This window comes from Pseudomonas sp. BN606 (assembly GCF_029873115.1).
Classification (GTDB): Bacteria; Pseudomonadota; Gammaproteobacteria; order Pseudomonadales; family Pseudomonadaceae; genus Metapseudomonas.
The window spans coordinates 1-112,573 of record NZ_SSOF01000076.1 but is presented as its reverse complement, the minus strand read 5'-3'; the positions used below and the strand labels follow the sequence as shown (position 1 = coordinate 112,573).

General features: G+C 63.5%; 108 protein-coding genes and 1 pseudogene (1 of these 109 cut by a window edge). 54 read left to right on the top strand and 55 right to left on the bottom strand.

The window, feature by feature from the left end:
* Window positions 1-2,159 carry the 5' end (the start) of a peroxidase family protein gene (locus E8E75_RS18945; RefSeq protein ID WP_153917349.1) on the bottom strand. It extends 3,808 nt beyond the left edge of the window, so the window shows 2,159 of its 5,967 coding nt (coding positions 1-2,159); its start codon is at window positions 2,157-2,159; the stop codon falls past the left edge of the window.
* Between the two features lie 71 nt (window positions 2,160-2,230).
* Between E8E75_RS18945 and E8E75_RS18940 the strand changes: the two genes are divergently transcribed.
* Window positions 2,231-3,760, top strand: a complete 1,530-nt coding sequence (locus E8E75_RS18940) for an ATP-binding protein (RefSeq protein WP_153917347.1) — start codon at window positions 2,231-2,233, stop codon at window positions 3,758-3,760.
* Here the strand turns inward: E8E75_RS18940 and E8E75_RS18935 are convergent.
* Window positions 3,757-4,434, bottom strand: coding sequence for a response regulator transcription factor (locus tag E8E75_RS18935; RefSeq protein WP_120649865.1), 678 nt, complete (start codon window positions 4,432-4,434; stop codon window positions 3,757-3,759). The two genes, E8E75_RS18940 and E8E75_RS18935, sit on opposite strands and share 4 nt — an antisense overlap.
* Window positions 4,435-4,900: 466 nt before the next feature.
* Here E8E75_RS18935 and E8E75_RS18930 point away from each other — a divergent pair, with 466 nt between their 5' ends.
* Window positions 4,901-5,560, top strand: coding sequence for a gamma-glutamylcyclotransferase (locus E8E75_RS18930; RefSeq protein ID WP_120649864.1), 660 nt, complete (start codon window positions 4,901-4,903; stop codon window positions 5,558-5,560).
* Between the two features lie 457 nt (window positions 5,561-6,017).
* Here E8E75_RS18930 and nirD read toward each other — a convergent pair whose 3' ends face one another.
* Both nirD and nirB read right to left on the bottom strand, forming a co-directional pair.
* Window positions 6,018-6,392: a nitrite reductase small subunit NirD gene (gene nirD, locus E8E75_RS18925; protein ID WP_120649863.1), complete on the bottom strand. Its 375-nt coding sequence runs from the start codon at window positions 6,390-6,392 to the stop codon at window positions 6,018-6,020.
* Window positions 6,392-8,953: a nitrite reductase large subunit NirB gene (nirB, locus tag E8E75_RS18920; RefSeq protein WP_153917344.1), complete on the bottom strand. Its 2,562-nt coding sequence runs from the start codon at window positions 8,951-8,953 to the stop codon at window positions 6,392-6,394. The genes nirD and nirB overlap by 1 nt, the downstream gene beginning before the upstream one ends.
* A gap of 606 nt (window positions 8,954-9,559) precedes the next feature.
* On the opposite strand from nirB, the gene E8E75_RS18915 reads away from it, so the two are divergent.
* On the top strand, window positions 9,560-13,687 hold the full coding sequence (locus E8E75_RS18915) for a sulfite reductase subunit alpha (protein ID WP_153917342.1): 4,128 nt from the start codon (window positions 9,560-9,562) through the stop codon (window positions 13,685-13,687).
* A gap of 349 nt (window positions 13,688-14,036) precedes the next feature.
* On the opposite strand, the gene E8E75_RS18910 is transcribed toward E8E75_RS18915, so the two are convergent.
* From E8E75_RS18910 to E8E75_RS18890, 5 genes are all read right to left on the bottom strand, one after another.
* Window positions 14,037-14,663: an isochorismatase family cysteine hydrolase gene (locus E8E75_RS18910; RefSeq protein ID WP_153917340.1), complete on the bottom strand. Its 627-nt coding sequence runs from the start codon at window positions 14,661-14,663 to the stop codon at window positions 14,037-14,039.
* Window positions 14,664-14,768: 105 nt separating this feature from the next.
* Entirely contained in the window at window positions 14,769-15,440 is a 672-nt protein-coding gene (locus E8E75_RS18905) for a protein N-lysine methyltransferase family protein (RefSeq protein WP_256660931.1), read from the bottom strand.
* 200 nt (window positions 15,441-15,640) lie between these two features.
* Complete coding sequence (locus E8E75_RS18900) at window positions 15,641-15,850, bottom strand: cold-shock protein (RefSeq protein WP_077525815.1); 210 nt, start codon at window positions 15,848-15,850, stop codon at window positions 15,641-15,643.
* Between the two features lie 304 nt (window positions 15,851-16,154).
* Window positions 16,155-16,940, bottom strand: a complete 786-nt coding sequence (gene hisN, locus E8E75_RS18895; protein ID WP_153917338.1) for a histidinol-phosphatase — start codon at window positions 16,938-16,940, stop codon at window positions 16,155-16,157.
* Window positions 16,941-16,981: 41 nt separating this feature from the next.
* The gene (locus tag E8E75_RS18890) at window positions 16,982-17,923 is read right to left on the bottom strand and encodes a LysR family transcriptional regulator (RefSeq protein ID WP_153917336.1); all 942 of its coding nucleotides are present in this window, start codon (window positions 17,921-17,923) and stop codon (window positions 16,982-16,984) included.
* A gap of 116 nt (window positions 17,924-18,039) precedes the next feature.
* Between E8E75_RS18890 and E8E75_RS18885 the strand changes: the two genes are divergently transcribed.
* Window positions 18,040-18,789, top strand: a complete 750-nt coding sequence (locus E8E75_RS18885) for a 3-oxoacyl-ACP reductase family protein (protein ID WP_153917334.1) — start codon at window positions 18,040-18,042, stop codon at window positions 18,787-18,789.
* Between the two features lie 18 nt (window positions 18,790-18,807).
* Window positions 18,808-19,410: an NAD(P)-binding domain-containing protein gene (locus E8E75_RS18880; RefSeq protein WP_153917332.1), complete on the top strand. Its 603-nt coding sequence runs from the start codon at window positions 18,808-18,810 to the stop codon at window positions 19,408-19,410.
* Window positions 19,411-19,473: 63 nt separating this feature from the next.
* On the opposite strand, the gene E8E75_RS18875 is transcribed toward E8E75_RS18880, so the two are convergent.
* Window positions 19,474-20,031: a cysteine hydrolase family protein gene (locus E8E75_RS18875; protein ID WP_153917330.1), complete on the bottom strand. Its 558-nt coding sequence runs from the start codon at window positions 20,029-20,031 to the stop codon at window positions 19,474-19,476.
* A 105-nt stretch (window positions 20,032-20,136) separates the two neighbouring features.
* On the opposite strand from E8E75_RS18875, the gene E8E75_RS18870 reads away from it, so the two are divergent.
* Entirely contained in the window at window positions 20,137-21,117 is a 981-nt protein-coding gene (locus tag E8E75_RS18870) for a GlxA family transcriptional regulator (RefSeq protein WP_120649853.1), read from the top strand.
* Window positions 21,118-21,251: 134 nt separating this feature from the next.
* Here E8E75_RS18870 and E8E75_RS18865 read toward each other — a convergent pair whose 3' ends face one another.
* Entirely contained in the window at window positions 21,252-21,611 is a 360-nt protein-coding gene (locus tag E8E75_RS18865) for a hypothetical protein (protein WP_153917328.1), read from the bottom strand.
* Between the two features lie 105 nt (window positions 21,612-21,716).
* On the opposite strand from E8E75_RS18865, the gene E8E75_RS18860 reads away from it, so the two are divergent.
* Complete coding sequence (locus E8E75_RS18860; RefSeq protein ID WP_153917326.1) at window positions 21,717-22,373, top strand: isoprenylcysteine carboxylmethyltransferase family protein; 657 nt, start codon at window positions 21,717-21,719, stop codon at window positions 22,371-22,373.
* Between the two features lie 120 nt (window positions 22,374-22,493).
* On the top strand, window positions 22,494-22,778 hold the full coding sequence (locus tag E8E75_RS18855) for a hypothetical protein (protein ID WP_120649850.1): 285 nt from the start codon (window positions 22,494-22,496) through the stop codon (window positions 22,776-22,778).
* Between the two features lie 43 nt (window positions 22,779-22,821).
* Here the strand turns inward: E8E75_RS18855 and E8E75_RS18850 are convergent, their stop codons facing one another.
* Window positions 22,822-23,781 (bottom strand): GlxA family transcriptional regulator, encoded by a 960-nt coding sequence (locus E8E75_RS18850; RefSeq protein WP_120649849.1) that lies wholly within the window; start codon window positions 23,779-23,781, stop codon window positions 22,822-22,824.
* Window positions 23,782-23,897: 116 nt separating this feature from the next.
* On the opposite strand from E8E75_RS18850, the gene E8E75_RS18845 reads away from it, so the two are divergent.
* Together E8E75_RS18845 and E8E75_RS18840 are read left to right on the top strand one after the other, a co-directional pair.
* Window positions 23,898-24,896 carry an SLAC1 anion channel family protein gene (locus E8E75_RS18845; RefSeq protein ID WP_153917324.1) on the top strand — a complete coding sequence of 333 codons (999 nt, stop codon included), beginning with the start codon at window positions 23,898-23,900 and terminating at the stop codon, window positions 24,894-24,896.
* A 64-nt stretch (window positions 24,897-24,960) separates the two neighbouring features.
* A complete protein-coding gene (locus tag E8E75_RS18840) occupies window positions 24,961-25,287 on the top strand; it encodes a multidrug efflux SMR transporter (protein ID WP_120649847.1) in 327 nt (108 codons plus the stop codon).
* Window positions 25,288-25,329: 42 nt separating this feature from the next.
* Here the strand turns inward: E8E75_RS18840 and E8E75_RS18835 are convergent, their stop codons facing one another.
* The 3 genes from E8E75_RS18835 to E8E75_RS18825 form a co-directional block, all read right to left on the bottom strand.
* Window positions 25,330-25,650: a DUF2025 family protein gene (locus E8E75_RS18835; protein WP_120649846.1), complete on the bottom strand. Its 321-nt coding sequence runs from the start codon at window positions 25,648-25,650 to the stop codon at window positions 25,330-25,332.
* Window positions 25,651-25,813: 163 nt separating this feature from the next.
* Complete coding sequence (locus E8E75_RS18830; protein ID WP_153917322.1) at window positions 25,814-26,542, bottom strand: class I SAM-dependent methyltransferase; 729 nt, start codon at window positions 26,540-26,542, stop codon at window positions 25,814-25,816.
* Between the two features lie 81 nt (window positions 26,543-26,623).
* Window positions 26,624-27,949 carry an MFS transporter gene (locus E8E75_RS18825; protein WP_280359633.1) on the bottom strand — a complete coding sequence of 442 codons (1,326 nt, stop codon included), beginning with the start codon at window positions 27,947-27,949 and terminating at the stop codon, window positions 26,624-26,626.
* A 174-nt stretch (window positions 27,950-28,123) separates the two neighbouring features.
* On the opposite strand from E8E75_RS18825, the gene E8E75_RS18820 reads away from it, so the two are divergent.
* The 16 genes from E8E75_RS18820 (at window position 28,124) to E8E75_RS18745 (ending at window position 46,140) form a co-directional block, all read left to right on the top strand.
* The gene (locus tag E8E75_RS18820; RefSeq protein WP_120649843.1) at window positions 28,124-29,038 is read left to right on the top strand and encodes a LysR substrate-binding domain-containing protein; all 915 of its coding nucleotides are present in this window, start codon (window positions 28,124-28,126) and stop codon (window positions 29,036-29,038) included.
* A gap of 210 nt (window positions 29,039-29,248) precedes the next feature.
* Window positions 29,249-29,680, top strand: coding sequence for a carboxymuconolactone decarboxylase family protein (locus E8E75_RS18815; RefSeq protein ID WP_120649842.1), 432 nt, complete (start codon window positions 29,249-29,251; stop codon window positions 29,678-29,680).
* Window position 29,681: 1 nt separating this feature from the next.
* Window positions 29,682-30,563, top strand: coding sequence for an RNA polymerase sigma factor SigJ (gene sigJ / locus E8E75_RS18810; protein WP_280359632.1), 882 nt, complete (start codon window positions 29,682-29,684; stop codon window positions 30,561-30,563).
* A gap of 219 nt (window positions 30,564-30,782) precedes the next feature.
* On the top strand, window positions 30,783-32,873 hold the full coding sequence (locus E8E75_RS18805) for an LTA synthase family protein (protein ID WP_153917320.1): 2,091 nt from the start codon (window positions 30,783-30,785) through the stop codon (window positions 32,871-32,873).
* Between the two features lie 287 nt (window positions 32,874-33,160).
* Window positions 33,161-33,793 carry a maleylacetoacetate isomerase gene (maiA, locus tag E8E75_RS18800; RefSeq protein WP_120649839.1) on the top strand — a complete coding sequence of 211 codons (633 nt, stop codon included), beginning with the start codon at window positions 33,161-33,163 and terminating at the stop codon, window positions 33,791-33,793.
* Between the two features lie 143 nt (window positions 33,794-33,936).
* Window positions 33,937-35,013 carry a 4-hydroxyphenylpyruvate dioxygenase gene (gene hppD, locus E8E75_RS18795; RefSeq protein ID WP_120649838.1) on the top strand — a complete coding sequence of 359 codons (1,077 nt, stop codon included), beginning with the start codon at window positions 33,937-33,939 and terminating at the stop codon, window positions 35,011-35,013.
* 145 nt (window positions 35,014-35,158) lie between these two features.
* The gene (locus E8E75_RS18790; RefSeq protein WP_120649837.1) at window positions 35,159-35,644 is read left to right on the top strand and encodes an adenosine-specific kinase; all 486 of its coding nucleotides are present in this window, start codon (window positions 35,159-35,161) and stop codon (window positions 35,642-35,644) included.
* A 409-nt stretch (window positions 35,645-36,053) separates the two neighbouring features.
* On the top strand, window positions 36,054-36,953 hold the full coding sequence (locus E8E75_RS18785; RefSeq protein WP_120649836.1) for a GGDEF domain-containing protein: 900 nt from the start codon (window positions 36,054-36,056) through the stop codon (window positions 36,951-36,953).
* Between the two features lie 330 nt (window positions 36,954-37,283).
* On the top strand, window positions 37,284-39,725 hold the full coding sequence (locus E8E75_RS18780; RefSeq protein ID WP_218584146.1) for an EAL domain-containing protein: 2,442 nt from the start codon (window positions 37,284-37,286) through the stop codon (window positions 39,723-39,725).
* Window positions 39,726-39,825: 100 nt separating this feature from the next.
* On the top strand, window positions 39,826-40,500 hold the full coding sequence (locus E8E75_RS18775) for a thermostable hemolysin (protein WP_120649834.1): 675 nt from the start codon (window positions 39,826-39,828) through the stop codon (window positions 40,498-40,500).
* Window positions 40,490-41,959 carry an AMP-binding protein gene (locus E8E75_RS18770; protein WP_120649833.1) on the top strand — a complete coding sequence of 490 codons (1,470 nt, stop codon included), beginning with the start codon at window positions 40,490-40,492 and terminating at the stop codon, window positions 41,957-41,959. The genes E8E75_RS18775 and E8E75_RS18770 overlap by 11 nt, the downstream gene beginning before the upstream one ends.
* Entirely contained in the window at window positions 41,956-42,630 is a 675-nt protein-coding gene (locus E8E75_RS18765; protein ID WP_153917318.1) for an iron-containing redox enzyme family protein, read from the top strand. The genes E8E75_RS18770 and E8E75_RS18765 overlap by 4 nt, the downstream gene beginning before the upstream one ends.
* Window positions 42,617-43,423 carry an SDR family oxidoreductase gene (locus tag E8E75_RS18760; protein ID WP_120649831.1) on the top strand — a complete coding sequence of 269 codons (807 nt, stop codon included), beginning with the start codon at window positions 42,617-42,619 and terminating at the stop codon, window positions 43,421-43,423. Before E8E75_RS18765 ends, E8E75_RS18760 begins: the two co-directional genes overlap by 14 nt.
* Window positions 43,423-44,064 carry a hypothetical protein gene (locus E8E75_RS18755; protein WP_120649830.1) on the top strand — a complete coding sequence of 214 codons (642 nt, stop codon included), beginning with the start codon at window positions 43,423-43,425 and terminating at the stop codon, window positions 44,062-44,064. The genes E8E75_RS18760 and E8E75_RS18755 overlap by 1 nt, the downstream gene beginning before the upstream one ends.
* A gap of 16 nt (window positions 44,065-44,080) precedes the next feature.
* Window positions 44,081-44,743: a response regulator gene (locus tag E8E75_RS18750; protein ID WP_120649829.1), complete on the top strand. Its 663-nt coding sequence runs from the start codon at window positions 44,081-44,083 to the stop codon at window positions 44,741-44,743.
* Complete coding sequence (locus E8E75_RS18745) at window positions 44,740-46,140, top strand: ATP-binding protein (protein ID WP_153917316.1); 1,401 nt, start codon at window positions 44,740-44,742, stop codon at window positions 46,138-46,140. Before E8E75_RS18750 ends, E8E75_RS18745 begins: the two co-directional genes overlap by 4 nt.
* Window positions 46,141-46,647: 507 nt before the next feature.
* On the opposite strand, the gene E8E75_RS18740 is transcribed toward E8E75_RS18745, so the two are convergent.
* A complete protein-coding gene (locus tag E8E75_RS18740) occupies window positions 46,648-46,911 on the bottom strand; it encodes a hypothetical protein (RefSeq protein WP_178123429.1) in 264 nt (87 codons plus the stop codon).
* A gap of 57 nt (window positions 46,912-46,968) precedes the next feature.
* On the opposite strand from E8E75_RS18740, the gene E8E75_RS18735 reads away from it, so the two are divergent.
* The gene (locus E8E75_RS18735; RefSeq protein WP_153917314.1) at window positions 46,969-47,490 is read left to right on the top strand and encodes a hypothetical protein; all 522 of its coding nucleotides are present in this window, start codon (window positions 46,969-46,971) and stop codon (window positions 47,488-47,490) included.
* Window positions 47,491-47,951: 461 nt separating this feature from the next.
* On the opposite strand, the pseudogene E8E75_RS18730 reads toward E8E75_RS18735, so the two are convergent.
* The 3 genes and pseudogenes from E8E75_RS18730 to E8E75_RS18720 all read right to left on the bottom strand — a co-directional run.
* A pseudogene (locus tag E8E75_RS18730) lies at window positions 47,952-48,329 on the bottom strand (AzlC family ABC transporter permease); the annotation flags it as partial.
* Between the two features lie 176 nt (window positions 48,330-48,505).
* The gene (locus E8E75_RS18725) at window positions 48,506-49,543 is read right to left on the bottom strand and encodes a helix-turn-helix domain-containing protein (RefSeq protein WP_120649827.1); all 1,038 of its coding nucleotides are present in this window, start codon (window positions 49,541-49,543) and stop codon (window positions 48,506-48,508) included.
* Between the two features lie 746 nt (window positions 49,544-50,289).
* Window positions 50,290-51,081 (bottom strand): helix-turn-helix transcriptional regulator, encoded by a 792-nt coding sequence (locus tag E8E75_RS18720; protein WP_120649826.1) that lies wholly within the window; start codon window positions 51,079-51,081, stop codon window positions 50,290-50,292.
* An 82-nt stretch (window positions 51,082-51,163) separates the two neighbouring features.
* On the opposite strand from E8E75_RS18720, the gene E8E75_RS18715 reads away from it, so the two are divergent.
* Window positions 51,164-52,171, top strand: a complete 1,008-nt coding sequence (locus E8E75_RS18715) for a bile acid:sodium symporter family protein (protein ID WP_153917312.1) — start codon at window positions 51,164-51,166, stop codon at window positions 52,169-52,171.
* 42 nt (window positions 52,172-52,213) lie between these two features.
* Here E8E75_RS18715 and E8E75_RS18710 read toward each other — a convergent pair whose 3' ends face one another.
* The gene (locus E8E75_RS18710) at window positions 52,214-53,128 is read right to left on the bottom strand and encodes a response regulator (RefSeq protein WP_120649824.1); all 915 of its coding nucleotides are present in this window, start codon (window positions 53,126-53,128) and stop codon (window positions 52,214-52,216) included.
* 4 nt (window positions 53,129-53,132) lie between these two features.
* Window positions 53,133-54,437 carry an ATP-binding protein gene (locus tag E8E75_RS18705; protein ID WP_256672538.1) on the bottom strand — a complete coding sequence of 435 codons (1,305 nt, stop codon included), beginning with the start codon at window positions 54,435-54,437 and terminating at the stop codon, window positions 53,133-53,135.
* Between the two features lie 148 nt (window positions 54,438-54,585).
* Between E8E75_RS18705 and E8E75_RS18700 the strand changes: the two genes are divergently transcribed.
* Window positions 54,586-55,473 carry a neutral zinc metallopeptidase gene (locus E8E75_RS18700; protein WP_120649823.1) on the top strand — a complete coding sequence of 296 codons (888 nt, stop codon included), beginning with the start codon at window positions 54,586-54,588 and terminating at the stop codon, window positions 55,471-55,473.
* Between the two features lie 20 nt (window positions 55,474-55,493).
* Here the strand turns inward: E8E75_RS18700 and arfB are convergent, their stop codons facing one another.
* The 5 genes from arfB to E8E75_RS18675 form a co-directional block, all read right to left on the bottom strand.
* Window positions 55,494-55,907: an alternative ribosome rescue aminoacyl-tRNA hydrolase ArfB gene (gene arfB, locus E8E75_RS18695; RefSeq protein WP_120649822.1), complete on the bottom strand. Its 414-nt coding sequence runs from the start codon at window positions 55,905-55,907 to the stop codon at window positions 55,494-55,496.
* A gap of 179 nt (window positions 55,908-56,086) precedes the next feature.
* Window positions 56,087-57,400: a porin gene (locus tag E8E75_RS18690; protein WP_153917310.1), complete on the bottom strand. Its 1,314-nt coding sequence runs from the start codon at window positions 57,398-57,400 to the stop codon at window positions 56,087-56,089.
* 286 nt (window positions 57,401-57,686) lie between these two features.
* On the bottom strand, window positions 57,687-57,920 hold the full coding sequence (locus tag E8E75_RS18685) for a zf-HC2 domain-containing protein (protein ID WP_120649820.1): 234 nt from the start codon (window positions 57,918-57,920) through the stop codon (window positions 57,687-57,689).
* Window positions 57,914-58,525 (bottom strand): RNA polymerase sigma factor, encoded by a 612-nt coding sequence (locus tag E8E75_RS18680; protein ID WP_120649819.1) that lies wholly within the window; start codon window positions 58,523-58,525, stop codon window positions 57,914-57,916. The genes E8E75_RS18685 and E8E75_RS18680 overlap by 7 nt, the downstream gene beginning before the upstream one ends.
* Window positions 58,525-59,646: a beta-ketoacyl-ACP synthase III gene (locus E8E75_RS18675; RefSeq protein ID WP_120649818.1), complete on the bottom strand. Its 1,122-nt coding sequence runs from the start codon at window positions 59,644-59,646 to the stop codon at window positions 58,525-58,527. Before E8E75_RS18675 ends, E8E75_RS18680 begins: the two co-directional genes overlap by 1 nt.
* Before the next feature lie 809 nt (window positions 59,647-60,455).
* Between E8E75_RS18675 and E8E75_RS18670 the strand changes: the two genes are divergently transcribed.
* The gene (locus tag E8E75_RS18670) at window positions 60,456-60,890 is read left to right on the top strand and encodes an HIT family protein (RefSeq protein WP_120649817.1); all 435 of its coding nucleotides are present in this window, start codon (window positions 60,456-60,458) and stop codon (window positions 60,888-60,890) included.
* 59 nt (window positions 60,891-60,949) lie between these two features.
* On the opposite strand, the gene E8E75_RS18665 is transcribed toward E8E75_RS18670, so the two are convergent.
* The gene (locus E8E75_RS18665; RefSeq protein ID WP_120649816.1) at window positions 60,950-61,864 is read right to left on the bottom strand and encodes a LysR family transcriptional regulator; all 915 of its coding nucleotides are present in this window, start codon (window positions 61,862-61,864) and stop codon (window positions 60,950-60,952) included.
* Window positions 61,865-61,985: 121 nt separating this feature from the next.
* Between E8E75_RS18665 and E8E75_RS18660 the strand changes: the two genes are divergently transcribed.
* Window positions 61,986-62,585, top strand: coding sequence for a short chain dehydrogenase (locus E8E75_RS18660; RefSeq protein ID WP_120649815.1), 600 nt, complete (start codon window positions 61,986-61,988; stop codon window positions 62,583-62,585).
* Between the two features lie 6 nt (window positions 62,586-62,591).
* Here E8E75_RS18660 and E8E75_RS18655 read toward each other — a convergent pair whose 3' ends face one another.
* Window positions 62,592-62,987, bottom strand: a complete 396-nt coding sequence (locus E8E75_RS18655; RefSeq protein WP_120649814.1) for a DUF488 domain-containing protein — start codon at window positions 62,985-62,987, stop codon at window positions 62,592-62,594.
* 69 nt (window positions 62,988-63,056) lie between these two features.
* Between E8E75_RS18655 and E8E75_RS18650 the strand changes: the two genes are divergently transcribed.
* Both E8E75_RS18650 and gap read left to right on the top strand, forming a co-directional pair.
* Window positions 63,057-63,728: a hypothetical protein gene (locus tag E8E75_RS18650; protein WP_153917306.1), complete on the top strand. Its 672-nt coding sequence runs from the start codon at window positions 63,057-63,059 to the stop codon at window positions 63,726-63,728.
* A 71-nt stretch (window positions 63,729-63,799) separates the two neighbouring features.
* On the top strand, window positions 63,800-64,798 hold the full coding sequence (gap, locus tag E8E75_RS18645; protein ID WP_120649812.1) for a type I glyceraldehyde-3-phosphate dehydrogenase: 999 nt from the start codon (window positions 63,800-63,802) through the stop codon (window positions 64,796-64,798).
* Here gap and E8E75_RS18640 read toward each other — a convergent pair.
* From E8E75_RS18640 to E8E75_RS18600, 9 genes are all read right to left on the bottom strand, one after another.
* On the bottom strand, window positions 64,795-65,301 hold the full coding sequence (locus E8E75_RS18640; protein WP_280359639.1) for a GNAT family N-acetyltransferase: 507 nt from the start codon (window positions 65,299-65,301) through the stop codon (window positions 64,795-64,797). The genes gap and E8E75_RS18640 overlap by 4 nt on opposite strands.
* Before the next feature lie 23 nt (window positions 65,302-65,324).
* Entirely contained in the window at window positions 65,325-66,230 is a 906-nt protein-coding gene (locus tag E8E75_RS18635; RefSeq protein ID WP_153917304.1) for a DMT family transporter, read from the bottom strand.
* A gap of 84 nt (window positions 66,231-66,314) precedes the next feature.
* Window positions 66,315-66,662, bottom strand: a complete 348-nt coding sequence (locus E8E75_RS18630; RefSeq protein WP_120649810.1) for a Na+/H+ antiporter subunit G — start codon at window positions 66,660-66,662, stop codon at window positions 66,315-66,317.
* The gene (locus E8E75_RS18625; RefSeq protein WP_120649809.1) at window positions 66,659-66,928 is read right to left on the bottom strand and encodes a K+/H+ antiporter subunit F; all 270 of its coding nucleotides are present in this window, start codon (window positions 66,926-66,928) and stop codon (window positions 66,659-66,661) included. The genes E8E75_RS18630 and E8E75_RS18625 overlap by 4 nt, the downstream gene beginning before the upstream one ends.
* On the bottom strand, window positions 66,916-67,413 hold the full coding sequence (locus tag E8E75_RS18620; protein WP_120649808.1) for a Na+/H+ antiporter subunit E: 498 nt from the start codon (window positions 67,411-67,413) through the stop codon (window positions 66,916-66,918). Before E8E75_RS18620 ends, E8E75_RS18625 begins: the two co-directional genes overlap by 13 nt.
* Entirely contained in the window at window positions 67,410-68,909 is a 1,500-nt protein-coding gene (locus E8E75_RS18615) for a monovalent cation/H+ antiporter subunit D (protein WP_153917302.1), read from the bottom strand. Before E8E75_RS18615 ends, E8E75_RS18620 begins: the two co-directional genes overlap by 4 nt.
* Window positions 68,906-69,241, bottom strand: a complete 336-nt coding sequence (locus E8E75_RS18610) for a Na+/H+ antiporter subunit C (RefSeq protein ID WP_153917301.1) — start codon at window positions 69,239-69,241, stop codon at window positions 68,906-68,908. Before E8E75_RS18610 ends, E8E75_RS18615 begins: the two co-directional genes overlap by 4 nt.
* Window positions 69,241-72,036 carry a monovalent cation/H+ antiporter subunit A gene (locus E8E75_RS18605; protein ID WP_153917299.1) on the bottom strand — a complete coding sequence of 932 codons (2,796 nt, stop codon included), beginning with the start codon at window positions 72,034-72,036 and terminating at the stop codon, window positions 69,241-69,243. Before E8E75_RS18605 ends, E8E75_RS18610 begins: the two co-directional genes overlap by 1 nt.
* 232 nt (window positions 72,037-72,268) lie before the next feature.
* Window positions 72,269-72,733 carry a glycine zipper 2TM domain-containing protein gene (locus tag E8E75_RS18600; RefSeq protein WP_120649804.1) on the bottom strand — a complete coding sequence of 155 codons (465 nt, stop codon included), beginning with the start codon at window positions 72,731-72,733 and terminating at the stop codon, window positions 72,269-72,271.
* A gap of 160 nt (window positions 72,734-72,893) precedes the next feature.
* On the opposite strand from E8E75_RS18600, the gene E8E75_RS18595 reads away from it, so the two are divergent.
* Window positions 72,894-73,127, top strand: coding sequence for a hypothetical protein (locus E8E75_RS18595; RefSeq protein ID WP_120649803.1), 234 nt, complete (start codon window positions 72,894-72,896; stop codon window positions 73,125-73,127).
* 41 nt (window positions 73,128-73,168) lie between these two features.
* Here the strand turns inward: E8E75_RS18595 and E8E75_RS18590 are convergent, their stop codons facing one another.
* From E8E75_RS18590 to dinG, 6 genes are all read right to left on the bottom strand, one after another.
* The gene (locus E8E75_RS18590; RefSeq protein ID WP_153917297.1) at window positions 73,169-73,327 is read right to left on the bottom strand and encodes a hypothetical protein; all 159 of its coding nucleotides are present in this window, start codon (window positions 73,325-73,327) and stop codon (window positions 73,169-73,171) included.
* Between the two features lie 269 nt (window positions 73,328-73,596).
* A complete protein-coding gene (pdxH, locus tag E8E75_RS18585; RefSeq protein WP_153917295.1) occupies window positions 73,597-74,244 on the bottom strand; it encodes a pyridoxamine 5'-phosphate oxidase in 648 nt (215 codons plus the stop codon).
* 48 nt (window positions 74,245-74,292) lie between these two features.
* Window positions 74,293-74,958 (bottom strand): OmpA family protein, encoded by a 666-nt coding sequence (locus E8E75_RS18580; RefSeq protein WP_256672574.1) that lies wholly within the window; start codon window positions 74,956-74,958, stop codon window positions 74,293-74,295.
* 191 nt (window positions 74,959-75,149) lie between these two features.
* Entirely contained in the window at window positions 75,150-76,298 is a 1,149-nt protein-coding gene (locus tag E8E75_RS18575; protein ID WP_280359638.1) for a serine hydrolase domain-containing protein, read from the bottom strand.
* Between the two features lie 83 nt (window positions 76,299-76,381).
* Window positions 76,382-78,709 (bottom strand): beta-galactosidase, encoded by a 2,328-nt coding sequence (locus E8E75_RS18570; protein WP_256672573.1) that lies wholly within the window; start codon window positions 78,707-78,709, stop codon window positions 76,382-76,384.
* 212 nt (window positions 78,710-78,921) lie between these two features.
* Complete coding sequence (gene dinG, locus E8E75_RS18565) at window positions 78,922-81,066, bottom strand: ATP-dependent DNA helicase DinG (RefSeq protein ID WP_153917286.1); 2,145 nt, start codon at window positions 81,064-81,066, stop codon at window positions 78,922-78,924.
* Between the two features lie 98 nt (window positions 81,067-81,164).
* On the opposite strand from dinG, the gene E8E75_RS18560 reads away from it, so the two are divergent.
* Window positions 81,165-81,629 carry a CopD family protein gene (locus E8E75_RS18560; protein WP_153917284.1) on the top strand — a complete coding sequence of 155 codons (465 nt, stop codon included), beginning with the start codon at window positions 81,165-81,167 and terminating at the stop codon, window positions 81,627-81,629.
* Between the two features lie 33 nt (window positions 81,630-81,662).
* Here E8E75_RS18560 and E8E75_RS18555 read toward each other — a convergent pair whose 3' ends face one another.
* The 4 genes from E8E75_RS18555 to E8E75_RS18540 form a co-directional block, all read right to left on the bottom strand.
* Window positions 81,663-82,424 (bottom strand): collagen-like protein, encoded by a 762-nt coding sequence (locus tag E8E75_RS18555; protein WP_120649797.1) that lies wholly within the window; start codon window positions 82,422-82,424, stop codon window positions 81,663-81,665.
* Window positions 82,417-82,695, bottom strand: a complete 279-nt coding sequence (locus E8E75_RS18550) for a DUF1145 domain-containing protein (RefSeq protein WP_120649796.1) — start codon at window positions 82,693-82,695, stop codon at window positions 82,417-82,419. The genes E8E75_RS18555 and E8E75_RS18550 overlap by 8 nt, the downstream gene beginning before the upstream one ends.
* Window positions 82,696-82,818: 123 nt before the next feature.
* The gene (locus E8E75_RS18545; protein WP_120649795.1) at window positions 82,819-83,547 is read right to left on the bottom strand and encodes an OmpA family protein; all 729 of its coding nucleotides are present in this window, start codon (window positions 83,545-83,547) and stop codon (window positions 82,819-82,821) included.
* A 95-nt stretch (window positions 83,548-83,642) separates the two neighbouring features.
* Window positions 83,643-84,335: an OmpA family protein gene (locus tag E8E75_RS18540; protein WP_153917282.1), complete on the bottom strand. Its 693-nt coding sequence runs from the start codon at window positions 84,333-84,335 to the stop codon at window positions 83,643-83,645.
* Window positions 84,336-84,465: 130 nt separating this feature from the next.
* Here E8E75_RS18540 and E8E75_RS18535 point away from each other — a divergent pair, with 130 nt between their 5' ends.
* On the top strand, window positions 84,466-84,963 hold the full coding sequence (locus E8E75_RS18535) for a DUF6231 family protein (protein ID WP_120649793.1): 498 nt from the start codon (window positions 84,466-84,468) through the stop codon (window positions 84,961-84,963).
* A gap of 3 nt (window positions 84,964-84,966) precedes the next feature.
* Entirely contained in the window at window positions 84,967-85,437 is a 471-nt protein-coding gene (locus E8E75_RS18530; protein ID WP_153917280.1) for a YchJ family protein, read from the top strand.
* A gap of 42 nt (window positions 85,438-85,479) precedes the next feature.
* Here the strand turns inward: E8E75_RS18530 and E8E75_RS18525 are convergent, their stop codons facing one another.
* Window positions 85,480-86,052, bottom strand: coding sequence for a hypothetical protein (locus E8E75_RS18525; protein ID WP_153917278.1), 573 nt, complete (start codon window positions 86,050-86,052; stop codon window positions 85,480-85,482).
* Window positions 86,053-86,166: 114 nt separating this feature from the next.
* Between E8E75_RS18525 and E8E75_RS18520 the strand changes: the two genes are divergently transcribed.
* The 6 genes from E8E75_RS18520 (at window position 86,167) to nadE (ending at window position 92,477) form a co-directional block, all read left to right on the top strand.
* Complete coding sequence (locus E8E75_RS18520; protein WP_120649790.1) at window positions 86,167-86,667, top strand: LEA type 2 family protein; 501 nt, start codon at window positions 86,167-86,169, stop codon at window positions 86,665-86,667.
* A gap of 7 nt (window positions 86,668-86,674) precedes the next feature.
* Window positions 86,675-86,872, top strand: coding sequence for an SEC-C metal-binding domain-containing protein (locus tag E8E75_RS18515; RefSeq protein WP_120649789.1), 198 nt, complete (start codon window positions 86,675-86,677; stop codon window positions 86,870-86,872).
* Between the two features lie 79 nt (window positions 86,873-86,951).
* A complete protein-coding gene (locus E8E75_RS18510) occupies window positions 86,952-87,602 on the top strand; it encodes a glutathione binding-like protein (protein WP_120649788.1) in 651 nt (216 codons plus the stop codon).
* Between the two features lie 82 nt (window positions 87,603-87,684).
* Entirely contained in the window at window positions 87,685-90,228 is a 2,544-nt protein-coding gene (locus tag E8E75_RS18505) for a penicillin acylase family protein (protein ID WP_153917275.1), read from the top strand.
* A gap of 204 nt (window positions 90,229-90,432) precedes the next feature.
* On the top strand, window positions 90,433-91,638 hold the full coding sequence (pncB, locus tag E8E75_RS18500) for a nicotinate phosphoribosyltransferase (protein WP_153917273.1): 1,206 nt from the start codon (window positions 90,433-90,435) through the stop codon (window positions 91,636-91,638).
* Between the two features lie 11 nt (window positions 91,639-91,649).
* Window positions 91,650-92,477, top strand: a complete 828-nt coding sequence (nadE, locus tag E8E75_RS18495) for an ammonia-dependent NAD(+) synthetase (protein WP_120649785.1) — start codon at window positions 91,650-91,652, stop codon at window positions 92,475-92,477.
* Window positions 92,478-92,480: 3 nt separating this feature from the next.
* Here nadE and E8E75_RS18490 read toward each other — a convergent pair whose 3' ends face one another.
* The 3 genes from E8E75_RS18490 to apbC all read right to left on the bottom strand — a co-directional run bounded on the left by E8E75_RS18490 (window position 92,481) and on the right by apbC (window position 94,571).
* The gene (locus tag E8E75_RS18490) at window positions 92,481-92,684 is read right to left on the bottom strand and encodes a hypothetical protein (RefSeq protein WP_153917271.1); all 204 of its coding nucleotides are present in this window, start codon (window positions 92,682-92,684) and stop codon (window positions 92,481-92,483) included.
* A gap of 134 nt (window positions 92,685-92,818) precedes the next feature.
* Window positions 92,819-93,385: a dCTP deaminase gene (dcd, locus tag E8E75_RS18485; RefSeq protein WP_153917269.1), complete on the bottom strand. Its 567-nt coding sequence runs from the start codon at window positions 93,383-93,385 to the stop codon at window positions 92,819-92,821.
* A 91-nt stretch (window positions 93,386-93,476) separates the two neighbouring features.
* Entirely contained in the window at window positions 93,477-94,571 is a 1,095-nt protein-coding gene (apbC, locus tag E8E75_RS18480) for an iron-sulfur cluster carrier protein ApbC (RefSeq protein ID WP_120649782.1), read from the bottom strand.
* A gap of 144 nt (window positions 94,572-94,715) precedes the next feature.
* Here apbC and metG point away from each other — a divergent pair, with 144 nt between their 5' ends.
* The 8 genes from metG (at window position 94,716) to E8E75_RS18440 (ending at window position 102,120) form a co-directional block, all read left to right on the top strand.
* Window positions 94,716-96,749: a methionine--tRNA ligase gene (gene metG / locus E8E75_RS18475; protein WP_153917267.1), complete on the top strand. Its 2,034-nt coding sequence runs from the start codon at window positions 94,716-94,718 to the stop codon at window positions 96,747-96,749.
* A 248-nt stretch (window positions 96,750-96,997) separates the two neighbouring features.
* Window positions 96,998-97,552 (top strand): Rnf-Nqr domain containing protein, encoded by a 555-nt coding sequence (locus E8E75_RS18470; RefSeq protein WP_153917265.1) that lies wholly within the window; start codon window positions 96,998-97,000, stop codon window positions 97,550-97,552.
* Window positions 97,549-98,928 (top strand): electron transport complex subunit RsxB, encoded by a 1,380-nt coding sequence (rsxB, locus tag E8E75_RS18465; protein ID WP_120649779.1) that lies wholly within the window; start codon window positions 97,549-97,551, stop codon window positions 98,926-98,928. Before E8E75_RS18470 ends, rsxB begins: the two co-directional genes overlap by 4 nt.
* A gap of 90 nt (window positions 98,929-99,018) precedes the next feature.
* A complete protein-coding gene (locus E8E75_RS18460) occupies window positions 99,019-100,026 on the top strand; it encodes an RnfABCDGE type electron transport complex subunit D (RefSeq protein WP_120649778.1) in 1,008 nt (335 codons plus the stop codon).
* The gene (locus tag E8E75_RS18455; protein ID WP_153917263.1) at window positions 100,023-100,631 is read left to right on the top strand and encodes an RnfABCDGE type electron transport complex subunit G; all 609 of its coding nucleotides are present in this window, start codon (window positions 100,023-100,025) and stop codon (window positions 100,629-100,631) included. The genes E8E75_RS18460 and E8E75_RS18455 overlap by 4 nt, the downstream gene beginning before the upstream one ends.
* Complete coding sequence (locus E8E75_RS18450; protein ID WP_153917261.1) at window positions 100,628-101,194, top strand: Rnf-Nqr domain containing protein; 567 nt, start codon at window positions 100,628-100,630, stop codon at window positions 101,192-101,194. The genes E8E75_RS18455 and E8E75_RS18450 overlap by 4 nt, the downstream gene beginning before the upstream one ends.
* Complete coding sequence (gene nth, locus E8E75_RS18445) at window positions 101,194-101,832, top strand: endonuclease III (protein WP_120649775.1); 639 nt, start codon at window positions 101,194-101,196, stop codon at window positions 101,830-101,832. The genes E8E75_RS18450 and nth overlap by 1 nt, the downstream gene beginning before the upstream one ends.
* A 108-nt stretch (window positions 101,833-101,940) precedes the next feature.
* Window positions 101,941-102,120 carry a hypothetical protein gene (locus E8E75_RS18440; protein ID WP_077527797.1) on the top strand — a complete coding sequence of 60 codons (180 nt, stop codon included), beginning with the start codon at window positions 101,941-101,943 and terminating at the stop codon, window positions 102,118-102,120.
* A gap of 260 nt (window positions 102,121-102,380) precedes the next feature.
* Here E8E75_RS18440 and E8E75_RS18435 read toward each other — a convergent pair whose 3' ends face one another.
* The 4 genes from E8E75_RS18435 to E8E75_RS18420 form a co-directional block, all read right to left on the bottom strand.
* A complete protein-coding gene (locus E8E75_RS18435; protein WP_153917259.1) occupies window positions 102,381-103,694 on the bottom strand; it encodes an FAD-binding oxidoreductase in 1,314 nt (437 codons plus the stop codon).
* Between the two features lie 97 nt (window positions 103,695-103,791).
* A complete protein-coding gene (locus E8E75_RS18430) occupies window positions 103,792-105,156 on the bottom strand; it encodes a glutamine synthetase family protein (protein WP_153917257.1) in 1,365 nt (454 codons plus the stop codon).
* A 563-nt stretch (window positions 105,157-105,719) separates the two neighbouring features.
* A complete protein-coding gene (locus E8E75_RS18425) occupies window positions 105,720-106,355 on the bottom strand; it encodes a response regulator transcription factor (RefSeq protein ID WP_120649771.1) in 636 nt (211 codons plus the stop codon).
* A 24-nt stretch (window positions 106,356-106,379) separates the two neighbouring features.
* Window positions 106,380-108,632 (bottom strand): PAS domain S-box protein, encoded by a 2,253-nt coding sequence (locus E8E75_RS18420; protein WP_153917255.1) that lies wholly within the window; start codon window positions 108,630-108,632, stop codon window positions 106,380-106,382.
* A 200-nt stretch (window positions 108,633-108,832) separates the two neighbouring features.
* On the opposite strand from E8E75_RS18420, the gene E8E75_RS18415 reads away from it, so the two are divergent.
* From E8E75_RS18415 to E8E75_RS18405, 3 genes are all read left to right on the top strand, one after another.
* Complete coding sequence (locus E8E75_RS18415; protein WP_153917252.1) at window positions 108,833-110,455, top strand: acyl-CoA synthetase; 1,623 nt, start codon at window positions 108,833-108,835, stop codon at window positions 110,453-110,455.
* Window positions 110,456-110,597: 142 nt separating this feature from the next.
* On the top strand, window positions 110,598-110,927 hold the full coding sequence (locus E8E75_RS18410; protein ID WP_280359624.1) for a DUF485 domain-containing protein: 330 nt from the start codon (window positions 110,598-110,600) through the stop codon (window positions 110,925-110,927).
* Window positions 110,924-112,573: a cation acetate symporter gene (locus tag E8E75_RS18405; protein ID WP_280358947.1), complete on the top strand. Its 1,650-nt coding sequence runs from the start codon at window positions 110,924-110,926 to the stop codon at window positions 112,571-112,573. Before E8E75_RS18410 ends, E8E75_RS18405 begins: the two co-directional genes overlap by 4 nt.

Sequence of the window (112,573 nt, the reverse complement as noted above, 5' to 3'; positions counted from 1 at the left end):
AGGTCGCGGCCACGTGCCAGGTTGATCGTGGCCAGGTCCAGCGGCTGTCCCAGCAGGCCCTGTTGCAGTGCCGGCGTGACCAGCTCGTCGATCTCGTTGCTGACCTGTCGCGTCATGCCGAGGGCAATGGCGGTCGGACCGATATCGGCGAAGCCGCCGGGATTGAGGAAGGCTTTCTCCAGCGCATAGCGGGTAATGGCGCCGGTCAAGTCATAGGCACCGCTGGCATCGCGCTCCAGTGCGTCGATGGTTTCTCGCAACTGCGAGTGACCGAAACGGAAGGCGGCCTGGCCGTACTCCAGGGAGATATTGGCGTTGATGCCGGAGTCGTAGGTGACGAACTCCGGCAGGTCCGGCGTGATCAGGCGGGCGTACTGGTCGATGGCAACGTGCTGGTACTCCATCTCCACAGCCAGCTTGGCGGCGGTGAACAGCTTGTCCTGGTCCCAGGAGAGCGTCACGCCGTCGGCGAGGGTGTAGTTGCCGGCGGCGTCGCTGTAGAAGCCGCCAACGCCATTGGCGATACCCACCTGCCAGTTGTGCCGCACACCCACGTCGGCCTGGAGGATTTCCTGCTGCAGGTTGATCAGTTGGACGTTGTGGTCCTCATGGAACACGTGGTGAATCGCAGTCAGCCCGTAGTTCTCGTTGGCGCGGCCATCGCCGGCGATGTAGTGGTCACCTACCGACTCCAGCAACAGTTCGTTGGCGACCGCGTAATCGGCCGTGTCCGGATCGGCAAAGATGGAAAAATCGGCAGGATTGACCAGGCCGAACAGGGACTTGCTCGGGCCGTTGTCGTAGTTGAACAAGATCCCGTAGGGGTTCGTCGGGTCGAAGGTCACGCTCACCAGGTGGCTGTCCAGGGCCATGAGACGAGCCACATCAATGTGCGCGTCATCGAAGTGCGGGTTCATGTCCAGAAGCAGGGCTTCGCGGGTAAGGACTACCTGGACACCAGGGGTGGACGAGTCGGCGTCCAGCACATGGCCTGCATCATCACGTACGCGGAAGTTGGCCAGGTCGTCCCAGGTCAGGTCGTCACGTCCGGTGGCGACGATGTGGGCGCGCAGCTCGTTGAGGGTCGGCAAGGTCTGATGGGTGAGTACGCCATTGAGCGTCCAGGCAGCCTCGTCGCTCAGGGTGGTGCCATCGAACAGGCGTGCCCCTGCACGGAACTGGCCAGGATTGGCCGGGTCGGCAACCCATTCGCGCAGCAACTGGGTGACAGAAGCATCCGAACCGTAGGTCTGGTTCTGATCGATGTAGGGCGAATCCAGGTTGCGGTATTGCGGATTGCCGGCGGCGTCGACGCTGCCCACGCTGGCCCGGTGGATGGTGAGCGAATGCACTGGCTGGCCGTCCGGGCCAATTGAGCCGTAGAGCGGGTCGTCGGGCGCTAGGGGAATGGTGATGGTGGCGGTCTTGCTCGGCTTGTCGATGAAGTCCAGGCCATGGTCGAAGAACTGGCCGAACAGAGTGAACCAGCCCGTGGTCGAGGGGTCGCCAGAGACGGTGTTGAGGTTGCGGATGAAGTATTGGCCGCTGCTGGGTGACGTGGGGTCGGCTTCACCCAGTTGCCCGAGCAGACCCGGATCGCTGACCACCGCGACGCCGTTGGCGTCATGCAGGATGTGGCCTTGGGCGTCGCGGGCGAAAACCACCCCGCCGCTGACGATGGTCTGGCTGATCATCCTCGGCGTGTAGTCCACCAGCGACGCGGTCGGATCGGCGTAGGACGTTGGTGCGCCAAGCTGGGCGTCGGGGTGACTGGACAGGTAGTCCTGCCAGGCCGCATTGCCGGCGTTCTGCTGCACGTACTGGCTGTAGTCGGGCAGTGTCAGGCGGATGAAGTCTTGCCCGAAGCTGCCCCAGGCATGGCCATCGTGAGTGAGGTTATTGAAGTAACCGGACACGTTGCGCAGGCCGATGGGGTCGCGCGCGCCGTTGTACCAGACGCTCTCCCCGGCTGGGATGGCCAGTGGATCGAAACTGCCGTCTGTACCCAGCACGTGCACCGTGCCATCGGAGCCGGTGTAGCCGAACAGGGGTTCACCCACGACGGTGTAACCCACCACGCGCAGCGTGGGGAAGCTGACCTGCTGCTGCAAGTAGCTAATATCCTTCAGGTTGAGCGTGAAGCTTTTCAGGCTGTACATGGCTTTCTCCCGCTACCCATTCGGGCAGGCATTTCCAAGGGCCTGGGAGAAAGCATCGAGGAGTCCGGCGAATGCCCGCAGATGCGAAGGTCGAACCAAATCAGCGGACCTTGGGTCAAGACGACGACCCGACTTTAGTCCAATCGGAACCTGGACCAACGTCCAGTGAGCAGCCCTCCTGGGGGAGGCGCCTGCGCCAACGAATCCGCCAGTTCAAGCGCTCCACCCAGTTCGTCATTGCCGCCGCCCTGATCCTCGGCCTGACCATGAGCCTGGTGGGCAATCTGGTGAGCCAGCGCATCGAACGGGCCGCGGTGCAGTCGGCGGCGCAGGCCGGTGCGCTGTACATGGAAAACTTCCTCGAACCCTTCGTGCAGGAATTGGCGCGGACCCAGGACATCCCCCCGGAAAGCGCGGCGGCCATCGACCGGTTGATTATCAACAGCAGCCTCAATCGCCATGTGGCCTCGGTGAAGATCTGGCGCCCTGACGGCACCGTGATCTACAGCACCGACAAGTCGGTGGTGCACCGCAAATTTCCTACCGATGAGATCGACGAGGCGCTCAAGGGCGCCATCGTCACCAACCTGGAAGACCTAGGCCAGGAGGAGAACGCCTTCGAACGCGGTCTCAAGGTCCCTCTCTACGAGATCTACGCACCGCTACGGGAAACCGGCTCGGGCAAGGTGGTGGCGGTTGGCGAATTCTATGAGCGGGCCGATCAGCTGGAGCAGGAAATCCACACCGTGCGCCTGCAGGTTTGGGCGGTCGTAGGATCGGCCACGCTGGCGATGCTGGGGCTGCTCTTCTTCGTGGTGCGCCGTGGCGAACGCATCATCGAACATCAGCAACTGGCGTTGAAACAGCGAATGGCCGAACAGGTAAGCCTGCATGCCCACAACGCCGATTTACAGCGCCGCATCACGACCGCCAACCAGGAGTTCTCGCGCATCAGCGAGTTGACCCTGCGGCGCCTGGGTGCCGACCTGCACGATGGTCCGGCACAGTTGCTGACACTCATCCTGGTGCGCCTGGACGAACTCGCCCAGTTGCGCGAGCGCCTGCAACAGCAGGACGAATCCCTCGACAGCGATGCCCTGGAAACCCTGCGCAGCGCAGGCCAGGACGCCCTCCGGGAGATTCGCGACATTTCCCGCGGACTGGCGGTACCGGAGATCAACGAACTGAGTCTGGAACAAGTCCTGCGCCTGGTGGTGCAGCGCCACGAACAGCGTACCGATACCCAGGTGGAGCTGGACATCCAGCCGCTACCGGCCAACGCCACGATGTCGCTGAAGATCTGCCTCTACCGCTTTACACAGGAAGCCCTGAACAATGCCGTGATGCACGCCGGCGGCCAGGGCCAGAAGCTCTCGGCCCGGATGCGCGACGGGCAGTTGGAAGTGCAGGTGGCGGACACCGGCAACGGTTTCATCCCTGGCGACCAGGCCAGCAATGGCCAAGGCCGGCGCAGACTCGGGCTCGCCGGCATGCGTTATCGCGTGGAAGCGTTGGGGGGGCAATTCGACATCCAGTCCAAACCGGGCGAAGGCACCCTTGTCAGCGCTCGCTTCCGGATGGAGGAGGACGTGATCCGCTAACGTGCCTTGCCCTGGACATCGAGCGATTGCACGTTGTCTTCATCCCATTGGCGCCGCAGGGCTGTGACGGCCTCCACGCGATTGCGTGCGTGGAGCTTCTGCATCACGTTGGTCATGTAGTACTTCACGGTTTTCTCGCTCAGGTTGAGCCTGTCGGCCACTTCGCGATTGGTCAGGCCGTTGGCCACTTCGCGGATGATCTGTTCCTCGCGGTGGGTCAGCTCGATCCGGTGTCGCTCAACATCCTGTCGCCGCCGCATTCTTCCCAGCAGGCGGCTGGCGAATGCTGGCGTGATGAAACTGCCACCGCCGGCGACGGTGCGGATCGCCTGCACCAGCTCTGGCCCACTGACCCCCTTGAGCACGTAGCCCTGGGCACCGGCCTCCAGTGCGGCGTAGGCATCGTCCTCGCTTTCCGAAACGGTCAGCATCAGCACCCGCACCCCATTCGCTTCGGCAGTGATCCGGCGCACGGCAGCGAAGCAGTCGCCCGGCATGTTCACATCCATCAGCAGAACGTCAGGCTGGAGGCGCAGGGCAATGTCCAGAGCATCTTCCGAGCAGCCTCCCTGCTCCACGACCTGGAAGTCTCCGATGCGTTTGAGTGCGGAGGCCACGCCTTGCCTGAGCAGGGGATGGTCGTCGACGATGCCGATCCTGATCCTGGCTTCCACGATAAGGTTCTCCCCGACGTACACAGGCCGCACAAGACCGGCGGCAGCAAGCCGGCAACGGGCGGGTTCGGGGCAGCCCCGATTGCGGGGCGAACGTCCCCCGACACTCCTGAGTAGTAGCAGCGCTCCGGGACCGATGTTGCTGCGGACTGAAAAGCCCCCGCCGAAAGCACTGTTTTCCCGGTCAAACGGTAGCCCGCGCGACCGTCGGCCACCCCATCGAAGCACGCTGCGGCGCAGCTCGCCGGCACCGAGGCAGCAGGCCTCAGCAGAAAGGCGTTATCGCCTCTGGCGATAAACCTATGGCGGGTAATTCCTTTCCTTCATCAATGAGTCATGGTCAGCTGCGGCAGTTGGAAATTTGTGCGGAATTCGACGATCGCCAGTTCGCCAAAAGCCCGCCAACTGATAAAACAGGAGCCGTACCCTGGAAGGGTCCGTACCTCACCATAATTGCAGTTCACTTATGGCCGGCAGCACTCCAGAAACACCTTTCACGCTCTACCCGCCTCTGCTCGAGCAGCCGATTCAGCTCACTCGCGCGGAACTGCTCGCTTCCCTGGAAAACACCATGGCGTGCCATCGCGGCGGGCCGGTCTGGCTGTTCGCCTACGGCTCGCTGATCTGGCGACCGGAATGCCCCACGGTGGAATCCCGCCGCGCGCGCATCCATGGTTATCACCGTGGGCTCTACCTCTGGTCGCTGATCCATCGCGGCACTCCGGAAACGCCGGGACTGGTGCTTGGCCTGGACCGTGGTGGCTCCTGCGCGGGCTTCGCCTACCGCCTGCCGGAAGAACAGCTACAGGAACACCTGTTCGCCCTCTGGCAACGGGAAATGCCCGACGCCGCCTATCAGCCGAAATGGCTCAACTGCCAGCTGGAAGGCGGTGCCCAGGTGAAAGCCCTGGGCTTCGTGTTGCGCCGCGACTTCGCCTGCTATGCCGGAGCCCTGCCGGACCATGTGCTGCGCCAGGTGTTCGACGGTGCAAGCGGCCACTACGGCAGCACGCGGGACTACGTGGAGAAAACCGCGAGCACCCTGCGCGCCCACGCCATGCCCGACCGCAAGCTGGAAGAAGCCCTGGTGCGCTGCTGCAAGCAGGGTGCACTGAGCTTCAGCTGAGGTCGCATGTCTTTGTGCAGGAGCGGGCTTGCTCGCGAATAGCTGTGCTCAAGCGCTTCGCGAGCAAGCTCGCTCCTACCTGTCCTGTGCCAAATCCCGGTTTCCACCACTTTCCCGCAAGACGCATCAACGCCGAGCATCACTGGTGCGCTGCTGCAAGCAGGGTGCGCTTCAGCTGAGGTCGCGTGTATTTGTGCAGGAGCGGGCTTGCTCGCGAATAGCTGTGCTCAAGCGCTTCGCGAGCAAGCTCGCTCCTACCTGTCCTGTGCCAAATCCCGGTTTCCACCACTTTCCCGCAAGACGCATCAACGCCGAGCATCACTGGTGCGCTGCTGCAAGCAGGGTGCGCTGAGCTTCAGCTGAAGTCGCGTGCCTTTGTGTAGGAGCGAGCTTGCTCGCGAATAGCTGTGTTCAAGAGCTTCGCGAGCAAGCTCGCTCCTACCTGTCCTGCGCCACGTCAGGCAGCCAGCCCGATCTCCACCACATCGCCCACAAGACGCACCGGCCAGACCCGCAAGCGTTGCTGTGGGTACTCCAGGCAGGCGCCGTCTTCCAGGCGGTAGTGCTGCTTGTACAGGGGCGAGGCGATGACCAGGTCTCCGCCGAGGTGACCGACGATGCCGCGGCCGATGACGTTGGCGCCTGCATGGGGATCGTGGTTATCCACCGCGAACAGCTGCTGCCCCTGCTCTCCGTCAGGCAGGTAGAACAACGCCACCTGGGCGCCCTCAACCCAGGCCACCACGCCCGAGTTTGGCACCAGGTCGCCGCGCGAGCAGAGGGCTCGCCATTGTGCGAATTCTTCGATGCGTTGCGCGCTCTGCTGGGCCATCAGACCACCTCCTCTGCTACAGGGATCAGGGTGAGCTCAGCCGCCCGCGCCGGACGGATCTGCCCACGTTCTTTGACGAAATGGATATCCGGATCGCCGCTCGCGTCGTTGACGAAGGTGCGGAAGCGCTTGAGCTTCTCCGGGTCCTGGATGGCGTTGGCCCACTCGCACTCATAGCGGTCCACCACCAGTTGCATCTGTGCTTCCAGCTCTGCGCCAAGACCCAAGCTGTCGTCGATGATCACCGCCTTGAGGTAGTCCAGGCCGCCTTCCAGGTTCTCGCGCCAGACCGAGGTGCGCTGCAGCTTGTCGGCGGTGCGGATGTAGAACATCAGGAAGCGGTCGATATAGCGGATCAGGGTTTCGTCATCCAGGTCGGTGGCGAACAGCTCGGCGTGGCGCGGGCGCATCCCGCCGTTGCCGCATACATAGAGGTTCCAGCCCTTTTCGGTGGCGATAACCCCCACGTCCTTGCTTTGCGCCTCGGCGCATTCGCGGGTGCAGCCGGAGACGGCGAACTTCAGTTTGTGCGGAGAGCGCAGGCCCTTGTAGCGGTGTTCGATATCCAGGGCCATCTTCACGCTGTCCTGCACGCCGTAGCGACACCAGGTGCTGCCGACGCAGGACTTCACGGTACGGGTCGATTTGCCGTAGGCGTGGCCGGTCTCGAAGCCGGCAGCGATCAGTTCACCCCAGATGTCCGGCAGCTCGTGGAGCTGGGCACCGAACAGGTCGATGCGCTGGCCGCCGGTGATCTTGGTGTAGAGGTTGTACTTCTTCGCCACTTCACCGATGGCGATCAGGCCTTCCGGGGTGATCTCGCCACCGGGGATACGTGGCACCACCGAATAGGTGCCGTTCTTCTGCATGTTGGCCATGAAGGTGTCATTGGTGTCCTGCAGCGGTACCAGCCAGGGGTCCTGGATCGGCCGGTTCCAGCAGGAAGCGAGGATGGAACCGATGGCTGGCTTGCAGATCTCGCAGCCCACATGGCCGCGGCCGTGTTTGGCGAGCATTTCCTCGAAAGTCTCGATGCCTTCCACGCGCACCAGTGCATAGAGCTCCTGGCGGGTGTAGGCGAAGTGCTCGCAGAGGCTCTTGTCCACCGACACGCCACGGGCGGACAGCTCGTGCTCCACCACCTGCTTGAGCAATGCCGCGCAACCGCCGCAACCGGTGGCCGCCTTGGTGCACGACTTGACCCCGGCAACATCGGTGCAGCCGCTGTCGATGGCGGAGCAGATCGCCCCTTTGCTGACGTTGTGGCAGGAGCAGACGGTGGCAGTGGCCGGCAGCGCATCGGCGCCCAGGGCCGGGGCGCCCTCGCCCGCCGGCAGGATCAGGCTGGCCGGATCGGCCGGCAGCTTGATGCCGTTCTGCACGTACTGCAGGAGGGTGTCGTAGTAGCTGTTGTCGCCCACCAGCACAGCGCCGAGTACCTGCTTGCCGTCGGCGGAAACCACGAGGCGGCGATAGCTCGAGGTGGCTTCGTCGATGAAGCGGTAACTGCGCGCACCGGGCAGCGCACCATGGGCATCGCCAATGGAGCCCACGTCCACGCCGAGCAGCTTCAGTTTGGTGGACATGTCGGCGCCGATGAACGGATCGGCATCCTCACCGCAGAGCTGCGCAGCAACGCTGCGGGCCATCTGGAAGCCGGGGGCGACCAGGCCGAAGATGCTGCCGTTCCAGGCGGCGCACTCGCCAATGGCATAGATGTCCGCATCCGAGGTCAGGCACTGGCCATCGATGGCCACACCACCACGCTGGCCCAGCTCGAGGCCGCACTGGCGCGCGAGGGCGTCCTGCGGGCGAATACCGGCGGAGAAGACGATCAGGTCGGTTTCGAGGAAGTCCTCGCCGGCGAAGTTCATCCGGTAGCGGTAGTCATCACCGGCACTGATGGACTGGGTGGCTTTCGAGAGGTGCACACCAACGCCGAGCGCCTCGATGCGCGCCTTGAGGGCGGCACCGCCCAGGTCATCGAGCTGGACCGGCATCAGGCGCGGAGCGAACTCCACTACGTGGGCATCCAGACCAAGGGATTTCAGCGCGTTGGCCGCTTCCAGGCCCAGCAGGCCACCGCCCACCACCACGCCACGGCGCGCCTGTGCAGCGGCGGCGCGGATGGTGTCGAGATCGGCCAGGGTGCGATAGACCAGTCGCGAGTTGCCTTCGGCACCCTCGATGGGCGGCACGAAGGGATAGGAGCCGGTGGCCAGCACCAGCTTGTGGTACGGCACGCAACCGCTGGCGGTGATCACTTCGCTGCGCTCGCGGTCGATCTCCAGCACGGGTACGCCCAGGTGCAGGGTCACGCCCGGCGTCTGGTAGAGGCTGGCTTCGCTCAGGGCCAGGGACTCGGCATCGCGGCCCGTGAAGTATTCGGACAGGTGCACACGGTCATATGCGCGCAGCGGCTCTTCGCTGAAGACCTCGATGCGATAGCGGTCCAGCGCGCCGCGCTCGATCAGTTGCTCGACGCAATGATGGCCGACCATGCCGTTGCCGATGACGATCAGCGTTTGCACATCAGGAGTGGAAGCGACGTTGGAGTTCATAGGTAGCACCCGGCCCAAGCCAATCACGTTTTCTGGGGGCAAAAAAAAGCGCCTGGGACTTATCGTCCCAGGCGCCTTTGCCTGTTCATTCATGGGTGCCACCGGGCCACACTGCCTGGCGCACCTGTCAGCCCGGGGAAGTGATCGCCATTGATCTACCGGGCCGCCCTCCACACTGTTCGCGGTGGGCCTGGTCCTCCCTATGCAGTGGCTGTGCCAGATTGCAAAACTCCCGCCAGCCGAGGCTCCGACAGCATACCGTAAATCAGCAGTGACGGGGCCTACGGGGTTACCCGAAGTCCGGCCGGCTGAATTCAGGCCTCCCCTCCATGAAGGCCCGACCGAGAACCAAAACAGTGCGATAACGCACCTTGCGCCCCATCCTGAAGCCGGACATCCCCAAGCTGATTACCCTCGAAAAATGACCACAAGGTCCGCCCCACTATGCCTTGGAGGCCGTTGAACAGAACTTGGCATGTGCCTTGCGATAACACCGCCAGGGCAATCAATGCCGATTGCCCTACCCCACGACAAAGGCGCCGTGTCTCCCCCGTTCCGACGGAGGGTGGCATGGCGCTTTTTTCGTTTGCGCTCCAGGTAACGGATATGGCGAACAAGACAGTACGAAGCGTGTGTCCCTATTGCGGCGTCGGCTGCGGCATCGTCATGGAAGTCGCTGACGACCGCGTGATCAAGGTGACGGGGGACAAGGACCACCCGAGCAATTTCGGCCGCCTCTGCACCAAGGGCAACACCTGCGCCCAGCCGCTCACCGACTCCGGCCGCATGGAGCATGCCTACCTGCGACACGAGCGCCGCCGCGACCCGGTGCGCACCGGCATCGACCAGGCCATCGACGACACCGCCCGGCGCCTGCGCGCCCTGCTCGATACCCACGGCCCGGACGCCATCTCCTTTTATGTATCCGGGCAGATGTCGCTTGAGGCGCAGTACCTGGCCAACAAACTGGCCAAGGGTTTCATCCGCACCCGCCACATCGAGTCCAACTCGCGGCTGTGCATGGCCAGCGCCGGCAGCGGCTACAAGCTTTCCCTGGGCTCGGACGGCCCCCCCGGCTCCTACCAGGACTTCGACAAGGCCGACCTGTTCCTGGTAACCGGCGCCAACATGGCCGACTGCCACCCGATCCTGTTCCTGCGCATGATGGACAGGGTCAAGGCCGGTGCGAAGTTGATCGTGGTCGACCCGCGCCGAACCGCCACCGCCGACAAGGCCAGCCTTTACCTGCCGATCACGCCCGGCACCGACCTCGCCCTGCTTAACGGCCTGCTGCACCTGCTGCATCGAAACGGCCATACCAATCCTGACTTCATCGCCACCCACACCAAGGGCTGGGAAGCCATGCCGGCCTTCCTCGAGGACTACTCGCCGGAGCGAGTGGCCGCTATCACCGGCTTGCCTGAGGCGGATATCCACAAGGCCGCCCAGTGGATCGGCGATGCGCCGGAGTGGATGAGCTGCTGGACCATGGGCCTCAACCAGAGCACCCATGGCACCTGGAACACCAATGCCCTGTGCAACCTGCACCTGGCCACCGGCGCCATCTGCCGTCCAGGCAGCGGCCCCTTCTCTATCACCGGCCAGCCCAACGCCATGGGCGGACGTGAAATGGGCTACATGGGCCCCGGCCTGCCCGGCCAGCGCTCGCTGCTGGTGGATGACGATCGCGCGTTCATCGAAGACCTGTGGCGACTTCCGCGCGGACACCTGCGCCAGGACGGCGGTAACGGCACCGTCGCCATGTTCGAAGCCATGAGTACCGGGGACATCAAGGCATGCTGGGTCATCTGCACCAACCCGGTGGCCACCGTGCCGAATCGCCGCCTGGCCATCGAGGGGCTGCAAGCCGCCGAGCTGGTGATCACCCAGGACGCTTTCCTCGACACCGAGACCAACCGCTATGCCGATATCCTCCTGCCCGGTGCCCTGTGGGCCGAGGCGGAAGGCGTGATGATCAACTCCGAGCGCAATCTCACGCTCACACGCAAGGCCGTGGACGCCCCGGGCGACAGCCTGCCGGACTGGCAGATCATCGCCCGCGTCGCCTGTGCGATGGGATTTGCCGATGCCTTCACCTACGCCAGTGCCGCCGAGGTGTTCGAAGAGATCAAACAGGCCTGGAACCCGAAGACCGGTTACGACATTCGCGGCGCCAGCTTCGACCTGCTGCGCCAGGGCCCGCTGCAATGGCCCTGCCCGCCCGGCAGCGAAGCCAACGCCCGCAATCCCATTCGCTACCGCAATGACGGTGTCAGCCAAGCGCTCAAGCTGAACGCCGACGGCAGCCGCCCGGCCATTGCCTTCGCCACCGAGCATGGCAAGGGTATGTTCTTCGCCCGCCCGCACATGGAACCGGCGGACCTGCCCGACGATACCTTCCCGCTGGTGCTCAACACCGGCCGTGTGCAGCACCAGTGGCACACCCTGACCAAGACCGGCAAGGTGACCACCCTGAACAAGCTCAACCCTGGCGCCTTCCTGGAAATTCACCCGAGCGATGCCAGCCGTCTCGGCATCGTCGACAAGGGCCAGGTGGAGGTGCGCTCGCGCCGTGGTCGCGCCGTGCTGCCGGCGGTAATCACCGACCGCGTGCAACCGGGCAACTGCTTCGCGCCCTTCCACTGGAACGACCGCTACGGCGAGGACCTGGCGATCAACGCGGTGACCAGCGACGCCATCGACCCCATTTCGCTGCAGCCGGAGTTCAAGTACAGCGCCGTCGCCCTCGCGCCGGTCGCTCCGGCCAGCCCCCAGCTCATCCCTTTGGTGGAAGTCGAACCGGTCGCGGCCAGCGACGCTGCCGGTTTTTCGGAGGAACTCGCCGACATGCCGATCAACGCCTTCGCCCGTCTACTCAACCTCGAGGCCAGCGCCGACCTCTGCCTGGCGCCCACCGAGCAGCGCTATCTGCAGGGCTATCTGCTCGGCCTGCGCAGCGACGAGAGCCGCAAGCAAGGTGGCGTGCCCACACTGCCGGCCAGCGCGCCACTGGCGGCGGATACCCGCCTGCTGCTGGATGGCATCCTCGCCGGGCTGTTCTCCCGCAGCTGGGACGCACCCGCGGCCCAATCGGCGCCCGCCGCCATCGCAGAGAAACCCTTGCTGGTGCTCTGGTGTTCGCAAACCGGTAATGCCGAGAGCTTCGCCGCTGTCTGTGCGGAACGGCTCAAGGCTGACGGTCGCGCAGTGACGGTGCGCTCGATGGACGACATCCAGCTCGCCGAACTGGCCAGCGCCGGTACCGCCCTGGTGATCGCCAGCACCTTCGGCGATGGCGATCCGTCCGACAACGGTGCCTCGCTCTGGAGCGCACTGAACGCGGATAACGCGCCCTCGCTTGCCGGCCTGGACTTCGCCGTACTTGCCATGGGCGACTCCAACTACGACCAGTTCTGCGGCTTCGGCCGCAAGCTCGACGCGCGCCTCGAAGCACTCGGTGCCCGCCGCATGGCGCCGCGTGTGGACTGCGAACCGGAGTACGAGGAACCGGCCCTTGCCTGGCTGGCCAACGTCCTCGGGGCACTGGCCGGAGCCACGGTCGAGCAACCGGTTATGGAGACCGTAGGAGGCCCTGCCGAGGATGCGGACGCTCCCATCTACAGCCGCCAACGCCCACTGGCCAGCCGCCTGCTGCGCAACCCGGTGCTGAATTCGCCGGGCTCCGGCAAGGAAACCCGTCAGATCGTCCTCGACCTCAAGGGCAGCGGCCTGCGCTATCAGGCGGGCGATGCGCTGGGCGTGTGGCCCAGCAACTGCCCGTCGCTGGTGACGGAAGTCCTGGCGTCCCTGGAGCTGGACGGCGGCCAGGAAGTGGAGGTGAAGGACCAGGGCCGCATGCCGCTGGCGCACGCCCTGGGTCGGCACTTCGAAATCGCCCGGCCCACGCCCGACCTGCTGCGCTTCATTGCCGAGCGCTCCGCCAGTGCGGAACTGCGACGCCTGCTGGAACCGGCGAACAAGTCGGAACTGGACCAGTGGCTCTGGGGCAGGCAACTGGCCGACCTGCTGCGCGCCTTCCCGATCCGCGCCAGCGCGGAGGAACTTCTGGGCTTTCTCAAGCGCCTGCAACCGCGCCTCTATTCCATCGCCTCCAGTCCACTGGCCACGCCGGACGAAGTTCACCTGACCGTGTCCACCGTGCGCTACCGGTGTGAAGAGCGTGACCGTGACGGGGTGTGCTCGGCCTTCCTTGCCGATCGCGCCGACCAGGCCGACGTACCGGTCTTCATCCAGAAATCCGCCCACTTCCGCGTGCCGTCAGACCCGCAACGGCCGATGATCATGGTCGGTCCCGGTACCGGCATCGCTCCCTTCCGCGCCTTCCTGCAGGAACGCGAAGCCTCCGGCGCCAAGGGCCGCAACTGGCTGTTCTTCGGCGAACAACGCGAAGCGACCGACTTCTACTACCGCGATGAACTGCACGCCTGGCAGGCCAGCGGCCACCTGCATCGCCTGGACACCGCCTTCTCCCGTGACCAGGCGGAAAAGGTGTACGTGCAGCAGCGCATGCTGGAACAGGGAGCCGAACTCTGGCGCTGGCTGGAGGATGGTGCGCACTTCTATGTCTGTGGCGATGCCAGCCGCATGGCCAGGGACGTGGACGCCGCGCTGAAGGCGGTGGTGCGCGAACATGGCGGCATGGACGCCGCTCAGGCCGAGGCCTATGTCAGCGCCATGGCGCGGGACAAGCGCTATGTGCGGGATGTGTATTGAGGGCAGGTAGGTAGGTAGGTAGGTAGGTAGGTAGGTAGGTAGGTAGGTAGGTAGGTAGGTAGGTAGGTAGGTAGGTAGGTAGGTAGGTAGGTAGGTAGGAACGAGCTTGCTCGCGAACAGTCCGAGCGCGATCTTTCGCGAGCAAGCTCGCTCCTACAGAAAAGCCGAGTTCATCCTGCTAATCGGCGCATGTCGAATCACCAGCGCGGATTACTCCTGACCACGCCCTGAGCGCGAAGCGATCGGGCTGAGGTGAGGGCAGTCTCGGGTCAGCTCGATGCCAGTTCCTTTCGCGATTGAAATCGCCCCCACAGAAAGGTCCAGCCAACACGGTCAGCCCCTCTTCTCTTCAGGAAGAGGGGTTGGGAGCGAGGGCCGCCAGCACTTCCTCGGTATTGAGGATCGCATGGGCATAGGTCGGCCCGTTCAGCTCATGGGCCGCGTGCATGGCTTCCGTTGAAAACGCCGCCGTCGCGTCCGTCACCAGGGTCACGTGGTAGCCCAGCTCCGCGGCAAAGCGTCCGGTGGATTCGATGCAGGTATTGGCCAGCATGCCCACCAGGATCACCTGCTGCACGCCGTATTGCTTGAGCTGGAAGTCCAGGTCGGTATTGGCGAAACCGCTGCCCCCCCAGTGCTCATGCACTAGCACGTCACCGTCAAGGGGCTGGAAGTCCGGGTGCCATTCACCACCCCAGGTACCCGCAGCGAACACCTGGGCGCGGGCGGCGCCGAGTTGGTACGGGCTGGGATGCGTCCAGCCCTTGAGGTCGTCGGGGCGTGCCCGGTGATGGGGAACGTAGAACACCTGGATGCCCGCCTTGCGCGCCGCAGCCACGACCCGACGCAGGTTATCCAGGGTACCCACGGCATCGGCCACTGGTTTGGCCAGGCCGTTGAGTTTGCCGCCTTCGCTGAGGAAATCGTTGTATGGGTCCACCAGCAACAGGCCGGTGCTTTCACGTAGGTAGGTCATGACGCCGCCCTTCAGTGCAGTCGATAACCTGTGCCAGTGTAGAGCGCCCTGGCTGAATCGCTCCGCGACTGCCGAAGGCGGTTCAGCCCACGACCCTGCAACCCCTCATTGATTGAAGCGGGAGTCATCGCGCTGGAAGTGCAGCAGCGAACCTTTATAGGCTTCGCCGTTGTTCATCACGCGATTCATGCAGGTGATCTGCGACGCGTATTCGAGTTCGGCCATTTCCCGGCAGAACTTCGAGCGGTTCGGGCGATTGGGATCGACGATGTAGACATCCACCAGATCCGCCGAATGTCGGTCGATGAAGTCGGCGAGCAACGCCGGCTGTTCACGCTCGTAAATGACATCGCTGCCGATGATCATGTCGAACAGCCCCAGGTCATCATTGACGTCGGACCATTTGGCGACCTGGTAATTGATCGGCCCGAGATCGTTCAGGCGCAGGTTTTCCGCCAGAAAGTCGGGGATCAACGGGTGGTAGTCACTGGCCGTAACGTTGCCGCCCCGCCGGTGCACGACAAGGCTGGCCAAGGCCAGGCCGGCGCCCACTTCAAGGATGCGCTTACCCTGCAACTCCATCGTCAGCATGGTGTGCGCCAGGACCTGTCCGGACGGCCAGACCTGACCGAACAATGGCCAACTTTCGGGGGATATTCCGAGGTTTTCCGCCTCGAGTTCCGGATCGTGATACTGCTGATGGTCGAGCAATGAGCGGATATGAAAGTCCATATCCCCTACTGATATATCCTGAAATCTGACTTGATAGCCCGGCATGCAGAACTCTCCAATACAGTGAGTGATGCCGCCAGAAGCGCAGAACCAAATAGTTTGCTTGCAACTATCAATGATTCATGGAGGCGATGAATGACAAAAGAACGCCCGCCAGCGATATAAGCCAGCAGAGCCATTTGAAATATTCGGGAGATATAAATAAAAAAGCCCCGCGATAGCGGGGCTCTTTGAACGGAAAAGTATCAGACTACCTGAACTTTGTCCGCTTGCAGGCCTTTCTGGCCACGTACGACTTCGAAAGTCACTTGCTGGCCTTCGCTGAGGCTCTTGAAGCCGGAGCTTTCGATCGAACGGTAGTGAACGAACAGATCAGCGCCTTCTGCCGGGGTGATGAAGCCGAAGCCTTTTTCATCGTTGAACCACTTGACGGTGCCGGATTGACGATTGGACATTTCATATCTCCAGGATAAAAAGAAACTACCCTGATAATTAATCAGGAATTACTGAAGTGCTAAAGCTGTAACGAATCGAGGAGATGAAATAACTTCAATCAGAACATCGAGCCAAGTATCGCAGAGACAATTGCAGTGCAGTGGGCAGGACTATACGCGGTTCAGCCAGGAAGTACAGGTTTATTTTCCGTCGAATAATTCGACCGGCTGAATACGCTTGGCATTCATACGCTTAGGCGGCAAACACAGAAATGCCCGCAGGCGCGATTCTTCGAATCGCCGGTTCCCCGCCCTCGCCCAGCCATCACAGCGACTGCATCAGCTCCAGGATCTGCGCATGCAGGCGCGAATCGCCGCAGGCGATGACGTCGCCACCTTCCTGCGCGTCGCCACCATCCCAGCGGGTAACCACTCCACCGGCGCCCTGGATGATCGGCATCAGCGCCTGAATGTCATAAGGCTTGAGTCCAGGATCGAGGACCACGTCCACCAGCCCCAGAGCCAGCATGCAATAGGCGTAGCAGTCACCGCTGTAGCGCACCAGGCGTACCTCGCTCGAAAGCTTTTCGAACACATCGCGGTACGGCGACTGCTGGAAATGCTCGGGGCTGGTGACCATCAGCGTCGCATCGGCCAGCTTGCCGCAGGCGCGGGTCTGGATGGGGCGGCCGTTGAGCGATGCACTGCTGCCGTCACCGACAAAGCGCTCGCGGGTGAAGGGCTGGTCCATCATGCCCAGCGCTGGGCGGGTGCCGTCGTTGAGGGCGATCAACGTGCCCCAGAGCGGAATGCCACTGATGAACGAGCGAGTGCCATCCACCGGGTCCAGCACCCAGGTCCAGGGCTCTTCGCCCGCAATGTTCTCTTCTTCCTCGCCCAAGACACCGTGACCGGGATAGCGCTCGCCGATCAGCGCACGCATGGCCCGCTCTGCGCCCTTGTCGGCCAGGGTCACGGGGTCGAAACGCTCAGCCTCCTTGTTCTCCACCTCCAGCGGGAGGCGGAAGTACGTCAGGGTGACCCGGGCCGCGGCGTCAGCCAGTTCTTCGGCGAATTCCAGGTACTCGGAGGGAAAGGTTTGATCGTTCATGGGGACTCCGTTTCGGGCCATTCAGCAGCATTCAGCATAGGTCAGGCGGTTTGCGCGCCGGGGGTTGCGGCGAAGCGCCGGTCCAGCCGCTCGCGCTGAAAGTGTTCGACGAGAAAGTCGATAAAGGCGCGGGTCTTGGCCGGCAGCAGGCTGCGGCTGGGGTAATAGAGGGAAATGGTACCGGCATCGGCATACCAGTTGGGCAGCAGACGCACCAGTTCACCTCGCTCGAGCCAAGGCAACGCGTCGGGTACCGACAGCATGGCTACGCCGAGCCCCAACAGGGCCACTTCGCGCATGGCGGTGGGGTCGTTGAGCATGATGGTCTCGGCCAATGGCGCGGCGGTTTCGTTGCCGGCGGCATCGCGCAGGGACCAATGTCGCGCCCGCCCGGAACGCGCGGAGCGCAAGACAATGCCGTCGAACTCGAGCAACCCTGCCGGTGCGCTGGGCAGCACGCGGCCCGCAAGATAGGCCGGCGCCGCCACCGGGATGATGTGGGCTGGAGCAAGCGGACGTGCCACTACGCCCTGGGCCAGTTTGAAACCGCCGCCGATGGCCAGGTCGTAGCCTTCGGCGATCAGGTCCACCGGGCGGTTTTCCAGATGCCATTCCGGGCGTACCTGTGGGTAACGCGCCCGAAAGGCCGGCAGCAACGGCAGGATGTGGGTCATTCCGAAGCTCGGCGCCATGCTCAGTTTGAGCACCCCGGCCGGCTCGCCCTGGTCATTGCCAACAGCGGCGATGGCCGCCTGGAGGGCTTCCAGGTTGCCGCCGATGGCATCAAGAAAGCGTTCTCCGGCTTCGGTCAGGGTGAGTTTGCGAGTGGAGCGCTGGAACAGGCGCACGCTGAGATTGCGCTCCAGCATGGCGACGTTGCGGCTGACGGCGGCGGGTGTCAGGGCCAGGCGGCGCGCCGCGGCCGAGAAGCTGCCGGTCTCGGCACTGCGGACGAATGATTCCAGGTTGGCGAGGGTTTCCATGGGCCGAACTTATATCAATACTTGAAAATCATTCAAGCCATTACCCACTAATCATCGCTGAATCCGGAAGGGATAGTAGGTCCTGAGCCAACCCACCCCCCCCGGAGACAACCCGCATGACCACTACCCTTCCCCTCACTGGCAAGATTGCCCTGGTAACTGGCGGCTCCCGCTCCATTGGCGCCGCTATCGCCAAGCGCCTGGCCGCCGACGGCGCCGCCGTCGCCATCACCTATAGCGCCTCGCCCGACAAGGCCGCTGAAGTGGTGCGCACTATCCAGACCAGCGGCGGCCGCGCTGTCGCCATCCAGGCCGATGCCGGCAACCCCGCCGCCGTGCGCGCCGCCATTACCGAAACAGTGGAATCCCTTGGCGGACTAGACATCCTGGTGAACAACGCCGGACTAGGCCTGGGTGGCGCCATCGACGAGATCGCCTTCGAAACCTACGAGCGTATGCTGGCCGTCAACGTCACCGGCGTATTCGTCGCCACCCAGGAAGCCGTGCGCCATATGCCGGCCGGTGGTCGCATCGTGCATATCGGCTCGTCCATGACCCACTACGCAGCCTTCCCGACCGCCTCCCTCTACACCCTGACCAAGGGCGCCATCGCCGGTTTCAATCGCAGCCTGGTGCGCGACCTCGGTCCACGGGGCATTACGGTGAACACCGTGCATCCCGGTCCCACCGACACCGACATGAACCCCGACGGGGGCCCGGTCAGCCAGATCGTCGGACCCGGTATCGCCATCGGCCGCTATGGCAAGCCGGAAGAAATCGCCAATGTGGTGGCCTTCCTCGCCAGCCCGGAAGCGTCGTTCGTCACCGGTGCCGACATCATCGCCGATGGCGGTTTCACGGCCTGAACCCTGGAGAACGCGACAATGAAAAGCATCGGAATCATTGGTGCCGGCGCAATCGGCTCAGCCTTCGCCAGCGCCCTCGCCCGCCAGGGCGTGGAAGCGGTGATCGCCAACAGCCGAGGGCCGCAATCCCTTGCAGAACTGGTCGGCGAACTCGGCCCGGGCATCAGGGCAGGTACGCGCGAACACGCAGCGGCGCAGGACATCGTGCTGGTGGCGGTGAACTGGTCGAAGTTGCCGACGGCCCTGGCTGGCCTGCCGGACTTCGCCGGACGCATCGTGATCGACGCCAACAACCCCATCGAAGCACCACTGTTCAAGCCGGTGGATCTGCATGGCCGACTGTCCAGCGAGGTTTTCACCGACCTGGTGCCTGGCGCTCGGGTGGTGAAGGCCTTCAATCACCTGCAACCCCACTTGCTGTCGGGCAATCCGGCCAGTGAAGGCGGTCGTCGCGTGCTGTTCCATTCTGGTGATGACGCTGGTGCCAGGGCCGAAGTCGGCGCCTTGATCGAGCGCCTGGGATTCTGCGCCATCGACCTCGGCCAATTGGCCATCGGTGGCCGTTTGGTGCAATTCCCCGATGGCCCGCTGCCGGCGCTCAACCTGGTGCGCTTCGGCTGAGGATCACGGGTTGCCGGGCCCCTGCTGGGGCCCGGCAACATGGCAGCCGCACCCGCGGCAGGGTTACCGACCCTGCAGTGCGAGGTACTCGTCAGTGGAAACCACCTTGGCGTAGCCAAATCCCAGGGCCGCCATGAACGCGGCGTGCACCTGCTCTGCCGGCACCACCTTGCCGTTGAAATCCAGATCCCTGGAGGCACAGGCATCGTGGATCACGGTGGCTGTGTAACCGTAGTCGACTGCGGCGCGGGTGATGCCATCGACGCACATATGGCTCATGTTGCCGACGATGGTGACCTTCTCCACGCCATTGCGATCGAGCACCGCCTTGAGGTCGGTATCGCGGAAGGAATTGATGAAGTTCTTCAGCACCACGTGCTCGTCAGGCGTGTTGATGACTTTCTGATGGATCTGCGCGCCCTCGGAGCCAGGACGGAAGAATGGCGCATCCTGAGTCGGGAACTCATGGCGGATATGCACCACCAGGTCGCCGGCGCCGCGAGCACCGTCGATGACCCGCGCAGCATTGTCGGCCGCAGCATCGACGCCATGCAGCGTCCACAGGCCGCCGGGGAAATAATCGTTCTGGATGTCGACTACGATAACGGCTTGTTTGCTCATGATGTTCACCTCAGGTTGTGGGGGTGTAAACGTGGGGCCAAAGATGAACTTCGGGACGCGGGTTGGGGATCGGCGCGACCGACAAATTCGCAGGAAAAACTGACAATGAAGACCATGCTGGAGATCGGCCTCCTGCTCTATCCGGGCGCCCAGCTCGCGGCGGCCCATGGCCTCTCCGACCTGTTCACCGTGGCCAACCGCATGGCCACCGAGCACACCGACGCTGATCTGCCGTTGCTGCGGGTCAAGCACTGGACGGTCGTCGAGAATGGCGAAATCCGCTGCACCCATGACAGTCATCCGGACGCCGAGAGCGTGCCCACCGTGGTGATCCTTCCGCCCTGCCTGGGCGCCCTGCCTCCCACTGAAACCCTGCAACCTTTCGCCGACTGGCTCAAAGGTCAGCACGCCAACGGCGTCACCCTGAGTTCGGTGTGCGCCGGAGCCTTCGTGCTGGCCCAGACCGGACTGCTGGCTGGCCGCGTCCTGACCACTCACTGGAGCCTGGCCAAGGACCTCGTGCAGCAATTTCCCGAAGTGAAAGTGGATGCCGACAAGCTGGTGGTGGATGACGGCGACATCATCACCGCCGGGGGCGTGATGGCCTGGACGGACCTGGGTCTGGCCCTGGTCGATCGCCTCCTGGGGCCGACCATCGCCGCGGAAGCAGCGCGCTTCCTGGTGCTCGACCTGACCCGTCACTCCCAGCAGTACTTTCGCCGTTTCACTCCGCGCCTCACCCACGGCGACGAGGCGGTGCTCAAGGTGCAGCGCTGGCTTCAGCGCCACGACGCGCGCCAGGTCAGCCTGCCTGCCATGGCCGCCGAGGCCGGGCTGGGCGAGCGCACCTTCCTGCGCCGCTTCCAGCAGGCAACCGGACTACGACCAACCGAGTACTGCCAGCAACTTCGCGCGGCCAAAGCCCGCGAGCTGCTGGAACTGACCAACCGCTCCGTGGACCAGATCGCCTGGGAAGTCGGCTACCAGGACCCGGCGGCGTTCCGCAAGGTGTTCAACAAGATGGTCGGGCTATCGCCCACGGATTATCGACGCCGGTTCGGACGCAGGAGCCAGGGGGAAACCTGAAGGTCATCCTGTCGAATAGATCCCGGTAGGGGCGAATTCATTCGCCAAACGGGCCGACGGTTTGGCCGCAAACTACTCGGGGGCGCTGCGCGCCCCTTGGCGAATGAAATCGCCCCTACAAGCACCCAACCGCTTCAATCGCTGCAGTAGTCCCCTTCACAAGTTGGCGGCCCCCCCTCCCCGTCCCGTACTTCCACATCTCGATAAACGCCCAGCTCCGGGTCGAAGGTGCGAATCAGCACCTGCGGCTTTTCAGTGCTCACGCGGGGGAGCTGGGCATCGCGAAACCGGTGGTATTCAGGGACCACGACGAAGGGTTGCGGCGGCAGGTCGGCGAAGGGCCTGGGGGGTGGCGATACATAGGGTTGCCGCGGGGGGCTGGGGTAGTAGGTCGTGCCCAGATAAGGTCCCAGCCCGTAGTACGAATCGCCATAGCCGGCCCCCCAGACACAGGGCGCGACCACTACCAGCAACAGGATTCCGCGGCATCCCATGACGATGCCCTCCACGGTGAATCCCCCAAGGTTTTCAGTTATAGCACCGGCCTCGCGGCCCGCTGTCCAATGCCTTGTCGACGCTGATCGGAGAGGTGCTCCGCCATGTCCCGGCCCCGCCTGCTGCTCGTCACCCTCGCCAGCATCCTCGCCTATCTGGGCCTGGCCATCCTGGGCCTGGGCGGGTTCGCGGTCTTCTTCGGGCACCCGCCGCTGGTGGCCCTGACCCTGGTGCTGTTCATGCTGGCGGGCCTGGCGCCCTTCTCCGAGGGCAATCTCAGTAGCGGCGTGCGGGAAGACCGGCGCAACCGCTGGGTGCTCCCGGTGTTCGGTATCATCGGCCTGCTCAGCGCCTTCCTGCCGGCCTACACCGATCGGCTCGATGTCTGGACCTTCGGCGGCGACGGCGTCCGCTGGCTGGGCGTCTTGCTGTTCGCCGCCGGTGGCGCACTGCGGATATGGCCGGTGTTCGTGCTGGGTAACCGCTTCAGTGGACTGGTGGCGATCCAGCCTGGCCACCGCCTGGTGACCGACGGCATCTACGGGCTGATCCGCCACCCCAGCTACCTGGGCCTGATGATCGCGTCGCTCGGCTGGGCCCTCGCCTTCCGTTCCGGCGTCGGCCTGATGCTGGTGGCCTTGACGCTACCACCGCTGCTGGCGCGCATCCACGCGGAAGAAGCCTTGCTGCGTACCGAATTCGGCGAGGAGTACGAAGCCTATTGCGCGCGCACTTCGCGATTGATTCCCGGGGTCTACTAGACCGTTCGGCCCAGCAACTCGAACCGTGGGAACTCGCATCCTGTCAAAACACATGCAACCCACTGGCGCCCCGGTCCCCATCGGCGGATACCCAGGCGTTGAGTTTCAGGAGATCTGCAAATGATCACTCACTACAAGATCGGCAAGAACCTTGCCTGTGGACGACATGGCAGCAACCTGCTCGCCAGCACCGAACTGGCGCGGGTGAAATGCCGCAACTGCAAGAACACCGAGGTCTTCAAGGAGGCGCGCCGGGATGCGCGAAACGCCGCCCGACGCGCAGCTCGCCGGGCCAAGGTTGCCCGTGCGGCTAACGACTGGCGCTATTTCTGGGAAGAGAAACTGACCAGGATGCCGGGAAAGCAGCGCCTGCCACGGGGCTTCGGCGACCAGTCTTACGTCTGACTCCAGTGGGGCCAGATTCGGTCCACGCAGGATGCAGCCGAACTCAACCATCCAGCTTGAAACGCGCCCGGTAATCGCTGGGTGTTACCCCCAGACGGCGCTGGAAAGCGCGCCGGAAGCCATCGACGTTGGCGTAGCCCACCTCATCGGCGAGCCGTTTCAGGGGAGCGTCGGACTCTTCGGCCAGGCGCCGTGCGGCGTCAATGCGCGCCAGTTCGACGAACTCGGCCGGTGTGGACCCCGCCTCCTGCTTGAACACCCGGGCGAAATTGCGCTCGCTCATGCCGGCCCGAGCGGCCAGGGCCGGCACTCCAAGGTCGCCCTTCAGATTGGCCAGCACATGGTCCTGGATGTCCCTGATCACCGAGCGCTCGGCGGTCTGCGCCGCCAGGTGGGCACTGAACTGCGACTGGCCACCGGGCCGCTTGAAGAACATCACCATTTCCCGCGCAACGCGCAGCGCCAACTCGCGGCCGTGGTCTTCCTCCACCATGGCCAGGGCCAGGTCCATCCCCGCCGTGACACCGGCGGAGGTATAGAGGTTGCCGTCCTTGACGAAGATGCTGTCGGACTCGACCTGGGTTTCTGGATTCTCTTCCGACAGGCGTGCGCTGCTGTTCCAGTGAGTGGTCACCCGACGCCCGCGCAGCATGCCGGCGGCGGCTAGGACGAAAGCACCACTGCATACCGACCCGATCCGCCTGACCGAGCCCGCCTGCTGGCGCAGCCACTGATGCAGCGCCGGATTGCCGGCGATGTCATCGACCCGGGGGCCGCCCGCCACCAACAGAGTGTCGAGCTTGCCCTTGTGGGTTTCCACGGTGGAATCCACCGCCAGGCGCAAGCCATTGCTTGCCCGGAGCAGACCGGCTTCGGTACCTATTACCTCGACTCGATAGGCACGAGGATTACCCAGTTGTTTCGCCGCCTCGGCGAAGACGTCGGCAGGGCCGACGATGTCCAGTAATTGCACGCGGGGAAAGGCCAGCAGGGCTATTCGCATGGGTGTGTCCGTCACTGTCGAGAGGCTGGCTGAATTCGTCGCAACAAGTCTATTCCAGTCAAATCCATCATGGCAGAAGCTATCTCCAACGACAAATCCAGCCAACGGAGACCGCCATGACTACCACCTTCATTCCCCCGCTTGAGCAAGCCCAGGTCAAGCCGCTCGGCAGCGCCTCGATCAAGAACCTGCCGGTCAACCTGTTTGGCTCCGTCATGGGCCTGGCCGGCCTGGGACTCGGCTGGCGCCTGGCCCACCAGTACTTCGGCGTGAGCCCGCTGATCGGTGAAGCCATCGGCCTGTTCGCCGCGCTGGTTTTCGTTGCCCTTGGTGTCGGTTACCTGGCCAAGCTGCTGCGTCACCGCCAGGCAGTGATCAACGAATTCACCCATCCGATTGCCGGCAACTTCTTCGGTACCATCGTCATTGCGATCCTGCTGCTGTCGGTAGTCGCCGGCCCTTATAGCGAAGTGCTGGCCCAGGGCCTGTGGACCGTAGGCAGCGTGCTCACCCTGTTACTCGGTGGCCTGGTGCTGTCGCGCCTGTTCAATGGCAAGCAGGAATTGCAGCACGCTGTGCCGGCGTGGCTGATCCCCGGTGTCGCCACCCTCGATGTGGCGGTCACCGGCGGCCATATGCCCATGGCCTGGGCAGCCGAACTGAACCTCTTCGCAATGGCGATTGGTGCGGCCTTGGCGCTGATCTTCTTCACCAGCATCTTCCCGCGTCTGGTCCATCAGGAAGCGCTGGCCAAGCCCATGATCCCGTCGCTGATGATCCTGGTGGCACCTTTCGAAGTCGGCTTCCTGGCCTACACCAATCTGTTCGGGATCGACCGCTTCGCCGCCCTGCTCTTCTACTTCGGCCTGTTCCTGGCGATTGTCGTGGGCTTCAAGGTATTCCGCCGCGACGTGCACTTCGCCCCGTCCTGGTGGGCCATCAGCTTCCCCCTGGCGGCACTGGCCAGTGCGGCACTCAAGTACGCCCATGAGCAAGGCAGCCTGCCGCTGCAGCTGATCGCCTGGGCCAGCCTGCTGTTCCTCAGCGCTGCACTGGCCGTGCTGACCTTCAAGACCCTGAGCAGCCTGGTACGCGGCAAGCTGCTTGCCGGCTGAGAGACTCCTCCCCCACTTCGCGAGCCCTCCGGGGCTCGTTTTTTCTTCGAGTAGAGAGCCCCCGATGACCCCGACAAGCTCCTGGCTGATGCTGCTCGCCGCTGGCGTGCTGGAAGTCGCCTTTGCCCTGGGCCTGAAAAGTGCCAACGGCCTGCAACGGCCATGGATCCTGGCAGGAACCCTGCTGGTACTCAGCGGCAGCCTGGGTCTGCTGACCCTGGCGTTGCGCCATTTGCCGGTAGGCACCGCCTACGCCGTATGGACTGGAATCGGCGCAGTGGGAACCGCCCTGGCGGGCGTGATCTGGATGGGGGATTCCGCCTCCGCCGGCCGATTGGCCTGCATGGGGCTGATAGTGGGAGGGGTGATGGGGTTGCGCTGGTTGCCCTGAGGGACCGTCGCCGGGGAAAGCCCCCGGCGCGGCCGGTACGAGCTAGAGACGCCGGCGTTCGGCACTGATCTCCGCCAGGTCGGTGCGACGCAGATAGACCAACAGCACGTCGCACAGATTGAGGCGATCGTTGATGTTCTGTTCCAACAGGATCTGCAGACACTCGCGGCTCAAGGTCATGACCTGGTCGGTCTTCAATGTCCAGACGAACTCACAGGCCGGAACGATGCTGTCGTCAGGCACGTCCATGCCGAACGAATCCTCGCTGAATCGGACGATGTATTTACCCAGCTTGCGGTTGAAGCCGACAAAGCCCTTGAGGGCATCGGCGGCATTGCAGATATCGGCGGAGGTGATGCTCATGCTGTACTTCCCTGGTTGGATCGGCGGGTTGGGCACGCATGAAAGGCAGGAATATCCCCACTCTGCGCGGTGGGGTAGGCGGGCCATTCTGCCAGCCGCGAGCGACTTGGGGGATAGCGCCACGGGAGGCGCTTTGTCGCACCCGTGGCACGTCTTCGAGCCGTCAGCGCTCAGCCGCGACCAGCAGCATCATCGGCCGTTCGCGCTCTTCAGCGAGCAAGGGCATGACGGCGATGTCCTCGTCGGTGGGGCCCCATTCCTCTACATGGGCAATGCGAAAACCGGTGCCAATCAGAAGGTTGAGCAAGGTACCGAGGGTGCGATGCTGTTTGATCACGCCCTTGGCGAGCCAGTCAGTGACTCGTGGGCCTTCCATCTGGTAGCCATCGATCGGCCAGGTCTTGCGCCCTTTGCCATCGATCACCCAGCCCGGGTTGGCGGGCGCCATGTAGATGGGATGCTCGATGGAAAACACCAGGCGGGAATCGGGTACCAGGGCGCGATAGACCTCTGCGAACATCCCGGCAAGGTTTTCCACATAGTGGAAAGCCAGCGAGCTGTAGGCCAGGTCGAAGCTGCCTTCAGGCAGGACCAGGTGTTCCAGGTCGGCCCGTTGGTAGAGAATCGCGGGATCGTCAGTGCTGTTCCTGGCCCGCTCCAGCATCTTCTCCGACACGTCCAGCCCCAGCACCTTAGAAGCGTCGTTCTCCCGTGCCCAGCGGCAGAACCAGCCGTAGCCGCAGCCGAGGTCCACCACGCGGCGACCTCGCATTTCCGGCAGCATGGCGCGCAGAGCCGGCCACTCCGGGGCGCCCGCAAGTCCGAATTGAGAGCGGCCAAGCTGGCCATAACCTTCGAAGAAGTCAGGGTTGTCGTAGATGTTCTGGGTCATTTTCCCTGGCTCCCTGCGAAAACCTCAGATTCTGGTGGCTCAGCGACCCGGCGACAAGAACGTCGGCGGGCCGACTCCGTCTCAGTGCGCCGGCTGCACGATGGCGTTGCCGGGCAGTGCCGGCAGTCGCGCCAGGTGCAGGGCCACCGCCACGGCAATTACCAGCAGACCGCCGATGAACAGGCCGACGCCCTGCCAGCCATAGTGATGCCAGAACAGACCACCGAGGGTGCCGGCGAGGCTGGAGCCAAGGTAGTAGCTGAACAGGTAGAGAGAGGACGCCTGGCCCTTCGCGCGCAGGGCGCGTCGGCCGATCCAGCTGCTGGCCACCGAGTGGGCACCAAAGAAGCCGAAGGTGAACACCGACATGCCGGCCAGGATCATCCCCAGCGGGCTGAACAGGGTCAGCACCAGGCCGCCCAGCATCAGCAGGATCGAGACCCAAAGCACCTTCCGCCGGCCCAGCTTGTCCGCCAGGGAACCAACCCAGGCCGAGCTGTAGATGCCGGTGAGGTAGACCACCGAGAGCACGCCCACCAGCGCCTGGCTCATGTGATAGGGCGAAGCCAGCAGGCGGTAGCCGATGTAGTTGAACAGCGTGACGAAGGCGCCCATCAGCAGGAAACCGGTGAGGAACAGCCAGGGCAGGCCGGCATCACGGAAATGCATGCGGTAACCCTCCACCAGGGTGGACGGCTTGAGCGGCTGCGGACGGAAGTGCTTCGACTCCGGCAGCACGCGCCAGAACACCAGCCCGGCGACCAGCGCCAAGCCACCCAGCACGGCAATTGCCGCGTGCCAGGACACGAAGTCCACCAGCACCCCGCTGATCAGGCGGCCACTCATCCCACCGATGGCGTTACCGCCGATGTACAGGCCCATGGAGAGGCCGAGATGACTGGGATGGATTTCCTCACTGAGATAAGTCATGGCCACTGCGGCCAGACCGCTCAGCGCCAGGCCCACCAAGGCGCGCATCAGCAGTACGCCCTCCCAGGTCGGCATGGCCGCGCTGGCCAGGGTGAACAGCGCCGCGGCGAGCAGCGACACCACCATCACCGGTTTGCGGCCGATGGCGTCGGATAGCGGACCGGTCACCAACAGGCCGAGGGCGAGCATCGCGGTGGATACCGAAAGGGCCAGGCTGCTCTGGGCCGCGGTGATGGAATAGGTCTTGGACAGCACCGGCATCATTGGCTGGATGCAGTACAGCAGCGCGAAGGTGGCGAAGCCGCCGGAGAACAGCGCCAGGGACGTACGCATGAACTGCGGCGTGCCCTTGCGGATGTAGGTGGATATCTCCGGGTCGTTGGCGGCGGCGTCCGGCAGTTCGTTGGCTGCATCACGGGCCGCCTCGCTAAACGCGGGCTCGTCTTCGGTCTTGAGTACTGCTTGGGAATTGCTCACGGGGCACCTTCGAAATTCTGCGGCGAGCAGGCACAACGAGGCCGTACCGCCTGGATCAGGGGCTGGGGATATTCGTTGTTGGGGTTATGGGCCGAAGGATATCGAGCGGTTTATATTATCTCCAATATATTGTTCGACACATTTGATACGTTTTAAATATCGAAGGATTTCCCCATGGAACTCAGGCACCTGCGCTATTTCATTGCCGTGGCCGAAGAGCTGCATTTCGGTCGGGCAGCCGAGCAACTGGGCATTTCCCAGCCCCCGCTGAGCCAGCAGATCCAGGCGCTGGAAGAAGAGATCGGTGCACGCTTGCTGGAACGCACCAATCGCCGGGTCGAGCTGACCGAAGCCGGTCGGCGCTTCCTCGATGAGGCTCGCCAGGTACTGGTGCAGGTGGACAAGGCGGTGCAGCTGGCGCGCCGCGCTCACCGAGGCGAACTGGGAGAGCTGAAGGTGGGCTTCACCTCCTCGGCGCCGTTCACCTCCACCATTCCTCGCAGCATCCGCGCCTTTCGCCTGGCTTACCCCGACGTGCACCTGGAACTCACCGAAGGCAGTAGCGCGGAAACGGTCAAGGCGCTGCAGGAAGACAGCCTGCAGGTGGGCGTGATTCGTCCCCTCAGCCTGCCGGACAATCTGCTGGCGGTGGAGCTGTTCAGCGAGCCGCTGGTGGCGATCCTGCGCGCCGACCACCCACTGGCCGCCGGCAGCGAAGAAGGCATCCAGTTCGGCGCGCTGGCGAATGAGCCCTTCGTATTCTTCCCGCGCACTTTTGGTACCGGCCTCTATGACCAGATGCTCACGCTTGCCCGCAATGCCGGCTTCCTGCCCCGCATCGCCCAGGAGGCCAGCGAAGCCATGACCATCATCGGCCTGGTATCGGCCGGGCTTGGCGTGTCGGTGCTGCCCGCATCGTTCCGCCGCACCCGCGTCGACGGCGTGGTCTACCGCACCCTGCTGGACCCCGGCGCCACCACTGCTGTGTGGCTGGTACGCCGACGCGACGAGCGCTCACCGCTGGCACTGTCGTTCATTGACCTGGTGACCCGTGAAGCCGCAGCCATCCGGGAACGCCGGGTGGAATAAACACAGGACTGGCGAGCCAAGGAAGACAAACGTGTAGAAGCGAGCTTGCTCGCGAATAGTCCGAGCGCGATCTTTCGCGAGCAAGCTCGCTCCTACATGAATTCCGACTTCATGCTGCTGACAACAGAATTCACGAGGGCATGTCACAACTCGAATCCCTGGTTCGTCGTGAAGGTGTAACCCCTTTCAGCCCCGAATGAGGAACACCAGATGAGCCCCGCAAGCCCCCTCAACTACCAGCAGGTCATCCCCGACGTCATAAACGCCATGGGCGAGGTGCACACGCCGCTGGATGCCCTCGGCCTCGAACGCAGCCTGCATCACCTGGTGCAACTGCGCGCCTCACAGCTGAACCAGTGCGCCTTCTGCGTAAAAATGCACACTCGCGAGGCGCGTGAAGACGGCGAAACCAGTGAGCGCCTGGATCGCCTGGTGGTCTGGGATCACTGCAACGACTTCACCCCGCGTGAAAAAGCGGCCCTTGCCTGGACCGAAGCGCTGACGCAGCTCGACCGACGCACCGACTATGCTGCCCTGCGCACCAACCTGCGCGAGCATTTCAGCGAAGTCGAAATCGGCGCGCTGACCGCCACCGTGGCGATGATCAACCTCTGGAACCGCATCCAGATATCGAGGCACTGACGTGACAACCGCCGATGCCACGGCTGTCTTCGAAGACAGTCGCCGCTACCTGCTGAACCTGGCCTACCGCATTCTCGGCTCGCGCAGCGACGCCGAGGACGCGGTACAGGAAACCTTCCTCAAGTGGCGCGAGAGCGATCCCGAATCGCTGGACAGCCCGCGCGCCTGGCTGACCACTCTCTGCACTCGCCACTGCATCGACCAGTTGCGCCTTGGCCACCGGGCACGAGTGGAGTACGTCGGCACCTGGCTGCCAGAGCCCATCCACAGCGAAGTCACGGAGTCCCCGGAAATCCTGCTGGAACTCTCCTCCTCGCTATCCACCGCCTTCCTCCTGCTGCTGGAACGCCTCACGCCACGGGAGCGGGCGGCCTACCTCCTTTACGAGATTTTCGACCTGGACTACCCGGACGTAGCCCGCGCCATCGGCGTGCAAGACGCGACCTGCCGCAAGCTGGTATCCCGCGCCCGCATGGGCCTGGCCGGAGGCAAGGTGCGCCACCAGCCGCCGCGCGAACACCAGGAGCAATTGCTCGAAGCCTTCCAGGTGGCCATCGCCAGCGGCGCCACCGCCGGGCTGACCGCCCTGCTCTCGGAAGAGGTGGAGCTGTGCGCCGATGGCGGCGGCAAGGTGCCGACCCTGGGCCACATCCTGCATGGCAAGGCCGAGGTGCTGGCGTTCATCTTCGGTTCCCTGCGCGGCTACTGGAGCGACTACGACTGGTTGCCCACCGAGCTCAATGGCGGGCGTGGGGTGATCCTCGTACACGGCGACGAAATCGCGGCCTCAGTCACCTTCGCCTACGACGACGAAGGTCGAGTCAGTAACATCTACATCGTGCGCAATCCAGAGAAACTGGCGGGCCTCAGGACGCCCGACTGACAGTCACCTGGCCCCGATCCGACGAAACAACCCGACACATCTCGGCGTCGCCGCACGACGCCATTCGACGTTTTCTTCACATTCCCTCTGGCAATGTCCGGCCCTTTCGGCGGACCTAACTGGAACCAATGTGCCATCAGGTGATCTACTTGACCCCCGGCATCGTTCACCTCCAAAGGTGCCGCCCCGCCCTGAGTAGACCAATGGATGCTTGATCGCATGACCGCACAGGAACCTGTAGCCACCCGGCAGTCCTCGTTCAACCTGGACACCCCCACCGTCAAGAGCCACCTGGCCTTCACCCTGCTCAGCGCCGTCGCGTTGATGCTGATGTACACCCTGCTCCGGGTGGCATTGCTGACGTACAACAGTGACCAGATCGGCGATAGCCCGGCCTCGGTCTTCGTCGAAGCCTTCTATAACGGCCTGCGCTTCGACATGCGTGTCGTGGTGTTCGCCCTGGTTCCGCTGCTGCTATCGCTGCTCAGCGTCCCCGCCATGGCCGCCCGCGGCCTGCACCGGCTCTGGCTGACCTTCTTCGCCAGCCTCACCCTGTTCCTCGGGATCAGCGAGCTGGACTTCTACCGGGAGTTCCACCAGCGCCTGAACAGCCTGGTGTTCCAGTACCTGCAGGAAGACCTGGGCACAGTTGCCAGCATGATCTGGAACGGCTTCCCGGTGGGTCGCTACCTGATCGCCTGGGCCCTTGCCACCACCTTGCTGTACCTGATGTTCCGTGGCCTGGACCTGATCAGCCGTCCGCGCGCGTCCAGCGTCGTGAACACCCGGCCAAAAAACCGTGCAACCGCACCCTGGTTCAGCCGCGTGGCGATCTTCATGGTCTGCCTGGTGATCGCAGTGGTCGCCGTCCGTGGCCACCTGCGCCAGGGTCCGCCGCTGCGCTGGGGTGATGCCTTCACCACCGATTCGATGTTCGCCAACCAGCTGGGGCTTAACGGCACCTTGACCCTGGTAGACGCGGCCAAGAACAGCTTCTCCTCCCACCGCGACAACGCCTGGAAGTCCACGCTGCCCGAGGATGAAGCCCTGGCCACCGTGCGCCAGATGCTGCTGACCCCCAACGACAAGCTGGTGGACGCCGACACCGCCGCCATCCGTCGTGATTTCACCCCACCAGTTGAAGGCACCCTGCCGATCAAGAACGTGGTGGTGATCCTGATGGAGAGCTTCGCCGGCCGCTGGGTCGGTGCCATGGGCAGCGATGCGGGTATCACGCCCTACTTCGACAAGCTGGCCAAGGAGGGACTGCTGTTCGACCGCTTCTTCTCCAACGGTACCCATACCCATCAGGGGATGTTCGCCACTATGGCCTGCTTCCCCAACCTGCCGAGCTTCGAGTACCTGATGCGTACCCCGGAGGGTGCGCACAAGTTCTCCGGCCTGCCACAACTGCTCAGCACTCGCGACTACAACGACCTCTACGTCTACAACGGCAACTTCCAGTGGGATAACCAGTCCGGCTTCTTCAGCAACCAGGGCATGACCCGCTTCATTGGCCGCGAAGACTTCGTCAACCCGGTATTCATGGACAAGACTTGGGGCGTATCCGACCAGGACATGTTCGACCGGGGCGCCGCCGAGCTGGCGAAGATGCCCACAGACAAGCCGTTCTACGCCCTGCTGCAAACCCTTTCCAACCACACGCCCTATGCCCTGCCGGTGGATCTGCCGGTGGACAAGGTCACCGGCCACGGTGCCCATGACGAGCACCTGACCGCCATGCGCTACTCCGACTGGGCCCTGGGCCAGTTCTTCGAGAAGGCGCGCAAGGAGCCCTACTTCAAGGACACGCTGTTCGTGGTAGTGGGCGACCATGGTTTCGGCAGCGACAAGCAACTCACCGAGATGGACCTGTTCCGCTTCAACGTGCCGCTGCTGCTGATCGGCCCCGGCGTGCAGGAAAAGTTCGGCGACCTCAACCACACCGTCGGCACCCAGATCGACGTCGTGCCCACCATCATGGGCCGCCTGGGCGGTGATGTACGCCACCAGTGCTGGGGTCGCGACCTGCTCAACCTGCCGGAAGGCGATCCGGGCATCGGCGTGATCAAGCCGTCCGGCAGCGACCAGACCGTGGCCATTGTCAGCAGCGACCGCATCCTGGTGCAGCCCAAGGACTTCCCGGCGCGTCTGTACCAATACCAATTGGGTGCCGATGCCAAGGTCGAGCGCGTCCCCGGCGACAGCGACCCGCATCTGCAGAAGTACCTGGAAGCCTTCCTGCAAACGGCCACCGGCAGTCTGTTGAACAACACGGCGGGCGTACAGGACGCCAAGCAGAACCAGTGATGATCCACTGACGAACAGGCCCCGCTCGATGCGGGGCCTTTTTTTCCGGCGCCATTGTGGGAGCGAATTCATTCGCGACGCGCCGCGTGTAGGTGCACCCCGGCACCCTTCGGTGCCTGCGGCCCGATTCGCGATTGAAATCGCTCCTACAAGGCCGTGCCCTCGTAGCGTCGCGCTTGACAGCCCCGCCCCCAGCCCGCAAATTACGCAAAGTGTAAATTGATTACGAAAACAATAATGCCGGCACCGGGACCTCACACCGGAACGCCTGCCGCCGAGCGATTGCCATGGACCTCTACACCTATTACCGCTCCACCTCTTCCTACCGGGTGCGCATCGCCCTGGCCCTGAAGGGACTGGAAGCCCGGCATATCCCGGTCAACCTGATCCAGGACGGCGGCCAGCAACACAGCCCCGAATACAAGGCACTCAATCCCCAGGGTCGCGTGCCCAGCCTGCGCACCGACGACGGCCAGGTACTGACCCAGTCGCCCGCCATCATCGAATACCTGGAAGAACGCCATCCCCAGCCGGCTCTCCTGCCGCAGGGCCTGGAAGCACGCGCCAGCCAGCGCGCGGTGGCGGCCATCATCGGCTGCGATATCCACCCGCTGCACAACGTCGCGGTGCTCAACCGCCTGCGCGGCCTCAATGTGGAGGAAGCCGAGGTGATGAACTGGATTCGTCATTGGATCGCGGAAGGCTTCAGCGCGGTCGAAGCCCTCATAGGCAACGAAGGATTCTGCTTTGGCGAACCGGGGCTGGCTGACGTCTACCTGCTACCGCAGGTCTATGCCGCCCGCCGTTTCGAGCTGGACCTGTCACACTATCCGAAGATCGCCCGGGTAGAAGGCCTCGCCCTCGAGCATCCGGCCTTCATCCAGGCGCACCCCGACCAGCAAGCCGATAAACCGGCCTGAGGCAACGTCCATGCAAAGCCTCGGATTCAAAGTCACCATCGGCGACTACCTCGCCCGCAGCGTACGCGGCATTTCCTGCGCGCCACCGGCTGCCACCTCGCATTGACCTATAACTTCCAATCAATTGCTTGAGGTGCCAAAAAATGGCTGACATGTTCGAAAACCCCATGGGCCTGATGGGCTTTGAATTCATCGAGTTCGCGTCCCCCACCCCGAATGCCCTGGAGCCCGTCTTCGCGATGATGGGCTTCACCAAGGTCGCCACCCACCGTTCCAAGGACGTGCACCTGTATCGCCAGGGCGAGATCAACCTGATCCTCAACAACGAGCCCAAGAGCCAGGCCGCCTACTTCGCCGCCGAGCATGGCCCGTCCGTCTGCGGCATGGCCTTCCGCGTGAAGAATGCCCACCAGGCCTACGCCCGCGCCCTGGAACTGGGTGCCCAGCCCATCGAGATTCCCACCGGTCCTATGGAACTGCGCCTGCCGGCGATCAAGGGCATCGGCGGTGCGCCGCTGTACCTGATCGACCGTTTCGGTGAAGGTTCCTCGATCTATGACATCGACTTCGAATTCATCGAAGGTGTCGACCGCCACCCGAAAGGTGCCGGCCTGAAGTTCATCGACCACCTGACCCACAACGTTTATCGCGGCCGCATGGCCTACTGGGCGGACTTCTACGAGAAGCTGTTCAACTTCCGCGAGATCCGTTACTTCGACATCAAGGGCGAGTACACCGGCCTGACCTCCAAGGCCATGACCGCGCCGGATGGCATGATCCGCATCCCGCTGAACGAAGAGTCCTCCAAGGGCGCGGGCCAGATCGAAGAGTTCCTGATGCAGTTCAACGGCGAAGGCATCCAGCACGTGGCCTTCTTCACCGATGACCTGATCAAGACCTGGGACGAACTGAAAGCCCTCGGCATGCGCTTCATGACCGCGCCGCCGGCCACCTACTACGAGATGCTTCAGGGCCGCCTGCCGGACCATGGCGAACCGGAAGGCGAGCTGCAATCACGCGGCATCCTGCTGGACGGCACCACTGAAGGCGGCAGCAAGCGTCTGCTATTGCAGATCTTCTCGGAAACCCTCATGGGGCCAGTGTTCTTCGAGTTCATCCAGCGCAAGGGCGACGACGGTTTTGGTGAAGGCAACTTCAAGGCCTTGTTCGAATCCATCGAACGCGACCAGATCCGTCGCGGCGTGCTGAGTACCGAATAAGGCGCCAACCTCTGCAAAAAACCCGGCCAATGCCGGGTTTTCTGCTTTTCAGGTCGAACGCAGAACGGTCTGCTGCCACGCATATCCGACCGATACCGGGCTATCCCCTGACTATGCTTGTGCCATGGGGGCTGGAGACGCACACATGCAACTCATCAGCGTCAGCATCGACAAGCCGGAATCGATCAATTTCATCTTCGGCCAGACCCACTTCATCAAGTCCGTCGAAGACATCCACGAAGCCCTGGTGGGCAGCGTGCCCGGCATCCGCTTCGGCCTGGCCTTTTGCGAAGCCTCCGGCAGCTGCCTGGTGCGTTGCTCTGGCACCGATGAGGCGATGCTCGAACTCGCCCGCAACAACGCCTTGAACATAGGTGCCGGGCACAGCTTCATCGTCTTCCTCGGCGAAGGCTTCTTCCCGATCAATGTGCTCAACAACCTGAAGCTGGTGCCGGAGATTTGCCACATCTACTGCGCCACCGCCAATCCCACCCAGGTCATTCTCGTCGAGACCGAGCAGGGCCGTGGTGTGCTCGGCGTCGTGGACGGATTTTCACCCAGGGGCATCGAAGGCGAAGACGACATCGCCTGGCGCAAGGGCCTGCTCAGGCAGATCGGCTACAAGCTTTGATGAGGGCTGCGTAACGCTCGACGCGCAACTTGTAGGAACGAGCTTGCTCGCGAACCTTCCGAACGCGTTCTTTCGCGAGCAAGCTCGCTCCTACGCCTTGCCGCGAGCAAAAAAAAAGCTGCCATCGCCGGCAGCTTCAATTTGCACCCTGGCACTTCCTGTGCCCTTTCTGTTCCTGCTTGCAGGATGACCACTGCGCATGACCATTCGATGACCAAATCGCTGCAAGCCAAAGTCAGCCCCCCGCGTTGGCCAAGTGCACCCCGGGAAACGCCCTTCCGTGATGGACACACCCACGCAGACGGGCAATGGCCCTGTGCCATCCCCTGATGCCGGTCAAAAAAATCTCACTGTCCACCGCTTAGAGTTGAAGACAGACACAGCCTCTTGCCGTGCTGGAGTACCTCTCTTGAACGAGTACGACAGGCAACTACTGGCCGAAGCTATGGAAGGCGCCGCCAATGCCATCTTGATCACCGACCGCAATGGACGCATTGAATGGGCTAATCCGGCTTTCTGCCGGCACAGCGGCTACTCGCTCGACGAGTTGCTGGGCAAGACGCCAGCCTTGCTCAACTCGGGAGCACAGCCCCCTGAGTTCTATGAGCAACTCTGGAACACCGTGCTGAAAGGCGAGCCCTGGCAGGGAGAACTACTGGAGCGAGCCAGGGATGGGCATCACTACAGGGTGAACCAGGTCATCACGCCGCTGATGGATGACCAGGGCCAGGTGAGCCACCTGCTGGCCATCCAGCACAGCTTCACCCAGGCCGACCACGAGCGATCCCTGGTGAACTTCGAAGCCAGGCACGATGCACTGACCCGTCTTCCGAACAGGCGCCTGCTCTTTGATCGCATGGCGCAAGTGCTGCAGGACCCAAAGCAGAGCAGCGTCGCACTGGCCGTGATGTTCATCGACCTGGACAAGTTCAAACCGGTCAATGACGCCTACGGCCATTCCTACGGCGACAAACTGCTGATAGCCGTTGCCGGTCGTCTGCGTAGCGGCGTACGAAAGAGCGACCTGGTCGCCCGGCTCAGCGGTGATGAGTTCGTGATTCTGATACTCGGCCCACAAGAGGTGCCCTATCTGGAAGCCCTGGCGGCAGGCCTGGTTCGGCGCATCGCCCGCCCCTATCGAATCGACGGGCGGACCTGCGCCCTCAGTGCAAGCATCGGCATTGCACGCTATCCCGAGAACGGTACCGCCCCGGAAGCGCTTCTTGCGGCGGCGGATGCCGCGATGTATCAGGTGAAACAACGAGGGGGAAACGCCCATATGATGGCGAATAGCCAATTATCGAGCTAGACCACTAATAACGGTGAGGCGCCCGGCGAGAATCTGCCTGGCCTGCGACCTGCATTGTTCTCCTGGACCTGTAGTCAATCAATGGAAGGTCGAGCCCGTATGGTTACGCCACCAAGACGCCGTTTCATCTGGATGGTCACCACTTGCTACGGCTTGCTTGCCTTGACGTGGATCGCCCTCTCCGACCGGCTGCTGTTCACCTTGACGGAGGGCTAGATCCAGAGCTGGCTTTCCGTTGGCAAAGGTGCGTTCTTCGTCCTGTCGACCAGCTTCCTGCTCTACTTCGCCCTCAATACCGTTCCCCCCGCGCAATCAGGTAACGCACCGACGGTGACCGTGAGTGCGGGCCAGCGCCGGTATCCACGCTGGCTGACCTACCTGTTCGCCGGGGCACTCAGCCTGGCCATGCTGGCTGCGCGGGAGCATCTGGCTTCAGCATTCGGCGAGAGGTCGCTGCTCATTCTGTTCATGCTGCCAATCGTGATGAGCGCGCTGATCGGTGGGCTGGGCGCGGGCCTGCTGGCCACCGGACTCTCCGCATTCGGGATCGGTAATTTAACGATGGAGCCCAGTCACAGCTTCTACATAAACCTCCCCGACGACCAGGTACAACTGGGCGCACTGGTGCTCAACGGCCTGATCGTGAGCTTGCTCGCCGAATCCCTACAACGCTCCCTGCGCAAGGCCAACCTCCAACGCCGGCTTCTCGACTCGGTGGTCTCCGGAACCTCCGACGCGGTATTCGTCAAGGACAGGCGCGGTCGCTACCTGCTGGTCAACCACGCTGCCGCGCGTTATGTCGGCAAACCCCCCGCGGCTATCGTCGGTCATGACGACTTCGAATTGTTTCCCGCGGACTCCGCTCACGAGATCGTCTCCAAGGACAAGGAGGTCATGGCGGCCGGTACCACGGTGACCCATGAGGAACACCTGGTCACCGAAGACGGCAAGGCACTGGATTTCCTGGTAACCAAAGGGCCGATGCTCGACGCGAATGGCCAGGGTGTCGGGCTGTTCGGGATATCTCGCGACATCACCGAGCGCAAGCGCATCGAGCGGGACCTTGCGGAGGCTGCCGTGGTGTTCGAGAGCAGCCATCAGGGGATCATGATGGTCAGTCCGCGGAAGTCCATCACCAAGGTCAACCCAGCCTTCTCCCGCATCACCGGCTATGCCCTTGACGAAGTGCTGGGCAAGTCGCCAAAAGTGCTGTCGTCCGGCGTTCACGGTCCAGAGTTCTATCGCAAGATGTGGGGCAACCTCGACCACGACGGATTCTGGCGGGGAGAAATCTGGAACAGGCGCAAGAACGGCGAGATCTATGCGGAGATTCTGTCCATCTCGGTGGCTCGGAACGAAAGCGGGGGCGTGCAGCACTACATCGGTGTGTTCACCGACATCAGCCAGATCAAGGCCCACGAAGCGGAGCTCGACCGTATCGCCCACTACGATCCACTCACGGGCCTGCCCAATCGCCGCTTGCTCACAGACCGTCTCCAGCAGGCAGTCATGCGCGCCGCGCGCAGCAACAAGACCCTTGCGGTGTGTTTCATGGATCTGGATGGATTCAAGGCCATCAACGACGACTACGGCCCAATCAACGGCGATGCCCTCCTGATTGGCATCGCTGAAAATCTCAGGCAGGTACTACGCGGTGACGACACGCTGGCGCGGCTGGGTGGCGACGAGTTCGCGCTGCTGCTCTCGGATATCGCCTCGCCAGAGGAATGTGCCCTGGCCCTGGATCGCATGCTTGCTGCGGCCAGCAAGGAGGTGGACGTGGGCGGCAAGCGACTCAGCGTTTCCGCCAGCATCGGCGTTAGCTTGTATCCGAACGACCAGGCAGACCCCGACACGTTGCTCCGTCACGCCGACCAGGCCATGTACCTGGCCAAGCAGGCGGGCAAGAACCGTTATCACTTGTTCGACCCGGAAAGTGATCGCAAGGCCCAGAAACGCCGCACCCAACTGGAACACCTGCGAGCCGCCCTGGACGGCAATCAGTTCCGCCTCTATTACCAACCCCAGGTGGACCTGCAGAACGGTCAGCTCCTGGGTGTAGAGGCGCTGCTGCGCTGGCATGACCCACTACAGGGGATGCGCTCCCCCAGCGAGTTCCTGCCCTCCGTCCATGGCAGCGATCTGGAGCGTCCCATCGGTGAGTGGGTGATCCGCGAGGCGGTAGCCCAGGCAGCGCGCTGGTACGACATGCACCTGGATATCAGCGTGAGCATCAATGTCAGCGCCAGCCAGCTGCTGCATCCCGGCTTTCACGAATTGATGCGCCAGACCCTGGCCAATCACGCCACCCTTCCTCCCGGACACATCGAACTCGAAATACTCGAAAGCGCGGCCATAGCGGATATGGATCAAGCCATCGACGTGCTTCGACTGTGTCGATCGCTGGGTGTGCGCTTTGCCATCGACGACTTTGGCACCGGCTACTCATCACTCACCTACCTGCGCAAACTACCGGTCCAGATTCTGAAGATCGACCAGAGTTTCATACGCAACATGCTCATCGATCCGGAAGACCTCGGCATCGTGGAAGGAGTGATTCAGCTCGCGAACACCTTCAAGCTCGATGTCATCGCCGAAGGTGTGGAAACGCGCGAGCATACCCGACAGCTGCGGCGAATGGGCTGTCACCTGGCCCAGGGGTATGGCATCGCCCGCCCCATGCCCGCAGACCAACTGGCAATCTGGGCAACCCACTGGCAGCACACCGATGAGTGGCTAAGCCTCGAAAGCGCCCTGAAGCTCAGTAGCTGACAGCCCTTTCCTGTAAACGCGCATCACCGCCATCTTCAGGGTCCCTTAAGACTTCCCGCAGATACTGCCCTCCATCCGCAAAGCTCCTGGAGGGCTACTGATGAACAGCGACGAGTGGAGCGCCCTGTTCCCATTCCATTTCGGTCTGAATTCGCAACAACACTCCTTGTCGCTTCTGCTGCCCGGCGTTCCAGGACGCAGTCAGGTCGAGGATTTCGTCCATCGTCGGTTCCTCAGCGCCCATGGCGCGGATATCCGCCAGTTCATGCCGGAGCTGCTCAGCCTGCGCAATCACCACGGGGCACTCAGCGCCGCGACCGGCATTCGCCTCGCCGAACACGGACCGCTGTTCCTCGAGCAATACCTGGAGCGGCCAGCGGAATCGCTGATCGCCGATCTAGCGGGCCAGTCGGTACGGCGCGAGCAAGTGGTGGAAGTGGGCAACCTGGCCTCGATCAACGTCGGCAATGCCCGGCTGATCATCGTCGCCGTGACCTGGCTCCTGAACCTGCGAGGCCTTGAATGGGTGGTGTTCACCGGCGCCCCGGGACTGATCAACAGCTTCCGCCGCCTGGGCCTTGAACCTCAGCCACTCGGCGCAGCCGACCCCGGCCGTCTCGGGGAAGCGCAAGAGCAATGGGGCACCTACTACGAGCAGAAACCCCAGGTGTTTACCGGCAACATCCGCCTTGGCTTCGAGCTGTTGCAGCGCAACGGCGTACTCGCCCGCCTGGGCTTTCCCGATATCGACAGGACTGCCCACCATGCAGCCTGAAGCCCTGCGCGAGCGGTTGCGCGAGCATGCCAACCACCTGCCGATGCCCCTGGCCATCCGCGGGGATACCCGGCGCTATACCTACGCCCAGTTGCTGGCCGAAGTGGAGCGGCGTGAAGGTCTGCTGCGCAGCGAGCCCGAAGGCGTGCTCGCCCTCGGTCTGGACAACGGACCCGAGGCGCTGCTCTGGGACCTGGCCGCCCTGTTTGCCGGACGCCCCTGCCTGACCCTGCCACCTTTCTTCAGCCCCCAGCAGCGCGCCCACTGTCTGGAGCAATGCCAGGTCGGCCTGGCGGTGGTGGACGACGGCTTCACCGCCGACCTGGAAGACGCCGGATTTCATTCGGATGGAACCCTCTGGCGTCGGTCCGGAGTCGGCCGCACCGCCCTGCCCGCCGACACTGCCAAAATCACCTACACCTCAGGCACCACCGGCCAGCCCAAGGGTGTCTGCCTTGGTGCGCAAGCCCTGCTTCGGGTCAGCCAGGAACTGGAAATCGCCAGCCGCCCCACCGCACCGGCACACTACCTTGCCGTGCTGCCAATGGCCGTCCTGCTGGAGAACCTCGGGGTCTACGCCGCGTTGATTGCCGGCGCCTGCGTCACGGTGCTGCCGCAGCGGCAGCTCGGCATCCAGGGTGCCAGCGGGGTGGACTGGCCGAAGCTGCTCGCCACGCTCGTACTCAGTGGCGCCCAGAGCCTGATCCTGGTGCCGCAGTTGTTGCTGGGCCTGGTTACCGCGATCGAACGCAACCACCTCAGCGCCGCGCAGTTCCGCTTCGTCGCAGTGGGCGGCGCACGGGTCTCGCAGGATCTGCTGACCCGCGCGGCACGGATCGGTCTACCGGTGTTCGAGGGTTACGGTCTCTCCGAATGTGCGTCGGTAGTCTGCCTGAACCGCCCCGGTGCCAATCGCCCGGGCAGCGTCGGCAAACCCCTGCCCCATGTGCAGGTGCGTCTGGCGGAGGATGGCGAAGTGCAGGTCAGCGGTTCCGCCCTGCTCGGCTACCTCGGCGAGACGCCCCATGCAGGTGAGTGGTGGCCCACGGGCGACCTGGGCGAGTTCGACAGCGAAGGCTACCTGCACCTCAAGGGCCGCAAGAAGCACCAGTTCATTACCAGCTTTGGCCGCAATGTGAATCCGGACTGGGTGGAAGCCGAACTCACGCAGCGCGGGGTGATCGCCCAGGCGTTCGTCCAGGGCGAAGGCCTGCCCGGCAACCTTGCCCTGCTCTGGCCGCTGGACCCGCAGTGCGACGAACAGACCCTCGCGGATGCCGTGGCCAGCGCCAACGCGGCTCTCCCCGACTACGCACGGGTCAGGGCCTGGTACCGCCTGACCGCTCCTTTCAGCGCCGCCGACGGGCTGCTCACCAGCAACGGGCGCCTGCGCCGAGACGCCATTGCCGAGCGCTTTCGCGGCCCCCTGCTCGAACTCGAAAACGAGGTAAGACCATGAGTTTCTTCAACCAGCTGCAAGTCGCCACGGCCCAGGAACGCTATGCCCTGTTCAATGTGCCGGTAATACGCGAGGCCCTGGCCGGGCAGGTCAGTCTGGAGGGCTATCGAGCCTTCCTCGGCCAGGCCTACCACCACGTGCGCCACACCGTGCCACTGATGATGGCCTGCGGGGCGCGCCTGCCATCCCGTCTCGAATGGCTGCGGGGTGCCGTGTGCGAATACATCGATGAGGAGTACGGCCACGAACGCTGGATTCTCGATGACATCAGGGCCTGCGGAGGCGACGCGGAGGCCGCCCGCACTAGCCGCCCCTCGCTGGCCATCGAACTGATGGTCGCCTACCTCTACGACCTGATCGCCCGTGGCAACCCGGTGGGACTGTTCGGCATGGTCAACGTGCTTGAAGGCACCAGCATCGCCCTGGCGACCCAGGCCGCGGGCACCATCCGCGAGAGCCTCGGACTGCCGGCGGAAGCCTTCAGCTACCTGTCCTCCCATGGAGCCCTCGACCAGGATCACATGGCCACCTACCGCCGCCTGATGGATCGCCTGGAAGACGAAGACGACCAACAGGCAGTGATCCACGCCGCAAAGGTCGTCTACCAGCTCTACGCCGAGATGTTCCGAGGGCTGCCTCGTGCCAGTGAGGTGGACCATGCGGCTCGCTGACTGCCGGGTATTACTCACCGGTGCCAGCGGCGGTATTGGCCTGGCCCTGGTCGAGCAACTCTGCGTGCGCGGCGCCCAGGTGTTGGCGGTCAGCCGCCACCCTGAAACCCTGGCCGGATTGCGCCAACGCTTTCCTCATCAATTGTCCTGGGTAGGCGCCGACCTGCGTCAGGCTGCAGGCCGCCAGCGCGCACTGGAAGCGGCTCGCGGCATGGGCGGGATCAACGTCCTGATGAATGCAGCCGGGGTGAACGCCTTCGCCATGTTGGAACAGGTGGACGATGGGCAGATCGAAGACATGCTTGCCCTCAACGTCACCGCCACCCTGCAACTGACCCGCGCCCTGCTGCCATTGCTGCGTCAGCAAAGCCATGGCCTGGTAGTAAACGTGGGCTCCACCTACGGTTCCATCGGCTACCCCGGCTATGCCGTCTACTGCGCCAGCAAGTTCGCCTTGCGCGGCTTTTCCGAGGCGCTGCGCCGGGAACTGGCCGACACCCCTGTGAACGTTCTATACGTCGCTCCGCGCGCCACCCGTACCAGCATGAACAGCCAGACCGCCATGGCCCTCAACGCCGAACTCAAGGTGGGCGTGGACGAGCCGGAACAGGTGGCCGGCGCGGTGATCGCGGCCATCGAAAAAGACCTCAGCGAGCTCTACCTCGGCTGGCCGGAGAAATTTTTCGTCCGCCTCAACAGCATGCTGCCGGGCGTGGTGGACCGCGCGCTGCACAAGCAGCTGCCGATCATCCGCCGCTTCAGCAACCTCCACCACGGCAAGGACCACTCATGATGAACAAGCTACTGTGCGCTTTCGGCCTGCTCCTGGCCCTCAGCATCCCCGCATGGGCCCTCGACGCCAGCGACAGCCAGCGCCTGGCGGACATCCAGAAACGCTGGGCGGAAATCCAGTACCAGTTGCCGGAGAAGCAGCGCGCTGCTGAGTTCGAGAAACTCGCCGCCCAGAGTGGCGCCTTCACCCGCAGCGCCCCACAAGCCGCTGAGGCCTGGATCTGGCATGGCATTGTCACCAGCAGTTGGGCCGGCGCCGAGGGTGGACTGGGTGCACTGGGCAAGGTCAAGGACGCCCGCGCCGCCCTTGAGCGCGCCATCCAGCTCGACCCGCAAGCCCTGCAGGGTTCGGCCTACACCAGCCTCGGTGCGCTCTACGACCGCGTTCCCGGCTGGCCCGTCAGCTTCGGCGACGAAGACAAGGCCGATCAGCTGCTGCGCAAGGCGCTGCAGATCAACCCGACTGGTATCGACAGCCTGTATTTCTGGGGCGATCACCTCAATCGCCAGGGGCACCCGGAACAGGCGCGCGAGGCCCTGCTCAAAGCCAAGGCTGCCGCCCCGCGCCCCGGACGTGAACTGGCCGACCAGGGCCGTCGCCAGGAAATCGATGCTTTACTGCAGGAAATCCAGAAGCGCTAAAGCGCTAAGGCGGCCCATGCGACTCCTACTCGTCGAAGACGACAACGCCCTGGGCGCAGGCGTGCGCGCCGGTCTGCGCCAGGAGGGCTACACCATCGACTGGCTCACCGACGGCGCCAGCGCGCTACATGCCTTGCAGACCGAAGAGTTCGACCTGGCCATCCTCGACCTTGGCCTGCCGCGCCTGGATGGCGTGCACGTCCTGCAGAAGCTCCGGGCGGGCGGTTCAACCCTGCCGGTGCTGGTACTCACCGCCCGCGATGCCCTTGAAGACCGCATCCTCGGTCTGGACGCCGGTGCTGACGATTACCTGGTCAAGCCCTTCGACCTCAATGAACTCAAGGCGCGCCTGCGCGCCCTGCTGCGCCGCAGCGCAGGCCGGCCGCAGGTGCTCATCGAACACGCCGGCGTGGTGCTCGATCCGACCAGCCAGCAGGTCAGCTACCAGGGCAACCCGGTGCCGCTGACACCCAAGGAGTACCAGTTGCTCCACGAACTACTCTCGCAACCGGGCAAGGTGCTGACCCGCGAGCGCCTGGTGCAGACCCTCTACGGTTGGGACGAGGAAGCCGAAAGCAACACCCTGGAAGTGCACATCCATCACCTGCGCAAGAAACTCTCCAGTGACCTCATTCGCACCGTGCGAGGCATCGGTTACCTGGTGGATGCGCGACCATGACCTCACTGCGCCACCGCACCCTGTGGCTGGTGATGGCCCTGTTGCTGCTCGGCACCCTGCTCATCGTCTACCTCAACTACCGCGACAGCAGCCACGAGGTGGAAGAAATCTACGATGCCCACCTGGCACAGAACGCCCGACTGTTGCTGGGCGTGATGAACATGCCGCAGGCCAGCAGCAACCGAGAAGAACTGTTCAAGGCATTCAACCTGGCCCTCAGCCAGGCCGGGCCGCACAAGGTCGGCCACCCTTACGAGAGCAAGCTGGCCTTCCATGTCTGGGACCGCGACGGCCGGAGCCTGGTGCAATCGGCCAGCTCGCCGCCCTTCGACCACGTCCCCATCCGCACGGGGTTCCACAACCTCCAGCTCGGCGATCACCACTGGCGCGGGTTCGTCCTGCCGGACCCGGAACAAGGCCTGCGGATCTGGGTGGGTGAACGCGACGATGTGCGCCAGGACCTGGTGCGCCGTATCGTGCGTCATACGCTGTGGCCGAACCTGATCGGCATCCTCATCCTCGCGGCGCTGGTCTGGCTGGCCATCGGCTGGGGGCTGCGCCCCTTGCAGAACATGGCGCGTGTGATCCGCAGCCGCCACGCCGAATCCCTCGCGCCGCTGCAAGTCGTGCCGCTGCCCCGGGAGTTGGAACCCATGCAAGCGGCGATCAACCGGCTGTTGGCGCAGATTGAACAGATGCTCCAGCGCGAACGCCGTTTCATCGGCGACGCCGCCCACGAAATGCGTACGCCGCTCGCGGTATTGCGCCTGCATGCGCAGAACGCATTGGAAGCCACGAACGATGAGCAACGTACCGAGGCTCTGCGGTTTCTCACCGTGGGCGTCGACCGCCTGACCCGCGTGGTCCACCAGTTGCTCACCATGGCGCGGGTTGAGCCTGAACTGGTCTGGCAGAAATGGCAGCCCGTGGACCTGGAGCCTCTGGTTCGTGAGCACCTGGCCGAACTCACGCCTCTGGTGCTGGACAAGGGTTTGGAACTGTCCCTCGACGTGGCGGACGGCGACTACCACACCACCAGCGACCCGGCGGCCATCGGCATCGCCCTGCAGAACCTGGTGACCAATGCCAGCAACTTCTCGCCGACAGGCAGTGAAGTGAAGGTGAGCCTGCTGCCGGATGGCCAGGACGCCCTCGTACTGCGGGTCGAAGACCAGGGGCCGGGGATCGACGAGAGCCGGCTGGAACGACTGTTCGAGCGCTTCTACAGCCAGGACAACCCCCAGGGCGCCGGCCTCGGCCTGGCCATCGTGCAGATGATCGCCTCCCGCCTGGGCGGCAGCATCAGCCTTGCCAACCGCGACGGCGGCGGCTTGCGTGCCGATCTCCGGCTACCACGCGGAACGCCCATGCCCGGCTCGGCGGCTGGCAAGTGCTGACGCACCGTCAGAGCCCCCTCGCCGCCCCCCCCTGTGACCACAACGTCGCAGGAGCCCAACCTGACAATACATTCGCGGCGCAGGGCGGGGCGATTTACCTTGAACAGGTGCTGCCGTTCGTCACCTGCATGCCTGCATGTAAAGCCAGCTCGGAACTTGCCGCTTTCCGTCGAAAAGCCTTCGACTGTTTCCCCCATGAATCAATGTGGGAAATTTTCCCGCAAAAAAACCAACCCTTAAAAACGCCCGCACCAAGGGGGCCGTCCCCTTATTCCCCCAAGCTCCAAACGTCTCAATTCACGCGCTTCCCGCCTGTCCAGAAGCATGTAACCAGCGATGAACCACGGCCTTGTCCCGGGCTCAACCGAATGTGTGTTCCTCGGTGAGGGAACCCCTGAAGACTGAGACGGAGGTCCGACTATGTCTTTTAGAAAGTGCCTACTCACTCTAGCGATTGGTGGTGTTCTCTCGGCATCCAGCGTGCTGGTACCTGATTACATTTCGAGCTCATTCAGTGTCCACGCCCAGGATGGAGGCGGCGGACATGGTGGTGGTAGCAGTGGTGGAGGTGGTCATGGCGGCGGCTCTGGTGGCGGCGGCGGTGGCCACGGCGGAGGTAGCGGTGGCGGCAGTGGCGGAGGCGGCTCCGGTCACGGTGGCGATGGTGGCGGTCACGGCGGTGGCGGCGGCAACGCTGGCTCTGGACATGGCGGTGGTGATGGCAGTGGTCATGGTCATGGCGGTGGCAAGGGCAGTTCTGCCTCTGGACATGGCGGCGACGGTGACGGTCATGACGGGCCAGGACGCGGCGACACGGACCGGGGCGGTATGGCGGACAACGATGGTCCGGGCGATGGCCAGGACAACGACGCCGACAACGATGCGGCCGATGCCGCCAGGGGCGCGGCCAGAGATGATGCGGCTGCGGCCAGAGACGCTGCCAGAGCCGATGCAGACGCAGCCAGAGATGCGGCCAGGGATGCAGCAGACGCTGCCAGGGATGCCGCAAGGTCAGCCGCCGATGCGGCAAGGGACGCGGCCAGAGCGGCTGGTGTCGAGGGTGCGGATGCGGCCAGGGATGCGGCAAGAGCCGCCGCGGATACCGCCCGGGATGCTGCCAGAGCGGCTGCAGACGCAGCCCGGGACGCAGCAAAAGATGACGCGAATGCCGCCAGGGATGCGGCCAGGACTGCTGCTGATGCAGCCAGGGACGCAGCCAGGGATGCTGCAGACGTAGCCGACGACGCTGCTGACGCACCGGACGTCGATGCCGTCGAGGCGGAACCCAATGACGCGCCGGATGCTCCGGATGTCGACGTAGTCGAAGTGGAACACCGCTCGGTTCAATAACAATCAGGGAAGCTGGGGGAGTCGTGTCCTTCGGAGTCTCCAGGCCGGCACATGGCCGGCCCGGAGCTCCGATTCTTGCCGCCTGCAGCCAACGGCGATGACCTTCTTGGCAATCACCCGATGCTGCGTCGCGTTCTTCCCTTTTGCAGTCGAATATGGACACCTATCGCTCGGCGACGGCAGCGTAATATTGATCGCAGTCAGGTCACGAATAGCATTGCTCCATTGATCACGGTGCGCTTGTAGCTCTTCGCATTGGCAGGACCTCACCAGGTTCTGCGACCTGCACGGCCTCAAATGTTTTGAGGCCCGCTTCTCCGAACAGACGTGACTTAGTCAAAGGCCATAAGCTTGAGACCTCGCCGCCGCCACACAGGCGGCATTTTTTTGCGCCGACCACGTGCGTTCTCGACACATGCCAGCTGCCACTTGGCGCTGAGCGAATGTTCCGACGGCGACTACTGCCCTGAAAGCCTGAGAATGCAGATTGCGTACGACTGGTCAGACAGTATGTAAGACAGTGGCCACGTCCAACGACTAGGCAAGTGATGCAGAAACGGCGCGAGCGATGCGCTGTACATCACAAAGCGCAAATTGATAACCAGGGCAGTCATTACTATCGCCACAGGCAGCACATCGTTGTGCAGCAGTTGCAGTGCTGCCATCTGTGCCGACCCCGATTAGAACAACAAGGTCATTGCCATGGTCATGGTTGGGGACATGCCCATGTCTACGGCCATGACACCCGCCACAAGCCCGAACGGCACAACACCTGGCGTCAAAGGAACTAGCGTGCGAACGCCCGCCCAAAAGGCTTCTGTCCGTGTTCGGTAGGTCATGTCGTGTCCCTGGTTGTGAAACTAACGCGTGATTTCCGGCCGCCAGGCGGGTCGGAAGGCGTTGATAGGGCCGGCGGAGGTCATCGGCTGGATTCAAGACGGAGTACAGAAATTCAAACTGAAAGCCGGCAACGCTCCAAACGTTTTCCCCGACTCCGCTTGCCCGCCCCGCAAGCTCAAACCTTGAAGTGATTTCGTTTGCGGAACTGCCCCGGGGCCATATCGAACATCGCGCGAAAGCAACGCTGGAAATGCGGGAGGGTCACGAACCCGCTCGCCACGGCGATCTCAATCAGCGATTTATTGGTGTGCTGCAGTAGCTGACGTGCCCGGGTGAGTCGAAGCTCGAGGTAGTAGCGTGGAGGCGTCGCCTTTACATAGCGCCGGAAGAGACGCTCCAGATGTCGTCTGGATATACCCACGTAACGAGCGATTTCTTCAATTTCGATCGGGTCTTCAATGTTGCTGTGCATCAACTCCAACGCGAGCTTGATCGTCTCAGGCAGCGTTGGATCGAAATCGATCGAGACGACCGACACGTCGACGACATCTTTCATTTTGTCGCAGCTGAGCACCTCTTCCACGGCACTCACCAGGTCATCACCCGCACTGTGGCGAACGACCTCCAGCATCATGCCCAGGGAGCTGTTGGCACCAGCACAACTGATTCGCCTGCGATCGAGTACCTGGGAGTGACTCGTTACCCTTACCTTTGGAAAGAGCTCCATCATCATCGCCCGGCAGTCCGGATGGAACGCGCAGTCGTGGTCATCCAGCAGGCCGGCTTCGGCCAGAAAATAGGCACCATTCCAGAGCCCCCCGAGCACTGCCCCGGCGGCATCGGCTGATCGAAGCTTGGTCCGTAGCAATGCCTCAGTCTCGAGCCGAACGCGAAAGCCGCCACAAACCACCAGGATGTCCTGACGTTTTTCATCCAGCTCGCTGAGGACGCAATCGGTGGAAATGGATATGCCCAGGTCACTCACGACGAGATTGCTATCTCCCCCCACCACCTGAACTTCGAACACGGGGGTCGAGCTCATGAGATTGGCGGTCACCAGCGCATCTACAGCACCGGTGAAGGCCATCATCGAGAAATGCTCGCGCAGGATGAAGGACACACGCCGGACCGGAGTTGTCAGTCCTGAGCGACGGGCCTTGTCCAGGTGAGCCAGGTTCTTGCTCTTCAGAACGCTCTCGAAGGACGCTCTCATTTCTCGACTCACAGGAGCTCAGGGTACGAATCGACATTCTCCCAGCTGATACGCGGATGTCGGTCCATAGGCTGGTACCAGCGCAAGCAAATTCTCACAGTTGGGACTTCCGGACAGTTCTGCATTCGCCGCTTCCATTTCCCGATGCGACGCCGCATCTGGACTGATTGCTGCCGGCACTCGTAGCCCCGCCTGGCCCACCGACTTTACCGTGGCTGGCTCAGTATAGGGATACAGGAGCGAGAGCAAGCACAGCCGGGGTACTTGCGATGTGCAAGAACTGCGCGTGGGTATTGGAGCGTCGGCGAGAAGTCGAACTCGATTGCAACGTCCGTGGCCAGCCAGGAGATGCTATCGCCGATGTTGATCAACGAAGACCCTGAGCGGCCCTGAACAGGAACCTCCTCCGCTACGCCTGCAATGCGGAGGAGGTTCAACCGGCAGCTCGGAGTTTCGAAAAAGAATCGCCCGAAGCGACGCAGTCTCAGAACGGCAACGGCAGCTTGGCCGTCCGACCACCGTCGACAACCATTAGTTGGCCGGAGATAAAGGCCGCACCGCGACTAGCCTTCATCCGTTGGGCCGGCCGGTGGGTGTAGTGCGTTGGCAGCGGGAGCTGTGGGTGGCGTGGCGGGATTTGCCAGTCTTCATGGCAGACGGCCAGGAGGTGTCGCCATGAGTGCCCGCAATGAAGGTCAACGTACTCACTGACCTCAAGCAGGGTGCGGTCTGAGTCCTGCGCGGTTTCAGGGCTGGAAGAAGTCGCCGGGCGTCACCCCGAAGTGCTGACGAAAGGCTGCGATGAATGCGGAGGTGGAGTCATAGCCGTAGGCAAGGGCGACCTCCGTCACTCGCTGCCCCCGTTCCAGCGCCTCCAGCGAGCCATGCAAGCGCAGGCGCTGGCGCCATACGCGGAAGGTCAACCCGGTTTCACGCAGGAATAGCCGTCGCAGGGTTTTCTCGGAAGCGCCCAGCTGTTCGCTCCATTGCAGCAGCGTTCGCGCGTCGTCCGGGGCCGCCTGCAGTGCCCGGCACAGGCGCAACAGCCTGGCGTCGCTGGGCAGGGGCAATGACAGGCTGACCTCGCGGGCGACCAGCAGTTGATCCAGCAGCACCTGAGCTAGGCGCCCGTCGGGGCCCGCCTCGTCGTATTCCGCCGGAAGCTCGCAGAAGCGCCGGATCAGCTCACGCGTCAGCGCGTCCATCTCGATCACCCGACAGCTGCTCAGCGCTCCTCCCGTAACTGCGGCGTCCAGGTACAGGCTGCGCATTTCCGTGTGAGGCGAGCTGAACACCTCATGCTCCGTCTGCGCCGGTATCCACACGGCCCTTTGCGGTGGGGCTACAAAACTCCCTTCCCGTGTATGCACATGCAGCACGCCGCGAATGGCATAGGACAGTTGCACCCAGTCATGGGTATGACGGGGCGTTCCCGTCGCATTGGCCAGCGATTCGTTTCGGGCGAAGAGTGGCCGGGGGAGTTTCGTCAGTCGGGGGATCTGGCGCTCGGACCATTGAGCCTGTCCGTTTTCAGACATTTGTTGCCCCTATCGCGTTAGTCGGCATCGAGGAGCAAGGCTAGATTAGGCCGGTCCCGAATGACAATCAGTGAATCCATCCATGGCCCGCCCGCGCTTTCTCCCCGACAACTTCACACTGACGCTGATCGCCGTCGTTGCCGCTGCCACTCTGCTGCCCGCCCAGGGTCAGGTCGCGGTGGCGTTCGACTGGATAACCAACATCGCCATTGGCCTGCTTTTCTTCCTGCACGGCGCCAAGTTGTCGCGCGATGCCGTGATCGCCGGCGCCGGCCATTGGCGTCTGCATCTGCTGGTGTTCCTCTGCACCTTCGGTCTGTTCCCGCTCCTGGGCCTGGCACTGAAGCCGGTGCTGCTGCCCATGGTGGGTACCGAGCTTTACGCGGGTTTCCTCTATCTCTGCGCCCTGCCCGCTACCGTGCAATCGGCCATTGCCTTCACCTCTCTGGCTCGCGGCAACATCCCGGCGGCCATTTGCAGTGCCGCTGCGTCGAGTCTGCTCGGCATATTCGTTACGCCTGTTCTGGTCGCACTTCTGATGGGGGTTCATGGCGACGGCGGCTCCACCGTCGAGGCCATCAGCAAGATCAGCATCCAGTTGCTGCTGCCCTTTGTCGCCGGGCAGATCGCCCGCCAATGGATCGGCGGCTGGGTCAATCGCAACAAGCAATGGCTGAAGTACGTCGATCAGGGAAGCATCCTGCTGGTGGTCTACACGGCATTCAGCGCGGCCGTGATCGGCGGGCTCTGGCAGCAGGTCCCTCCGCTGAAATTGCTCGGCATCGTAGTCGGCTGCTGCCTGCTGCTGGCCCTGGTGCTCACCATCGTCAATCTGCTGGGCAAGTGGCTGGGCTTCAATCTCGAAGACCGCATCACCATTCTCTTCGCTGGGTCGAAGAAGAGCCTGGCCACCGGCGTGCCCATGGCGCAGGTACTGTTCGCCGGCAGCAGCATCGGGATGCTCATTCTCCCGCTGATGCTTTTTCACCAGATCCAGCTGATGGTGTGCTCCGTCCTGTCCCAGCGTTTTGCGCAGCGCCCGGAAACACCCACGCTCGGGTCACCGTTTGAAAGCGCTTCCAGGCCCTGAAACACTCGAACGGACCTGTCCTGATGCCCCGCCGGCAGGGGCTCAGGCGATCATCCGCTCGCGCAGCCGCGCCAGCATGCCGAGCAGGCTGCCGACCTTCTGGTTTTCGCCTGCTTCTTTCGGGGCTTCGGCCATGCGCGGGACCAGGTCCAGCGGTTGGGAACGCCAGAGAAAGGCCTGTTCGGCAGCGGCCTTCAGGCCCTTCTCGAACAGCCCCCGGCGGATGGGCTTGGGCAGGTAGCGGAAAATCTGTGCTTCGTTGATCAGTTTCAGCAGGGCCTGGGTGTCGCGGAAGGGCGTCACTACCAGGCTGAGCAGGCGCGGATGAGCCTGGGCCAGGGATTTTAGGAGCGGCGCCATGTCCTCGTCACCTAGCTTGAGGTCGCTGACGAGCAGGTCCACGGGTTCCAAGTTCAGCGTTACCAACGCTTCGCTCAGATTGTTGGCACGCATCAGCCGGTGCCCACCGGCCTGGCAGAAGGCTTCTACGCAGTGCAGGGTTTCCGGGTCGTCGTCGAGCAAGAGCAGGTTCAGCGGCGCCGCCAGATCACTGGTGGCGGCAGTGACTGGCGCGCAGGTCTGGCGCTCGGCGATCTCCGCCGCCTGACGCAGGGTGAACGCCATCTCCTGCGGGTCCCAGGGCTTGGTCAGGTAGCGGAATATGCCGCCGTTGTTCAGCGCTTCCACCGCAGCATCCAGGTCCGAATAGCCGGTCAGCAGGATGCGCAGGCACTCCGGTGCGGCCTCCCGCGAGCGGGCCAGCAGTTCGGCGCCGCTCATGCGCGGCATGCGCTGGTCGCTGACGATGATCTGCACCGATTCTTCCTTCAGGCGCTCCAGCGCCCGCAACGGGTCGCTCTCGGTGATCACCTCGTACTGGCGACGGAACTGCAGCGCCAGGCTACGCAGGATGCGTTCCTCGTCATCGACGAAGAGGATGCGGACAGGTGAATTCATGGGCTCAGGCACTCCGTTTCAGTTCGACCGCCTTACTGCGCGGCAGGCTGATGAGAAAGCGCGTTCCGCGCCCCGGCTCCGAGGCCACGCGGATGCTGCCGCCGTGGTCGCGGATGATCTTGTAGCTGATGGACAACCCCAGCCCCGTGCCCTGCCCCACCGGTTTGGTGGTGTAGAACGGATCAAAGATGCGTTGCATGACTTCCGGCGGCATGCCCCGTCCACTGTCCTGCACGGAGATGCAGACATTGCCGTCGTCGGCCCAGCTCTTCACCTGGATGCGTCCCGGCGCATCCATGGCCTGGGCGGCGTTGGTGAAGAGGTTCAGCAGCACCTGGTTGATCTGCGACGGCGCGCAGGCGATACGCGGCAGCTCACCGAGCAGCTGGAGCACCTCGGCCTTGTCCTTGATGTGGTTGCGGGCGATGAGCAAGGAACTGCGGATGCACTCGTTGAGGTCCACTTCCTCGCTCATGGCACGGTCCAGACGGGCAAAATCCTTGAGTCCGGATACCAGTTCGGAGATCTGGCCGAGGCCATAGAGCGTGTCGCCGAACAGCTGGCGCAGGTCGTCGGCCAGCAGCTCGGGAGCGGCCGCTTCGCGGCTGGCGGCGGCCTGCTCCAGCGCATCGGCCAGGCGCTGTTCGTCGCAGGCCGGGTCTTCGAGGCAAGCGGCCAGCGCAGCCTGGCTCGCGGCCAGGGCGAACAGCGGCGTGGTCAGCTCTTCCATCAGCTGCACGTTGTTCTTCACATACCCCAACGGCGTGTTCAGCTCGTGGGCGACGCCCGCCACCATCTGGCCGAGGGACGCCATCTTTTCCGACTGCACCAGTTGCGCCTGGGATTCCTTCAGGTCGACCAGCGCCTGGCGCAGTACCCGGTTGCGCTGGGCGATGCGCAGCTCCATGGCCTTCAGCAAGTCCAGCACCGTACCCAGTCCCAGGTAGCGTCCCTGCTCGTCCACCAGGATGAAATCTTCGGTAATGGGGTACTGCAGCTGTGCGGTGACCTGCTTGGCTGCCGGCTCCAGGCCAGAAGCGAGGGCCACGGTCAGCGGCGCCGAATTCATCACGTCGCCCACCGGACGGCGGCCCCAGAGGTCGCGGCCGAACCGCTGCATGAAAATATCCTGCAACGTATAGCGGCTGACCAATCCCAGTGGCTTGCCCTGCGCGTCCACCACCGGCAGCGACAGGAAAGCCTTGTGCTCAGGGGTCAGCAGGCGATCAGCCACATCACTGATACTCATATCCGGGGCCAACGGCTCCACGGTCTTGAGAAGGCGAGCCAGACTGCTTTCGGCTGCCATGGTCGGTACTCCGGGCGACATTTGAGGTGCAGGGCATTCAAGCAGCATCAGGTTGCCACCATGTGACAGATGTCTCATGCAAGAAACAAATGGCGAGGACACGAAGTAACGACAACACTGAACCTCGACGCCACAAGGAAACGCCACCATGCCCGAAAACTCCGCCACCCCGAGGCCCCGCAAAGGTCTGCTGCTCCGCCTGCTGCGAATCCTTGCCTGGCTGTTGATGGCGGTGGCGCTGATCTGTGTGACGCTCTACCTCGCGTTCGGCCCGGCGCAGCTGTTCGAACGCCTGAAGCCGCCCCCGCCACTCTTCCCGGGGAGCAACTCCACCGAAGCCCCGTCTGCCCCGGTTGCCGCCGCGCCGGTACCGGCCCCGGCGCAAGCGCCGGCCGACTCGCAGGAGCTGGTGGAGCTGATGATGGAGAGCATCGAGGACATCTGGGGCGAATTCCTCGCCCGTGGCGACTACTCCTACAAGAAGCCCAAGCTGGTGACGTACCGCGGCAAAGTTGAAAAGCCCTGCAAGGACACCGGAACAACCAGCGGTCCCTTCTATTGCCCCGGCAGCATGAGTCTCTACCTGGATCTGGACCACCTCGACGGCCTGCACAAGAACGCACCCGAAGTCGGCGACTTCGCACGCAGCTACGTCGTGGCGCACGAGGTGGCCCACCACATGCAGAACCTGGTGGGCGTCAACAGCTGGATCAAGGATATGAAGGAAGGTGGCGTCAAACTCTCAGGGCCGGAGGGTCTGATGGTCGCCCAGGAGCTGCTGGCCGACTGCCTGGCGGGCAGTTGGGTCGGCTATGCCCAGCGCAAATACCCATGGGTCAATCCCGATGACGTGGACAAGATGCTGCAGACGGTCATGGCCTACACACAGGAACAGGGCACGATCCCAGGCAAAGCCCCCATGCGCGACCCGCTGACCCACGGCAGCCTCGAGCAGCGCCAGAAGTGGCTGTATACCGGAATCGAAACCGGCGACCCGCAGCGATGCATGCAGCTGTTCACCGGATTGGCGCAGTAGCGGGTCGGATACCCACGACCTCAGAAATCCACTTTCCCCCTGCCGGCCTTGATTGCCCCGCGCTTGGCCTTGCCTTCCAGCCGACGCTTCTTCGAGCCCAGCGTGGGCTTGGTCGGCCGTCTTGCTTTCTGCACTTTCGTCACGCTACGGATCAGCTCCGCCAAGCGCTCCAGGGCGTCGGCGCGATTCTGTTCCTGGGTGCGGTACTGCTGCGCCTTGATGATGATCACGCCGTCAGCGGTGATGCGGCTGTCGCGCAGTTGCAGCAGGCGCTCCTTGTAGAAGTCCGGCAGCGACGAGGCGTTGATGTCGAAGCGCAGATGCATCGCGCTGGAGACCTTGTTGACGTTCTGCCCGCCCGCCCCCTGGGCGCGGATGGCGGACAATTCAATCTCATCGAGGGGAAGGTGGACGCTGTTGGAGATCAGCAGCATGGCGCGACAACCGAAAGGCGGGAGTGCAGAGCATACGTAGGCGACGCCGGGCACGCCAGGAAGCCGTGGTTGATCTGCCCCCAAGGCGGGGCCGCTCGCCCTTCCGCACTTTTCCGTGCGCGTAAAAAAGCCCCGCCAGATGGCGGGGCTCAAGCAAAGGAGCGGAAACCCGTGTCGTCTTAGAACACGTACTGGGCACGGAAGACCATGCCGTCGCCGTCGTCGTCGCCCACCGCGTTGGTGGCGTTGTCCACTTTGGTCTTGACGTAGTAGCCGCTGAGCTTGACGGCTTCGTTGGCGTACCAGTTCACACCGAAGTTGTGCACCTTGGCTTCCACGTCGTCGATGTTGGCGAAGGCGCCGTTGTCGTCTTCAGCACTGATGTTGTCGTAACGATAGAACACTTCCCAGGCGCCGATGCCCTTGTTGGCCGGCTTGATCTTGTCGAACTTGCCGAGTTTGTAGTCGCGGGCTTCGCCGGTCAGGGTGTAGGCAACCTGCACGTAGTAGCCGTCGGCATCGATGTCTTCGCGGTTGGCAGCCTTGGCTTCGACTTCGCGCTTCAGGTATTCGCTCTGGATGGAGAACGGACCGGTGGCGAAGGCAGCTTCCAGGCCAACGGTGCTGTCGTTGTCGTAAGCGCCGACCGGGGTGTTGTTGGCGCCGGCCAGTACCAGGCGGTTGCCGTTGCTACCGGCGTCCTGGCCACCTTCGGTGCTCACACCGCGGATGCCCAGGCGGCTGCGGATACGACCGTCGAAGGAGGTATCCTGCAGGTCGCGGGTGGCATAGTTCACGCCAAAGTGCAGGACATTGCCGGCCTCGTGCATCGGAGCGAATACACCGCGCAGGTTGAACTGCTTGACGCTGTCACCGTCTTCGTCGCGGTTGGTGGCGTCGTTGGCCATGAGGCCGGCGGAGCCGTACAGGGACGCGCCGTAGGTGCCGGACACCTGCACGCCCATGCCACCGTTGTGGTTGTTCACATAGTCGGCCAGGTCATAGGCGGCGGTGCGCTCCTGGGCAGTTACCCACTTGGAGCTGGTGGCCTTTTCCAGGCCGAAGTCGGGGTCGAAGCGACCCATCTTGATCACCACCGGCTGGAAGCCGATGTAGGCGATGGAGGCTTCGTCGAAGTAGCCATCGTCAGCCTTGGCATCGCCACCGGCGTTGTGGGAGAAGTCGTAGTTGATCTGGTAGGCCCAGTCGGAGAAGGCGATGCCGCCCAGTTCCAGGAACGCGCGACGGAAGTAACCGGCGTCGGCAGTGTCGCCGTTCACGGTGTAGAAGCCGTCGAAGCGGCTGTAGTCAGCCTGCAGACGACCGCCGAGCTTGAAGCTGAAAGCCTTGTCGGTGGTGCCGACTTCCAGGCCGCCTTTGGTCTTGATGACGATATCGGCGCCGTCAGTGGTAACGGTACCGGCGAAAGCCTGGGCGGAAATGGCCAGAGCCATGGCGCTGGCGGCAAAACCGGCGAAGTGCTTACGGATCATCGAAGGGTTCCCCTATTGGTCTTTAGCGTTAGAAAACACGAGAGCGTCTGGGCTCGTCGGTGCTGGTGGGGAATCTTGGCGGCGGGTTATTTCAGCTCAGTTGCTTATATATAAATATTTTGTGACAACGGAACTTTTTTACTTCGAAATTTCATAAGCACGCAGACGCTCTACCACGCGGCTTTCAGGTGTTTTTGCCGAGCAAGACGAGCTTAAGGGACTTGAAATAGGCGACTTGCGAATATGCGGATTCGCGACTACTCACGAAGCGGGCGGGAATGGAACGCTAGAGGGAATCGCGGCGCTTCTGCGCCAGGTGTGCGGCCAGGTCGTCCACTTCGGCACCCTGGCCCTCCGGCAACAGGCGGACGACTGCCTGGGTCAGTTTCATCTGCTTGATGAAGCGACGGCAGTTGCGGCACAGCATGAGGTGGCGGCGCACAGCCATGCGCTCGCGAAAACTCAGTTCGCCATCGAGCAATTCGCTGGAACGGGCAACCAGTTCCTTGCACGTCAGCATTGGCCTGTCTCCTCGAAATGTTCCAGCGTGGCGAACAGCTTCAGGCGTCCACGATGCAGCAGCACCCGGACATTGGAGAGCGATATCTCCAATAAATTACAGATTTCTTCCAATTCCAGCCCTTGGCGCTCACGCAGCAACACCACGCTGCGCTGCATCTCCGAGAGGCTGAGCAAGGTCTTCTCCAGACATTCGCGCAGCTCCTCCTCAGTGAGCAGGGCCTCGGGCGAATCCTCGTGCCAGGCCGGCAGGGTCGCGGCCCAGTGGCCATCTTCGGCGAAACGATCAGCACCGATGCTCCCGTGGGGGGCAGGTAGGTCGTCGAGCAACACCTCGCGGCGGTTCTGCTTGAGACGGCTGCGGGCGTTGTTGGCGACGATGGTGAGGAGCCAGGTCTTGAGGCTTGAACGCTGCTGGAAGCCGTCCAGGTTGCGCACCACGGCCAGCCAGGCGTCCTGTACCACCTCATCGGCATGCCGCTGGCCGACGATGGCATAGGCGACTGCACGCATGGCGCCCTGGTAGGTGCCGATCAACTCGCGAAACGCGCCCTGCTCCCCGGCCAGGAGCCGGGGCAGCAGGTCAGCGTCGGCCGGTTGGTTCATCAACGTTTGCGCAGGATCACGCTGCCGATGGAGTAGCCGGCGCCGAAGGAGCTGAGCACGCCCAGCGCACCACTGGGCAGGTCGTCCTGGTGCTTGTGGAAGGCGATCACGGAACCGGCGGAGCTGGTGTTGGCGTAGGTATCGAGGATCACCGGCGCCTCCTGCGGCTCGGCCTCACGACCCAGCAACTTGCGGGCGATCAGCAGGTTCATGTTGAGGTTGGCCTGGTGCAGCCAGAAGCGCTTCACGTCGGTGACGTTGAGCTTGTTCTCTTCCAGGTGGGCGGCGATCAGCTCGGCGACCATAGGGCAGACATCCTTGAACACCTTGCGGCCTTCCTGGACGAACAGCTTGTCGCGGGCACCCACGCCCTCTTCCGCGGCGCGGTTGAGGAAGCCGAAGTTGTTGCGGATGTTGTTGGAGAACTGGGTCAGCAGCTTGGTACCCACGACCTCGAACTGGTGCCTGGAAGTGGCCTGGTCGGCACGTTCGATGATCACCGCGGTGGCGGCATCGCCGAAGATGAAGTGGCTGTCGCGGTCACGGAAGTTCAGGTGGCCGGTGCAGATTTCCGGGTTGACCATCAGGATGGCGCGGGCCTGGCCGGTCTGGACTGCGGTGGTGGCAGCCTGGATACCGAAGGTGGCCGAGGAGCAGGCGACGTTCATGTCGTAGCCGAAGCCGTCGATACCGAGCGCCGCCTGGACTTCGATCGCCACCGCCGGGTAGGCACGCTGCAGGTTGGAGCAGGCGACGATCACACCGTCGATGTCCGCCGGGGTCTTGCCTGCACGCTCCAGCGCCTGCTTCGCGGCGGCAACTGCCATTTCGCAAAGGATGCCCCACTCATCGTTGGTGCGCTCCGGAATGCGCGGCGTCATGCGCTTGGGATCGAGGATGCCGTCCTTGTTCACCACGAAGCGGCTCTTGATGCCGGATGCCTTCTCGATGAAGGCCACGCTGGATTCGGCCAGGGGCTCGATTTCGCCACGCTCGATAGCGCCGGCGTTCTCGGCGTTGTAGGCCTGCACGTAGGCATTGAAGGACTCCACCAGCTCTTCGTTGGAGATGCTGTTGGACGGGGTGTACAGGCCGGTGCCACTGATTACGACGTTGTGCACGGTCGATCCTCTCGATACTGGGCCGCTCGCTCGAACGGCCGGTTCAGGCAGTCAGCTACCGGCCACGACAGGCCGGCAGCGGAAAAAGGGTCATCCCGCAGGCGGAATGAAACAGCAAACAGGGGTGGAAGCCTTGGCGCGAACATCCTTCGTCGTGCCTCGCTGGCGGGCTTGGTGCCAGGTGGCGGGATCGCCGACGTCAGCTTTGCGGTGCTCCACTTCTTATCCAGATGCGAAGGGTAACGCCAGAAACGGCGGCTGGCGACGGGGACTTTTGCCAGAACGTCGGCAAAAACGCAGAACCATCGGTCCACTTTCGACCCTGGATACCCTAGTCGTTCGCAGCGGTGTTCGCCCGCAGTTTCACGGCCGTGGATTCAGCACCCAATTGGGTGTGCATGACCGGAAATGGCCACTTGGCTAGCAGGCCAACAAGAAAGGAAATCCGCGGACTGCCTGGACAACCCGCGGCACAAGGTCAGAAATCGATCGTTCCTACATGCAAAGCTGAAGGGGATCTGGCACTGGCCGCAAAGTAGCCAGCCTGCCGGTGAAGCTCCTCAAGACAAAATGGGAGTAATTGCCAGTTCAAATTATTAGCGATTAAGCATCCTCTTGCAGACGAATACGGGTCTCAGCGCCTTGATTACCGGTTCATGGCCGAAAAAATTCGACGAATCGCCGGATGCTGCGGTTGCGCTTGCAGTGGATGCAGCGGTCGGTGTGGCGGATGGGCGCTTCCGGGGTTTTCCGGCGTCGCGCCGGGCGTTAATGTGCACGGCTCGCAATCGGCAAATGGAGAGCCTTCGATGAGCTTGCACGGCACCTATGATCCGCAGAACGTTTTCGCCCAGATCATTCGCGGCGAAGCCCCCTGCTACAAACTCTACGAAGACGACGACGTGCTCGCCTTCCTCGACATCTTCCCGCAGTCGTTTGGCCACACGCTGGTGATCCCCAAGCGATCCGCCGCCCGCAACATCCTGGAGATCGAAACCGACGCCCTGGCCAAGGTAATGGCCGTGGTGCAACGGCTGACCCACGTACTGGTGCAGGAACTGCAACCGGCCGGTGTACAGGTGGCACAGTTCAACGGTGCACCGGCGGGCCAGACGGTGTTCCACATTCACATGCACATCGTGCCGCGCTTCGAGGGCGAGTCGCTGGCAATCCACGCCAGCAAAAAGGCCGACCCGAATGAACTGCAAGCCCTGCAGGCACGCCTGCTGAAGCATCTGGCCTGACACCCTCTCCCATTGCGCCAGGACGGACAGCGCTGTTCCGTCCTGGCGCCGCCTCTGCCCTACTCTCCCGCTTTATCCAGTTTTCGCCGGCTGCGCTCGAACCAGGCCAGCAGGTAGTCCACCAGTACCTGGGTGCGTCTCGGTAGCCCGCCTTGCCAGGGGTGAACCAGGAAGACTGGCGTCTGACGGGTCTGGAAGTCGCGCAGCAGCCACACCAGACGGCCATCGGCCAGTTCGTCGTAGATCATGTAGGAGGGCAGCCGCGCAACGCCGGCGCCAGAGAGAGCGGCCTTCTTCAGCAAGCTGTAGTGATTGCTCGCCAGCGCACCCGCCACCTTTACCCGCTCCAGCCGGTGCTGCTGGTGATAGAGCCACTCCTCGAAACCGCTGTAATGCGTGTTCAGCAGGCACTGGTGGCGGGCCAGGTCTGCCGGTTGCCGGGGTTCACCGTGGGAGGCTAGATAGGCCGGGGTAGCGCAGGTGATTTCCTCCAGGGAGAACAGCGGCCGCGCCACGAGACGCTCATCCATGTCCACGCCTGAACGAATGGCCAGGTCGAAACCTTCCGCCACGAGGTCGCGATAGCCATTGTGCAGGTCCAGCTCAACACGGATCTGCGGGTACTGCCGGGTGAAGTCCAGCAACAGCGCATCGAAAAAGGTTTCACCGAGGGACACCGGCACCGTCAAGCGCACGCAGCCGGCCAGTTCCTCCTGCAGGCGCCGCACCGATTGCCTGGCTCGCTCGGCCTGGGCGGCCAGGGCCTGTGCCTCCGGCAACAAGGCTGCCCCTGCGGCGGTCAGGTCCAGCCTCCGCGTCGTGCGATGCAGCAACGAAGCCCCCAGCCCCTGCTCCAGCAGCCGGATGCGCTTGGACAACTGCCCCTTGCTGCAGCCCAGCCGCTCGGCAGCAGCAGTGAAGCTACCGGCTTCCATCAGCACCGCGAAGGCGGCCAGATCATCCATTTCGCTCATTGAAATGCGGCCCTATTGTTTCCATTTGAAAACCAAATTTTTCCAATTACATGGATTATCGACAACAGGCAGCACTCTACACTGGACCTGTCGTTCATTCCTCCACACAGGATCCGGTCCCATGAAAATCATTCTCGTCGGTGCCAGCGGCACCATTGGCAAGGCCATCGAACAGGAGCTCACCGAGCGCCACGAAATCATCCGCGTCGGCCGCAACAGCGGTGAGCTGCAAGCCGACATCACCGACGTTGCTTCGATTCGTCGCCTGTTCGAGAAGGTCGGCCCCTTCGACGCCCTGATCAGCGCCGCCGGCAAGGTGCATTTCGGCGCCCTGGCGGAAATGGGTGAAGCCGAGTTCGCCATCGGCCTGAAGGACAAACTGATGGGCCAGGTGAACCTGGTGCTGATCGGCCGCGAGTTCGCCAACGACGGTGCCTCGTTCACACTCACCTCCGGGGTGCTGAGCCACGACCCGATCCGTTTCGGCGCATCCGCCAGCATGGTCAACGGCGCCATCGATGCCTTCGTGCGCAGCGCCGCCCTGGAGATGCCGCGCGGCATGCGCATCAACAGCGTCAGCCCGACCGTGATCGAGGAGGCCCTGCCCGACTACGCACCCTACTTCCGTGGCTACAAGGCGGTACCGGCAGCCGAGGCGGCATTGGCCTACGCCAAGAGCACGGAAGGTGCGCAAACCGGGCAGACCTACCACGTGGGCTGACCCCCCCTAAAGTTCGCCGGCATAACACACCGGCGAACTAGGTGGACCGCTGCGTTCAAGCTCTTCCTCGAGAAAATCCGCCAGCACCCGGGCGTTGTTGTGCACCTCGTCCCTGGCGGCGTAGAGCAGGGTCAGGTCGCCTTTGCGGGCCATCTCCAGCAGTCCCTGCCAGTACTCGGGATGGGCCGCCAATTCCGCGCGGTATAGCAGGCGGAACTCATCGAATAGCGCCGGATCATGGCAGAACTGTTTGCGCAGGCTGTCTGAAGGCGCCACCTCTTTCAGCCAGGTGGTCAGGGCCAAAGATTCCTTTCGGCATCCGCGTGGCCACAGTCGATCCACCAGTACCCGCTGGCCATCTCCGGACTGCACCGCATCAAAGACTCGCTTGCACTGGATCATCTGCCTTCTCCGCGCTTGAGCCGGACGCTGCGCACCGGTAACGTTGCCGCTCCCTGAAGGAGACCCACTATGCGCTTCGCCCGCCCCTTGCTGTTCAGCCTCTTGCCCCTGTTCGGCGCTTGCCAGATGTTCGCCGACAAAGCCCCTGCTCCCGACGCCAACATGGTGCGCCTGCAGGGTGAGCTGAGCGTAGTCTCCGGGCAGGTGATGTTCAGCCCCTGTGGCGAGAAACGCCGCTTCGCGCTGGTCGACAGTGGCGCCACCGGGCTGTTGCCTGAAGCCGCCAACCTCTCGGCGGATGGTCCCGGCACCCTGTTCGCTGATATTCGCGCCAGCATGGGCGCAACGAAGCTGCCGGACGCCGACGGCCAGCTGAACCTGAAGACCCTCTACCGCCTGCAGCGCGAAGGCCATGGCTGCGATGACCTCAATTTCAAGCGTCTGCTGCTGCGCGCCAGCGGCCATGAGCCGGACTGGAGCATCAGCGTCAGTGGCAAGGGCCTGATTCTCGACCGTCCCGGCCAACCTTCCCTGGCCCTTCCCTATATGGAAGAACAACTGCCGGACGGCCGATTCAACCTGTCCAGCGAAGCCAACGGCCAACACCTGGAGCTCTGGGTAGCGCCCCAACGCTGTGTCGACAGCATGAACGGTGCGGTGCAGCACCTGACCGCCGAGCTGCGCCTGGACGGCAAGACACAACGTGGCTGTGCCTCCTTCGGCGGCGCCCGCGACAACTGACGATTGGCAGCGGTCTCCTTCCTCGTCCTTCACCACTAAGCTGAGGGAAGGATCAAAGGAAGGAGAACACCATGCTGCGTATCGCCCTGAATGGATATGGGCGCATCGGTCGCGCGCTCGTTCGTGCTCTGTTCGAGCGGGGTCTCGACCAGCGCCTGCGCATCGAAGCCATCAATGACCTCGGCGATTTCGAATCGCTGGCCCACCTCACCCGTTTCGACTCGACCTTCGGCCGCTTCTCCGGCCATGTTCACCTGAGCGATGATCGCCTGCAGGTGAACAACCAGATCATTCACCTGCTGCGCGAGCGTGACCCGGTCAACCTGCCCTGGGACCAGCTTGGCGTGGACCTGGTGCTGGAATGCACCGGGAAGCTGAAGAAGCGCGCCCAAGTGGAGCAGCACCTGACCGCGGGTGCGCCGCGAGTGTTGCTGTCGCACCCCCTCGAAACCGCCGACCTGACCGTGGTGTTCGGGGTCAACCATGACCAGCTGGGCAGCCAGCAGATCGTTTCCAATGCCTCCTGCACCACCAACTGCCTGGCGCCGTTGGCCATGTTGCTGCACCGCGAAGTGGGGATTCGCAGCGGCCTGGTGACCACGGTGCATGCATACACCAACGACCAGCATCTGCTGGACAAGAGCCACAGCGACCCCTATCGCGCACGGGCTGCGGCTCTCTCGATGATTCCCACCAGCACTGGCGCGGCCAAGACCATCGGCCTGGTGCTGCCGGAGCTGGCAGGACGCCTGGATGGCCTGGCGGTTCGGGTGCCAACGCCGAACGTGTCGTTGCTGGATCTCACGTTCATCGCCGAACGCCCGACGAGCCGCGAAGTCCTCAATGCGGCCCTCGTAGCCGGTGCGGAGAACCTGCCGCCGGGCGTGATGGAGTGCAACGCGTTGCCGCTGGTATCCAGCGACTTCAATGGCTATCCGGTGTCCTGCGTGGTCGACCTCAATCACACCCGCGTGCAAGGGGAGCTGGTGAAGGTACTGGCGTGGTACGACAACGAATGGGCCTTCGCCAACCGGATGCTGGACGTGGTCCTGGCGTGGCTGAACCCTTAGAAAGCTGCGCCGCCCGAGCTCCAGTGGCAGAGGGTGGTCCGGCGAGAACCGTTGGGCCGGCGGGCAGGATCGTCGAAGGTCGACACCTCGCGGAAGCCGGCCTTGCGCATCATGCCCGCCGAGGCGAGGTTCTCCTCATGCCGCTGGATATAGATGTCCACAGTCCCAAGCGCGGCCAGTTTCTCCATGGCGGCCAAAAGTAGTCGCGTGCCCAACCCGCGCCCGGCCAGATCGCGATGCACCACGGCCTCACAGACATAGCCCTGGAGCTGATCCTGCCTTCCGGCTTGCTGATGGACCTGGATGTCCTGGCTCAGGTAGAAGCTGACGAAGCCCGCCAGACTCCCCTCGCCTTCCGCCAGGATCGCTCCTACGGATGCATCGGCGATGCCCCGCAAGTGGGCGCGGACCTCATCTGGTGGCAGGTGATTCCACGGGTTGGGACCATGCGCGAGGATCAGGTCGCACAAGGCTGGGATGTCATCAGCGGTGGCCAGGCGAATGGCGAAGGCATTGTTCAGAACGATCAATCCAGCACCCCGGCCGGAGCCGGAGATGCGCTCTTCCACTGGCTCAGCGCAACACCCGCGAACACCACGCTGGCAGCGAGCAGTTGCACGAAAGTCAGCCGCTCACCCAGCAAGCCCCAGGCAAATACCAGGGTGAACACCGGTATCAGGTTGATGAAGCCGGTGGCTTGGCTCGCCGGCAACCGCGAGACGCCGAAGTTGTAGAGGCCATAGGCACCCACCGTGACTACGGTGCCGAGGTAGATCATGGCGCCAACGCCCAGTGGGCTGACGGACTCCGGCAAGGGCGAAGTGACCCATGCCAGGGGCAGGAAGAACAGGCTGCCGATGAAGGCCTGCATGGCGGTCAGGAAAAAGGCCGAGTAGCGCGATGACAGGTGCTTGAGCAGCAGCGTATAGCCGGTGGCACAGAGCATGGCGAGGAACTCGTAGAAATTGCCCAGCAGCGGCTGCGGGGCATGGCTATCCGAGTCGCTGGCCAGGCTGAGCCAGACTGCGCCGACCACGGCGAGGACGAAGCCAGCCAGGGTGCCGCGAGTGATCCGTTCATGTAGCAAGCCATAGGCACCCACCGCTACCAGCAGCGGTAGAAGCGCGGTGATCATTCCGGCCTGGGAGGCGCTGGTGTGCTGCAGCGCCAGGGCTTCGAAAATGAAGTAGAGGCAGGGTTCGCAGGCGGCCAGGCCCAGCAGGTATTTCCAGTCGCCAGGCCGGTAGTCGAGGTTGCCTCGCCAGCGCCAGGCGGCAAGGAAGATCAGGCTGCCCAAGGCCATACGCGCGAAAATCACCCAATGCGGGGCGACCTCCTGGAAGGCCAGCTTGAGGGCGATGAAGGAGCTGCCCCAAAGCGCCATGGCCAGCACCAGGCAGACCACCGCCACCAGTCGACCTTGTTGCGCCATGCTTCGCCTCCGGAAGAAAGTCGCCAGTCTAGACGGCCGTCCATGGGGCCAGACAGGCACAGCCGGCAGGAGAAACTGTTGCGTTCACTGGTTCCAGGGCTTGCCGCGGGTTTTCTGGTCCAGCGGCAACTGCTGCAGCACCGCTGCCTTGGCCAGCATATAGGCGCTGACCGGGGCGCTGATGAAGAGGAACAGGCTGATCAGCAACTCGTGCAGGCTGATCCCGCCGGCATCGGCCGAAAAGAACACCAGCGAAGCCATCACCACGCCACCCACGCCCAGGGTGGTGGCCTTGGTCGGGCCATGCAGGCGCATGAAGAAGTCCGGTAGGCGATAGAGGCCGATGGCGCCGATCAGCATGAAGGCACTGCCAAGGATCAGCAGCGCACACACGAGGATTTCCAACCAGAGGGCCAAGTGTTCGCCGGTCATTCGATGATGTCTCCGCGCAGCATGTACTTGGCCACCGCCACGGTGCTGACGAAGCCGAGCACGGCGATCAGCAGTGCGACCTCGAAGAACAGGTTGCTGCCCTTCCAGATGCCGTAGAGCACGAGCATGGCGATGGCGTTGATGTAGAGGGTGTCCAGCGCCAGCACGCGGTCCGGCAGGCAAGGCCCCTTGATGAGTCGCGCCAGGGTCAGCAGCAGCGCCAGGCCGAGCATGGCCAGGCAAAGGGGGATCACTAGGCCGAGCATGGAAAGATCTCCTTCAGCGGCGCCTCGTAGCGCGACTTGATCTCGGCCACCATGGCCGCTTTGTCCGGGACGTCCAGGCCGTGCACGAGGAGTGTCCGGCGATCGGCGCTGAGGTCAGCGGCCAGCGAACCTGGTGTCAGCGACACCACGCTCACCAACACGCTGATGGCCAGTTCGTTGTCCAGCTCGATGGGGACCTCGACGAAGGCGGGACGCAGCGCTTCGACACGGCCGAGGGTCAGGCGCGCCACCTGGAAGTTGGCCACCAGCACGTCCCCCACCACCATCAGCAGGAAGCGCATCAACTTGAGCGGGTGCCAGCGTTTCGGACGCTCGATCAACAGCGGCTGGAAGAAGAACGGAATCGCCCAGCCGAGGAAGCCCCCCATCAGCCAGTGGCCGAAGGCGAAGGAATCCACCAGCAGCAACCAGACGAACAGCAGCAGCAGGCTTTCGGCGGGGTGAGGAAAGATTCTTCGAATCATGCTCCGCTCCCCTCGAGAATGGCGCGGTAAAGGTTCAGGTCATGCAGCTGCATGGCTGTGGCCTGGGCGTAATCGAGCAGTGGCTGGGCAAACGCCACCAGCAGCAGACTGCCGGCCAACAGCAAAAGGGTGGCGAGCAATCGGCCACCGTCCAGCTCCGCGCTGCCGAGCACCTGGTGGCCAGTGCGCCAGAACAATGTGCTGCCCGCGCGGCTCAGGGCGATGAGGCTGACAAAGCCACCGATCAGCAGCACGCTCCACAGCGGCAATGCACCAGCGCCCGGCGGCACTGCCTGGAGCAGCAGGAGCTTGGCGAAGAAGCCCGACAGAGGCGGGAGACCAGCCACCGCAATGGCACCGAGGAAGAACGCCGCGCCAAGGATGTTCGGGTTCTGCAGTGCCGGTCCTTGCACCAGGTGGCCCGCCTTCTCCCCACGCTGCCGGCTGACCAGGTCCGCGAGGAGGAACAGGCCTCCGGCCACCCAGGTGCTGTGCAGCAGATAGAAAAGTGCAGCGCCCTGGGCTTCGGGGGTACCCAGGGCGATGGCTGCCAGCAGGGTGCCGGCGGATACCACCACCAGGTAGGCCAGCAGGCCCTGCAACGTAGTGGCCGCCAGTGCGCCCAGAGCGCCGAGGATTACCGTCGCCAGGGCCAGCGGCCAGAGCCAGGGCTGCGCCAGGTTGGCCAACTCTCCGGCTTCGGGACCGAAGACCAGGCTGTATACCCGCAGGATGGAATAGATGCCCACCTTGGTCATGATCGCGAAGAGCGCGGCCACCGGAGCACTCGCCGCCGCATAGGCGCGTGGCAGCCAGAAGTACAGCGGCAGCAGTGCCGCCTTGAGGGCGAACACCAGCAGCAACACCAGTCCGGCTGCGGCCAGCACCGGGGCATTTTCCGGTCCGGCTGCGGCCACCTGGCGGGCCATGTCGGCCATGTTCAAGGTACCGGTGATGCCGTAGAGGGCGCCCACTGCGATCAGGAACAGCGCCGAACCGGCGAGGTTGAGGATCACGTAGTGCATGCCCGCCTTGACCCGCTCGCCACCTCCGCCATGCAGCAGCAACGCATAGGACGCGATCAGCAGGATTTCGAAGAACACGAAGAGGTTGAACAGGTCGCCCGTGAGGAAGGCGCCGTTGATTCCCAACAACTGGAACTGGAAAAGCGCATGGAAGCGCAGACCGATGCGATCATCGCCGCGCACGGCATAGAGCACGGCGGCGCTGGCCAGTACGGCGGTCGCCAGCAGCATCAGCCCTGCAAGGCGGTCCAGCATCAGGATAATGCCAAAGGGAGGCTGCCAGCTGCCCAGGGCATAGACACGCAACTGGCCATCGCCAGCCTGCTGCACCAGGTACAGCGCCACCGGTATCAGCGCCAGGGTAGCGAGCACCGAAAGGCTGCGTTTGAGGCGCTCGTTGGACGGCAGCACCAGCAGCAGCGCGCCGGTGAACAGCGGAATCAGGACGGGCAGTATCGTCAGGTGGATCATGGCGCCGACTCCCCGTCGGCGTGGCCATCGACATGATCGCTGTTCAGATCACCCACGCCGCGCAGGGCCAGCACCACCACGAAGGCGGTCATGGCGAAGCCGATGACGATGGCGGTCAGTACCAGGGCCTGCGGCACGGGGTCGGCAAACTGCACGTCGCGCCCGAGCACCGCCGCTTCACCGGCCAGACGCCCCATGGCAAAGAGGAACAGATTGACTGCGTAGGACAGCAGGGTCAGCCCAAGTACCACCGGAAAAGTCCGGCCGCGCAGCAACAAGTAGATGCCGCTGGCGGTCAACAGGCCGAGGGTTACGGCGAACAGCGCCTCCATCAATGAATCTCCTTGATCGCAGGCGGGGACAGGCTCAGCCGTCCGAGGTTGACCAGTACCAGCAGCGTCGAGCCAACCACGGCCAGATAGACGCCGAGGTCGAACAGCATGGCGGTGGCCAGCTCGAATTCCCCCACCAGCGGCAGCTCGAAATGGCCGAAAGCCGAGGTGAGGAAGTTGCGGCCAAAGGCCCAGCTACCGAGGCCAGTGAGTCCAGCAATGAGCACCCCGGCACCCGCCATGCGCTGGTAATTCAACGGCAGGCGTTGTTCCACCCAGGCAATTCCACTGGCGATGTACTGCAGCACCAGGGCCACCGCGGTGACCAGGCCGGCTATGAATCCGCCACCCGGCAGGTTATGCCCGCGCAGGAAGATGAACACCGAAATCAGCAGGGCCAGGGGAAGCATCAGGCGCGAGAGGGTTTCGAGAATCAGCGGGTGCTTGGCACCGGCCCAGTTGCGCCCCTGGGGGTCGCAGGTCGGATTTTCCAGGCGCAGTCCCGAGAGCATGGCGAAGATACCCACGGCGGCAATCGTCAGGACGGTGATTTCGCCCAGGGTGTCGAAGCCACGGAAGTCCACCAGTATCACGTTGACCACGTTGGTGCCGCCGCCCCCGGATACGCTATTGGCGAGGAAGAAATCGGCGATGCCTTCGTATGGACGGGTCAGCACGGCATAGGCCAGCAACGCCACCATCACGCCTACCGCACAGGCCAGGATGAAATCGCGCAGTCCACGCAGGCTGGAGCTTTCCCCCGGCGTACGAGACGGCAGGTAGTAGAGCGCCAGCATCAGCAGGACCAGGGTCACCACTTCCACCACCAGTTGGGTGAGCGCCAGGTCAGGTGCGGAGAACCGGGCGAATGCCAGTGCTACCAGCAAGCCGGCCACACCGAGGATCATCAGCGCGATCAGCCGCTGGCGATGGAATATCGCCGTCAACACACCAGACAACGCCAGCACCACCAAACCCAGGGCGGTGATGCCGTCCAATGGTGTCAGCGGACGTTCGCCAGCGATCTGCGGCAAGGGCGCGAGAGACAGCGCCACCATCACCATTGCAGCGCCCAGCAGCAGCGACAGGTAACGTTGCAGGGAGCCGTTCTCCAGGTGGCCGGTGATCCAGCGGGCGGCCACGACACAGCGCTGCACTTGCTGCTCGAACACTTCTTTGGCATCGGTATCGGGCAGGTCGGCGTACCAGCGGAACAGCGGCTTGCGCAGTACATAGACCAGCACGCCGCCCACCAGCGCGACCAGGCTCATGGCCAGCGGCAGGTTGAAGCCATGCCAGATCGCCAGGTCATATTCCGGCAAAGTGCCCCCCAGGCTGGCCGAGGCTGCAGTAGCGAGCAGAGGCGCGACCGTGATGCCCGGCAGCATGCCCACCAGCAGGCAGAGGGATACGAGGATCTCCACCGGCACCTTCATGTAGCGCGGCGGCTCGTGAGGCGGGAACTTGGGCAGGACAGCAGGCTCGCCATTGAAGAAGACGTCGTGGACGAAACGCAGCGAATAGGCGACCGAGAAGACCCCGGCGAGGGTCGCCGCCGCCGGCACTACCCAGCTGAAGCTACCCAACAGGTCCTGCTGCAACGTCTCACCGAAGAACATCTCCTTGCTGAGGAAACCGTTCAGCAAGGGCACGCCGGCCATGGCAAGAGAGGCCACCATCGCCAGCACCGCGGTATGCGGCATGTACCGCCACAGCCCGTTGATCAGGCGCATGTCGCGGCTGCCGGTTTCGTGGTCGATGATTCCCGCGGCCATGAAAAGCGAAGCCTTGAACGTGGCGTGGTTGATGATGTGGAACACTGCGGCAACGTTGGAAAGCTGCGAATCGAGGCCGAACAGCAACGTGATCAAGCCGAGATGGCTGATGGTCGAGTAAGCCAGCAGTCCCTTGAGATCATGTTGGAACAACGCCATGCCGGCACCGAACAGCAACGTCGCCAGGCCACTCAGGCTGACCAGGTAGAACCAGAGGTCGGAACCGGACAAGGCCGGATACAGCCGCGCCAGCAGGAACACCCCGGCCTTCACCATGGTGGCCGAGTGCAGGTAGGCGGACACCGGGGTCGGCGCGGCCATGGCGTGGGGCAGCCAGAAATGGAACGGGAACTGCGCGGACTTGGTGAATGCACCCAGCAGCACCAACACCAGCGCCACCGGATAGAGGCTGTGGGCGCGGATCTGCTCGCCTGCGGCAAGCACCTGGGTCAGCTCGAAGCTACCGGCGATATGCCCTACCAGCAATATCCCGGCGAACAACGCCAAGCCACCGCCACCGGTAACCGCCAGCGCCATCCGTGCTCCCTTGCGCGCATCGGAGCGATAACCCCAGAAGCCGATGAGCAGGAACGAAGACAGGCTGGTCAGCTCCCAGAACACCAGCATCAGCAGCAGATTCTCGGACATCACGACGCCCAGCATCGCGCCCATGAACAGCAGCAGGAAAGCAAAGAAGCGCCCCATGGGCTCTTCCTTCGACAGGTAGTAGCGGGCGTAAAGGATCACCAACAGGCCGATGCCGAGAATCAATAGGGCGAACAGGTAGCCCAGGCCATCCAGTCGAAGGTTGAAGCTGAGGCCGAAGCCCGGTAGCCAGGGCTGGACGAAGTTGAGGGTGTGCCCGGCAAAGACGCTATCGGTCTGGGACAACAGGAGAACGAGGCCGGTCAGCGGCAACAATGCGGTGACGGCCGCGCAAACGGAACGGCCAAGGCGCTCGGCCAGCGGCGGAAGAAGTGCCCCGAGAAAGGGCAGCGCGACAATGAGCGCCAGAATCATCCATATCTCCCCTAGGTCAGCGCCAACTTCCTCCAAGTAACGGAAATGGCAAGAAAAAAACCCAGCGATTATCCATTACTATCGATTCATCGCGATAGATTGAATTATTTCAAAACGCTAGCAACTGCGGAGAACGTCCACTCCAAACGGCGATAGCGCCATGACGCTATCGCCGACATACGTGGAAGCGGGGAGGGAAACAGCAAGCTGTCCCGATTGGGACAGCTTAGCCTCAGTGTGCGACGCGGCTGGTGCCGTTGACCGTCGTGATGCGCACACGCTCGCCCACGCGGAAGACTTCATTGGGTTGGACTTCCTGGACGTAGGCGCGCATCGAACCATCGTCTTCACGTACAGTGATTTCGACGCCCTGGGTACGGGTAACGCCCTCTTCGGCAGCCGCACCCAGCAGACCGCCTGCAACTGCGCCAATCACGGCTGCGACTGCACTGCCGCGACCGGAACCGATGGTGCTGCCGCCAATGCCGCCGACAACAGCCCCGGCACCGGCGCCGATCGGCGTCTTGGTGCCCTCGATCTTCACCGGTCGCAGGGATTCGATGGTGCCCATGCGCACGGTCTGCACTTGTCGAGCTTCGTCACGGGAATAGGTGTCTCCGGTCAGGCTCGACTGACAGCCACCCAGCGCCAGTGCCACTGCCGTGAAAGAGGCAACCAGCAGATAGGGTTTACGCATAGCAATTCCTCCAGAATTAATTACTTGTCCATTAGACTCCGCGCCGCGGAGGCTGTCACCAGAGCGGGCTGACTACTCAGGTATCGTTCAGCCTGAATTCAGCTTTCTGACAGTTTCAAAGGAAATTTCCCACAAGCTCCCTGTCACTCAAGGTTAGCCCATGGACTACTTCATCATCGCGATCACCACCATCGCCGGCCTCTACTTTCACTGGTGGCTGTACGTTCGCATCAAGCGCTGGATTGATCGCGACCTCGCGTTGTCCCTGGCCGGGGGCGACAAGGACAAGCAAGCCTTCATGTTGGAGCAGTTGCAGGCCGCCCGCGCCCAAGGCGTCAGACGCAAGGACCTGCAGGTGTGGCTTGAGCGGGCGGCGCAGCGTTACACCGCCTGAGGGCGGTTAGCGGGGAGCTCCTATAGCCGGGTGATATCGAGCTACGCACCGCGCCCAGCGGGCGTCTTGCCATGCAAGCTCTGGGGGTCGAGGCGAACTTCCGCCACCAACTCGACTACGGAGCGGAAGCGGGCACCGAGAAAGGCCCGCGCGGCAAACCCCAGGCCGCTGGCCTGCACCTGCGCGCAGGTGCAGGCCATGGTCTCGGCCCTAGCAAGCGGCGATCCGCTGCGCGTAATGCCCCTGGCGCCGCGTCGAGCGATTCCACCTACGTGGGATTGGCATCCTTCTTCAGGCCGGAAACATGAGTGGCGCCACAGGCCCCGCATAGCGGGTTGTCACATCTGCCGCTACGTCGAATTCAACGCCGGAAAGCCGCCAATCAAGGCCGGACGGCTCAACCGTTTCCAGGCGGTAAAGTGGATTCGGGCGCGAGTGGTCGATGGCCTCGCGCCTTCTCTCGGGAAAGTCAGGGTGCCAGGCGCTCGCGAACCCAGGCGCTATCCACGAGTCGGTAATTGAGGCGGTCATGCAGACGGCTCGGGCGCCCCTGCCAGAACTCGATCCGCTCGGGCAGCAAGCGATAGCCGCCCCAGTGCGGAGGGCAGCTGGGTGCGTTATCGAGGAATCGCTGTTCGGTATTCGCCAGCAGCGCTTCGAGCTCCGCGCGATCGCGGATCACCCGGCTCTGTGGCGATGCCCAGGCACCCAGGCGGCTACCCAGCGGACGAACCTGGTAGTAGGCGTCGGACTCGGCCGGGCTCACCCGCTCCACCTTGCCCTCGATTCGTACCTGGCGCTCCAGGGCGGGCCAGAAGAAGGTCATGGCGGCGAATGGATTGGCCGACAGTTGATCGCCCTTCGCACTGTCGTAGTTGCTGAAGAAAGTGAATCCGCGCTCATCCAGTCCCTTGAGCAGTAGGACCCGGCAATGGGGACGGCCTTCGGTGTCGACCGTAGCGAGGGTCATGGCGTTGGGCTCGACCGGTAGTTGCTCGGTCTTCACCGCATCGCCGAACCAGCTCTGGAACAGGCTGAAGGGCTCTGCGGGAGCCTGTTCCTCGCTGAGCCCGTCACGGGCATAGTCACGGCGCATATCGGCCAGGGTCTGGGTCATGATTGGCAGTCCTGTGTTCGGAAAACCAATAGCTTACCCAAGCCAGGCCTATTCGGTTTGATCTGCCGCAACCACCTTCTTGGCCTTGTCCAGCGGCTCCGGCTTGGCCGGCTTGTTGTACTGGGCTATTAGCGCAACCAGGGTTTCCTGCGGCGTCAGGATCATCTCGACACGGCGGTTGAGGGAACGGCCCTGCTGGCTGTCGTTGGCGGCGCGCGGCATATCCGAGCCCAGCCCCTTCAGGGACAGGCGATCACGCTGCAGGCCGCTCAGGCGGAAGATCGCCGCAACGGACTGGGCGCGCTCCTGGCTGAGCTTGCGGTTGATTTCGTCCTTGCCGGAGCTATCTGCATGGCCCAGGACCAGCACCGCGGTCTTGGGATCGCCTTCCACCAGCTTCGCCACTCTGGTAATGGGGCCAAGGGTGACAGGCAGCAGCATGCTCGGGCGATCCGGGTTGTAGGACGGGTCGACCGGCAGGGTCACCACCAGCACGTTCTCACGACGCTCCAATTCCAGCTTGCTGCCCTTCACCGCCTCGCGCAGGCGCGGCTCGTACTGATCGAGCCAAGCCTGGGTCGCCTTGGTATCCACCTTGGCAACCTTGGTTTGCTTGGCCTTTTCGTCACCACCAAAGGGCCACCAGCCCTTGCTGGCGGAGACGGTCTTCTCGGGTTTGGCAACAGGCGCCTCGGCCTTCTGCTGGCCAAGCATGCTGCAGCCGGAGGCAGACACACAGAGGATCAGGGTGGAAATCTTTAACAGCTTCATGGGGCAGGATTCCGTAGTCGCTGAAGGCCGCTCGCCAGCATCAGCTGATGGCGTTTTAATCTCTCAATCGAGCTTAAATTTTCGCGCCAAGCCTTTAATCAGCAAAGAAATAAACAGGGTATCTGACGAGTGGCTCAGCCCAGGCAGTCTTTGACCACGCGTGCCAGTTTTTGCGCTCGCGGGTCCATCAGCACATAGGGGCCGAGGGTGTTGGTGACGAAGCCGAAGGCCAGTTCGCGCTCCGGGTCGGCAAAGCCGGTGGAGCCGCCTGCGCCGGGATGGCCGAAGGCGTAACGGCCCATGCCATAGGTGGCATTTGTTACGTCCGGTTGATCGAGCATGCAGCCGAGGCCGAAGCGGGTGGAGGTCAGCAGGGTGAGGTCCTCGCCCTGGGCGTGTTCACGGGTCAGTTCGGCGAGCAGCTCCGAGTCCAGCAGCTCGCCGTCCAGCAAGGCGGCATAGAAACCCGCCACGCTGCGCGCGTTGCCGTGGCCATTGGCCGCAGGCTGCTGCATGCGACGCCATTCCGGCTTGTTCGTGCTGGTCATGATCGACGGCGGATTGGTGAACGAGCGGGTACTGACCGACGTCGGCTCGGTCATCATGCTCTTGAGCAGCCGCTGCGCCGCGGCATCCCCCATGTTGCCCTTGGCACGTGCGATATGGGCGACGCGATGGAACTCCTCATCCGCCAGGCCCACATGAAAATCCAGCCCCAGAGGTTGGGCGATGCGGGCAGCGATGGACTCGCCCGGTCCCCGGCCATCGGCTCGGCGAATCAGCTCGCCAATCAGCCAGCCGTAGGTGATAGGCGCATAGCCATGAGCCTCCCCGGGTGTCCACCAAGGCTCTTCAGCAGCCAGGGCCGACGTCATCGCTTCCCAATCGTAGAGGGCCTCGGCCGGTAACAAGGCGCGAATCGCGGGCAGGCCGGCGCGGTGACAAAGCAGTTGGCGAACGCTAATTCGCTCCTTTCCTGCTGCAGCGAACTCAGGCCAGTAGCGCGCCACGGGGGCGTCCAGTTCCAGTTTGCCCTCCCCCACCAGCTGCAACAGCGTTACGGAGGCGAAGGTCTTGGTGCAGGAAAACAGGTTGAGGATAGTGTCGCTGTGCCAGGCCTGCTGGCCATCCTTGTCGGCCACGCCGGCCCAGAGATCGAGCACCGTCTCGCCACCGACCTGCACGCAAAGGGCGGCGCCGCGCTCCTGCGGATCAGCGAAGAGTTCGGCGAACGCGTCTCTCGCCGCTTCGAAGCGCAAGTCGAAATAGCCCTGGGTCTGCACCGGCATGCTCCTGAAAGAAAATGGAGGCGGCATTGTTCCAGCCTTGCCGCCCCTTGTGAACCGTGCCGAAGACGGGTCACCCATCAGGGCTTCCCGGCTTCCTCCTGGTTCGGAGCGGCCGGCTGGGCGGGTTCCTCAGCCTTGGGCTGTTCTGCCGGTTCGGCAGTCGGTTGTTCAGCCTCTTGGGCTGGCTCCACGGGCTTTTCTGCCGCTGTCGGCTTGGCCGCTTCCTTGGGCTGCTCCTTCACCGGCGTCTTGGGCTGCTCCTTCGAGGGAGCTTGGGGCTGCACAGGCTTGTTGATATCAGCGGCCAACGCCAGGTTCGCCTTGCGCACGGCCTCGACGAAGCCCTGCCATGGGCGGTCAGTGATGCCGACCAGTCCCAGGTGGCCGTTCTCGCCGTCCAGCAGACGGCCAGTGGCGGGCTGGTCGAGGTACTGGAACCAGTGGGCGCCGACGATCAGCGGCTCCTCGGCTGCCTTCTTGAGATAAGCGGCGTAAGCCGGACCGCGCTCTTCTTCCTTGTAGACCTCGGAGACGCCACCCCAGAACGGACCGCGGTCACGGGAGCCGAAGTGGAATTCGGTGAGCATCAGGGGCTTGTCGAGGCGACGCAGCAAATCCATGTCCAGGCCGTGCTGCGGCTCACGGGTGTAACGGTTGAAGCTGATCACGTCGCAGTACTGCGCGCAGGACTCGATGGCCTCGGGCACGGTTGCGGCGAAACGACCACCTAGCAGCATATGGTTTGGCGCATGCCACTTCATGGAGTCGGCGATGGTTTTGAAATAGGTGTCTGCAAAGAAGCGCTGGAAGCGCTGGAAGTCTTCCTCGATGGCCGGGTGCTCCGGATTCGGCAGCGGAGGTTCGAAGCCCGGGTCTTCCATCAGCTCCCAGGCTTGCAAATCGATGCCCCAGGCTTTCGAGAGGCCCTGCTGGTTACGGTACTTGTCGCGCAGCTGCTTGAGGAAAGCGCGCTTGGCAGGCACGTCGGTCGTCAGGCGCAGGGTGCCGTAGGCCAGCGCGTAACGGGCCCTAGGGTCTTCGCTGTGGCCGCCCCAGGCAAGTTCGTTATCGGCGAAGAAGCCGAGCAGCCAGGGATCGTCGCGATGGTCGCGGGCGGCAATGGCGATAGCGCGCTCCGCCGCCATCGCAAATCGAGGGTCGAAGGGGTCGGGCATGCCGCCCCACCAGTCGAAGCCCGTCTTGATGGTGGCGTAGTCACCGTGAATGGACAGAGGCAGCGTGTAGGGCATGCGCTGACTGTTGTTGAAGGCCGGGTCGCTCCAGTTGCCGACGGTATTGAAGCCCCACGCCTTGAGACGATCCAGGCTGTGGCGAACCCAGCGCTGCGGATCATTCCCGCCGTAGGTGCGCTCGATGTTGGCGCCGTAGAAGTCGTACCAGCGGCCCTGGTTGAATTCGCGCCCCTTGTTGGCGTCGGTTTCGGCACGGTCGTCGCCTTTGCCGAAATGGCCGGCCAGTGGCTCGTTGTCCTTCGGCAGTGCCTTGAACATGGCTTCCCGGCCCTCGACGTAGGTCTGGCTCAACCCCGGAGTCACCGCGTTGACGCCCAGCGAGAAGAACGGATGGCCTTCCGGGGTGACCAGGAACCAGCGACCATTACGCTTCTCGGTACGGAAGAAGCCGCTGGCTTCGAAGGTTTCACCACCCAGCCAGCCACCGTAGGTGTCCTGCTGCGGCAACTTGGCCGTCCAGTCGGCAAGCTGTTTCACTTCGTCCCCGGCGGCCTTCTTCAGCTGCTCGTCATTCTTCACCTTACCCGGCCAATCAGCGCGGGTGTACTGGCCGTAGGCGTCCATCAGGCCGTCGTAGAAGGCTTCTTGCTGATCTTTCTCTTCAGTTCCGAAACGACCGAGCAGCACGTTCTGGGCGGCAGTCGGCTGGCTCAGGGAAAGCGTCACAGAGGCGACCTTGCTGCGGTCGATCTCGCCGTTGACCAGTGTCGCCGGCAGCCAGCGCTTGCCATCGGCGGTCCAGGGTACCGGCGGCGCCGCTCTCATTCCGTGGGCATTGGGTGATGTTGCGGAAAGGGGGACGAGCAAGGTTTGCGCCGGTCCGGCCGGCAGCGCTACCTGGGTGGTCAGAACCTTGCCATCGGTGCTTTCGATGGCCACGTCCAAGGTAATTGCCCAGTCCTGCGCACTCTGGATGCGCAGGCTCATCGCCTCGGCCTTGGTCCAGTCCCAGGTACCGCTCTGCGGGGTCAGGCGCAGGCTGGGCTTCTCCGCTGCATTGAAAGTGAGACGGCGCAGGACTTCGCCATTCGCGGTGGTTTCAGCGGTCACGCTCGGCAGGTTGGCGTCCTGGGTGGTCACCTGCACCGCATCCAGCGGCCGGACGAAGTTGAACAGGGTCTCCGCCTGGGCAATCAGGGGAATTCCCGACATCCCGAAAAGGATGGCCAGGGCGAGGGGGCGTTTTGGTATCGAAAGCATCGGACCGGAGTTCCCAAGAGAATGCTGAGCATAGACCGCAAAAAGTTCGTATCTCGCCAACTGTGCGACAAAACGAAGCGGGACAAGGCGGGCGCTCTGGGCGTCCGCAAAAACCCCGGCATCATCGCAGATGGGGGGCGCTCAGCGTCAAGGGCAGTCCTGTATCAGGCGATCTCGCGACGGAACGGCGGCAGGGCATCGAGAATGGCGCGGCCGTAGCGCTGGGTGACCACGCGTCGATCCAACAGCGTGATGGTGCCTCGGTCGGCCTCTGTACGCAGCAGGCGACCACATGCCTGCACCAGACGCAGGGAGGCATCGGGCACGGCAATCTCCATGAAGGGGTTACCGCCGCGGGCCTCGATCCAATCGGACAACGCCGCTTCCACCGGGTCGTCCGGTACGGCGAAGGGAATTTTGGCGATCACCACGTGTTCGCAGTAGGCACCCGGCAAGTCGACACCTTCGGAGAAGCTCGCCAAACCGAAGAGCACGCTGGGCTCGCCGTCGTCCACCCGTGCCTTGTGCTTGTTCAAGGTTTCCTGCTTGGACAGGTTGCCCTGGATCAGCACGCGCTTGCGCCAGTCACGGTCCAGCCCTTCGAAGACATCCTGCATCTGCCGACGCGAGGCAAACAGCACCAGCGTGCCGCGTGCGCCCTCCACCAGAGCAGGCAATTCACGGACGATGGCGGCAGTGTGAGCGGCGGCATCGCGCGGGTCGGCTTTCAGGTCAGGAACACGCAACAGACCGGCATCGGCATGCTGGAACGGGCTAGGCACGACGGCAGTGACCGCGACCTTGGGCAGGCCGGCGCGCATGCGGAAACGGTCAAACTTGCCCAGCGCGGTGAGGGTTGCGGAAGTGACCAGCGCACCGTATGCCACATTCCACAGGTTACGGCGTAGCGTCTCAGCGGCGAGGATGGGGCTGGCATTGACCTCGATGTCATGCAGCGCCCCGCTTTCAGCGAGCGTCAGCCAGCGCGCCATGGGCGGACTGTCCTCCGGATCTTCGACGGTGAAGGCCGTCCACAGCTCCCAATTACCCTGGGCACGAGACAGCAGGCTACCGAACAGGGGATACCACTCTTCGGCCTGATGACTGGCGACGCCGATGCTGGCTTCACCGTCCATGGCTTCCTTGAGCAACTCGGTCAGCCGGGTGAAGACGTCGTGCAGCCTGGAGAAGCCTTTCTTCAGCTCGATACCCAACTCTCGCAGGTGCTCCGGCACAACACCGGCCTCGAAACGATGGCGGGGACGGTCGCGGCCTTCCATGTCCTCACCGGCGCGGAAGTCCGCAATCTCCTCACAAGCGTTGAACATGAACTGCTGGTGAGTACGAATCTCCCGAGCCAACTCGGGTACGCCTTCCACCAGACGACCGAAATCGCCTGGGAGGGGGTTCTGCGCCAACAGCTTGGTGAGATTCTTCGCCACCTGTTCCAGCCAATCGGCGGTGGAACGCAGTCGGGTGTAATGGGCGAAGTGGCCGATGGCCTTGTCCGGCAGGTGATGACCTTCGTCGAACACGTACATCGTTTCGCGCGGGTCCGGCAGTACGGCACCACCGCCCAGGGCCAGGTCGGCGAGCACCATGTCATGGTTGGTGACGATGACGTCCACCTTGGTCATGCCTTCCCGTGCCTTATAGAAAGCGCACTGCTGGAAGTTCGGGCAATGGCGTTTGGTGCACTGGCTGTGGTCGGTAGTGACGCGAGCCCAGTCCTGGTCCTCGATGGCTTCAGGCCAGGAATCGCGATCGCCGTCCCAACGGTTGCCGGCGAGGCGTTCGATCATCTGATTGAGGAGTTTCTGCCCTTTCTCGTCGACGTCGATGGTGAAGCCTTCGTCGGCGAACAGCTGGGCCGTGGCACTCTGCGCCTGGCCTTCCTGCAGCAGCATGTCGAGCTTGGACAGACAGAGATAGCGGCCACGCCCCTTGGCCAGGGCGAAGCTGAAGTTCAGGCCGCTGTTGCGCATCAGGTCGGGCAGGTCCTTGTGGACGATCTGCTCCTGCAGCGCCACGGTGGCGGTGGCAATCACCAGGCGTTTGCCGGCAGCCTTTGCTGCGGGAATGGTCGCCAGGCTGTAGGCCACGGTCTTGCCGGTACCAGTACCCGCCTCCACCGCCACCACGGCAGGCTCGCCCTCGCGGTGACCTTCGTCGTCCACGGGAATGGCACCCAGGGCCTTGGCTACCTCGGCAATCATCAGGCGCTGGCCATAGCGGGCCTTCAGCCCCTTGGCTTCGAGAAAACGGCTGTAGGCGCCCTGGATCTGGGATTTGAGTTCGGTGCTGAGCATGGATGACTGCGGCGGGAAGAGCTGGATAAATTTTCAGTACTTTAACAGGACGGCTATGATAGCGCGCCTTCTTTTACCCGCCGAATGGAGTTGACCGGATGACTGCCCACGCAGCCCTTTACGCCCTGCATCTGCTGGCCGCCCTGGTATGGGTCGGCGGCATGTTCTTCGCCTGGATGATCCTGCGCCCCGCCGCCGTCGCCACCTTGGAGCCCCCGGCCAGGCTGCGTCTCTGGCTGGATGTGTTCCGCCGTTTCTTCTATTGGGTATGGCCGGCGGTCCTGGTCCTGCCCTTCACCGGCGTGGGCATGCTGCATATGTCGTACGCCAGCATGGAAACCGCGCCGCGCTATGTGCACATGATGATCGGTCTGTATGTGGCGATGCTGGCACTGTTCCTGAGGGTGAGTGCCTTGCTGCTGCCGCAGCTGCGTGCGGCGGTGAATGCGGAAAACTGGCCGGAGGGGGGCGCGGTGCTCGGTCGCATCCGCCGCGTGGTGGGATTCAACCTGCTGATCGGGCTGACGCTGGTGACCATAGTCGCCATTCGCCCCAGTTTCTGAATCAGGCGCACGTCCCTGTGCGCCTGCCCTCGATCAGAATCGTACGACCTTGAAGCTGCCGGTATTGCCGGCAGCACCGACCTTGCCGGGTTGCCCGGCGCGCCCACTCTTGGCGCCGTCGGCCTTGTACAGCAAGCAGCCTTTGCCGGCACCTCCATGGCCACCGGCACCGCCCTCTCCCGCAGCGCCGCCCACGCCACCTTCGAGACGCACGCGCACCAGATCCACCGGGAAAGATGCCGGCACTTCAAGGCGCACCTGACCGCCCGCACCACCAGCCTCGCCATCGGTGCCGGGTTGACCGTCCCAGCCACGGCCGGCGGAGCCCCAGAGGCAACCGGCAGCATCGCCGTCGGCGCCAGCCAGCCCCGGCCGTCCCGGTGCGCCGATGCCGCCGCGCACATCCAGGGTCATTTCATTCACTTGGACATCCACCAGGCGCAGTTCGAGGTTGCGTCCCGCGCTAGCCGGTCTGCTCATGCTGCCGGCCGCGCCCGATGCGGTGATATGGCTGCCGGTACCGATCTCGCCATGCTGCACTTCGAGACGAAAAGCCTTCTCGGACGGTGCGATGCCAAGTCGGGCCTCGCGCCCCATGCGCAACTCGCCAATGCGCAGCTCGGTAACGCCTGCGGGAATCAGTAGTGTGGCGTAGTCGGCCACTTCGACCTGGTCGAGACTGAGGCTCCCAGCTCTGGGGGGCAGCTTGAGGAAGTTGTGAGCGTCCACCTTCACCTGGCCCTGGGCCAGGGCGACGGGGGTGATCAGTGCGAGCAGGAGGCCCAGCTTACGCATGACGTGCCTCCTTGCCGCGATGACGCGGAATGCTGAGCAGATGGAAGACGCCGAACAGGAGCAGCTGCAGGCGGTCCTGCCAGGGATTGGCGCGGCCGTGCAGCAAGGAATTGAACAGCATGATTTCGAACAGGTGGACCAGGATCAGCAGGATTCCGGCACCGTTGAGCAGCATGTCGAATGGTTTTGTGAACGGTGCAGCGACGTTGGCAATGACGACCAGCCAGAACAACAGGGCAACTACCTTGCCCAGCCCCATGAATAAACGCATGCCTTCCTCCCGGCATTGTTCGAGTTTTTGCGGAACATACGCCGAAGCCCGGCGACGCACCAGTGCGTCGCCGGGAAAAGCATTCACTTGCAATCGACTCCTTGATACGGCGCAGGAAATCCGTCAGCGGTCGACCTGGATTTCCACCCTGCGATTCTGCGCGCGCCCGGCATCCGTCTCGTTGTCCGCCACCGGTTTGCTCTCGCCCACGCCTTCGGTCGTCAGCTTGTCAGCAGGTACGCCCTGGCTCGCCAGGAAGTCCGCCACGCTCCTCGCCCGTCGCTCGGAAAGCCCCTGGTTGTACTGATCGGAACCCACGCTGTCGGTGTGGCCGATCACCTTGACGCTGACCAGGTTGGCGCCAGTGAGTCGATTGGCAACTGCTGCCAGTTGGTCTTTCGCTGCAGAGGTCAGTTCGGCCGAATCGAATGCGAAGAGCACGTTGCCCATATCGCTGAGGACGATGACTTCGTCCTGTGGCGGCGGGACGGGCTCCGGAGGTGCCTGCGGATAAGTCCGTTCCGGACAGCCCCGGCTATCGACCGTCGCTCCGGCGGGTGTATTGGGGCAGGTATCGCGACGATCGAAAACACCATCGCCATCGGCATCGCCATCCTGCGCAAAGCAGATGAGGCCACCGACTATGGCACCTGCCGCGGCACCACCGGCCGCCCAGGCAGAACTTTCCACGGCGCCTAACCCACCACCTACGAGACCACCGACCAGACTACAGATTGGCCAATTCCCCTGATTCAACACCGCACGGCCATCACTGGACGTGGACGCGCAACCAGACAGGAAACTGCTGACCAGAAGAAGTGAAATCGCAACCCGGGGAAGTTGGTTGCCCATGATGATTCTCCTGTGCCACCGGCCAGGCCGGTAACACAGGAGTAAAGACCCGGCGCCCACGGCGCACAAGGCGCGCGCCGCAGGCTTACCGGGGTTTAACGGTCGATCTGGATTTCTACGCGACGGTTCATGGAGCGACCGTCTTTGCTGGAGTTGTCGGCCACTGGCTGGCTTTCACCCGCACCACCAACACTGACGATATTGGAGGCCGGGATGCCGCTGCGCACCAGATAGTCTGCAACCGCATGGGCGCGACGCTCGGAGAGTTTCTGGTTGTAGGCGTCGGAACCAACGCTGTCAGTGTGACCGGTGATGGTCAACTTGGCGTCAGGTGCTTCGTTTTTCAGGCGAGTAGCTACGTTGTCGAGGGTGGCTTCGTCTGCCGCATCGAGTTTCGAGGAGTCGAAGGCGAACAGCAGGTCACGGACAACAATGGTTTCGTGCTCGACGACCACTTCTTCAACCACTGGCTCTTCTGCCTTGAGCGGGCAACCGTCAGCGTCCACTTGGGTGCCGGGCGGTGTGCCAGGGCACTTGTCACGGCTGTCGAATACGCCATCGCCGTCTTCGTCACCATCGCCGTGTACCCAGCAATAGGCAGCTGCCGTACCGGCGCCGATCAAGGCGCCCCAGCCAGCGTAAGTACTGCTTTCGATCGCACCCAGCCCCGCACCTACCACACCACCTACTGCTGCACACTTGGGCCAGTCGGTCTTCTGCAGACCGGCGCAACCGGTCAACAAGCTGGTCACCAGGATTAGGGGTAAAGCTGTCCGTGTAATGCTCATAAGCGAGTCTCCTCTTAGAATCGGCCCATACCGACAATTAGGGAGTAAAGACGCCAGCCCCGGAAACCGCCAGCACTAGGCCATGACTCGCCTTCGGGCTAGTCTTGCTCCACTTGTTCGAGGATTTTCGATGACTGACAGCTTCTCTTTCCGCACACCCCAGCAGGCACTCGCGGCCCTGCTCGAACGCTACGCGCCGCAAAGCCTCCTGCTGGTGGGCAACAGCCCGCTTCCTGCCCTTGAAGCGTTCGCCGCCGCACACCCCGACAGCCAGGTCGTGCAAGTGCCAGCCGGAACGCTGCCAGCGGAACAGGCCGCAAAGCGCTTCGACCTCGCCCTGCTGGCGGACTGCCTGGAACACCTGCCCAAGCGAACCGGACTGGAACTGCTTGGCGGTATCCGTAATCTGAATGCCAGTCGGGTGGCGGTGCTGGCCGACCTCAGTGCCTGCGGCTGGCGGGACACCGACTTCTTTTCTCTCGCTCTCCAGGCAAGCGAGCGCTTTCGCCGCGAAGAGCAGACCCTCACTCTGTTCACCTACGACCTGCGCGAATACAAGCAGGTCCCCGATTGGCTGAACGCGAAGTTCTGGGCCAACCCGGAAAACTTCGGCAAATACTGGTGGTAAGCCATGAGCACTGCGATCTGCCCCTGCGGAAGTGGCAACCGCCTCGAAGTCTGCTGCGGCCGCCATCATGTCGGTCATCCTGCCGCCAGCGCCGAGGCACTGATGCGTTCGCGTTACAGCGCCTATGTACTGGGCCTGGTGGATTATCTGGTGGAAACCACCCTGCCCGCCCAGCGCTCCGGGCTGGATATCGAGGCCATCCGCGCCTGGAGCCTTGGCAGCACCTGGCTCGGGCTGGAGGTGGAATGCCATGAGTTGCTCGGCGGCCAGCCGGAGCACGCGTTCGTTACCTTCACTGCACGCTGGCACGACCAGAGTGGTGAGCACAGCCATCGTGAACGTTCGGCTTTCGTCCAGGCGGATAACCACTGGTACTTCCTCGACCCGACCGTCCCGGTGACGGCGAGCCGCAACGATCCTTGCCCTTGTGGCAGTGGCCTCAAGTTCAAGAAATGTTGCTCGAGTTATTTCTGAGGCACTGACAAAAAAGGCCCGCAATCGCGGGCCTTTCTCTATCTATTTGCGCTCTTCAAGCCGCAAATGCGACGTATCTGGCGGGGGGCCTGACGGGGGTGTTTTCTGCTGTCCCATGTCGCTGCCTACGGGCGCCAGGCTGAGAGTGGAGAAGTCGTAGAGTGGCGCCGTCGATTGTGGCTTGGCATCCTGAAGGTCGGCGCCAACCGGCGCGATACCGAAGTCCGGTGCGTCCACACCGACGAAAGCAGCCATGTATTCATCACGCGGCACCACCTTCAAACGACCAGGCGATGCAGCCTGCTGCGCGGCGTTGGGCGCTGGGACCGGCTGAACCTGCGGTTCGGGTTCGGGCGGCGGAGCCAGTTCCACCTCTTCTATTTCCGGTTCCATGGATGCCACTTCGACCAGCGCACCGGCGCGCTCCAGGGTCGAGCGATATTTTTCGGCAGCGGCTTCATCCAGGTTGTTCTTGAGAATCACGCGCCGACCAGAGAACAGCATGGCAACGCGTTGGGCATCGGCCTGGAAAAGCCTGGCCAGATTGGCCTGCACCACTTCCCTTTGCGCCCCTGGTACCAGCTTTCCGGAAAAGGCGATCTCATAACGCCCCATTGGTCACACTCCTGTCCGAATTGTCTTGCAGTATGGCGCAGCTTTTTTTCCCCCCACAACTGGTTGCGGCCGAGCAGTTGCTTGTTACACTGGAGCGTCACTTGGAGTATTGCAATGTTTTCCCAGGCGCAAACGATAAGAATTCTCAGCCTACTGTTTTTCTTCGCCCTCCCATTTTCGGGCCTCAGTGGATGCTCCACCTGGATCAGCGACAGCTTCCAGGACCCCGACGTGCGCCTTCTCAAGGTGGACGTGGTACGCGCCAAACTGCTGGAACAACAGTTCGTGCTGCGTTTTCGCATAGACAACCCCAACGACGTCAGCCTGCCAGTGCGCGGCTTGGTCTACACCGTTCACCTCAATGAAGTGAAGCTGGCATCCGGCGAATCCAGTACCTGGTTCACCGTACCCGCCCATGGCAGCCAGACCTTCGAAGTACCGGTGCGCACCAACCTGTGGCGACACATGAAGTACATCGTGAAGCTGCTGGAAAAGCCCGACGAGCCCATCAAGTACCGCCTGCAAGGCGAAGTTAAGACTGGATTGATGTTCGGCAAGAGCGTGCACCTGAGCCGCAATGGCGAGATAATCCCCGGCAGTTACATCCCGGAGTAGTACCTTCATGAGCCAAGAACCCCACGTACATGGTCCGAACTGCAACCACGACCATGATCACGACCACCATCACGGCCACGTCCACGGCCCGCACTGCAATCACGGCCACCAGGAGCCGGTGCGCAACCCGCTGAAGGAAGTGGGCCGCAACGATCCCTGCCCCTGCGGCAGCCAGAAAAAGTTCAAGAAGTGCCACGGCGCCTGACGTTGCTGACACTCACCAGGCCCGCCAAGTGCGGGCCTTTTCGTTTCCGGACCAAGCCTACGCCCCAGGAGCCTTGTCGATGATCGACCTCTACTACTGGACCACGCCCAACGGCCACAAGATCAGCCTGTTCCTCGAGGAAGCCGGCCTGCCCTATCGACTCCATCCGATCAATATCGGCAGGGACGAGCAGTTCCAGCCGCACTTCCTGAAGATCTCGCCGAACAACCGCATCCCGGCCATCGTCGACCACGAACCAGCAGATGGCGCCGAGCCGCTGTCGCTGTTCGAATCCGGCGCCATTCTGCTCTACCTGGCCGAGAAGACCGGCCGCTTCATTCCCAAGGACCTGCGTGGCCGCCAGGAATGCCTGCAATGGCTGTTTTGGCAAATGGGTGGGCTCGGGCCGATGGCCGGGCAGAACCATCACTTCAACCGTTTCGCCCCGGAGAAGCTGCCCTACGCCATCCAGCGCTACATGAAGGAAACCGCCCGCCTCTATGGCGTGCTGGACAAGCGATTAGCCGACCGCGCCTACGTGGCCGGCAGCGAGTACAGCATCGCCGACATGGCCATCTATCCCTGGATCGACCGCCACCCCTGGCAGGAACAGAACCTCGACGACTTCCCCAACCTCAAGCGTTGGTATCTGGATATCCAGGCGCGCCCGGCGACCATCCGCGCCTATGCACTAGTGGAACAGGTGAATCCGGGTAACGTGAAAAAGTAGGGCGGGCGGTGCTTGCACGGCGCGGGGCGGCTCACTAACGTAGCGCGTTTGATCCGATGCCCCTCTCAGGAGAGCCCGTTCCATGGCTTCGCCAGCCTTCAAGCGCTTCCTCCCCCGGTTCTGCGTTGCCGCCGCCGCTGGCGCCATGATCGGTCTCAGTGGCTGCCAGTCCTGGCTGGACAGCCGCTACTCGGACAGCCTGCCGCCCACCTCCGGCTTCCAGCCGGTAAAAGGCCTCGCGCAGAGCGTGTCGATCCGCCGCAACCCGCTGGGCATGCCGCTGATTGAAACCACCACCTTCCACGACGCGCTGTTCACCCTCGGCTACGTCCACGCTTCCGATCGCCTCAGCCAGATGGTTGGCCTGCGCCTGATGGCCGAAGGCCGCCTCGCGGAACTGGCCGGACCCGGCGTGCTGGAAATCGACCGGTTCATGCGCGCCGTGAACCTGCGCAAGAGTGCCGACATCCTCTACAAGAACTCCTCGCCCCGCCTGAAGGAGTTCTTCGCGGTCTACGCCCGCGGCGTCAACGCTTATCTCTATCGCTACCGCGACAAACTGCCGATGGACCTGGCCGAGTCCGGCTACAAACCGGCCTACTGGAAGCCCGAGGACTCGGCGCTGGTCTTCACCCTGCTGAACTTTGGCCTGGCGGTGAACCTGCAGGAGGAAATCGCCTCCCTGGTCCTGGCGCAGAAGGTCGGCGCCGACAAGCTGGCCTGGCTCACCCCCATCTATCCCGACGAACCGCTGCCGTTCGAGGAAGCCGAGAAGCTCAAGGGCCTGCAACTGGGCGGCCAGATTCCTGGCCTGACTGCGCTGGATGATGCCGCCAACCAGATCGCCTCGCTCGACATGCTTGGCGTCGCCGCCTCGAACAACTGGGCCATCGCACCGCAGAAGAGCCGCACCGGCCGCAGCATCCTGGCCAATGACACCCACCTGCCCATCTCCATGCCTTCGGTCTGGAACTTCGTGCAGATCCGCTCGCCGAAGTTCCAGGCCGCCGGTGTCTCCATCGCCGGTGTACCGGCCGTGGTCGCCGGCTACAACGGCAAGCTGGCCTGGGGCATGACCATGGTCATGGGCGACAACCAGGATCTGTTCCTCGAGAAGATCAAGCGCGAAGGCAGCCGTCTTTACTACCAGGCCAACGGCAAGTGGGTGCCTGCCAGCGAGCGCATGGAGACCTTCTTCGTCAAAGGCGAACGCCCGGTACGCGAAGTAATCTACGAAACCCGCCACGGCCCACTGCTGAACTCGGTGCTTGGCCAGCGCAAGCACCCGCTCCAGCCCATGGAAATCAAGAGCGGCTATGGCATCGCCCTGCAGACCAGCCAGTTTGAAGCCGACCAGTCCCTGGACGCCTTCTTTGCCCTGTCCCGCGCACAGTCAGTGGACCAAGCCCACGAGGCCACCCGCTCCATCCGTGCAACGGGCCTGAACATCCTCTACGCCGATGACAAGCACATCGCCTGGCAGGTGACCGGCCGCTACCCGAACCGCCGCGAAGGCCGTGGCCTGCTGCCTTCCCCAGGCTGGGACGGCCGCTACGACTGGGACGGCTACGCCGACCCGATGCTCCATCCTTACGACCAGGACCCGGCTCAGGGCTGGCTCGGCACCGCCAACCACCGCACCGTGCAGGGCGGCTACGGCGTGCAGCTGTCCAACTCCTGGTACTACCCGGAGCGCGCCGAGCGCATCGCCGAACTGGCTGGCGGCAGCGGCAAGCACGACTGGCAGAGCATGATCACCATGCAGTACGACCAGACCAGCCCATTCCCGGCCAAGCTCAAGACCATGCTGCAGGACCCCGGCATGGCCCAGCCGCTCAAACAGGCCATCAATGCCCTGCCGCCCACCGACCGGGCCAAGGCCCAGGAAGGCCTCGACCGTCTGCTGTCGTTCGACGGCCGCCTCAGTCCGACGTCGGCCGACGCCGCCTACTACGGCGCCTTCCTCCACGAAAGCGCGCGGCAGATCTTCCTCGACGAACTGGGCCCGGAGAGCAACCCGGCCTGGCGCACCCTGGTGCAGACCGCCGACCTGTCCTATTCAGCCCAGGCTGATCACCTGCTGGGGCGCGTCGACAGCCCGTTCTGGGACGATGTGAACACCCCGCAGAAGGAAGACAAGCCAGCCATCCTCGCGCGCAGCCTGGCCGCCGCCGTCAGCTACGCCGAAGGCCGCCTGGGAGCGGACCGCAAGGCCTGGCAATGGGGCAAGCTGCACACCTATGAGTGGGTCACCGACAGCACCCAGCTGGCGCCGTACATGAGCGCCAGCCAGCGCAGCGGCCTCAACGCCCTGAAGGGCTATCTGGATCGCGGCCCCTACCCGGCCGGCGGTGACCACACCACCCTCAACGTCTCGGCCTACCACTGGGGCGAAGACTTCGATACCTGGCTGATTCCGGCCATGCGCATCATCGTCGACTTCGGCCAGCCCGAGCCCATGATCGGTGTGAACAGCTCCGGCCAGTCCGGCAACCCGGCCAGCCCGCACTATGCCGACGGCATCGATGCCTGGCTGAAGGCGCGCTACGTGAAGTTCCCCTTCCAGCCGCAGAACCTCGATGCCGTCTATGGCACCAAGCGCCTGATGCTGACCCCGCAAAAATGATCGGCAAGCGGTGGAACTTCCCACCGCCCCATCGCTCTGATCTGGTGGACTTACTCCATAGATCACATTTCAAGGCACCCTCGGGTGCCTTTTCTTTTGCCCGGCATTCCGCATGGGAGGTAGTGCCCGCAATCTTGCGTAACACCCGCCGGTGCCGCATCCTGCGCCCTTTCCACGGTTTGCCCGGAGCCCCGAGAACCGACCATGCCCGACAGCGCCTTTTCCGGCCGCATCATTCAGAACCTGCTGGACACCGACTTCTATAAGCTGACGATGATGCAGGCGGTGCTGCACAACTATCCCAACGCAGAAGTCGAGTGGGAGTTCCGCTGCCGCAACGATGAAGACCTGACGCCCTACCTCGCGGAAATCCGCTTCCAGATCGAGCAACTGGCGGACATCTCCATCACTCCTGACCAACTGAACTTCCTCGAGCGCATCCCCTTCATCAAGCCGGACTTCACCCGTTTCCTCAGCCTGTTCCGCTTCAACCTGCGCTACCTGCAACTGGGTATCGACAACGGCCAGATCTGCGTCCGCCTGCGCGGCCCCTGGCTGCACGTGATCCTCTTCGAGATTCCGTTACTGGCGATCATCAGCGAAGTCCGCAACCGTTACCGCTATCGCGACGTCAAGTTGACCCACGCCCGCGAAAGGCTCTATCGCAAGCTCGACTGGCTCAAGGCCAATGCCAGTGACGAGGAACTCAGCGGATTCCAGCTGGCGGACTTCGGTACCCGCCGGCGCTTCTCCTATAAGGTCCAGGAAGAAGTCGTGCACATCCTCAAGCGCGACTTCCCCGGCCGTTTCGTCGGCACCAGCAACGTGCACCTGGCCCGCGAGTACGACATCAAGCCCATCGGCACTATGGCCCACGAATGGCTGATGGCCCATCAGCAACTCGGCCCGCGACTGACCGACAGCCAGATCGCCGCGCTCGACTGTTGGGTCCGCGAGTACCGGGGCCTGCTGGGCATCGCACTGACCGACTGCATCAACATGCAGGCCTTCCTCAACGACTTCGACCTGTACTTCGCCAAGCTCTTCGACGGCCTGCGCCACGACTCCGGCGACCCGCTGCAATGGGCGGAAAGAGCCATCCGGCATTACCAGAATCTGGGCATAGACCCACAGACCAAGACCCTCGTATTCTCCGACGGCCTCGACATGCCCCGCGCACTCGAGCTCTACCGCGCCCTGCGCGGGCGCATCCAGGTCAGCTTCGGCATAGGCACGAACCTGACCTGCGATATCCCGGGGGTCGAGCCCATGAACATCGTGATCAAGATGACAGCCTGCAACGGCCAACCGGTGGCGAAGATTTCCGATGAGCCGGGCAAGACCCAATGCCGCGACGAAAATTTCGTCACCTACCTGAAACACGTTTTCCGCGTCACCGACGCCCAGTAAGGACTCCGCACATGAGCAACCGCCAGCAAGAAATCGCCAAAGCCCTGGATGTTGTCCCGCCCTTCGCCGACGAAGCAGCCCTGGTGGCCGAAGTCGAACGCCGCAAGAGCTTCATCAAGGACTGCCTGCGCAAGTCCGGCCTGAAGGTCCTGGTGCTGGGCATCAGCGGCGGCGTCGATTCCACCACCGCCGGCCGCCTGGCCCAACTCAGCGTCGAGGAGTTGCGTGCCGAGACGGGTGATGCCGGCTACCGTTTCATCGCCGTGCGCCTGCCCTACAACGTCCAGCACGACGAGGCGGATGCGCAGGTGGCGATGAACTTCATTCGTGCCGACGAAGAAGAAACCGTGAACATTGCGGACAGCGTGATCGGGCTGTCCGAGCAGGTTACCCACCTGAACCACCTCACCGACGCGCGCCGCGACTTCGTCACCGGCAACATCAAGGCGCGCATCCGCATGGTGGCCCAGTTCGCCATCGCCAACGCAAACAATGGCCTGGTGATCGGTACCGACCACGCAGCCGAGGCGGTGATGGGCTTCTTCACCAAGTTCGGCGATGGTGCCTGCGACCTCGCCCCCCTCTCCGGTCTGGTAAAGAACCAGGTACGCAGCATCGCCCGTCATTTGGGCGCACCGGAAAGCGCGGTCCACAAAGTGCCCACCGCCGACCTGGAAGAACTGCGCCCCGGCAAGCCCGATGAAGAAGCTCACGGGGTGACCTACATCGAGATCGACGCTTTCCTGCACGGTCAGCAAGTCAGCCCCGAAGCCTACGCCACCATCGTTCGCACCTACGACAACACCCAGCACAAGCGCATCCTGCCGCTGGTGCCCTGAACCTCAGACCACCGGCGCCGGTGGTGGCTCATCAGGAATGGTGGGCTCGCCCGGCTCATGGGGCTGACTCGGCTCGTCGGGCTGTCCCGGATCGCCGGGCCCTTCCTCGTGCAACGGGTCGCGACCGGCCAGTAGTTCGCGCAGGACAGTCCCCAGCAGGAAGCTGGACTCCGGCGACAGTGTCTCTATGAGTTTTTCGATGTGCATCCCGGATTCCTCCGTGGTAGGGAGTTCCCTGGATAGAGCCCCACCCTCCGCCAGGCATTCAAGCTTTCCGACCTGCGGACACCGGGCACAAAAAAACCGGGCATCGAGCCCGGTTCTTTCATTGCCCATTGGCCTCAGGCCTTGGGCAAGGTAACCCCGGTCTGGCCTTGGTACTTGCCGCCACGATCCTTGTAAGAGACCTCACACGCCTCGTCCGACTGCAGGAACAGCATCTGCGCCACGCCTTCGTGAGCATAGATTTTCGCCGGCAGGTTGGTGGTGTTGGAGAACTCCAGGGTCACGTGGCCTTCCCACTCGGGTTCCAGCGGGGTCACGTTGACGATGATGCCGCAGCGGGCATAGGTGCTCTTGCCCAGGCAGATGGTCAGCACATCACGGGGAATGCGGAAGTATTCCACAGTGCGGGCCAGCGCGAAGGAGTTCGGCGGAATGATGCAGACGTCGCTGTTGATGTCGACGAAGCTCTTCTCGTCGAAGTTCTTCGGGTCGACCACGGCGGAATGGATGTTGGTGAACACCTTGAATTCGGCGGCGCAGCGCACGTCATAGCCGTAGCTGGAAACGCCGTAGGAAATCACCCGGCTATCGTCCGCACCGCGAATCTGGCGCTCGACGAACGGCTCGATCATGCCGTGCTCCAGCGCCATGCGGCGAATCCACTTATCCGATTTGATGGTCATGGCGGGCGTCCTGTCAGGGGCTGAAAATTTGACGGCGAATCTTACAGCCCGGCGAAAGCCTCGGCAAAGGCCCCGCCGGATGGTCGGAGCGTCAGTCGTCGCTGATAGTGATGTTCGGCATGGCGGTGGCAGCCTGGTCGGACAGCGCAATGCGCGCCCCAACGCAGCGGGCCGCCTGCTGGTAGATCATCGCGATCTGGCTTTCCGGGTCAGCGATGGTGGTGGGTTTGCCACCATCGGACTGCATGCGGATGGCCATGGACAGCGGCAGCGACGCCAGCAGATCCACGCCGTACTGGGCCGCCAGCTTCTCGCCGCCGCCCTCGCCGAACAGGTGCTCGGCGTGTCCGCAGTTGGAGCAGATGTGCACAGCCATGTTTTCCACGACCCCGAGTACCGGGATGTTCACCTTGCGGAACATCTCCACGCCCTTCTTGGCATCCAGTAGCGCCAGGTCCTGCGGGGTGGTGACGATCACCGCGCCGGCCACCGGCACCTTCTGCGCCAGGGTCAGCTGGATGTCGCCGGTGCCCGGTGGCATGTCCACAACCAGGTAGTCCAGGTCTTCCCAGGCGGTCTGGGTGATCAGCTGGATAAGCGCGCCTGAGACCATCGGACCGCGCCACACCACAGGGGTGTTGTCGTCGGTCAGGAACGCCATGGACATCACCTGCACGCCATGAGCTTCCACCGGCACGAAGAACTTCTGGTCGCGAACCTTCGGCCGAGTACCTTCGGGAATGCCGAACATGATGCCCTGGCTGGGGCCATAGATATCGGCATCGAGAATGCCCACCCGCGCGCCTTCGCGTGCCAGCGCCAGCGCCAGGTTGGCGGCGGTGGTGGACTTGCCCACGCCGCCCTTGCCGGAGGCCACGGCGATGATGTTCTTCACGTTGGCCAGCGCCGGCACCTGCTCCTGGGCCTTGTGCGCCTCGATGACGCAATCCACCTGGACCTCGGCGCGGTCGACGCCAGCCAGGTTCTCCAGGGCCATTTTCAGCATCTGTGCCCAACCGGACTTGAACAGCCCGGCGGCATAACCCAGCTCCAGGCGCACGCGGACGTTGCCGCCCTGGATATCGACTTCGCGCAGGCAGCCGGCGCTGACCGGGTCCTGGTCGAGGTGGGGATCGGTGAACTGGCGCAGGGTGGCTTCGACCTGGGCGCGGGAAAGGCTACTCATCGCATGACTCCGGAAAGACCGAGCAAATCAGGCGGCTATCCTACCCGACCACCTCACCGCTGGGTCGCCCACGGGTGAAAAAATCGCGCCGGGCCTATATAGTTGCCGACTTCCCTTTTGTTTCGTATCCGGTAGCCGAGCACCATGACCGAGCCCCGCAAGATTCTTGTGACAAGCGCCCTTCCCTATGCCAACGGGTCCATCCACCTCGGGCATATGGTTGAGTACATCCAGACCGATATCTGGGTGCGCTTCCAGAAGATGCGTGGCAACCAGGCTGTCTACGTCTGCGCTGACGACGCCCACGGCTCGGCCATCATGCTGCGCGCCGAAAAGGAAGGCATCACTTCCGAGCAGCTGATCGACAACGTGCGCGCCGAGCACACCACCGACTTCGCCGACTTCCTGGTGGACTTCGACAATTACCACTCCACCCATTCGGAGGAGAACCGCGCGCTGTCCAGCAGCATCTATACCAAGCTGCGCGACGCCGGCCACATCGCCACCCGTCCGGTGACCCAGTACTTCGACCCGGACAAGCAGATGTTCCTGGCCGACCGATTCATCAAGGGCACCTGCCCGAAATGCGCGGCCGACGACCAGTACGGCGACAACTGCGAAGTGTGCGGTGCGACCTACTCGCCTACCGAACTGAAGAACCCGAAGTCCGCCATTTCCGGCGCCACTCCGGTGCTGAAAGAGTCCCTGCACTACTTCTTCAAGCTGCCGGACTTCGACGCCATGCTGAAGGAGTGGACCCGCAGCGGCGCCCTGCAGGATTCGGTGGCCAACAAGATCGCCGAATGGCTGGACGCTGGCCTGCAGGAGTGGGACATCAGCCGTGACGCGCCTTACTTCGGCTTCGAGATCCCGGACGCCCCCGGCAAGTACTTCTATGTCTGGCTGGACGCCCCGATCGGCTACATGGCGAGCTTCCAGAACCTCTGCGCGCGCCGCCCGGAACTGGACTTCGACGCCTTCTGGAACAAGGACTCCAACGCCGAGCTGTACCACTTCATCGGCAAGGACATCGTCAACTTCCACGCCCTGTTCTGGCCCGCCATGCTCGAAGGCGCCGGTTACCGCAAGCCGACCGCGCTGAACGTGCACGGCTACCTGACCGTGAATGGCCAGAAGATGTCCAAGTCCCGCGGCACCTTCATCAAGGCACGCACCTACCTGGATCACCTGCAGCCGGAATACCTGCGCTATTACTACGCGTCCAAGCTGAGCCGCAGCGTCGACGACCTCGACCTGAACCTCGAGGACTTCGTGCAGAAGGTCAACTCCGACCTGGTGGGCAAGGTGGTCAATATCGCCAGCCGCTGCGCCGGCTTTATCCACAAGGGCAATGCCGGCAAGCTGGTAGCCGAGAACGCCGCGCCCGAGCTGTTCACCGAGTTCGCTGCCGCCGCACCGAGCATCACCGAAGCCTACGAGAACCGTGACTTCGCCCGCGCCATGCGCGAAATCATGGCCCTGGCCGACCGCGCCAATGCCTGGATCGCCGACAAGGCGCCCTGGGCCCTGGCCAAGCAGGAAGGCAAGCAAGCCGAAGTGCAGGCCGTATGCGCCGCAGGCGTCAACCTGTTCCGCCAGCTGGTGATCTTCCTCAAGCCCGTGCTGCCGCAACTGGCCGTCGCTGCCGAGCAATTCCTCAATGTCGCCCCGCTGGCCTGGGATGACCATAAGACGCTGCTCGCCGACCACCAACTGAACCCGTTCAACCCGCTGATGACCCGCATCGAGCCTGCGAAGATCGAAGCCATGGTCGCCGCCTCCAAGGAAGACCTGGCGGCCGCCTCGGCGCCCAAGGGCAATGGCGAACTGACGAAGGACCCGCTGGCGGCGGAAATCGCCTTCGACACCTTCGCCGCCGTCGACCTGCGCATCGCGCTGATCGAGAAGGCCGAGCTCGTCGAAGGCGCTGACAAGCTGCTGCGCCTGACCCTGGATATCGGCGATGCCAAGCGCAACGTCTTCTCCGGCATCAAGAGCGCCTACCCGGACCCGAGCAAGCTGGAAGGCCGCCTCACCCTGTACGTCGCCAACCTGGCGGCGCGCAAGATGAAGTTCGGCGTCTCCGAAGGCATGGTCCTGGCCGCCGGCCCCGGAGGCGAGGAAATCTACCTGCTCAGCCCGGACAGCGGCGCCAAGCCCGGTCAGCGCGTCAAGTAACACCACAAGCTCCAAAAAAAATGCCCGCTCCTGCGGGCATTTTTGTTCAGGAGCACCGGCAATCCACTCTCGCACCGGATACGTTGGAAGCGAGGCCCATCGCTGGCTTCAGCCCGCCAACCGAATTCGCATGGTCCTGAGCTAGCCTTGTAACAGAGCCCGGCCCTCACGGCCGTGCCCCTGTACCGCTCCGACTGCATTCCGGATAATACGCGGCCCCTTTTTCAGCCTGGCGACGCTACGTCCCTATGACCGACTTCATCTTCACCCTGCTCGGTGCAGCGCTGGTCAACAACCTCATCCTCGGCCTGCCCCTTGGCGCCGACAGCCTGCGCCAGTCGCGCAGCCGGGCGCTGGCCCTGGCGGGTGGCGCGCTGATCGCCGTGGCTACCCCGATTGCCTGGCTGCTCGACCAGTTCATCCTGGTTCCTTTGGAGCTGGGCGCGCTACGTCTGTTCATCTTCCTGCCTTTGCTCGCCCCGCTCGCCTGGCTCTGCCTCGAAGGCGTCGGCCGCGCTTGCCCTAGCCTGCCTCGCGAGGGGCTCTGGCCGCTGTTGCTGGCGAACGGTGCAGCACTGGGCGCCATGCTCATCGGCAGTGAGAGCGGCTTTGGAGTGGCTATCGGCCTGGGCCTCGGCGGAGGCCTGGGATTCTGGTTGGTGCTGACCCTGCTGGACGATCTGCTGCAGCAAGTGGATGAAACGAAGGTGCCGGCCGCCTTTCGCGGCACGCCCTTGCTGCTGGTCTGCGCCGGCCTGATGGGCCTGGCCTTCCTGGGATTCAATGGCATGGGGGCGCAATGAGCCAGGCCAGCCTGATCCAGAGCATCGACGCCCTGCTGCCACAAACCCAGTGCGGCAAGTGTGGTCACCCCGGGTGCAAGCCCTACGCCGAAGGCATCGCCCAGGGCGAGGCAATCAACAAGTGCCCCCCCGGCGGCAGCGCCACCATTCATGCCCTGGCCGACCTGCTGAAGGTCCAGCCCCTTCCGCTGGATGCACCCAACGGCCCGGTTCCGCCGCAGATCGCGTTCATCCGCGAGGCGGAATGCATTGGCTGCACCAAGTGCATCCAGGCCTGCCCGGTGGACGCCATCGTCGGCGCCGCCAAGCAGATGCACACCGTCATCACGGATGAATGCACCGGCTGCGAACTCTGCGTGGCGCCCTGTCCCGTGGACTGCATCGACATCCTGCCCCTGGCCGAACCTGCCGCAAGCGCCCAGCGCCAGCACGCCGACCAGTTCCGTCAGCGTTTCGAGTTTCGCAACGCACGACTTGCCCGTGACGACGCTCGTCGCCGGGCTGAACGCGAAGCCCGTGCCGCCCGAGCCGCAGAGGCCCAGCAGAGCACTGCCGCTGCGCCGCTGGACGCGGTGCAGGCTGCCATCGAACGGGTGAAGGCCCAGAAGGCCGCCACCCCGAGTCTCAGCGACCAGCAGAAGCGCCTGAAGATCGAAGCTGCCATGGCTCAGGTGGCGCTGAAGAAGGCCGAAGACAAGCTGGAGGTTTATGGCACTTCCGACTTGCAGGCTCTGGTCGTCGAATTACGTGCCGCCAACGAGAAGGCCCAGGCCGCACTCAAGGCAGCCTTGGAAGACGCCGCTCCGCAGGCAGACGAAGCCACCCTCAAGCAGGCGAAAATCGCCGCTGCAATGAGCCGCACCCAGTTGGCGAGGGCCGAGAAAGCCTTCGGCGAATCCCCCACTGAGGATCAGCAGGCCCAACTGGTCGAACTGCGTGCGGCCGTGGAGCAGGCTCAACAACGACTGGATGCAGCCCATGGCTCGCCAGCCGCACCCGCCCCCATCAGCGAAGGCGAGGCCCGCCTCAAGCAGGCCAAGATTGCCCTTGCCAGCCACCGAGCGGCGCTCAAGAGCGCCGAGCATCGGGGCGCGAACGCGGCCGAACTGGCGTCCTTGCGCCTGGCACTCGCCGATGCTGAAACCGCCCTGCACACCGCCGAAGACGCTTCGGGCAAGCAACCACCGAATTTGCAGCGTATCGAGAAGCGCCCAGTTGACCCAGCCATGCGCGCCATCAAGACCGAGTTGGCTTATGCCCGCGCCGACCTCAGCAAGCTGGAACGCCAGCCCGATGCCGACCCGGCGGCACTGGCCCAGGCCCGCGAGCGCCTGCATAAGGCTGAGCAAGCACTAAATGAACAACCCAGACCGTAGCCCTTGTAGGAGCGTGCTTGCTCGCGAACAGATGTGGAACTGCATTCTTCGCGAGCAAGCTCGCTCCTACGATTTCTTGCAGGTCCGCTCATGACGACCCGCCCGGCCTTCGACCCGCGCCCCAGCATGCAACTGGTGCTGGTCGCTTGCCTGCCGGGCCTGCTCGCCCTGTTCTGGCAATACGGCTGGGGCAGCCTCCTGCAATTGATGATCGCCATCCCGGTCGCCCTGATCTGTGAAGCTGTAGTACGTCGCCAGCTCCGGCAGCCCGCCACGCCCGAAACCTCACTGTTCAACCAGCCGCTGCTGGGCGAGGGCAGCGCCTTGGTCAGCGCCACGCTGCTGGCACTTGCCCTGCCGCCCTATTCGCCCTGGTGGCTTACCGCCTGCGCCTGTGCCTTTGCCCTGCTGTTCGGCAAGGCACTGTTCGGCGGTTTTGGCCAGAACCCCTTCAACCCGGCCATGCTCGGCTACGCCCTGGTGCTGGTGGCCTTCCCGGCACACCTCAACCAATGGCCCGCGCCGGGCCAGCACCCCGGCCTGGGTGAATCCCTGCAGCAGGTGTTGGGCTTCGGCGGCGGACTGGTGGATGGCTGGAGCCAGGCCACCGCGCTGGACAGCCTCAAGCACAACAACCGCCTGACCATCGACGAGCTCTTCGCCGGTCACCACGCGTTCGGCAGCTTTGGTGGGCGCGGCACGGAATGGGTCAATCTGGCGTTCCTGCTGGGTGGCCTGTTCCTGCTGCAACGCCAGGTGATTCGCTGGCACGCGCCAGTGGGCCTGCTGGCAGGTCTCTTCGTGATCAGCCTGCTGTGCTGGAACGGCTCCGGCTCGGACTCCAATGGTTCACCCCTGTTCCACCTGTTCAGCGGCGCGACGATGCTCGGTGCGTTCTTCATTGCCACCGAACCCGTATCCGGCGCCGGTAGTGATCGCGCGCGACTGTTGTTCGGCGTAGGCGCCGGCGTCCTGGTGTATGCGATCCGTACCTGGGGTGGCTATGCGGACGGCATGGCCTTCGCCATCCTGCTGATGAACCTGGTCGTGCCGACCCTCGACCGCCTCGCCGCGCGTGGCCAGGAGACGCAGCCATGAACGGGCGCAGCCTGGCATTGCTGGCCGCACTGGCGGGACTTGGCCTGGCCGTAGTGGTCGTCACCAGCCAACTGCTCGATGGCCGCATAGCGGCCGAACGCCGCTCCGCCGACGAGCGTGCCCTGCTCGATCTGCTTCCCCCTGGCAGCTACGACAACCATCCACTGGCCCAACCCATCACCCTGCCCGCCAGCGAACTGCTGGGTGAACCGGCGCCAACCCAGGCCTGGCTCGCTACTCGCGAAGGCACTCCGGTAGCCGTTCTGCTGCCGGCCACCGCCAAAGGATACGAGGGGCCGATCCGCCTGCTGCTGGCCATACGCCCGGACGGACGCCTGCTGGCCACCAAGGTCCTCGACCACCGGGAAACCGCGGGAATAGGTGACCGAATCGAACCCGCCCGCAGCAGCTGGCTGCAAATCTTCGCCGACGCCTCCCTGGCCAGCCATCCAGAAGCGGAATGGCGAGTCGAGGCCGACAAGGGCGAGTTCGACCAGATTGCCGGCGCCACCATCACTTCCCGCGCCGTAGTCAGCGCCATCCAGCACGCGCTGCAGTACTTCGATGGCCATCGCCAATTGCTGCTCGGGAGCCCATCGCCATGAACGCCAGACAACTCGGATTGATGGGCCTGGCCTTGCTGACAGGTGCCACCGACCTGCTGATCAAAGGGCTGGGGCTCGCCTTGGCCGGATTGCCTGTCCTTGCGGTATTTGGCCTGCTCCTGCCGTTGCTGCGGCGCCATCTGCAAGACACCGGCTACTGGTTCGGCGCGATGCTGCTGGCCGCCCTGCTGACGAGCCTGGCCAGTCTGCTGTTGCAGGCCGGCGCCTTCGAGCTGCATCGCGCCCTCGGCCCCTACCTCTACCTGCTGGTACTGCCGTGCCTGCAACTCGCCGCAATGGATTCCACGGCCGCCGGCGGCCTGCGCGCGGGGCTCGTCTTCACGTTGCTCGCCCTGCTGCTGGGCACCCTGCGGGAAGCCCTCGGACATGCCAGTCTGTTCGCCCACTTCGACTGGCTGCTGGGGCCGGTCGCGCTCGGCTGGCGCTTGCAGTTCGGCGCCGATGGCATTCTCCTGTTCGCCCTCGCACCTGGCGCCTTTATCCTGCTCGGCACACTAATGGCCCTCTGGCGCCAACTGACCACGAAGACCGCTGACTCCTGATGAACGCCGCCAAACGCTACGAAATCTTCCGCCGCCTCCACGACGACGACCCCAACCCCACCACCGAACTGGCCTACAGCACGCCGTTCGAGTTGCTGATCGCGGTCATCCTTTCCGCCCAGTCGACCGATGTCGGTGTGAACAAGGCCACGGCGAAGCTGTACCCGGTGGCCAATACCCCGGAAGCCATCCATGCCCTGGGTGTGGAAGGCCTGTCGGAGTACATCAAGACCATCGGCCTGTACAACAGCAAGGCAAAGAACGTCATCGAGACGTGCCGCATCCTCGTCGAGAAGCACGGCAGCCAGGTGCCGGACAACCGCGAGGACCTCGAGGCCCTGCCCGGCGTGGGCCGCAAGACGGCCAACGTGGTGCTCAATACCGCCTTCCGCCAACCCGCCATGGCCGTGGACACGCACATCTTCCGAGTCAGCAATCGCACCGGCATCGCCCCCGGTAAAAACGTGCTGGAAGTCGAGAAAAAGCTGCTGAAATTCGTGCCAAAAGAATTCCTGCTGGATGCCCACCACTGGCTGATCCTGCACGGCCGCTATGTCTGCGTGGCCCGCAAACCGCGCTGTGGCGCATGCCGTATAGAGGACCTGTGCGAATACAAGGCGAAGACGTCCGACGATTGATGTCCTATTGATTCACTCAGGTATCTGATTGAAAAAATCTTTTTTACCGGCTCTGGCTTTGTGGTTATAAGGTGCGCCAATAGCGCCCCGCATTGTGGAGTGAACCTTATGACCACTGCCAAAGAAGAAATCGAACTCGAAGAGGAATTCGTCTCCGAGGAATCCGACGATTCGGAAGCCCCGGCCGAAACCGCGAAGACCAACCTGACCAAGCGCCGCATCATCGACAACTACCTCGAAGAACGCCGCCTGCAGAAACAGCTTTCCGACTACGACTTCGACCTGTGATTGGCGCCTTGCCTGAAAGCCCCGCAAATGCGGGGCTTTTTGTTGGTGCAGCGGATCGACCTTCGGTCCAGGAGCCTTGTAGGAGCTAGCTTGCTAGCGAAAAGGGGCCATTCGCTGGCAAGCCAGCTCATACGGGCAATGGAGCTACCTGCAACATTCAGTGCAGACAGGCCGACCCCAAGCGCTATCAGCTCAGGGGACCAGCCAGACAAAAAGAAGCCGGCACAAGGCCGGCTTTATAAGGACGCACAACAAATCGGTCAGCGCAGCTTTTCCATCATCTGGTAGTACCACATGCCTACCGCCAGCATGTGATTGCCGAGGCGCTCGCTCAGCGGCACCCGGATATGCTGGCACTGGGCGAAGGTGTCGAACTTCTCCAGGCTGCCGCTAATGGCATTGGCCATGACCTCACCCATGATGTGGGTGGTCGCCACGCCGTGGCCGGAGTAGCCCTGGCAGTACCAGACGTTCTTCGACAGCTTGCCCAGCTGCGGGATGCGGTTCATCACGATGCCCATGGCGCAGCTCCACTTGAAGTCGATCTCCACGCCCTTGAGTTTCGGGAACGTGCGCTCGATGCAGGGGCGCAGCTCTGCGGCGATATCGCGGGAGTCGCGGCCGGAGTAGTTGGCACCACCGCCGAACAGCAGGCGACCATCGCCCGTCATGCGGTAGTAGTCGAGCACGAAGCGGCAGTCGTACACGGCCAGGTCCTGCGGGTTGAGTTCCTTGGCCAGGTCGCCCAGGGGTTTGGTGGTAACGATCCCGCCCATGGCCGGGAAGATCATGCCCTTGAGCTTCTTGCGCTCCAGCTTGTGGTAGACGTCCCCTGCCAGCAGGATTTGCTGGGCGTTGATCCGGCCACGGCTGGTGACCACCGCCGGGCGGTCGCCGTGGATGATGTCCTGCACCTCGGAATGCTCGAAGATCAGCGCGCCCAGACTGGCAGCGGCCTTGGCTTCGCCGATGCACAGGTTCAGCGGATGCAGGTGCATGTTGCGGGTGTTCTTGATGGCGCCGACGTACAGATTGGAATCCAGGTGTTCGCGCACGCCGGCCGCATCCAGCAGGGTCACGTCGTCCGCCATGCCACGGCGCACCGCTTCGTCATAGGAAGCCTTCAGCTCGTCCATGTGCGAGGCCTTCATCGCGGCATGCAGGTGGCCATGCTTCAGGTCGCACTGGATGCCGTACTTCGCCACGCGGCTCTTGATGATCTCGTGACCACGCCAGCGCAGGTACCAAATGAAATCGTCCACATCCTTGCCCAGGAACCGACTCATCTGCTTGCGCATGGCCGCATCGCCCGAGAGGCTGCCGGTCACCTGGCCGCCGTTGCGGCCGGTGGCGCCCCAGCCAATCTTGTGGGTCTCCACCAGGGCCACCTTGTAGCCGCGCTCCGCCATTTCCACTGCCGTGGCTACACCGGTGAAGCCGCCACCAATAATGGCGACGTCGACATTCACTTCACCTTCGAGCGTGGGGTACGCGGTCTCCTCGTTGAGGGTCGCGGAGTAATAGGAAGGCGCGCGCTCGGCGGCGGGCAGCGGATGTTTGATTGCAGCGGTCATGGGTGGATCCTTCTTGGCCACAGGGGCCTTCAATTCCGGGGAGCGATTCGCGAATGAATTCGCTCCCACAAACAGAAACGGACGGTCGTTCTCCGGCTTAGGCCTGGTTCAGGTACCAGCGCCAGTCCTGCTCACCAACTTCGGACATGAACTGGCGGTACTCGGCGCGTTTCACGGCCAGATAGACGCCGAGGAAGGCGGTACCGAACGCGTCGCGTGCCCAGCTGGAGCGCTCCAGGGCACACAGTGAAGTCAGCCAGTCGGTGGGCAGCAGCTCCTTGGCCTGGGCGTAACCGTTGCCCTCGATCGGATTACCCGGATCGATGTTCTCGCGGATACCGCGGTGGATACCGGCAAGGATGGCCGCGGCCGCCAGGTACGGGTTTGCGTCGGCCCCGCAGATGCGGTGCTCGATATGCCGGCTGTTGGCCGGGCCGCCCGGCACACGCAGGCTCACAGTGCGGTTATCCACACCCCAGGTCGGCGCCAGCGGTGCGTAGCTATTGGCCTGGAAGCGGCGATAGGAGTTGGCGTTGGGGCAGAACAGCAGCAGCGAATCCAGCAGGCTCTTGAGCATGCCCCCCACGGACTGGCGCAGCAGCGGGGTACCGGCAGGGTCTTCGCTGGCGAACAGGTTGCGGCCTTCGGCGTCGGCGAGGCTCACATGCATGTGCATGCCGGTGCCGGCGATCTCGGCAAAGGGCTTGGCCATGAAGCAGGCCTGCATGCCGTGGGCGTGGGCAACGCCCTTGACCAGGCGCTTGTAACGCACCGCCTGATCCATGGCTTGCAGCGCATCGCCATGTTCCAGGGTGATTTCCACCTGGCCCGGAGCATATTCGGAGATCGCGGTGCGCGCCGGGATGCCTTGAGCCTTGCAGGCGGCATAGAGATCGGCGAGGAACGGCTCGATCTGTTCCAGCTCACGCAGACCATAGACCTGGGTGCCACGCGGGCGGTGGCCATCGGCATCCAGCGCCGGCTGCGGACGGCCGTCAGCGTCGCGCTTCTGGTCCAGCAGGTAGAACTCCAGCTCGCAGGCCATTACCGGGTGTAAGCCATCGGCCTTGAGGCGATCGATCACTTCCACCAGCACATGACGCGGGTCCGCGATGGCGGCGGGCATGCCCTCTTGCGGGTGCATGCTGACCTGCACGGCGGCGGTGGGCATCTTGCGCCAGGGCATGCGAACCAGGCTGCCGGCCAGCGGATAGGCGCGGCAATCGATATCGCCCACATCCCACACCAGGCCGGAGTTTTCCACATCCTCGCCATGCATGGTCAGGCCCAGGATAGTGCTGGGTAACGGACGGCCGGTTTCGTAAACGGCCAGGAGCTCGTCGCGATGCAGCAGCTTGCCGCGAGGCACGCCATTGGCGTCGAGGATGAAGAGTTCGAATGCGTCGATGTCCGGATTCTGTTCGAGGAAATCCCGGGCTTCCTGCACGCTGGCAAATGTCATGTCGCTCTCTTTAGTGCCCATGGGCACGCAAACTGGCCCTCACCGGTTCGGGCAAGGGTCGAATTTCTCTTTCTGGGTGAGGTTGGCCGCAGCGATGGCGGCCCGATCAGGCGAGAGCGCTGTCCGGCGGACGAGCGTGGCGGCAATGCCAGAGCGCCCAGAAAGCAAGTTCGAGCGGCAGGGAAATCACGAGATGGGAGGCCCACTTACGGAAGAACTGGACCTTGGGAGCGACTCCGGGAGCACGGCGGGCAGCGCGGCTCTGACCGAGGGTCAGGGCGCGGAGCGGAGAAGTGTGCGGAGTGGAACAACCCATGTGGGAAAGCTGCTTTATTGGAATGCGTTGGAGGCTCGCACGGCGGGATGGGTGAATAAAATTCAGGTTTTCCTATCTTTGGTTAACCAACGACTAAACATTAACCCTGCCTGAGGGAGATTCCATGTCAAAGCCGCAGCCCCGCAGGGTGAATGGCGCTTTTCCATTCACCAGCGGCGCCATACCGGACCTCGATGGTGGACCAGTGAAGCGTGGTCCACCCTACGGCTGAACACTCGGGTTCTGCCTAGCGCAGTTTCAGAGGGTCCACCAGGCCGGCCGCGATGGCCATGCCCACCAGGTCAGGCAGGCGCTCGGCCTGCATGCGTTTCATCACGCGGGCACGATAGAGGTCGATGGTCTTCACGCTAATGTCCAACTGCTCGGCAATCTCGCGGTTGGTGTAGCCCTGCACCAGCGGCAGCAGTACATCGCGCTCACGCGGAGTCAGACTGTCGAGACACTCCTGCAACTGCCCCTGGTTACCTGAGACGGTGCGCTGGTGGTCAGCGCGGGACAATGCCTGCTGCACGCTATCGAGCAGGAGCTGTTCGTTGTAGGGCTTCTCGATGAAATCATGAGCGCCCGCCTTGAAGGCGCGTACCACAATCGGCACATCCGCGTGGCCACTGACGAAGATCACAGGCAGGTCGAGGCCGCGGCTGCGCATTTCTTCCTGCACATTGAGGCCTCCCATGCCGGGCATGCGCACGTCGAGCAATACACAGGCGTCGAGGCTGGCATCGCAGGCGTCGAGGAAGGCGCGGCCGCTGGTGAAGGGCAGCGCCTTGAGACCTACCGACTCCAGGAGCCAGACCGTGGAATCGAGCATGCCCTGGTCGTCGTCCACCACATAGACCACCTGTTCGCCACTGTTGGACATCAAATCGCTCCTGTTACCTTCTTGTTATTGCAGCGGCAGGCGGCAGCGCATGAGCAGCCCGCCCTCCCCGTTCGGCATTCCGTCCAGGGCGCCACCGAATCCTTCGATAATGCTGCGGCTCATCGACAGCCCCAGGCCCAGGCCATCCGGCTTGCTGGTATAGAAGGGAGTGAAGATGCGCGCCAGTTCCTTTTCGCCGAGCCCTGGCCCCTGATCGCAAACCTCGATGAGCAGTTGTCCGTCCTGTGCACTGGCAGCCAACCGGATCACCGATTCCCGACCGGGATGAGCCTCGCGGTTGGCGTCGATTGCGTTGCGCAACAGGTTGAGCAGCACCTGTTCCAGCAACACCCGATCGGCGTAAACCGGCGGCAGATTGTCCGGTAATTGCTCGGCGATCGCCACCTGGCAGGCGCTGGCTTCCCAAGCGCACAGGCGCACCGCTTCGCGGGCCACTTCGGCCACGTCCAGCGCCTGCATCTTGCGCTGCCCCTTGCGCAGGAAGGCCCTTAGCCGCTTGATCACTTCCGAGGCATGGTTGGCGTGTTCGGTGATGCGCTCCAGCCCCTGGGCCACGCGCTCCGCCGCCTTGGGGTTGCTGCCCAGGGATTGCAGGTAGCGCTGGCTGGCACTGGCGTAGTTGACCACCGCGGCGAGCGGCTGGTTGATCTCGTGGGCGATGCCGGAGGCCAGTTCGCCCAAAGTCACCAGCCGTGCGGTGTGCGCCAGCTCATCCTGGTGGCGACGCTGCTGAGCCTCGCGCAGCTCGCGCTCGGTCATGTCGTGGGCCACCAGTGAGTAGTAGCGTTCGCCCCCCGCCGTGCTGTGGGCCAGCAGCACCATGGACACGGGCACCGATGCGCTGCCATCTGGGGGCAGCAGCCGCGAATCGATGCTCCACACGCCCTTGCGCTCGGCGGTGCGCCAGCCCTCGCGCTGCAGGCGCGCCAAATCATCCGCCAGCATCACCTCGGCCAGCGCCGGCATCGGCTGCCGGGCCTCCAGGCGCAGGGCACGACGGGCAGCCGGATTGAGGTACGTGATGTGCCCAGAGGGGTCGACGAACAGCACCGGGTCGGTATTGGCCTCCACTACCTCGGCCAGGCGTCGCCGGTTCTCCTCGGCCTGCACCCGCGCGGTGATGTCGCGGGAAACGCTGACCACCTCCACCACGGCCCCGGTGTAGGTCTCGCGAATGGCGCGGCTGGCCGTCTCGAACCATAGGTAATGCCCGGCGCGATTGCGAATGCGGTAAGTCATCGTGTGATAACCGTCTTGCTCCAGCGCATCCCGGGCGCGCTGTACCAGTTGGGCCAGTTCCTGGGGATGGAAGAGGCACTGGGCGAGCTGTCCGCGCAGCTCTTCCGGCCAGTAGCCGAGCAGGGTCCAGGAGGCCGGCGAGGCGTCGAGGAAACGGCCTTCGGGAGTGTGCCGGGAAATCAGGTCGGTGGTGTTCTCAGTGATCAGCCGGTAGAGCCGACGCGCCCGTGCCGCCTCGCGTTCGGCGAGGATCTGCGCGGTAGCTTCGCGGCAGCGCGCCACCACCCGTCGCTCCCGCGGGTCGGGGATATAGGTCCAGATCAGCATGCGCTCGCCGCACTGGGCCTCCACCCCTTCGATGGCGCGCTCCTGGGCCAGACAGGCACGCACAAGAGAGGAATGGTTCACCGGCAAAAAACGCAACACGTCGGCCAGGGGCATTTCCCCAAGCATCGCCAGCAGCGCGGCGTTCAGTTCCAGGGGGGCGGCCCCGGCATCCACCAGCAGGCTCGGCTGCGGGTCATGGCCGAGCAGCGGCGAAGCGCGCAGTAGGCCGTTGACGCTGCCGAGTAGAGTGGTGAGCAATTCGTGCACGCAGCCCAGCCAATCCAGCCCCACGCCTTCGTGCACTTCCACCAGCAGCAGCCCCCGCTGGCCGATCTCCAGCGTCAGGTCAAACGCTTGGCCATGGCTGATCGCGGCCCGGCGCAGACGTCCAGCCAGCCAGCAGTCGAGCTGGCGGAGCTGATGCAACGACAGCCGCCCATCCTCTGCCAGACGCTCGACCAGGCGTTCATCGCTGGCTTGCAGCGGATCGCCCTGCCCTGGTGGTAGCTGCTGACCGCTGCCTTCATGGCTGTAGATGGACGCACCAGACTGCCAGCTCAGATAGAAGGCCTGGCGTACCTCGGGGCAGCCGCGCAACGCCCGGCACAGGGCATCGGCGCGGGCGGCCAGGGACACGCCCTCGCGCTGCAGGCGCAGCCAGGTGTGAAGTCGAACCGGGGTCTGGGTCATAGCGAGTCCAGCGGCAGGGGGTGGGCAAGGATATACCGGTCTACGGAAGGAACAGAAACACTATAGTAGTTTTACTATACGACTCTAGAAGTACTTCCACATGCCCACAAGCTTGTTATATAAATCACCCCAGAGAACCATCGGCCTCTTCCAGATGCGCCGGTGCAGAAGAGCTAATAATCAGCCGCCGGGTATCCAGCATGTCGATCTACGATCAGGGCCTCGCCCCTGCCGCCGTCAACCACATCGCCCTCTCCCCCCTCAGCTTCATCGAGCGCACTGCCGCCGTTTACCCCCATTACCCGGCCGTGATCCACGGCTCTATCCGCCGCAACTGGGCGCAGACCTACGCGCGCTGCCGGCGCCTGGCCTCGGCCCTGGCCAGCCGCGGCATCGGTAAGGGCGACACGGTGGCGGTGATGCTGCCGAATATCCCGCAGATGCTCGAGGCGCACTTCGGCGTGCCGATGATCGGCGCGGTGCTCAACACCCTGAACGTGCGCCTGGACGCTGAGGCCATCGCCTTCATGCTGCAGCACGGCGAGGCCAAGGTGCTGATCACCGACCGCGAGTTTCATGAAGTGATCCGCGCCGCCATCGGCATGCTCGACCACCCGCCACTGGTGATCGACGTCGACGACCCGGAATACGGCGAAGGCCAGGCCGTGAGCGAGCTGGATTACGAGGCGCTGCTGGCAGAGGGCGACCCGGACTACGCCTGGCAATGGCCCGAGGATGAATGGCAGGCCATCTCGCTGAACTACACCTCCGGCACCACCGGCAACCCCAAGGGCGTGGTCTACCACCACCGCGGCGCCTACCTGAACGCCCTGGGCAACCAGATGACCTGGAACATGGGCAACCATCCGGCCTACCTCTGGACCCTGCCGATGTTCCACTGCAACGGCTGGTGCTACCCCTGGACCGTGACTGCCCTGGCAGGCGTGCATGTATTCCTGCGCCGGGTCGACCCACAGAAGATCCTCAACCTGATTCGCGAACACCAGGTCAGCCACCTGTGCGGTGCGCCCATCGTGCTCAACGCGCTGGTGAACATGCCCGAATCGGCCAAGGCCGCCATCGACCACCCGGTAAACGCCATGGTGGCGGGCGCCGCACCGCCGGCCAAGGTGATTGGCGCGGTGGAGGAAATGGGCATCCGCGTGACCCATGTCTACGGCCTCACCGAGGTCTACGGGCCGGTGACCGTCTGCGCATGGCATGACGAATGGGACGAACTTCCGCTGGAAGAGCGCGCCCGCATCAAATCCCGCCAGGGCGTGCGCTACCCCACCCTGGAAGGCGTGATGGTGGCCGATCCGAAGACCCTCGAACCGGTTCCCATGGACGGCCAGACCATCGGCGAGATCTTCATGCGCGGCAACACCGTGATGAAGGGCTACCTGAAGAACCCCAGCGCCACCAGCGAAGCCTTCGAGGGCGGCTGGTTCCACACCGGCGATCTGGCGGTCTGCCACCCGGACGGCTACGTGGAAATCCGCGACCGGCTGAAGGACATCATCATTTCCGGCGGCGAGAACATCTCCACTATCGAGCTGGAAGGCGTGCTCTACCGCCACCCGGCGGTACTGGAAGCGGCCGTGGTGGCGCGCCCGGACGAGAAATGGGGTGAAACCCCCTGCGCCTTCATCACCCTCAAGGCCGACCAGCAGGAGACGCGCGAGGCCGACATCATCGCCTTCTGCCGCGAGCACTTGGCCGGCTTCAAGGTGCCAAGGACGGTGATCTTCACCCAATTGCCAAAAACCTCCACCGGCAAGGTCCAGAAGTACGTCCTGCGGGAAATGGCAAAGAACCTCTAATCCGACTCCGGCAGCAGCCGGACACACCAGAGACCCAGGAACAGGGCGGCAGCCAGTGGTTGCCGCCAAGGGCAGTCGCATGCCCGAAAAAGCTGCGGCGGCCGGCTACAGGCATCGACAACAACAACAAGCGGAGCCCGATATGACACCTCACCACTCCCCCAACACCTCGGCCAGCGCTCGCATCATGGCCAACCCGAAGTTCCAGCGCCTGGCCCAGGAGCGCGCCGTTCTCGCCTGGTCGCTCAGCGCCCTGGTGCTGGCGGTCTACTACCTGTTCATCATGCTCGTGGCCTTTGTCCCCGGCTGGCTGCACCTGCCGCTCTACGAGGGCAGCCATCTCAGCCGCGGCATCCCGCTGGGTGCCGCCATCATCGTTCTTTCCTGGCTGCTGACCGCCTGGTACGTGCGTCACGCCAATAACCGCTTCGATGCACTGAGCGCGGAAATCCTCGCGGAGGGTCAGGCATGAAAGCCCTCCTCGCCCTCCTTGCCCTCGCGCCGCTGAGCGGCTTCGCCGACACCATCACGGCGCAGAAGCAACCCCTCAACCTGCATGCCATCGGCATGTTCTTCGTCTTTGTCCTGGCCACCCTGGCCATCACCTGGTGGGCCGCGCGCCGCACCCGCTCCGCCGCCGACTTCTACACCGCTGGCGGTGGCATCTCGGGCTTCCAGAACGGCCTGGCGATTGCCGGCGACTACATGTCGGCGGCCACCCTGCTGGGCCTTTCGAGCCTGGTGTTCGCCAAGGGCTACGACGGCTTCGTCTACATCATCGGCTTCTTCGTCGGCTGGCCCATCGTCACCTTCCTGATGGCCGAGCGCCTGCGCAACCTGGGCCGCTACACCTTCGCCGACATCGTCTCCTACCGCCTGGACCAGACCCGCATTCGCAGCTTCGCCGCCCTCGGCTCGCTGACCGTGGTCTGCTGCTACCTGGTCGTGCAGATGGTCGGCGCCGGCCAACTGATCAAGCTGCTGTTCGGCCTGGACTATCAACTGGCCGTGGTAGTGGTCGGTGTCCTGATGCTGGTCTACGTGATCTTCGGCGGCATGATCGCCACCACCTGGGTGCAGATCACCAAGGCCGTCCTGCTGCTGGCCGGTGGCACCGCACTGGTGCTGATGGCCATGAGCGAGTTCGGCTTCAGCTTCGAGAACCTGGCCGAGCGAGCGGTCGCCGTACACGCCAGCGGCGTCAAGATCATGGGGCCCGGTACCTTGCTGGCCGACCCGATCAGTGCCGTCTCGCTGTCCCTCGGCCTGGTGTTCGGCATCGCCGGCCTGCCACACATCCTGATGCGCTTCTTCACTGTGCCCAATGCCAGGGAAGCCCGCCGCTCGGTGCTGTTCGCCACCGGCTTCATCGGTTTCTTCTTCCTGGTGGTCTGCGTGCTCGGCTACACCGCGATCGTGATCGTCGGCACCGACCCGCAGTACTTCGTCGACGGCAAGCTGGGTGGCGCCCTGGTGGGCGGCGGCAACATGGTCGCCATGCACCTGGCCCAGGCAGTGGGCGGCAACCTGTTCCTCGGTTTCCTCTCCGCCGTAGCCTTCGCCACCATCCTCGCCGTGGTTGCAGGCCTTGCCCTGGCGGGCGCCTCGGCCATCTCCCACGACCTCTATGCCTCTGTGCTGAAAAAGGGGCACGCCAGCGAGAAGGATGAAATGCGGGTGTCGCGCATCGCCACCGTGGCTATCGGCCTGGTCGCAATCGGCCTGGGCATTCTCTTCGAGCAGATGAACATCGCCTTCCTCGTGGGCCTGACCTTCGGCGTCGCCGCTTCGGCCAACTTCCCGGTGCTGATCATGGCCATGTACTGGAAAGGCCTGACCACCCGTGGTGCCCTCTGGGGCGGGCTGACCGGGCTGGTGAGCGCCCTGGCCCTGGTGATCTGTGCACCGGCCGTCTGGGTCGGCGTGCTGGGCCATGAGAAGGCACTGTTCCCCTACGACCAGCCGGCGCTGTTCTCCATGCCGCTGGCGTTCCTGGTGATCATCGTCGTCTCCACACTCGATCGCAGCGCCCGCGCCAGCCGCGAACGCGCCGCCTATGACGACCAGTTCGTGCGCGCCCAGACCGGCCTGGGGGCTGCCGCCGCCAGCAGCCACTGA

Coding starts and splice junctions, on each gene's coding strand:
- E8E75_RS18940 (WP_153917347.1), top strand. CDS start 2,231: ATGCCCGCAGATGCGAAGGTCGAACCAAATCAGCGGACCTTGGGTCAA.
- E8E75_RS18930 (WP_120649864.1), top strand. CDS start 4,901: ATGGCCGGCAGCACTCCAGAAACACCTTTCACGCTCTACCCGCCTCTG.
- nirD (WP_120649863.1), bottom strand. CDS start 6,392: ATGGCCCAGCAGAGCGCGCAACGCATCGAAGAATTCGCACAATGGCGA.
- nirB (WP_153917344.1), bottom strand. CDS start 8,953: ATGAACTCCAACGTCGCTTCCACTCCTGATGTGCAAACGCTGATCGTC.
- E8E75_RS18915 (WP_153917342.1), top strand. CDS start 9,560: ATGGCGAACAAGACAGTACGAAGCGTGTGTCCCTATTGCGGCGTCGGC.
- E8E75_RS18910 (WP_153917340.1), bottom strand. CDS start 14,663: ATGACCTACCTACGTGAAAGCACCGGCCTGTTGCTGGTGGACCCATAC.
- E8E75_RS18905 (WP_256660931.1), bottom strand. CDS start 15,440: ATGCCGGGCTATCAAGTCAGATTTCAGGATATATCAGTAGGGGATATG.
- E8E75_RS18900 (WP_077525815.1), bottom strand. CDS start 15,850: ATGTCCAATCGTCAATCCGGCACCGTCAAGTGGTTCAACGATGAAAAA.
- hisN (WP_153917338.1), bottom strand. CDS start 16,940: ATGAACGATCAAACCTTTCCCTCCGAGTACCTGGAATTCGCCGAAGAA.
- E8E75_RS18890 (WP_153917336.1), bottom strand. CDS start 17,923: ATGGAAACCCTCGCCAACCTGGAATCATTCGTCCGCAGTGCCGAGACC.
- E8E75_RS18885 (WP_153917334.1), top strand. CDS start 18,040: ATGACCACTACCCTTCCCCTCACTGGCAAGATTGCCCTGGTAACTGGC.
- E8E75_RS18880 (WP_153917332.1), top strand. CDS start 18,808: ATGAAAAGCATCGGAATCATTGGTGCCGGCGCAATCGGCTCAGCCTTC.
- E8E75_RS18875 (WP_153917330.1), bottom strand. CDS start 20,031: ATGAGCAAACAAGCCGTTATCGTAGTCGACATCCAGAACGATTATTTC.
- E8E75_RS18870 (WP_120649853.1), top strand. CDS start 20,137: ATGAAGACCATGCTGGAGATCGGCCTCCTGCTCTATCCGGGCGCCCAG.
- E8E75_RS18865 (WP_153917328.1), bottom strand. CDS start 21,611: ATGGGATGCCGCGGAATCCTGTTGCTGGTAGTGGTCGCGCCCTGTGTC.
- E8E75_RS18860 (WP_153917326.1), top strand. CDS start 21,717: ATGTCCCGGCCCCGCCTGCTGCTCGTCACCCTCGCCAGCATCCTCGCC.
- E8E75_RS18855 (WP_120649850.1), top strand. CDS start 22,494: ATGATCACTCACTACAAGATCGGCAAGAACCTTGCCTGTGGACGACAT.
- E8E75_RS18850 (WP_120649849.1), bottom strand. CDS start 23,781: ATGCGAATAGCCCTGCTGGCCTTTCCCCGCGTGCAATTACTGGACATC.
- E8E75_RS18845 (WP_153917324.1), top strand. CDS start 23,898: ATGACTACCACCTTCATTCCCCCGCTTGAGCAAGCCCAGGTCAAGCCG.
- E8E75_RS18840 (WP_120649847.1), top strand. CDS start 24,961: ATGACCCCGACAAGCTCCTGGCTGATGCTGCTCGCCGCTGGCGTGCTG.
- E8E75_RS18835 (WP_120649846.1), bottom strand. CDS start 25,650: ATGAGCATCACCTCCGCCGATATCTGCAATGCCGCCGATGCCCTCAAG.
- E8E75_RS18830 (WP_153917322.1), bottom strand. CDS start 26,542: ATGACCCAGAACATCTACGACAACCCTGACTTCTTCGAAGGTTATGGC.
- E8E75_RS18820 (WP_120649843.1), top strand. CDS start 28,124: ATGGAACTCAGGCACCTGCGCTATTTCATTGCCGTGGCCGAAGAGCTG.
- E8E75_RS18815 (WP_120649842.1), top strand. CDS start 29,249: ATGAGCCCCGCAAGCCCCCTCAACTACCAGCAGGTCATCCCCGACGTC.
- E8E75_RS18805 (WP_153917320.1), top strand. CDS start 30,783: ATGACCGCACAGGAACCTGTAGCCACCCGGCAGTCCTCGTTCAACCTG.
- maiA (WP_120649839.1), top strand. CDS start 33,161: ATGGACCTCTACACCTATTACCGCTCCACCTCTTCCTACCGGGTGCGC.
- hppD (WP_120649838.1), top strand. CDS start 33,937: ATGGCTGACATGTTCGAAAACCCCATGGGCCTGATGGGCTTTGAATTC.
- E8E75_RS18790 (WP_120649837.1), top strand. CDS start 35,159: ATGCAACTCATCAGCGTCAGCATCGACAAGCCGGAATCGATCAATTTC.
- E8E75_RS18775 (WP_120649834.1), top strand. CDS start 39,826: ATGAACAGCGACGAGTGGAGCGCCCTGTTCCCATTCCATTTCGGTCTG.
- E8E75_RS18770 (WP_120649833.1), top strand. CDS start 40,490: ATGCAGCCTGAAGCCCTGCGCGAGCGGTTGCGCGAGCATGCCAACCAC.
- E8E75_RS18765 (WP_153917318.1), top strand. CDS start 41,956: ATGAGTTTCTTCAACCAGCTGCAAGTCGCCACGGCCCAGGAACGCTAT.
- E8E75_RS18760 (WP_120649831.1), top strand. CDS start 42,617: ATGCGGCTCGCTGACTGCCGGGTATTACTCACCGGTGCCAGCGGCGGT.
- E8E75_RS18755 (WP_120649830.1), top strand. CDS start 43,423: ATGAACAAGCTACTGTGCGCTTTCGGCCTGCTCCTGGCCCTCAGCATC.
- E8E75_RS18750 (WP_120649829.1), top strand. CDS start 44,081: ATGCGACTCCTACTCGTCGAAGACGACAACGCCCTGGGCGCAGGCGTG.
- E8E75_RS18745 (WP_153917316.1), top strand. CDS start 44,740: ATGACCTCACTGCGCCACCGCACCCTGTGGCTGGTGATGGCCCTGTTG.
- E8E75_RS18740 (WP_178123429.1), bottom strand. CDS start 46,911: ATGTCCAGAGGCAGAACTGCCCTTGCCACCGCCATGACCATGACCACT.
- E8E75_RS18735 (WP_153917314.1), top strand. CDS start 46,969: ATGGCGGACAACGATGGTCCGGGCGATGGCCAGGACAACGACGCCGAC.
- E8E75_RS18725 (WP_120649827.1), bottom strand. CDS start 49,543: ATGAGAGCGTCCTTCGAGAGCGTTCTGAAGAGCAAGAACCTGGCTCAC.
- E8E75_RS18720 (WP_120649826.1), bottom strand. CDS start 51,081: ATGTCTGAAAACGGACAGGCTCAATGGTCCGAGCGCCAGATCCCCCGA.
- E8E75_RS18715 (WP_153917312.1), top strand. CDS start 51,164: ATGGCCCGCCCGCGCTTTCTCCCCGACAACTTCACACTGACGCTGATC.
- E8E75_RS18710 (WP_120649824.1), bottom strand. CDS start 53,128: ATGAATTCACCTGTCCGCATCCTCTTCGTCGATGACGAGGAACGCATC.
- E8E75_RS18705 (WP_256672538.1), bottom strand. CDS start 54,437: ATGGCAGCCGAAAGCAGTCTGGCTCGCCTTCTCAAGACCGTGGAGCCG.
- E8E75_RS18700 (WP_120649823.1), top strand. CDS start 54,586: ATGCCCGAAAACTCCGCCACCCCGAGGCCCCGCAAAGGTCTGCTGCTC.
- arfB (WP_120649822.1), bottom strand. CDS start 55,907: ATGCTGCTGATCTCCAACAGCGTCCACCTTCCCCTCGATGAGATTGAA.
- E8E75_RS18690 (WP_153917310.1), bottom strand. CDS start 57,400: ATGATCCGTAAGCACTTCGCCGGTTTTGCCGCCAGCGCCATGGCTCTG.
- E8E75_RS18685 (WP_120649820.1), bottom strand. CDS start 57,920: ATGCTGACGTGCAAGGAACTGGTTGCCCGTTCCAGCGAATTGCTCGAT.
- E8E75_RS18680 (WP_120649819.1), bottom strand. CDS start 58,525: ATGAACCAACCGGCCGACGCTGACCTGCTGCCCCGGCTCCTGGCCGGG.
- E8E75_RS18670 (WP_120649817.1), top strand. CDS start 60,456: ATGAGCTTGCACGGCACCTATGATCCGCAGAACGTTTTCGCCCAGATC.
- E8E75_RS18665 (WP_120649816.1), bottom strand. CDS start 61,864: ATGAGCGAAATGGATGATCTGGCCGCCTTCGCGGTGCTGATGGAAGCC.
- E8E75_RS18660 (WP_120649815.1), top strand. CDS start 61,986: ATGAAAATCATTCTCGTCGGTGCCAGCGGCACCATTGGCAAGGCCATC.
- E8E75_RS18655 (WP_120649814.1), bottom strand. CDS start 62,987: ATGATCCAGTGCAAGCGAGTCTTTGATGCGGTGCAGTCCGGAGATGGC.
- E8E75_RS18650 (WP_153917306.1), top strand. CDS start 63,057: ATGCGCTTCGCCCGCCCCTTGCTGTTCAGCCTCTTGCCCCTGTTCGGC.
- gap (WP_120649812.1), top strand. CDS start 63,800: ATGCTGCGTATCGCCCTGAATGGATATGGGCGCATCGGTCGCGCGCTC.
- E8E75_RS18635 (WP_153917304.1), bottom strand. CDS start 66,230: ATGGCGCAACAAGGTCGACTGGTGGCGGTGGTCTGCCTGGTGCTGGCC.
- E8E75_RS18630 (WP_120649810.1), bottom strand. CDS start 66,662: ATGACCGGCGAACACTTGGCCCTCTGGTTGGAAATCCTCGTGTGTGCG.
- E8E75_RS18625 (WP_120649809.1), bottom strand. CDS start 66,928: ATGCTCGGCCTAGTGATCCCCCTTTGCCTGGCCATGCTCGGCCTGGCG.
- E8E75_RS18620 (WP_120649808.1), bottom strand. CDS start 67,413: ATGATTCGAAGAATCTTTCCTCACCCCGCCGAAAGCCTGCTGCTGCTG.
- E8E75_RS18615 (WP_153917302.1), bottom strand. CDS start 68,909: ATGATCCACCTGACGATACTGCCCGTCCTGATTCCGCTGTTCACCGGC.
- E8E75_RS18610 (WP_153917301.1), bottom strand. CDS start 69,241: ATGGAGGCGCTGTTCGCCGTAACCCTCGGCCTGTTGACCGCCAGCGGC.
- E8E75_RS18605 (WP_153917299.1), bottom strand. CDS start 72,036: ATGATTCTGGCGCTCATTGTCGCGCTGCCCTTTCTCGGGGCACTTCTT.
- E8E75_RS18600 (WP_120649804.1), bottom strand. CDS start 72,733: ATGCGTAAACCCTATCTGCTGGTTGCCTCTTTCACGGCAGTGGCACTG.
- E8E75_RS18595 (WP_120649803.1), top strand. CDS start 72,894: ATGGACTACTTCATCATCGCGATCACCACCATCGCCGGCCTCTACTTT.
- E8E75_RS18590 (WP_153917297.1), bottom strand. CDS start 73,327: ATGGCCTGCACCTGCGCGCAGGTGCAGGCCAGCGGCCTGGGGTTTGCC.
- pdxH (WP_153917295.1), bottom strand. CDS start 74,244: ATGACCCAGACCCTGGCCGATATGCGCCGTGACTATGCCCGTGACGGG.
- E8E75_RS18580 (WP_256672574.1), bottom strand. CDS start 74,958: ATGCTTGGCCAGCAGAAGGCCGAGGCGCCTGTTGCCAAACCCGAGAAG.
- E8E75_RS18570 (WP_256672573.1), bottom strand. CDS start 78,709: ATGTCGGGAATTCCCCTGATTGCCCAGGCGGAGACCCTGTTCAACTTC.
- dinG (WP_153917286.1), bottom strand. CDS start 81,066: ATGCTCAGCACCGAACTCAAATCCCAGATCCAGGGCGCCTACAGCCGT.
- E8E75_RS18560 (WP_153917284.1), top strand. CDS start 81,165: ATGACTGCCCACGCAGCCCTTTACGCCCTGCATCTGCTGGCCGCCCTG.
- E8E75_RS18555 (WP_120649797.1), bottom strand. CDS start 82,424: ATGCGTAAGCTGGGCCTCCTGCTCGCACTGATCACCCCCGTCGCCCTG.
- E8E75_RS18550 (WP_120649796.1), bottom strand. CDS start 82,695: ATGCGTTTATTCATGGGGCTGGGCAAGGTAGTTGCCCTGTTGTTCTGG.
- E8E75_RS18545 (WP_120649795.1), bottom strand. CDS start 83,547: ATGGGCAACCAACTTCCCCGGGTTGCGATTTCACTTCTTCTGGTCAGC.
- E8E75_RS18540 (WP_153917282.1), bottom strand. CDS start 84,335: ATGAGCATTACACGGACAGCTTTACCCCTAATCCTGGTGACCAGCTTG.
- E8E75_RS18535 (WP_120649793.1), top strand. CDS start 84,466: ATGACTGACAGCTTCTCTTTCCGCACACCCCAGCAGGCACTCGCGGCC.
- E8E75_RS18530 (WP_153917280.1), top strand. CDS start 84,967: ATGAGCACTGCGATCTGCCCCTGCGGAAGTGGCAACCGCCTCGAAGTC.
- E8E75_RS18525 (WP_153917278.1), bottom strand. CDS start 86,052: ATGGGGCGTTATGAGATCGCCTTTTCCGGAAAGCTGGTACCAGGGGCG.
- E8E75_RS18520 (WP_120649790.1), top strand. CDS start 86,167: ATGTTTTCCCAGGCGCAAACGATAAGAATTCTCAGCCTACTGTTTTTC.
- E8E75_RS18515 (WP_120649789.1), top strand. CDS start 86,675: ATGAGCCAAGAACCCCACGTACATGGTCCGAACTGCAACCACGACCAT.
- E8E75_RS18510 (WP_120649788.1), top strand. CDS start 86,952: ATGATCGACCTCTACTACTGGACCACGCCCAACGGCCACAAGATCAGC.
- E8E75_RS18505 (WP_153917275.1), top strand. CDS start 87,685: ATGGCTTCGCCAGCCTTCAAGCGCTTCCTCCCCCGGTTCTGCGTTGCC.
- pncB (WP_153917273.1), top strand. CDS start 90,433: ATGCCCGACAGCGCCTTTTCCGGCCGCATCATTCAGAACCTGCTGGAC.
- nadE (WP_120649785.1), top strand. CDS start 91,650: ATGAGCAACCGCCAGCAAGAAATCGCCAAAGCCCTGGATGTTGTCCCG.
- E8E75_RS18490 (WP_153917271.1), bottom strand. CDS start 92,684: ATGCACATCGAAAAACTCATAGAGACACTGTCGCCGGAGTCCAGCTTC.
- dcd (WP_153917269.1), bottom strand. CDS start 93,385: ATGACCATCAAATCGGATAAGTGGATTCGCCGCATGGCGCTGGAGCAC.
- apbC (WP_120649782.1), bottom strand. CDS start 94,571: ATGAGTAGCCTTTCCCGCGCCCAGGTCGAAGCCACCCTGCGCCAGTTC.
- metG (WP_153917267.1), top strand. CDS start 94,716: ATGACCGAGCCCCGCAAGATTCTTGTGACAAGCGCCCTTCCCTATGCC.
- E8E75_RS18470 (WP_153917265.1), top strand. CDS start 96,998: ATGACCGACTTCATCTTCACCCTGCTCGGTGCAGCGCTGGTCAACAAC.
- rsxB (WP_120649779.1), top strand. CDS start 97,549: ATGAGCCAGGCCAGCCTGATCCAGAGCATCGACGCCCTGCTGCCACAA.
- E8E75_RS18460 (WP_120649778.1), top strand. CDS start 99,019: ATGACGACCCGCCCGGCCTTCGACCCGCGCCCCAGCATGCAACTGGTG.
- E8E75_RS18455 (WP_153917263.1), top strand. CDS start 100,023: ATGAACGGGCGCAGCCTGGCATTGCTGGCCGCACTGGCGGGACTTGGC.
- E8E75_RS18450 (WP_153917261.1), top strand. CDS start 100,628: ATGAACGCCAGACAACTCGGATTGATGGGCCTGGCCTTGCTGACAGGT.
- nth (WP_120649775.1), top strand. CDS start 101,194: ATGAACGCCGCCAAACGCTACGAAATCTTCCGCCGCCTCCACGACGAC.
- E8E75_RS18440 (WP_077527797.1), top strand. CDS start 101,941: ATGACCACTGCCAAAGAAGAAATCGAACTCGAAGAGGAATTCGTCTCC.
- E8E75_RS18435 (WP_153917259.1), bottom strand. CDS start 103,694: ATGACCGCTGCAATCAAACATCCGCTGCCCGCCGCCGAGCGCGCGCCT.
- E8E75_RS18430 (WP_153917257.1), bottom strand. CDS start 105,156: ATGACATTTGCCAGCGTGCAGGAAGCCCGGGATTTCCTCGAACAGAAT.
- E8E75_RS18425 (WP_120649771.1), bottom strand. CDS start 106,355: ATGTCCAACAGTGGCGAACAGGTGGTCTATGTGGTGGACGACGACCAG.
- E8E75_RS18420 (WP_153917255.1), bottom strand. CDS start 108,632: ATGACCCAGACCCCGGTTCGACTTCACACCTGGCTGCGCCTGCAGCGC.
- E8E75_RS18415 (WP_153917252.1), top strand. CDS start 108,833: ATGTCGATCTACGATCAGGGCCTCGCCCCTGCCGCCGTCAACCACATC.
- E8E75_RS18410 (WP_280359624.1), top strand. CDS start 110,598: ATGACACCTCACCACTCCCCCAACACCTCGGCCAGCGCTCGCATCATG.
- E8E75_RS18405 (WP_280358947.1), top strand. CDS start 110,924: ATGAAAGCCCTCCTCGCCCTCCTTGCCCTCGCGCCGCTGAGCGGCTTC.